This is a genomic window from Marinomonas sp. AWM4_232 (assembly GCF_056158325.1).
On the sequence record NZ_JBSWTA010000001.1, the window covers coordinates 1 to 115,343 of the forward strand.

Consider the following 115,343-nt stretch of genomic DNA (forward strand, 5'->3'; position numbering starts at 1 on the left):
GTACCGTCACCGTTCACCGCAATCGTTTCTGTACGGCTGTCCGCGTACGTCACCAACACATTGGCCGCATCGTAGTCAGCCCCTGCGTTCGCACTGCCGTCCGACAGCGTCATCACCACATCGGTTGCGGTGTTGCTTTCATTAGTCAGGGCAACGTCGAACTGCGCTGGTGAACCTTCTGATACGTCCAGGCTGCTGATGCTCAAGACACTCAATCGGTCATCGTCTGGTGTACCGCCACCTGGTGGCTCGGTGGTGCCATCGTCTGTGATCGTCGCCGTGCCCTCGGCCGCATTCGCTTCACCTTGTGACGCCGTGTAACCACTTAACGTAAAGGTCTCATCGCCTTCGAACGTTGTATCTTGTGCGGTTTGCACCGTGATCGAGAACGTCGTGTTGTTTGCTGGCACGGATACCGTAAACGTACCGTCACCGTTCACCGCAATCGTTTCTGTACGGCTGTCCGCGTACGTCACCAACACATTGGCCGCATCGTAGTCAGCCCCTGCGTTCGCACTGCCGTCCGACAGCGTCATCACCACATCGGTTGCGGTGTTGCTTTCATTAGTCAGGGCAACGTCGAACTGCGCTGGTGACCCTTCTGATACGTCCAGGCTGCTGATGCTCAAGACACTCAATCGGTCATCGTCTGGTGTACCGCCACCTGGTGGCTCGGTGGTGCCATCGTCTGTGATCGTCGCCGTGCCCTCGGCCGCATTCGCTTCACCTTGTGACGCCGTGTAACCACTTAACGTAAAGGTCTCATCGCCTTCAAACGTTGTATCTTGTGCGGTTTGCACCGTGATCGAGAACGTCGTGTTGTTTGCTGGCACGGATACCGTAAACGTACCGTCACCGTTCACCGCAATCGTTTCTGTACGGCTGTCCGCGTACGTCACCAACACATTGGCCGCATCGTAGTCAGCCCCTGCGTTCGCACTGCCGTCCGACAGCGTCATCACCACATCGGTTGCGGTGTTGCTTTCATTAGTCAGGGCAACGTCGAACTGCGCTGGTGACCCTTCTGATACGTCCAGGCTGCTGATGCTCAAGACACTCAATCGGTCATCGTCTGGTGTACCGCCACCTGGTGGCTCGGTGGTGCCATCGTCTGTGATCGTCGCCGTGCCCTCGGCCGCATTCGCTTCACCTTGTGACGCCGTGTAACCACTTAACGTAAAGGTCTCATCGCCTTCAAACGTTGTATCTTGTGCGGTTTGCACCGTGATCGAGAACGTCGTGTTGTTTGCTGGCACGGATACCGTAAACGTACCGTCACCGTTCACCGCAATCGTTTCTGTACGGCTGTCCGCGTACGTCACCAACACATTGGCCGCATCGTAGTCAGCCCCTGCGTTCGCACTGCCGTCCGACAGCGTCATCACCACATCGGTTGCGGTGTTGCTTTCATTAGTCAGGGCAACGTCGAACTGCGCTGGTGACCCTTCTGATACGTCCAGGCTGCTGATGCTCAAGACACTCAATCGGTCATCGTCTGGTGTACCGCCACCTGGTGGCTCGGTGGTGCCATCGTCTGTGATCGTCGCCGTGCCCTCGGCCGCATTCGCTTCACCTTGTGACGCCGTGTAACCACTTAACGTAAAGGTCTCATCGCCTTCAAACGTTGTATCTTGTGCGGTTTGCACCGTGATCGAGAACGTCGTGTTGTTTGCTGGCACGGATACCGTAAACGTACCGTCACCGTTCACCGCAATCGTTTCTGTACGGCTGTCCGCGTACGTCACCAACACATTGGCCGCATCGTAGTCAGCCCCTGCGTTCGCACTGCCGTCCGACAGCGTCATCACCACATCGGTTGCGGTGTTGCTTTCATTAGTCAGGGCAACGTCGAACTGCGCTGGTGAACCTTCTGATACGTCCAGGCTGCTGATGCTCAAGACACTCAATCGGTCATCGTCTGGTGTACCGCCACCTGGTGGCTCGGTGGTGCCATCGTCTGTGATCGTCGCCGTGCCCTCGGCCGCATTCGCTTCACCTTGTGACGCCGTGTAACCACTTAACGTAAAGGTCTCATCGCCTTCGAACGTTGTATCTTGTGCGGTTTGCACCGTGATCGAGAACGTCGTGTTGTTTGCTGGCACGGATACCGTAAACGTACCGTCACCGTTCACCGCAATCGTTTCTGTACGGCTGTCCGCGTACGTCACCAACACATTGGCCGCATCGTAGTCAGCCCCTGCGTTCGCACTGCCGTCCGACAGCGTCATCACCACATCGGTTGCGGTGTTGCTTTCATTAGTCAGGGCAACGTCGAACTGCGCTGGTGACCCTTCTGATACGTCCAGGCTGCTGATGCTCAAGACACTCAATCGGTCATCGTCTGGTGTACCGCCACCTGGTGGCTCGGTGGTGCCATCGTCTGTGATCGTCGCCGTGCCCTCGGCCGCATTCGCTTCACCTTGTGACGCCGTGTAACCACTTAACGTAAAGGTCTCATCGCCTTCAAACGTTGTATCTTGTGCGGTTTGCACCGTGATCGAGAACGTCGTGTTGTTTGCTGGCACGGATACCGTAAACGTACCGTCACCGTTCACCGCAATCGTTTCTGTACGGCTGTCCGCGTACGTCACCAACACATTGGCCGCATCGTAGTCAGCCCCTGCGTTCGCACTGCCGTCCGACAGCGTCATCACCACATCGGTTGCGGTGTTGCTTTCATTAGTCAGGGCAACGTCGAACTGCGCTGGTGACCCTTCTGATACGTCCAGGCTGCTGATGCTCAAGACACTCAATCGGTCATCGTCTGGTGTACCGCCACCTGGTGGCTCGGTGGTGCCATCGTCTGTGATCGTCGCCGTGCCCTCGGCCGCATTCGCTTCACCTTGTGACGCCGTGTAACCACTTAACGTAAAGGTCTCATCGCCTTCAAACGTTGTATCTTGTGCGGTTTGCACCGTGATCGAGAACGTCGTGTTGTTTGCTGGCACGGATACCGTAAACGTACCGTCACCGTTCACCGCAATCGTTTCTGTACGGCTGTCCGCGTACGTCACCAACACATTGGCCGCATCGTAGTCAGCCCCTGCGTTCGCACTGCCGTCCGACAGCGTCATCACCACATCGGTTGCGGTGTTGCTTTCATTAGTCAGGGCAACGTCGAACTGCGCTGGTGACCCTTCTGATACGTCCAGGCTGCTGATGCTCAAGACACTCAATCGGTCATCGTCTGGTGTACCGCCACCTGGTGGCTCGGTGGTGCCATCGTCTGTGATCGTCGCCGTGCCCTCGGCCGCATTCGCTTCACCTTGTGACGCCGTGTAACCACTTAACGTAAAGGTCTCATCGCCTTCAAACGTTGTATCTTGTGCGGTTTGCACCGTGATCGAGAACGTCGTGTTGTTTGCTGGCACGGATACCGTAAACGTACCGTCACCGTTCACCGCAATCGTTTCTGTACGGCTGTCCGCGTACGTCACCAACACATTGGCCGCATCGTAGTCAGCCCCTGCGTTCGCACTGCCGTCCGACAGCGTCATCACCACATCGGTTGCGGTGTTGCTTTCATTAGTCAGGGCAACGTCGAACTGCGCTGGTGAACCTTCTGATACGTCCAGGCTGCTGATGCTCAAGACACTCAATCGGTCATCGTCTGGTGTACCGCCACCTGGTGGCTCGGTGGTGCCATCGTCTGTGATCGTCGCCGTGCCCTCGGCCGCATTCGCTTCACCTTGTGACGCCGTGTAACCACTTAACGTAAAGGTCTCATCGCCTTCGAACGTTGTATCTTGTGCGGTTTGCACCGTGATCGAGAACGTCGTGTTGTTTGCTGGCACGGATACCGTAAACGTACCGTCACCGTTCACCGCAATCGTTTCTGTACGGCTGTCCGCGTACGTCACCAACACATTGGCCGCATCGTAGTCAGCCCCTGCGTTCGCACTGCCGTCCGACAGCGTCATCACCACATCGGTTGCGGTGTTGCTTTCATTAGTCAGGGCAACGTCGAACTGCGCTGGTGACCCTTCTGATACGTCCAGGCTGCTGATGCTCAAGACACTCAATCGGTCATCGTCTGGTGTACCGCCACCTGGTGGCTCGGTGGTGCCATCGTCTGTGATCGTCGCCGTGCCCTCGGCCGCATTCGCTTCACCTTGTGACGCCGTGTAACCACTTAACGTAAAGGTCTCATCGCCTTCAAACGTTGTATCTTGTGCGGTTTGCACCGTGATCGAGAACGTCGTGTTGTTTGCTGGCACGGATACCGTAAACGTACCGTCACCGTTCACCGCAATCGTTTCTGTACGGCTGTCCGCGTACGTCACCAACACATTGGCCGCATCGTAGTCAGCCCCTGCGTTCGCACTGCCGTCCGACAGCGTCATCACCACATCGGTTGCGGTGTTGCTTTCATTAGTCAGGGCAACGTCGAACTGCGCTGGTGACCCTTCTGATACGTCCAATGAATTGATTGATAACAATGCTGGTTCTGGCTCAGGTTGTGGTTCTGGCTCAGGTTGTGGTTCTGGCTCAGCTTCCGGTTCTGGCTCTGGTTGTGGCTCAGGTTGTGGTTCTGGCTCTGGTTGTGGTTCTGGCTCAGGTTGTGGTTCTGGCTCAGGTTGTGGTTCTGGCTCAGCTTCTGGTTCTGGCTCAGGTTCAGCTTCTGGTTCTGGCTCAGCCTCTGGTTCTGGCTCAGCTTCCGGTTCTGGCTCAGCTTCCGGCTCAGGTTCAGCTTCTGGTTCTGGCTCAGGTTCAGGTTCAGCTTCTGGTTCTGGTTCTGGTTCTGGCTCAGCCTCTGGTTCTGGCTCAGCTTCCGGTTCTGGCTCAGCTTCCGGCTCAGGTTCAGCTTCTGGTTCTGGCTCAGCTTCGGTATCAGCCGCCAAAGCTGTTGATTCTTGACCACCATCTAAAGTTGTTTCGTTAGATTCTGGACCTTCGGTATCATAGCCGTATGTTGGGTTTGCTTCCTGGTTTGAACGTTCAATATCAACCGTTACGCCACCATCTCCATCATCAATTGGTGCTTCACCAGCTGCAGGCGCTTCTTGAACCTGTGTAGGGTCCTGCCCAGCTAAGATAGCTTGTTGCAAATCTGTTAACTCGGCACTGCCATCCGCAATAAAGTCCGCGCCTTCACTTTCTTGAAATAATTCATCATCTAGCTGGTTCTGATTGGCAAGCGATAATACTTCTTCATTAATTTCAGCCGAGGCCTCACTTGCGACAAAAATTTCGTTTCCATTTAAAAAGCTTATAGTCGCTCCGCCATTCAATGCAGCAACCACTATATCGCCTTCAAAAATAGGATCACCAACACTTAATGTACGCTCGGTGCCGTCTACAGACTTAACCCGCACAATTCCTTCAAGTTGTGTAACAAACCCAACAGGTTCACCAAGTGCTACAAAATTTTGTTGATTATCGCTCATGAGAAATACCTAATTAAATTATTCTGATTACAAAGCTAGTCCCTTTTGCGCAAGGAATCTATTGTACCTAGGTACAATTAGAGTGAAATTGCGTTAACCTTTAGCTCTCTTTATAATAGCTCACTTCATTTAGCAGCGTATGGCATGCAATGTGTCGCATTTATTCAGCTGCGCTTTCTCTATCGAATAAAGGGTGTCCATGACTGATACATTAAAAAGAGAGTGGTTCTCGAACATACGTGGTGACGTATTGTCCGGTACCGTGGTGGCGTTAGCTTTGATACCAGAAGCGATTGCCTTTTCGATCATTGCGGGGGTTGATCCGAAAGTTGGCCTGTACGCATCATTCTGTATTGCGGTAATTATTTCGTTCTTAGGCGGCCGTCCAGGGATGATTTCTGCTGCCACAGGCGCCATGGCTCTGTTAATGGTGACTTTAGTTAAGGAACATGGTCTAGAGTACTTACTCGCGGCCAGCCTTTTATGTGGTGTTTTACAAATTATAGCGGGCTATCTCAAGCTCGGTAGTTTAATGAGATTTGTGTCGCGCTCGGTTGTCACAGGCTTCGTTAATGCTCTGGCAATACTAATCTTTATGGCACAACTGCCTGAGCTGACTAACGTGACTTGGCATGTTTATGCGATGACGGCTGCAGGACTTGGTATCATTTATTTATTCCCTTACCTACCTGTTATCGGCAAATCTTTACCAAGCCCATTGGTATGTATTGTAGTGCTAACCGCTTTCTCTCTTGCGGCTGGTTTAGACATACGCACCGTAGGCGATATGGGTGAGCTACCAGACTCGTTGCCTATCTTCCTTCTACCGGATGTCCCTCTTAATTTAGAGACATTGATGATTATTTTGCCTTACTCATTGGGCCTTGCGGTTGTCGGCTTGCTGGAATCTATGATGACCGCCACCATCGTCGATGAATTGACCGACACCACTAGTGATCGCAACCGTGAATGTAAAGGTCAAGGCGTTGCCAACATCGGCGCTAGTTTGATGGGCGGCATGGCTGGTTGTGCCATGATTGGACAATCTGTTATCAACGTTAAGTCCGGTGGTCGTTGTCGTTTATCCACCTTTTTCGCTGGTGTGTTGTTGCTAATCATGGTGGTCTTCTTAGATGATCTGATTGGCCAGATTCCAATGGCAGCATTGGTTGCAGTGATGATCATGGTTTCTATTGGTACCTTCTCTTGGGAATCGGTTATCAATCTTAAACATCACCCAATGTCAACAAACGTTGTCATGCTGGCCACCGTAGCCATTGTTGTCGCTACTCATAACCTTGCATTAGGCGTATTCGCTGGTGTTTTACTTGCCTCATTATTCTTTGCTAACAAAATTGGCCGCTTTATGGTGGTAAAAAACGAGCACTCTACTGACCACACAACTTATAAAGTCGTCGGCCAAGTATTCTTTGCTTCATCAGAGCAGTTTAATCAGTCATTTGATTTCAAAGAAGTGGTGCCGAATGTGACCATTGATCTGTCTCAAGCACATTTCTGGGATATCACGGCGGTGTCAGCCCTAGATAAAGTCGTGATTAAATTCCGTCGCGAGGGAGCTAATGTTGATGTGATCGGGATGAACGAAGCCACTGCAACGGTAGTTGACAAATTTGGCGTACACAACAAACCTGAAGAAGCAGAAAAGCTTTTAAATGGACATTAAGGAGAGGTTGTATGAAACAGATCATAGCTTGCATTGATGGATCACCTTTAACCGAGCAAGTGCTTAATGCCACTGAATGGCTTGCTAAGAAAACTGAAGCGCCCGTTACCTTGCTTCACGCGCTAGAGAAAACAAACTCTCAAACTCATGATTTATCTGGCACCATTGGCTTCAGCAGTCGTGAGCATTTGCTGTCAGAGCTAACTGAGCTTGATGAAAAACGCGCTAAGCTTGCATTGGAACATGGCCGCCTACTTCTTGACGGTGCACAAGCACATTTGCAACAAAATGGCGTAAGCGCGACACCGCTTCAAAGACACGGCGACTTTGTCGCTACTCTTAGCGATCTAGAGCATGACGCACGAGTATTTATCGTCGGCAAGCAAGGCACTGAGCATTGCCAGCAACATGTGATTGGCTCTAACCTTGAGCATGCTGCTCGCACACTATCACAACCTATTTTGGTCATTCCAAGTGAGTTCTCGACACCAAGCTCTTTCATGGTCGCATTCGATGGGCGCGAAACCTCTATCAAAGCGCTTGAGAAAATAGCCAATAGCCCTTTACTCAAGGATATTCCATGCCATCTGGTTATGGTTAAGCGCGATAAAAATGGTCAACAAGAAACCCTAGATAAAGCAAAGTCCAAGCTAGTTGATTTGGGCTTTAATGTAACGGGGCATTTGATCGAGGGTGAAAACATTCAATCTACGCTGCTGTCATTTCAACAGCAGCATAAGATTGATCTCATTGCTATGGGGGCTTACGCCCATTCCAAAGTTAGGCAGTTTTTTGTGGGAAGCAACACCACCAAAATGCTAACGGAAAGTACAGTACCCGTACTTATTCTGCGTTAGCTTTTGAAACTAAGACCGCCGCTCGCAACTGCGAGCGGCCAAACTTACTCATCTTCTCAAAGTCAGTAATCAACAAAGGCACATACTGACATTCAACTAAGGCTACATCTTCCTCAAAATCTGGATCATGCACATATATATGCTGCTCATCATAACCAGTCACCACCACCCAATGTGGAGCTTTCTTGCCATCAAAGCGATAAGTACTAATTAAGACAATTACCCATTGCCCTCCATCCACAGCCTGCTTTAAATCCAATACCGTCATAGGCTGACCATGGACTTGCACACCTTCTGCAGCACTCTCTTTTAAGAACTTATTATGGCAAGCGGCAAGCACTGTCTTCTTAAGTTCATCACGAACACCATCTAAGAACAACGGCTGATCATCATTCAACCAGACTTCAGCATCAAATCCGCGACGCTTTGCGGCCAGCGCAAGCCCCGTCGGGTGACATCCGCCATGACCACTGGTCATGTAAATCGTTGTGGCTTCACGCCAAATATCCAATTCATGCTCTAGGGAAACATCCGCACTTTCATCATTCGCCGCACACACCATTAACAAAGAAGCAGGACCACAGGTAAACGGCGTGCGCTGCCCAACATAAGGCACTTTTAGGAGCTTACTTTTGTCATCAAATGCTCGAATACGTTTATGCATCCGTACCGCATTACTGGTGTCTTCATAATAGTTTTGATAACTACCAAAGGTTCGATAACCTAGCTTCTTATAAAGCGCAATCGCAGCTTCGTTCCTTTCACTGACTTCCAATCGTAAAGAAATACAGCCGTGCCTCGCAGCGTGCTTTTCGGATTGCTTAAGCAATAGCGATCCAACTCCCTTGCCACGGGCATGCTGCGATACCGCTAAGGAATACAAGCGAGCATGAGCGCGCCCTTTAAAGAAGTGAACCAATGCATACCCTTGAAGTGTTTCATTGTCATAGGCAACCAACATGAAAGACGTCTCCGCCTTAATGGCATGCCGCAAACTACGGCGACTCATGCGATCCCCTTGGAACGCCTCTTTTTCAAGCATGTCTAGCGCTTCTAAATCGGAAAGCTGTGCAATACGAACGTTTATGTTTGATGTCATAAAAAGGCCCTCTGAGCCTTAACCAAGACAATAATAATGAAGCGGATTCTAGGGCAACGGCCTAGTGAAAATATAGTCCTAAATATGCTTAAAATTTGAATAATTGACTACTATTAGAAAAGCAAAAAAGAGCGCATTATCCGCGCATATCAACAAGCCTATAGAAGGACTTTTCTGCATGGCACAAACTTACATCGTGGTCGATCAATTAAAAGACTGGTCAGCATTTCTTCCAAGCGATCACGTCATCACCTTCCCTCAATATCTTTCCCTTACAACGAAGGCAAACGACCGCACACGTATTATTAACTTGTGTAAGAGCAGCCGTTATTTATCTGACGGATACTACTGCTCTTTGCTTGCAGAAAGCCGTGGCCACAATGTCATGCCATCGGTACGCACTTTAAATGATCTAAATAAAAAGGCTCTTTACGACATTGAGTTATCCCAATGGCTACCTGCTTTGGCTGAGAAACTTGGCACACCGAACGAACCAACCACTATTAAAGGCCACGCGGTGTTTGGTAATACTTTGCGCCCAGAGCTAAAGGAATTTGCACGTAAGCTGTTTGAGAAATTCCCGTCTCCTGTCATTGAGTTCACCTTAAGCTTTAAAAAACAGTGGCAAGTGAAATCTTTAAAAGCTACATCACACCAAGTATTAGACGATGCAGAAGAAACCTTGTTTGCCGAAGCACTAGATGGCTTTAGCAATAAAGTATGGAGCAAAGCGCGTAAAAGCCGCAGCATTAAGTTTGATTTAGCGATGCTGATAAACCCAGAAGAGGAACTACCACCAAGTGACAAGCAAGCCCTTAAAAAGTTTGTGCAAGCAGGTAAGCAACTGGGTATCCAAGTAGACATCATTGGTCCGAAGGACATCGTACGCCTGCCAGAATACGATGGTTTGTTTATTCGTGAAACCACCAATATCGACCACCACACTTACCAATTTGCCAAGAAAGCCGAAGCCTATGGCCTAGTGGTAATGGATGATCCGCAGTCAATCATGCGTTGTACTAACAAAGTGTACTTAGCGGACTTGTTCAATACACACAAAGTACCAAGCCCGAAAACTCGCATTATCCATAAAGGTGAAAGCAATATTGAAGACGCCTTAGAACAGCATATTAGCTACCCTATGGTGGTTAAGATTCCTGACGGCGCATTTTCAAAAGGTGTGTTAAAAGCCCAAGATCGTGTGGAATTGACCAAGTGTCTGGACGAACTGTTTAAGAAGTCGAGCTTATTGCTGGTACAAGAATACCTGTACACCGAATTCGACTGGCGTATTGGTATTTTGAATAACAAACCGATCTTTGCCTGCCGTTACTACATGGTGAAAAATCACTGGCAGATTTACCAACACGGCGAATCAAAAAGTGAAAGCGGCGGCTTTGATACATTGCCAACGTTCGAAGTACCCCGTCGTGTCCTACAAGCCGCGATCGCCGCAACCAAACCGATTGGTAACGGTTTATACGGTGTCGACATAAAAGAAGTAAAAGGTCGCGGCTATGTGATTGAAGTGAATGACAACCCTAGCATCGACCGTGGTGTCGAAGACAAATACTTAGGTGACGAGCTGTACATGCAAATCATGTCAGAATTCCTTCGTCGCATGCAGCAAAAGACGCAAGGCCAATCCGACTTTTAAGTAGAAATTATCAAAAAGCCGTTTGAGAACCTCATTCGGCTATTTCACTCATATCAGTCATCACTGCTAAGCTCTAGAGCAAGCTCCCAGTTCTTGATAAAACGACGCTGCTTTACTAAATCACGTCCCACTAGCAACTGTTGGTCTAAATCTACCGTTCGAATCGTTCTGGTCGGCCCGATGGGCATGGCAAAATGCGGTTCGTATTCAGATGCACGAATCGGGTAAAGCAATTCCTCACTGGTCATCAGTGACTGGCCTTCATCAGATAATAGAAAATCTATAAAAAGGCCGGCATCTAAGGCATTTGGTGCGTGCTTAGGGATAACCGCTGTACGCATAAGCATCAGTGTGTAGTCCTTTGGGATGATCACTTCGATACTCGGATCATTACTGGCACGCTGCGCAGCATAAGACCCTATCAAGTTATAACCAACAACTAATTCCCCACTCGCAACAGCGTCAATAATTTCACCGGAACAACAATAGGTTTTCACCCCATGACTTCCAAAAGCCTCTAACAAACGTCCCCACGTAGCGTCCGCTTGCCTTGCATCTTGACTGGCTAAAAGATAGCCCGCGCCACTCTTGCGGATGTCATAAGTTCCCATACGTCCGGATACATCCTCATTGTTTTGACGAATGTAACTGAGCAAAGCTTGTCGGTCTTGAGGGATATCTATATTAGTAAACGCCTTTTTGTTCACCATCATAACTACCGGCTCATAAGAAAAAGCGAATACTTCATTACGCCATTTCGCATTACTTGGCAGTCGTTCAGTCTCATCAGAGCGATAAGGCTGTGTAAAGCCGTCATTCACTAGCTTTAACTGTAGGTCCATGGCACTACTAATCACTAAGCTTGCACTTGGCCGAGCAGATTCAGAAACGGTTAGGTAATACAGTTCTAGTGAGTTGACGTCTACATAGCCAACGCGAATATTTGGATGGCGCGCAACAAAGCGCTCTAATAACGGCCTAAACGAACTCATATCCAAAGTAGAGTTAATATACAGCACCCTTTGCGCAGTCGAAGCACCAAACCAAATTGGCTCCGCATGCAGTAACGGTGCAAATAGGCAACTAAACCATACGAGAAATCGTTTCATTAGCTATCCTCTCGAAACTTAAAAGCAGGAAAGTCAACCGTTACCACGGTGCCATGAGGGTGATTATCAGACAAAGTAATATCAGCCTGATGGTGTTTAGCAATGTCTTTGACTAACGATAAGCCAACGCCTGTTCCTGCAATGTCATAGCGTCCACGATAAAAACGCTCAAACACGCGCTGCTTATCAACATCACTAATCCCTACCCCCTGATCAATGACCTCAACTCGGTAAATCTTTGGCATAGGAGTAATGCGAATCACCACTTCTTTTTGTTCGATGCCATTTTCTAACACACTGTAACGAACCGCATTTTCTATTAGATTCTGCATCATCTGTTCGATTGCAATGGTATCCCCGACAATGATGGCTTCTTCCAGCTCACTGTCAAAACATAGCATGACGCCTTTGCGCAAAGCGGTTAAAGCTTGAGCCCGACAAGACTCACGGATAGGCTGAACCAGATCAATTAAGCCCATTGGCTGAGATTGCAGTCGATGGCTAATCGTCGCTTGATTCAAAAGAAAGCTCACCGTATCGCTCAGCGCTTCACACTGCTCAATAATCTTTTCCAGAGCTTGGCGCTGCTGCTCAGGTTTACCGATATCACGTGCATTTTCCGCCAACGCTTTTAGGCTCGCTATCGGTGTACGCAATTGGTGTGCGGCGTTTCCTGTATAGTTTTCTAACTCTTCCAGGTTGCTGTGCAAACGCAACATAAAATCATTAATAACGACTTTTAAGTGGTAGGTTTCTCTTGGCGTTTTCAATGTAAGTGGCGTCAGGTCCCCTGGGGTTCGAGACTCTAAAACTTGCTCAATTCGGTGTAATGGTCGCAACACAATCTGACTGCCAATCACAATCAAAGCAATCGACACCAGCGCCACCAAAGTAATCAGTTCAACGGCTCGCTGAGTAATTGAGGCAGCCATCTCTTCCCTAGATAAACGCGTGTGCGCAAGCACCGTTCGCACGGTACCACTAGCATCTGGCTCGGTGATATAACGCTCTAACCAAGCGAAGCGCAACACTTCACCAGAGTACGTTCGATCAAAAAACTGAATAGTGCCATACTCGACGGGTAAACTAGGTGAGGAATCTAAATTAAAATAGCCCGTAATGAAGCCTTGGGAGGAGCTTTCAACCTTGTAGAAAACTCGGTCGTCACTTGCCTGAGCTAGCGTGGCAAAAGCAGACCAAGGAATATCAATGGTGATTTCCCCTTCAACCTGACCGACATTTTCATCCATTTGCAACAAAGCGCTACGCAACAAACGATCATAAGAAATATCAGCCAACCGTTCGCTGTAATCAAATACCAGTTTAATCGCTAATAATGCGATCAAGATAATCGCGAATGCGCCGAAAACAATAAATCGCCCTCTTAACGAAGGCGAATGCTGATAATCAAGCTGACGCTCATACGCGCTTAACGGACGTAGAGATCTCCGCCACATAGCCTATGCCTCGCAATGTGCTAATCACCAAATCACTTCCTGATAGCTTTTTTCGCAGCCTTGCCACATACAGCTCAATGGCATTCGGTCCGGGCGTCTCATCAAAATTAAAAAGATGCTCCGTGATTTCATCTTTACTTAGCACTCGACCTAAATGCCCTAAGAAGATTTCTAATAAACGAAATTCTCTGTTTGTAATCGCTCGAATTTCTTTATCCACCATGACCTGTCGACTATCGCGATCAACGGTGATATTGCCATGCTCGGTAATGTTGGAAGCATAACCCTGTTTGCGTCTTAGCAAAGCGCGACAGCGAGCCTCAAGCTCACCAAAATCAAAAGGTTTTGTTAAATAGTCATCTGCCCCTGCATCGAGGAGGCGAATCCGATCATCCACTTGGCCTCGTGCGGTCAAAATCAACACTGGCGTAGCGTCTTCTCGTTGTCGTAAAGCTTGCAATATCTGCAAACCAGATACATTTGGTAGGTTCAAATCAAGAATGATGAGATCCACCGACTGATAACGCAAAAATTCGTTTGCTTGTTTACCATCCTGAATCAAATCTGCGCCATGCCCCAAACTGGACAATCGATCGCATATTGCCTGCCCTAATACTTCGGTATCTTCTACCACTAAAATACGCATACGAGCTCCATAAGGCCAAAATGAAACAAGTCCGGATGATCAACTCAACCGGACTTGTGATCAAATATTGCTATCAGAGTGTAGCAAAGTATTATGCAACGGAACTATCCTTTGAACGCTTCATTTTCGAGCGAAGAACTTTACCAAATACCATTGGCAGAGTCAGTCCAGCAAGCGCCACCACCCACAGACCAATACTCAAGCCACTGCTCCAAAGTACCGTCCAATCACCGTCAGATAGAACAAGCGCGTGACGGAGGTTTTTCTCCATTTCAGGGCCAAGCAACATACCTAGGATAACTGGTACTAGTGGAATTTCCACTTTACGTAGTACGTAGCCCATGATGCCGAAGCCAACCATGAAGTATAAATCAATCGCACTACCTGTGATCGAGAAGATACCTACCGAAGCGATCAGTGTAACGATCGGCATTAGGTACTTAGGCGGAATGCTCAGTAGCTTAACGAACACACCCACCATTGGGATGTTAAGCAGTAACAATACCAAGTTACCTACGAATAATGCAGCAATAACACCCCAAACTAAATCAGGGCTTTGCTGGAACAACATAGGACCTGGGTTTACGTTTAGAGAGATCAGCATGGCAAGCAATACTGCTGTAGTACCACTACCTGGCACACCTAGAGTCAGCATTGGTACAAGCGCACCAGATGCAGCACCGTTGTTACCCGCTTCTGGTGCCGCCACACCGCGTGGGTCACCCTTACCAAATTCCCCCGTGTCAGATACTTTTTTCTCAAGTGTGTAACTAACAAAGCTACCTAAAGAAGCACCTGCACCAGGCAATACGCCTGAAACGAAACCTAAAAGCGCACCACGTAACGATGCAGGCAATACAAATAGAATGTCTTTAGCGGTTAGTTTTAGCTTGTTGAGCGCCACTTGCTTTAGACCGTCTCCTGCGTGCTGCTCTAAGAAGAAGAACAATTCAGAGATGGCAAACAAACCAACAATCGCAATAAGGAAGTCGATGCCTTCAAACAGATGCAAACTGTCATAAGTGTATCGCTGAACGCCAGACGAGATATCAATACCAACCGTCGCAATCATAAGACCTAGCGCCGCAGCAATCAGTGTCTTGAATTGGTTTTTACCAGTAATGCCGCCAAGTGTTGCGAACGCCAGCGCAAACAATGCGAAGTATTCTGCAGGACCAAATTTTAAAGCAAATTTCGCTAGAATCGGCGCTAAAATAACCAGACCGATTGTGGCAATAAAGCTACCGATAAACGATGCAATAGCAGAAGTCGCTAATGCCTCTGCGGCCTTACCTTTGACGGCCATCGGGTAACCGTCTAGACAAGTCATCATCGCCGGCTCATCACCTGGGATGTTTAATAGAATCGATGAAATACGACCGCCATACATGGCCCCTGCATACACAGAAGTCAAAAGAATCAAAGAAGAAGTAGGAGACAGCCCCAAGCTAAACGCCAGTGGAATCAAAATCGCCACACCGTTTGCAGGACCTAATCCTGGCAGCGCACCAATCAAGGTACCTAAAATAGCACCGATCAATGCGAACATAATGCTTTCTGGTGACAATGCCACCGCAAAGCCTTGCATTAATAGTTCAATCGTACCCATAACTTACAGCCCCAAAATACCTGAAGGTAACGCCAACTCGAGCACACGCGTAAACAACACGTAGATCACAACTGATGTAATAGCACCGGTTAGCAAACTTTTTCCTGGGGTTGCCCCCATACGCCAACATAGGAATGCCACAGCAGGAGTTGCCGATAAAACAAAGCCTACGTACTCAAGGCCAAAGGCGAATAACACCAACACTAAACACACTATGCCAAGCTCAATTAGCATTGAAACGGCAGGCCATTTAGCATCTTCGTCTGGCTTAACGATCATGTAGATAGAGCCAATCGCCAAAATAATAGACAGTAGAATCGGGAATGTTTCAGGCCCTACAGATTCCTGACCACCAAAAGGTATAGGAAACTTAGTCGCTTCATAACCGTAGGTAACGGCTAAAATAAGCAATAGAACCCCAAACACACGGTCGGTAATACGCATGTATCTGCTCCAACAATAACAAGGAAAAAACCGAGGGGGATTGGGTCCCCCTCAAATCGAGTCTAATTAGCGAATTAGACCGATATCTTTGGATAGGATTTGTATATCAAGAGTTTGGTTCTTAACGAATTGAGTGAACTCTTCACCTGATTTTTTGAAGGGCATTAGACCGTTTTTGGTCATCACATCCTTCCATTCTTGAGTTTGGTATAGCTCATCCACTGTGTTTACCCACCAGTCGTAAGAGTCTTGGCTCGCTTCGCCTGGTACGTAGAAACCACGCCAGTTTGGTGCAACAGAACTAATACCCTGCTCCATGGCAGTTGGGATTTGGTCGAATGGCTCAGGAAGACGTTCTTCGGATAGCACCGCTAGGACACGTAGGTCACCAGAGTCCATGAAGCCTTTTACTTCTGAAATATCACCTGTAAATGCATCAACGTGGCCGCCTACTACTTGAACAAGGGCTTCAGAACCACCACTAAACGCTAGGTAACGAATTTTTGGAAGGTTTTCTACTTGAGCTTCTTTTGCAGTGATTAGGACTTTCAAATGATCCCAGCCACCCGATGCACTACCACCGGCAAATTTCACGGAACCTTGGTCATTTTTCAAGGCTTCCATCATTTGGCTTAAAGAAGTGTATTTTGAATCTTTACCTACAGCGATAACACCGTAGTCTGCACCCAGCGTGCCCACCCATTTAACTTGGTCAGCATTCATACCTGGGAATTGGCCTTGAGCAAGGCGTGTTGTTGTAGCCGTACTTGCTGCAACAATTAGAGCTTCATCATCAGAACGCTTGCTTACCGTGTGTGCGAAAGCAACACCGCCACCAGCACCTGCCATGTTGACAGTTTGAACGTTACCTTTGATGTAGTCTAGATCGGTCAATACCTTACCAACACTACGACATGTGAAGTCCCAACCACCGCCAGGGTTTGCTGGCGCAATACATTCCGCACTGCGTGATTGTTCGAAAGCTTGCGCTTGACCTGCGATCGCTAACGCCGCAGTACCTGAAACTAGAACAGACTTCATTGACATGGTCTTAAGCATGACTTTATCTCCTGCTTTTATTGTTTTTGTACTTAGATAAAAGATGTATTAGTACATCCATGTTGAACAACATACTCCGCTAACCTGTCACAACCCTGTCACGAGCGAAGTTTTTGTACAAAATGTGTAAAAAGTACGTTCATTCATGATTTTTTATCACTCACGCAACTAGCGATTAAGGGGACATGCGATTAAGTGCGAAGTCGACCAAATAGTGCTTACTCACTGCTGATCTGATTTTCTTTTCAATTTGCTCAAATTCCCAATATTTTGCATTTCGCACTCCCTAATTAGAGGCATTTCTACAACCACCGTCGTCTTGAAGAGGGGCTTAGCAATGGAAAAGAAACACTACAAATATCGTTTTTTTGCCTTTTGACTTAAATATCGACTTATCAATCAATGCACCACAATCACTCTGATTTTATTTTTAAGAGCACCATAAAATGACAATATTGTTAGTTATTTGATTTTCATGACTTTTAAATCAAAAACATCGCACTGTTTTGGTTCAATTTTCTGGTTCCATCCTCACAAAAGAACTGGCTCTATCTGGGCTTCTAAAGCTGGTTTTAAATAGTAAAAACAAGGTGTTAAGCGTGTGTGACGCACTATGTTCTAAAGCATATTAACAATGGCCTTTCCTGTCTTACCTACAAACATGAACAACCCTTTAGGATAAACAACGATGATAAGCAAATTAACTCGTACTCCGCTCATTTTAGCAGTAAGCGCTTTATTAACGACAAACGTTATGGCAGCTAACTTTAAAATGGCAATTGGTGATGGTGAAGGTTCTGCACAAGAGGCACTTGGCCAAAAATTTGCGGAGCTTTTTACAGAAAAAACGAACAATAAACATAAAGTAAATCTATTTTTAAATGGCCAACTAGGTGGAGAACAAGAAACCGTCAATGCAACAGCAATGGGGGTATTAGATTTTTCCGTTGTTGCTAGTAATAACTTGGCACCTTTCTCGCCATCTGTCGGTATTTTATCTCTACCCTATATTTTCGAAAACTTAGATCAAGCGGCGAAAACTGTTCAAGGCCCAATTGGCGAAGAGCTAACTCAAAATACAATCCGTGATACAGGGGTTCGCATTCTTGGCTGGACTTTCAGTGGCTTCAGAGTATTAAGCAACTCCAAAAAACCTATTACACAATTGTCTGATTTAGATGGCATGATTGTGCGTGTTCCAAAAAATGAGATCATGATAGATACATATAAGGCTTGGGGAATCAATCCAACACCTATGGCTTGGAACGAGACCTTCACAGCCCTTCAACAACGCGTTGTTGACGGACAAGATACGCCTTATACAACAATCTACGCAATGAAATTCGGCGAAGTTCAAAAGTACATCACTGACCTACACTACATATTCCTACTAGAACCTCTTGTTGTTTCCGAGTCAATCTTCCAAGATCAAAGTCAACAAACACAAATGGCTATGATTGAAGCAGGTAAAGAAGCGACTGCTTATAGTCTAGAGTGGCTTAAGAGTACAGAGGTCTCTATCAAGAAAGAGCTTGTCGATAAGTATGGCATGGAGCTCTTAACACTAACAGACGAAGACAAGTGGGCGAAAGCTGCACAAGACAAAGTTTGGCCTAAGTTCTATGAGAGCGTAGGCGGCAAAGATAAAATCAACGATCTACTGACTTATTTAGGTCGCGATAATATATAACAGCCCCCTCTTAAAGGCTGCGACTAAGTACAGTGTATTTTTTGACTTCCTATCCAGCAATAAAGGTCGGCTTGCATTAAGTAACTCGCCTTTATTGCTTATTTAAATCTTTAGAGTACCTTCAATATGAGCAAAACGCTTATACACATTTTTGACAATATTGAAAGCTATGTGTGTCGCCTTTTGCTGGCTGCATTTGTGACACTTCTGTTCATTCAAATTCTTTCACGTCAGTTTTTCAGCTATTCGCTGTCATGGAGTGAAGAGCTTTCAGTCTATATGTTTGTTTGGTTTGTTTTTTTTGGCGCGAGCTACGCTGCACGAAAGTCTGCGCACAATCGAGTGACTTTTCAATACAAACTCATGCCAGCTTGGATACCACCAATTTTAGAATTCATCAGCGACATGATATGGGTCGCCTTCAACAGTTACTTTGTATACCTTTCTTACGACTTTGTCTTTAACAGGATGAATTTGTTCTGGAAGTCACAAACACTAGGCGTTCCGATGAAGTATATATATTTAATACTTCCCATTGCTTTTACACTTATGACTATTCGTATCTTGCAGGTAAATTACCTAAAACTTGTAAAAGGTGTTTCCATAGAAAATCCTGACGATACGTCAGTGAATGAAATATTAGAAAGTAAAGACATAGAAATCACATCGCAACACTACCCAACTGAAAAACCTACCTCATCGGAGGTGAAAAATGGATGAGTCGAATATTGTATTAATCCTATTTGGTTCCTTCTTCTTACTATTATTAATTGGCGCTCCTGTAACCGTTGCATTAGGTGTTTCTGCACTGGCTTCGCTCCTAGTTTTAGAAGAAAACCCTATTAAGCTAGTTCAAATTGCATTTAATTCCGTAGGCTCATTTCCATTAATGGCTTTACCTGCTTTTATATTGGCTGGTGCTCTAATGGAAGCGGCAGGAATATCAAAACGACTTGTTAATATTGCCGAAAGCTTTGCTGGTCCATTTACCGGAGGCATCGCAGCATCAGCCGTATTAGCTTGCTTATTCTTTGGTGCAATATCTGGATCAGGACCAGCAACCACTGCCGCTGTTGGTATGCTGATGATTCCGGCTATGGTGAAGCGAGGTTACAGCAAAGAATACGCTTCTGCTTTAACTGCATCTTCCGGTGGCTTAGGTATTATTATTCCACCCTCAATACCTATGGTTATTTTTGGGATTTCAGCAATTGGTCTGGCAGTTCCCTCCGAAGCCGTTGAAAAGTTTGGTGAGTTTCAATCAGTATCCATTACCAAGCTGTTTGTTGCTGGCGTTGTACCGGGACTAATCATGTCTTTATCGCTTTTAATTCTGAATTACATTCGCTGTAAAAAAGCGGGATATTTAGGCTCTACAGAAGGTTGGGATTTTGCACACATCCGCCACTCTCTTCGCTTAGGTTTTTGGTCCGCATTAGCGCCGTTAGTGATTCTTGGAGGAATTTACTCAGGTTTCTTTACACCAACAGAATCTGCCATCGTAGCGATTTTTTATACTCTTTTCATCGGCACCTTTATCCATAAAGAAATGTCTTGGCAAAAACTATTTCATTCGCTAGAAACAACGACTTGGTTATCTGGACGAGTTCTTCTTATATTGTTTACGGCAACAGTATTTGGGCGCTTATTAGTCGAAAATCAAATTCCAACCATTGTTGCAAATAGCCTTCTAAATCTAACCGACAACCTTTATTTAATATGGGTTTTAATTATAGCCTTTTTGCTGTTTGTCGGCATGTTTATGGAAACACTCGCTGCTATTATGATTCTTACGCCAGTCTTGTTACCAGTAACTTATAGCTTAGGAATCGACCCTATACATTTCGGTGTTGTGATGATTTGCTGCTTATCAATTGGCTTTTCTACACCACCACTGGGCGAAAACTTATTCGTTGCTTCTGGCATTTCAAATATTTCATTGGAAGCAGTCACAGCAAAGGCTATTCCATTTGCCTTGGCGTCCACTGTTGCAGTGATTACAATCGCGTTTATTCCTGAAATTACTTTGTTTTTACCAAGCATCCTGGGCAATTAGCTCAGGAATCGCTGAGGGGCTAATTAACAGTCTAAAGAGGAATGTAACATGTTTCCTGAAGTCGATAAAATTCTCTATTGTACCGACTTGTCTTCATCGGCAAATCGAGTACTGGAACACACGCTCTATATTGCTAAGCAAACACAAGCAGAAGTTTACCTTTTACATCTGATTGATAAGCTCTCAGATGATGCACGCTTTACCTTGGAAACTTACGTCTATACTAGAAAAAGTCGTGTGGATATTCTAAGAGAGCGCATTAAACATGCGCAAAAAAGAGTAAACGAGCAACTTGATCAGTTCTGGGAAAAACACCCTGATGAACTTAGATACAAACACTTAATTAAGTCCATTCATATTGCAGAAGCCCATCCTGTGGAAGCAATTATTCAAGTATCTCATGACAAGGAGATAGATCTGGTTGTGATGGGAACTCACGGCAAAGTGGTGATGAATACGTTTCTTGGCAGTGTGGCGAAAAACGTCTTAGGGCGCTCCACGATTCCAGTATTGATTGTGCCTTTCGTTAAATAAAGTATTTAGTTAGCAAAGCGTCTCATGCGCTTTGCTAACCTTCTTTCACGAAGTTACCCTTTATATAGCTTCAGCCTAAAACCTGCTTAGATTGTTTATTAATACATTTATCAAAGTTACTGATGGAAGTCGAAGAAAAACCTAAGGAATATGTGCATAAGACGAGCACGTCCCTAAAGCACTTTCGAAACACAGATTGAGCTTAGGCCAAAAATAAAAAAATCCCTGTTTTTTATTAAAAACAGGGATTTCGGTGACAATAATATCTAGAAAGCTGATTGCGCTAACTGTTACGCCACATCTTGATGAATCATTCTAGGCGTTTTCTGTAAGTAAGCTTCCATTTCTGCCATGCCATTAGGCTGATCTACTTTCACACCAAGGTCACGCATGGTGCTGCCAAATGCATGAAGTGTTCTAAACAAGTTGTGTTCACGACACTGCTCGCCCATCTGTCCAATACGAACAATCGGCTGCCCAAATGAGCCAGCAATTTCAACACGATAAATGGCTGAAATATGGTCGCAGATCTGTTTTGCAGACAATCCTTCGGGAATGCTGATACCAACAACTGAGTTTAATCGAGCAGGAGGCTCTATAAACAACTCAAGCCCCATACCTTGAATACCAGCCTGTAATGCCTGTGAACAACGTAAGTGACGTGCAAAACGTTGCTCAAGAGTCTCTTCACAAACCAGCTTCAACGCTTCATGTAAGGCCATAATCCCAGACACTGGCGCTGTGTAGTGATAACCATCACGATGCCAGAAGTTTTCTGCTAAACGAACATCAAAACACCAATGTGTCAGTGGCGTTGTGCGGTTTTCAATGGCACGCCAAGCATCATCAGAAAAAGCAACCAGCGACACCCCTGGAATAGACGAAAGACCCTTTTGACCACCTGTAATCACGCAGTCAACATTCCACTCATCCATTTTCAATGGCATGGTACTAAGGGTACACACCGCATCAACCACCACCAAACAGCCATACTCTTTAGCAATCTTCGCAATGTCTTTTAGTGTGTAGTTGCATACGGTATTGGATGTTTCACCCTGCACCATACTGATTACTTTTGGACGCACTTGTTCGATTGCTTTACGAACACGGTCTGGATCCGCTGCTTCATGCACTGGAATATGTAACTCATGAACATCCGCGCCAATGCGCGTTGCCATTTCAGCCATTCGGTGACTAAAGAAGCCATTGTTCAAACACAAGATTTTTTCACCAGGTTGCAATAAGTTCACCGCAGACATTTCCATGGCGGCGGAGGCAGGTCCCGCGACGCCAAGCACCCACTTGGATTCCGTTTGAAACACATAACGAGCCATGCTTTTAACTTGGTTAATCACTTTGGCCATGGTCGGGCCTAGGTGATTAATCACAACTGAATTGGCCTTGGCAACGCGCTCAGGAATAGGCACTGGTCCGGCGCCCATCATTAATAGAGGTTCCTGTGGAAGAATATCGTCTAAGGATTGAAGTTGTGGACGGGGAATACCCGTTGAAGAGTCCATTATGACCTGCCTTTTAATGTGAAAAATATGAAAAATCCTTCTCGACTACCTTAGAGAGCAAATATCGAATTTTACTTTTTTTTAGAGTAAAACTCGGAATATTTTGCTTTTCCAAAATAATCCTCTGAAATAATACTGCAAACAGTTCATCTTTAAGAGTATAGATTTTGAAAAGAGTCGAATAACCCAAAACTAGGCAACAGACCCATACAAGTCACCAGTAATGCTTTGAAAAGGCAGCATTATTTACTTCGAAGTGCTTCCACCAGTGGCGTTAATGAGTGAAAAAATGATTGTTCTACAAACTAGCATGTCACTTTTACATCATTGTGCAGACGCGCCTTAAGTGAACTAAATTGGTGCAAGTACACATGATTTCCTTTGTTATCTCTAAATAGTTTTCAGCACAAAAGTCTCACTACTTTGGCGGCAAAACATTCGTCTTTATTCCACTAAAGATTCATGCCTTATTCTTTACTAAACCCTTTGAACACTGGGCCTTTCACTGTCACAAATCTGTGTTGCTGAAGGGATAAACTGATCGTCAAATTGTTTTTAATTCATGCTCTGGCAAGTATTTTGCTTTCACTTCTGTGTCGGTCAGTTTCGCCATGACACAGTGAATGTCCCAAAACAGGTCAGAGGCACATTGACTGATATTTGCAAAGGAGGAAAGGTGATGCGCTTCATTGAAGTCAACGTCACCGAATGTATGACGACCACTTTATTAGTCTTTACAGATTTAGATGGCACGTTACTTGATCATTATAGCTATGACTTTTCTGCGGCCAGTGACGCTCTTAACAGTTTAAAAACGCTAGGAATTCCTTGCGTCTTAAACACCAGCAAGACTTACGCAGAGCTTTTAGAACTTCGTGATGCGTTGCGCCACAAAGATCCGTTTATTGTAGAGAACGGAGCAGCTGTTTATCTGCCCGTAAACAGCCGCTTCGACTCTACCCCTGAATGGACGCAACGTGGTGACTATTGGGTAAAGGCATTTGGTCCAGACCGCCAACAGCTGATCGCAACCGCAAAAACTATGAAGTCACGCTTTGATTTCGTTGGATACCATGAACTGACTGTTGAACAGTTGATGGAACACACTGGTCTCGATGCGTACACCGCCACACTCTCCATGGAGCGAGAGTTCACTGAACCCTTAATCTGGAATGACTCAAATAATGCTTTGGCTGAATTTAGAGGCCTGATGGCTGAGAAAGGCATCAAAGTTCAGAAAGGCGGACGCTTTGTCCATCTTATGGGACAAAACTGCGACAAAGCAGTTGCTATGAAATGGCTTACCGAACGTTATCAAAACAATACGTCTGATGTCGTCAAGAGCATTGCCTTAGGTGATGGGGAAAACGACGTTGAGATGATAAGCAAAGCCAACATTCCTGTGGTAGTACGCTCGCCAGTTCACGTACCGCCAGAAATACCCAACCGAAATGACGTATGGATTACCGACTCATATGGACCAAAAGGTTGGAGCGAAGCGATTAACCAAGCGCTGACAAACGAAGGATTTATTTAATTTTTCGGTAGGCAAACAGCCCTACCGAACAAGCATGAACCATGCTAAAGGAGACAAACAATGGGTGATTTTTACCAAAACGGCATACTAACAACACTGCATAATTTGTCACAACGCCCTCTCGAAGAGATGGAGAGTGAGCTGTGTGAATTCGCTAAAAAACGCCCAATGGCCCTGATCTTGCCTTGCTTGTATTCCGAGCTTGAAACAGAAGCAATGCCTAATATCATTCGCCATCTTAAGCAAGTACCTTACCCGATTGAGATCATCATCGGCCTTGATCGCGCCACTGAAGAACAATACAAACACGCTTTAGAATTCTTTTCCGAACTGCCACAGAAACATAAAGTGCTGTGGAATGATGGTCCTCGCTTGCGTGCCATTGATGAGATTCTTAAAGGTGAAAAACTATCACCGAATGATCCCGGCAAAGGACGTAATGTTTGGTTCTGTATGGGCTACGCACTCACATCATCCGATGCAGACGCCGTCGCCATGCACGACTGTGACATCGTCACTTATGACCGCAGTTTGCTAGCTCGCTTGATCTACCCTGTTGCAAACCCTAACTTCAACTACGAATTCTGTAAGGGCTTTTATGCCCGCACGGCAAACGGAAAAATGAACGGTCGTGTAAGCCGACTACTGGTAACACCATTGCTCTACTCACTCAAGAAGGTATTAGGTCATTTAGACTACCTAGATTACTTAGACAGCTACCGCTATTCACTAGCAGGTGAGTTTTCGTTCCGCCGCGATGTGATGACAGATTTACGAATTCCGAGTGATTGGGGCTTAGAGATTGGTGTGCTATCAGAAATGTATCGCAACTACTCTACCAACCGTTTATGCCAGGTAGACATTGCCGATGCGTACGATCATAAGCACCAAGATTTATCTGCGGATAACGACGATGGCGGCTTATCTAAAATGTCGATCGATATTACCAAAGCGATCTTCCGTAAGTTGGCGACCAATGGCATCGTCTTTAACCAAGAAACCTTCCGCACCATCAAAGCCACCTATTATCGAGTCGCATTAGACTTCATCGAAACCTACCGTAATGACGCGGAAATTAATGGTTTGAAACTGGATGTGCACTCTGAAGAACGAGCGGTAGAACTGTTTGCTAGCAACATCATGAAAGCCGGCAACATGTATTTAGAAAACCCTATGGAAGCACCGTTTATTCCAAGCTGGAACCGTGTAGCCAGCGCTTTCCCGGGTGTAATGCAACAACTTGAAGAAGCGGTGGCACAAGACATGCTGGAATACGGGCCGAAATAGCCCGTAATACCCAGCACCGCTTACCATTCCACTTCATGCACGACGATTTATAAGGTAGATATTCATGGATGCAGCGCCCCTTTCACATTTAGAACAGCGATTAATTGGCCATTTACAAGTTCTGTATCCACATTTAGATACAGGGGAAATGGCGAGAAATTGCTTAGCCACTTTTGGCTTAGATCCCAAAACAGAATCCCCACAGCCTCACAGAAACATCTGGGATCAGTCGGATATCATGCTGATCACCTATGCCGACACCCTACGTCGTGAGAATGAGCCACCCATCAATACGCTGCATCATTTCGTCAAAACAGAGCTGGCTCAATGCATCTCTACTGTCCACCTGTTGCCATTTTTTCCATACAGCTCGGATGATGGCTTCAGTGTGATGGATTACACCTCCGTTAACCCATCCGCTGGTAAGTGGCGTGATATCTCAGCCTTAGCGCAGGACTTCAAAGTAATGGGGGATCTGGTGATCAACCATTGTTCAAGCCGAAGTATGTGGTTTGAAAATTTCAAAGCTGGCGTTGAACCAGGAGCAAGTTATTTTTATGAGGCCGATCCTAACGCTGACTTGAGCAATGTTGTACGGCCCAGAACCTCTCCGCTTCTGCGCGAGGTTCAAACCAAGAATGGCACCAAATACGTGTGGTGTACCTTTAGCCATGACCAAGTTGATCTGAATTTCGAAAATCCTAAGGTGTTGATGGAGTTCTTGCGCATCATCCGTCTCTACTTAGAAAAAGGCATTCGCTGGTTTAGATTGGATGCGGTCGCTTTCCTTTGGAAGAGCCCTGGTACACCCAGTATCAACCTGCCCAATACCCATGAAATGATTCGCTTACTGCGTTTGATGATCGAGCATTATGCTCCAGACGCGGTCATTATTACCGAAACCAACATCCCTAACCGAGAAAACTTAACCTACTTTGGTAACGCCAACGAAGCACACTTAATTTATAACTTCTCATTGCCACCACTGTTGATTAACACCTTGGTATCTGGAAACTGCGAGCATTTAAAGAACTGGCTAATGCGTATGCCGCCAGCACAGCAAGGTACGACTTACTTAAACTTTGTCGCATCCCATGATGGCGTTGGTTTGCGTCCTACAGAAGGACTTCTAAGTGAATGGGAGCTGGACAACCTCATCAGCACCATGAAGCGCTTTGGCGGAAAGATTAGCTCAAGAACAACGCTGACGGGGGAAGCAAAACCGTACGAAATCAATATCAGTTTATGGGATGCCTTAAGTGGTTCCGTAAGTAAAGGACCTGACCAATGGCAGTTTGCTCGTTTTATGTGTGCAGCGGCCATACAGTTGGCGCTTGAAGGGTTGCCCGCGTTTTATATTCATTCATTGTTCGGTACTGAAAACGACTATGCGCGAGTCGACAATACTGGCCAATTCCGTTCTATCAACCGTCACATATGGGATATGGACGATTTAGAGCACAAGCTTAATACGCCATCACACCATCAAAAAGTGTTTCAGGCGTTGCGCAACCTCATTCAAATAAGACGCGCCCAACCGGCCTTTCATCCTAATGCGACACAGTATGTCCTACACACGGGTAACAAGCTGTTCGCATTTTGGCGCCAAAGCTTGGATCGTCGCCAAAGCCTGTTTGCGATCTATAACATTACCGATGAGCCACAAAGCTTTAATCTAGCTGAGCTTAACTTAATCGCGACAGACGATTGGACGGACTTAGTGACTGATCAGAAATACGAGGACAGACTTGCTCAAGTCACCTTGATGCCTTACCAGTTCTTATGGCTAGCCAATAAGAAAAGCAAGGCTAAACAATAAATTAGCCTTACTTTCATTGATTACTTAGCCGCGCTCAGCGCGGCTTCAACATCGTCGATGTCTTCAGCAATAAACCCACCACTTTGGTGTGACCAGAGTTTGGCGTAAATCCCGCCTTGCTGGATCAGCTCGCTATGCGAGCCTTGCTCAACAATCGCGCCTTTATCCAGCACAATCAAGCGATCCATCGCGGCAATGGTAGAAAGTCGATGGGCAATTGCGATCACCGTTTTTCCTTCCATCAAACGATACAAGCTATGTTGGATGGCTGCCTCAACTTCGGAGTCCAGTGCAGAAGTGGCTTCATCTAGCACCAGTATCGGCGCATTTTTAAGCAGCACACGCGCAATGGCGATACGCTGTCTTTGACCACCTGACAGCTTAATACCACGCTCACCCACCATGGCATCGTAACCAGTATTGCCATAAGGGTCAGTTAGCCCGAGGATAAACTCATGCGCTTCAGCACGCTTCGCTGCAGAGATCATCTCTTCTTCTGTGGCATCAGGGCGACCGTACATCAAGTTATCGCGCACGGTGCGATGAAGCAGCGACGTGTCTTGAGTCACCATACCGATACCCGCTCTCAAGGATTCTTGTTGAACATCACTGATCACTTGACCGTCTATTTTAATGGCCCCCTGTTCGACATCATGAAAACGCATAAGCAAATTAACGATAGTCGATTTACCTGCACCTGAGCGCCCTACTAAGCCCACTTTTTCACCTGGCTTAATATGAAGGTCTAACGCATCAATGACGGAAATATCTTCCTTACCATAATGAAACGCGACTTGATCGAAATGAATGTCCCCATTCGAAATCGACAAAGGCTTAGCATCGTCTTTGTCCTGAATCGTGAGCGGTTTTGAAAGCGTTCCCATACCATCTGCAACCATGCCGATGTTTTCAAACAACGCGCTAACTTCCCACATGATCCACTGTGACATGCCGTTCAACCGCAAAGCCAAACTCACCGCAATGGCGATGGCGCCAACACTGATGGCACTGCCTAACCAAAGGCCAATGGCAACTGCAGCAATCACAAATGCCAATAGATAATTTAAGCTCTGAACACAGACATTTAGCCCCGTTACCATGCGCATTTGCTTATGAACCGTCGCTAGAAAGCCGTTCATGGATTCCTTTGCATAGGACAGCTCACGTTGATTATGAGCGAATAGCTTGACGGTCGATATGTTTGTGTAGCTATCCACTATTCGTCCTGTCATGGTGGACCTAGCGTCAGCTTGCTCTTCTGATATACGGCGCAAGCGAGGTACAAAATACAACTGAATAGCGATATAACCTGCCAACCAGCCCAACATTGGCAGCACCAAGCGATAATCCGCTTGGGCAATCAAAACCAGCATTGAAATGAAATACACCAAGATGTACATCAGCACATCGAGCAACTTCATCACGGTTTCTCGAACAGCTAGCGATGTTTGCATTACCTTTGTCGCAACTCGACCAGCAAAATCGTCTTGAAAAAAAGATACGCTTTGGCGCAATACGAAACGGTGCGCTAACCAGCGAATTCGCATTGGGTAATTACCCAACAAAGTTTGATGAACAATAGCCGAATGTAAAAAGGTTACCAATGGCATGGCGATTAGCACCATCAATGACATGGCAATCAAACGTCCAGATTCTTCGCTTAAAAACGTTTCAGGGTTTTTAGTTACCAACCAATCAACCAACTGCCCCATAAAACTAAATAATGTCACTTCTAGTATGGCTGCAATGGCCGTCAACAAAGACATCAGTAATAAGGGGATTTCAGCCCCTTTGGAGTAGTAGCGACAAAACGCAAACAGTGTCTTTGGCGCTTGTTGGGGGTCAACCTCAGGGTAGGCGTTTAACCACCGTTCAAAAAATTTCAACATAGGTTCTACTATAATTAATCTTGATTAAAAAAATGACGTCAAGTGAACCATAGAAATGCGTAGAGCACTATCGTCCGCTTTGACTGGTCGCTTAATTAAGAAGTCTTTCCTTAATTACAGGTATTCGTACTAATAAGACAACCTTATAATTGACACAATCAACTAATTAATATTCACATCCCTTTAAATGGAGTGCTATGCAACTTACTCTTCCGATCATTCTCGTCCTAGGATTGCTGTCAGGCATTACCCCTTTGGCCATCGATGCTTATTTACCAAGCTTCCCTAGTGTGGCCCAAGACTTAAACCAAGATATCAGTCACATTCAACTGACTCTCAGTGTGTACTTGCTGGTATTTGCTATTTTTCAAATGGTTTATGGCCCAATATCGGACGCGATTGGACGTCGAAAAGTAGTTGTTATTGGGCTGATTATTTTTAGCCTCGGCAGCCTCGCCTGCGCGCTTGCAGGCACTTATGAATGGCTATTGGGTGGCCGTGTTATACAAGCCATCGGCGGTGCCGCCGTTGCGGTAACCATCCCTGCTCTAGTAAAAGATAACCTAAGTACCAATCAGTTCGCCAAAGCGATGTCGATGGTCATGCTGGTTATGGCGCTGGCACCATTGGTTGCTCCGATTCTTGGGGGAGCGATTCTGGTTGTTTTCAATTGGCATGCGATCTTCATTTTCTTAATGCTGCTTGCCATCTTAGCCATTGTGCTTTTCTTAAAAACCATCCCAGAGACATTGCCATCAGGACAGCGAACACCACTGTCATTTAAAACAGCCATGAGCAACTATTACAAACTGACTCGCCAACCCATCATCATGGGCTACATCATGGCAGGCTCATTGCACTTCGCAGGTTTAATGTGTTTTGTGACAGGGGCATCGTTCGTATACATCAAAGTCTATGGCGTTGACGAAGGACTCTTTGGCTTCTTATTTGGTCTCAACGTCATTACGATGATGTTAGCAACCACCATAAATGGTCGTTTTGTTGAACGTTTAGGGATCGACACATTGATACGATACGCTATGACCGTGCTGATGTTGGATGTCATTGCATTGATTTCAATGAGCTTTATGGAGCAACCACCATTGCCTGCATTAATCCTCGGGATGATGTTCTTTACTGGTCCAATTGGCATTTTGGGAAGCGGTTTCATGGGTGGTGCTATGCGACGTGCAGGATCGTTAAACGGCAGTGTTGCCGCCCTGGCTGGTACGATTCGTTTTTCATTAGGGGCATTAAGTGGTGTCGTTTTAAGTGTGCTTCACAATGGTACTTTTGTGCCAATGTTAGGTATCATGGCTTTTTGTGGACTGACGACATACATTATTTATCGCATCGTTCGTCATTTAGAACAGCTGTCCCCTATTAGCGAAAAACACTAAGTAAGAGTATTAGCATGTTAACAACGACTACGTTATTAGAAAAACTATCTTCAGCACCTGAAACAGTCTCTTTTCAAGACTCTATCGGTGTCATTGACAGTGAGTATGAATTTACACCAACTGCTTTCAAAAACGGCGATCAGGTCAATCAAGCCAACGAAAATAACGGATCTTGCAAAATCTTTTACTTCGCTCAGACACATCAAATTGATCAGGACCGTGTCCTTAACTTATTTGGTGACTTTTACCGTAAAGACGTTTTAGAGAATCCAGAAGGAACAGATCACCAAAACATTCGCCAGTTCATTATTCATGGCTGGTCAGGCATCTCATTCGAGGGCCAAGCCTTAAAAGCTAACTGATTCGAGAGGGCGAGTGATCGCCCTTTTTTAATCCATTCGGTGAACTTTAAACGTAACCAATATTCTAAGTTTGCTGAATACGACGAAGGTGTAAGCGCTTATGGATCTAGTGGTTTTTGATTTAGATGGTACATTGTTAAACAAGCAACAACGTTTGTCTGCCACCACCATCGATACACTTGAAAAGATGAAGCATGCTGGCATTGCTTACACCCTAGCGACCGGGAGAACGCATCTCGCGGCGCAGCCCTGTCTCGAAGGGCATAACTTCCCACTCTGGCAAATCTATAAAAACGGTGTCGAATGGTGGCACCCTGAGCAGCAGGTTTATCGTCACAATGGCTTGCTGGACCATCTGACAATTCGTGCCGCCCTTGATGACTTTGCAGAGCAAGGCGTCACACCTTTTGTGTTTTGCCTAGATGCACACGGTCAACAACAAGTATTTCATCCGGATACATTGGACAAGTACGGCAAAATGGTACTTGAAGAGCTGTCTGGGCATGATAACTTGACCCAACATGACCTATCAGAGCTTACGCCTGAGACCCGCATTATTAACATCAGCGCTCTGGGACACCCATCCCCATTACAACAACTTGTAGAACGCTGCTCTAATTACGATGACTTAGTTGCTTACTGTGGCGGTGGTATTTATCACCCCGAAACACATTGGATCGACATACATCACAACAGCACCTGTAAAGGTTCTGCAATCATGCAGCTGATGGAAGAACTCAATGCTACGAATCTTATTGTCTTCGGTGATGGCGACAATGATTTGACCATGTTTGAGATGGCAAACGAAGCGTACGCCACGGACAATGCACCGAATTATATCAAGCAAAAAGCAACGGCTACGGTCGGACATCATGATGCCGACGGGGTCGCTTTATTCCTAAGGGAGCGGTTTAATTTATCCTAGTGGGATACGAATTTGCGCGGCAATGTTACGAATTCGCAACAAAACACTCTTTACGAAGAGAAAATATTCGCCCATAGTAGAGTCATAACGTAAACAAGTGGAGAAAGATTATGTTTGAATTTGCCCTATTTATCGCTGCCGTTGCTGGTGCGTTCTGGATGGCACATTCCCTAATCAGCACTGTATCTACACCTTCGATGAAAGCTCAACCGATCAAGATTGAGCAAGAGAAGCAACTTAAACAACGTCCTCGCGATCGTTTTCCACGCTAAACCTTAGTCGCCATCTTAATGTTCAGATGGCGATAACCCTGCTAAACGATGCCATACTCTTTCAGTTTATTTGCAATGGAGCTGTGGCTTACGTTTAAAAACTTAGCCAATTTGCGTGTACTTGGGTATTGTGGATAGAGCTCCCTCAATACCTGAGCCTCATAGGCTTTGACTGTTTTATCAAGCGAACCGTCAATCAAAGCAATCGGCATGGTTTCCCCTACCTCTAACGGCAGATCACTGGTTTCGATTTGCATTCCGCTCGCGATATGTCTTGCTTGGTAAAGACAAGATTCAAGCTCTTTTAAGTTACCTGGCCAGTGATGCATTTTCAGCAATGCCATGGCGTCTTCAGATAGCGAAATTGGGGACTCACCCGAACGTTCACCAGCATCCGCTAATATTTCACGCGACAAGCCAACCAAATCATCCTTGCGCTCACGCAAAGGCGGCACATGCAGCTGATAGCTACTTAGCATGAAATAAAGCTCATCTCGAAGATGATCCTGCTCTCTTAAACTCTCATCACTTAGTCTCGATAATCCAATCACTCGACAAGGCGCTTGCGTTTGATACAAACGACTTGGCTGCTCCTTTAACCAATCAATTAACAAACCTTGGCAGAAGTCAGACATTCGCTCAACATCGTCAATGGCCAACCAACCACCTTGTTCCAAATACTCTGCCAGAGTTTCAGAAGTTAATGCAGCGCCACCTACGTATCGTATAGCGGATTCGAACTCCAAGTTTTGCTGCTGCCAAGCGTGAAAGATAGCGTCCAGCAACCGCTTCTTGCCCACCGCAAACTCCCCTGTCATCAACATGGGGCTGTCTATCGAAACATAAGCATGAGCAAACGTTAAGCATCGTTTCATGGCCACACTTCGACATACGCTTAGCTCCATAAATCCTTGCAAGGCATGCTCTGCATCTGGGGCTTTACGCAAACTGGAAGCCTGCCTTCCTAACCGTTGTGCAGAACGAATATAAATCACGCCACCGGCACAAACATTTATGGCGTTTTCATTTGTCACGAAGTAAGGCTGCATCTCTAACAACATAAGCTGACCATTCAAACGAATCCGTTTGGTCACACCATGCCGAAAGGTTTTCCAATCCAGTCGTTCAAAATTAATGCTGGGGATAAATTGACTCAGTGGCTGTCCAAACATCTGAGCCAAAGAGCTCGATACATCTTCCGCGGCCTGTTGCGTTGCCATGGTAATGATGCCTTTTAAATCTACAGCAACAACACCATCTGGAAGCGCTTCAAGCAAAGTATGCAATACGTGCTGTTCGCGCTCTGAAGGCGTATATTGCACAGTTTTCACATCAGCCACACCACGCAAACGACGGATATCCGCTAACAATTGAGTCAACTGTTTAAATTCAATGTCATCAAACCCCACATACAGGCAGCCAACATGACTGTTGACTTCCACTCGACGCATGTCGATATGGTAAGGCACCAACAGATCGAGTATTTCCATCGCCATCCCGACTCGATCTTCACACCTAACTTCTAAACGCATATTTGCCTCAGTTTAGTTTCACATGACGATCTCATTTTGGTTGATCGATGCATGCGACATTGGTCATAGTGCAGCCTATGACAAGTTCTATTCATTAGAAAAATACAGTATCATGCGTGACCATTACTAGTCGAAATGGTCCCCCTATGCAGCTCGATAAAATCGACCTCAACTTACTGCGTTATTTAGATTCTTTACTTCGTGAGCAAAACGTTACTCATGCTGCCAACCAACTTGGTATCACACAACCCGCCATGAGTAATGGCTTACGCCGACTTAGGGACTTATTTCACGACCCACTTTTGGTTCGTACCAGCGATGGCATGATGCCAACCGCGTTAGCAATCCAATTGCAGCCTCGAGTACGCAGCATTTTACAGTCTGTCGATGAAGTATTGCATTTGGGACACAACTTTGACGCGGAATCCAGCGCTCGTGTTTTTCGCATTATGGCCAGTGACTATGCTGAAGCGACACTTATTCCACCGCTAATGCAAAAGCTTCAACGTGAAGCACCTAACGTCATCATGGATGTCATGAACCCAAGTGACGTAAGCTTTCATGATGTAGAGAAAGGCAAAGTAGATATTGTCATTAACCGTTTCGACACACTGCCACAATCTTTCCACCAAAAATCTGTTTGGGTGGACCGATTCTCATGCCTAGTGCCAAATGATGATCGCTTTGACGAAGTCATGAGCCTAGAAGACTATTTGGAAGCTCAGCACGTTTGGGTAAGCAAAACAGGCTTTGGCGTTGGCGTTGGCATCCAACCAGAAGAAGTTCAAAAGCTCGGCTGGGTTGATTCAACATTGGCTGAATTAGGCCATAAACGAAACATACGCTTGTTTACCCGTAGCTACAATGTCGCCATGCGTTCAACGGAACAACTCGGACTGGTAGCCACGCTACCTTCGTTAGCGACGCGCCTGATGCTTGATAGCCCTAGCGTTAAGGTTGTAGAGCCTCCTTTTGAGATCCCACCGGTCGAGCTAAAAATGCTATGGAGCCCATTACTACAACATGATCCCGGCCATATCTGGCTGCGCTCAACCATTGCAGGCTGTGCTAAGACGATCGCAGAAAACGCAGATCTTTAAGCATGCTAAGGCGCTAATTAATCTAGCGCCTTTTTTGTATCTTTACGGCACTGTATTTAAACGAAGATGAGCATCATCTTCATCAGAAATAGTGACATCCAAATCGGTGATGTGGCCATTTTTAATGCTATAACACCAGCCATGAATCGTTAATTCCTGACCGCGTTTCCAAGCATTGCGCACTATACTGGTTTGGCAAACGTTCGCAACTTGCTCGATAACATTTAGCTCGCACATGCGGTCAAAGCGTGCGCCACCATCTCGGATATCATCAACTTCCGACTTATGGATACGATAAACATCTTTAATATGACGCAGCCAGTTATCTATTAAACCGTATTCCTGAACTTCCATCGCTGCTTTAATACCACCACATCCATAATGTCCAACGACCATGATATGCTTCACTTGCAATACATCTACGGCATACTGAATAACCGATAAGCAGTTTAAATCAGTGTGAACCACAACGTTAGCGATGTTTCTGTGTACAAACACCTCCCCCGGTAACAGATCCACTATCTGATTGGCCGGCACACGACTATCAGCGCAGCCTATCCATAAATAGTCAGGCTTTTGCTGCTCTGATAATTTGTCAAAGAACTCCGGATCCTCGGCATTTACTTTTGCGGCCCAAAGGCGGTTTTTATCAAACAATGCCTCTAACTTATTTGGCATGACTCTTTCCTTGCTTTTGATACCAGCGCAACTTTATGTCCGCGGTTAAATCGATTTGCTGTAATGCCTGAGCAGCTTTGCGCCCTTCATAAGGCGCTTTATGGATATGCGGTGTCATACTGAGGAGTTGCCCAATGTCTTCTTGAGTAGACAATGAGAAACTAAAGCGATGATTCTTTTCCTGCACCAAGTCGAACCCTTCTATTCCCTCTGCAAAGGTCGCACGATACGGTTTGATCTCAGGGTACAACACCTGACGAAGCTCAATTAAGTGATCTGCCCCCGATTCAATCAAAAGCAAATAACCGGCATCATTTAACACACGATGAAACTCTTCAAAGACAGGGAAACCGAATGCACAGATAAGCCAACCAAAGCGCCCTGAGGCCACAGGCACATGAGCATTACTACCAACAATCCAGTCAATGGTTTTACTGCGTTTACTGGCATCGGTGATCGCCCATTTGGAAATATCTAAACCGACAGCCGATACGTCACGAGTAGCTGAAAGCTGCTCAGTAAGTTGACGTAGATAATGACCTTCACCACACCCCGCGTCCAAAACATCTATACTGTTCGCTGATGCAAGTGAATCAGGTAAAGAAGCAAGAACCGCTTCAATAACTGGATCATAGTAGCCGTTAGACAAAAAGGCCCTACGGGAAGCGACCATCTCTTTGCTATCGCCCGGATCTTTAGAGTGCTTTTTTTGCACGGGCAGTAGGTTAACGTAACCAGTTTTAGCGATATCAAAAGAATGCCCATGCGCACAAACCAAAGTACGATCTTGACGCTGCAAGGCAGACTGATCAAGCGGGCAGCATAAATTTTCTAGATTAGACACTCAGGCTCCGAAGTGAAGACGAAAGGACAATGATTGAATGGGCTGAATGTTAACAAAAAGTGAGGCAAAAAGGAGTTTTACGATATGACTTTAACGGGATTAAATCAGACCTTTTGATCTTTTAGGCGTTCACAACTTCCGCTTTACCAAACGCGCCTAGGTAACGCTCAAAATCATCACTACACATAGGCTTAGCAAACAAGTACCCCTGCACCTCTTGGCACTCATAATTGGTCAGCAAATTCATCTGGCTGCGGCTTTCAACGCCCTCGGCGATGACTTTAAGGTTTAAGCTTTGCGCCATCGCAATAGTGGCTTTAACAATGGCATCATCACCATCGATACCCAAATCCTTGATGAAAGAGCGATCAATCTTGAGCGCTTGGATGGGGAATTTTTTCAAGTAAGCCAGAGATGAGTAGCCTGTTCCAAAATCATCGATGGAAAGGGTCACTCCCATTTCACGGAAATCATGAAGCTTTTGAATGGTACCGTGAGCGTCTGACATCAACATGCTCTCGGTTAACTCAAGTTCAAGATATTGCGGATCTATACCAGTGTCCGCCAGAATCTGCTTCACCACTTCCACTAGATTAGGTTGCAAGAACTGACGGCCTGACAAGTTCACCGACAGATTAATGGGTGGAAGCCCTTGATCCTGCCATGACTTTAGCTGTTCACATGCACGTCGAATGACCCACTCACCCAGTGGCAGAATCAGACCACTTTCTTCTGCGATTGGAATAAACTGATCTGGCGGTATCATGCCTTTCTCAGGGTGATGCCAGCGAATCAGCGCCTCCGCGCCAACGGTTGCCTCATCCATGGAGCGTACTTTTGGCTGGTAATACAGCTCAAACTGCCCCTCTTCTATCGCTTTACGCAAACCACCACCAAGTGTTAAGTAAGCGCTAAAGCCTTCGCTCATGGACTCTTGATACACCAAATAGCCATTGTGCGCACTGGCTTTTGAACGGTACATGGCCGCATCAGCATTCTTTAGCAAGGTATCAATGTCTTCGCCATGACAAGGGTAGCATGCGACTCCGATACTGGTAGTGATCAGCATCTCCATATCCGACACAGGATAAGGCTCAGCACCTGTAGCATTGATTAATGCAGCAACGTCTTCCAACTCTTGAGTATCTTTGACATGCTCCATCACAACGACAAATTCGTCACCACCTAGACGATATAGGCAAGAGCGAGAGGGAATGGTGGTCTTTATTCTATTGGCCACCTCTTGTAGTAGCTGATCACCAACCCGGTGACCGAACGTATCATTGACGACTTTAAAGCCATCTAAGTCCAGATACATGACACCAAACTTTCGGTCACGTTTCTCAGCGGTATTTTTGGCTTTCTCAAGCTGTTGGTACAACAGATTGCGGTTGGGAAGACTGGTTAGACAATCGTAGTTCTGAAGGCGGTACAGCTTCACTTCGAAATCGCGCAGCTCTTGGATATCCTGCGCAAACATATCGATATTACCGTTTTCAGGATTAACATGTGCTTCAAGTTCAAACCAGCGAATTCCGTTGGCAGCGGAAAGTAAAATCTCTTGATGGACTGCCCCCTTACTATTGACGCGTTCAACAAAGTGTTTGGCCGCACTATGAACAGCAAAAAGTTCTCGAATATGGGCAATATTTGGAAACAATGCATGTGCCCGCTGACTCAGAAAAGACTTTTCACCAGTCGCCGTAAATGACATCAAAATAAGAGAGTTTAGGCTCTCAGGAATACTTTTGTTACCGTAGGACCGAGGCATCGCTTGAGACACCCCTGAAGGACATGGCATGGCTTCAACAGAGAAACCCAATGCATCCGTTCCTAAGGCAATCGCAGTGGCCGTACAACGATATAACACCTGCCTAACATCGCGAAGCAACCAATGAAAGCTAAGTGGTTCACCTTCGTTGGATTGGGCTAGAAAATGAGTTAAATCTGACTTTAACTCACCATCTATGTAAGTCAGTCCATCACGGCTCACACCAAGAGCGCCCGCAAAACATTGTTTTGCAGTACGGTTACTCCATGACACAGTTCCTTGTGTGATATCTATTACCCAAGCCGCTTTCTTTTGGCTTGGCACTAAGAACTCAACAATGTCAGTCATTTAATACATCAAAAACGTGAGAGACTACTAGCAGACTTGAGCGAGGCTCATTTTCTACAATAATTACCAGTCATCAGGACAAACAAAAAGCCAAAAGGTATCAGAATTAGGCGGCCTAAAAGTACTAGAACAAGAATACAAAACAGGTCGATTATCATGAACAAAGCGCTCAGATAACTCAAGTAACAGTTCGTTATTTATTTGTTTTTTATTCGGTTTATCTATATTTGGAGTGATCCAATAAGGTTTAGAAGCCTCGCTCAGAGCGCTTAGATACGGCGCAGCCAATCTTAAATCGGAAAGCCTGAGCCAACCACCTCGCCACCCTGAGTGTGCAAAAAACTCGCAAGAAGCATTCTTCATGAAATAAAAATGCCGACCATAAACCAACAAATCAGGTACGACATGATCACCACCACTTACACATCTTAACCATTCTTTACCCTCAGATACAGTAAGAATTTTTAATTGATGTTCGCGAGCATGATTTGTTTTCTTTTGTAGGCTGTCATTTTTATTGGGTCCAATCCAAGTCCCATTAGGTTCATCATTGAAACCAAGATAAAACTTTAAAGCGATCTCAAACTGATACGTTACGCCCTCACTCTCGACCAGCAAATCCACCTCGCCAAAGGTCTTACCACCAACATGAATCTGCTGATGCTCAGCCAAAATATTCAGGGTAGTAAAATGCCTGACCACAAATGAGAAAAGTTGCTCAAAATAAGTCCCTAGAAAATGAGACTTTGCGGACGCCATATGCTCTAGCAAAATTTGCGGGTTTGCCTGTAAGTCAGCAAACACATCAGACCAATCAGAGCGAAGGAATTGTGCTAAAGGTGTATCTAAGACAAAACTCTCACACTCTGATAGTAGCCATTCGACATCAGCAAGCAGCTGTTCCGCAGGGTGGCAAATCATGACTTGGAGCTACGACTTAAGAAACGGTCCAGCGCATCCGTGATCAACACAAGTTGCTTGATATGGTTTTGCTCTAGAGCACGAAAAGCCTCTTCGACCATAGGGGAAATATGACAACGACTTGGCAGTGGCTCCTGATGTTCAATCATCATTTTGAATCGTTCTATCAACACATAACGCAACCATTGCTCGAAAGTCATTGTATCAATGCAGAATGGCTGCTCTGATGCAAAGGCTTCACTAGACGGTTTGTCGATTTCCCAAACATGAGCGGACTGCATCGCCATCTGCAGCTCTAAAATTAAGTCCGCTAGTTCTGAATAGTGTTGGATCGATTGAGACAACTGATTTCTCTCCTAAAAAACGGTATGATGCAGCCATTTAAGCTACTTTGGAACGGCCATACTCGCCATGCAAAACATTGAATCTCTTAGCGACCTGTTCGATGCCGTAGGTTGCAAAGCCACATTCTACGATGTTGGACGCTATATTACTAAAATCACACCGCAACAAGTTGTGCAGTTCGATAAAAAACAACAGATTTACCCCTATAGTTTTCGTAAACAAGCCTGGCTTGCTTGTGTTCTCACACAGAGTTCCGGTGACAACAGCGCAACCAACCAAGTCATTTGGTTTTTACGCTTGCCACTAGATGAATCCGGTTGCCTCAACCTCGGAACTCGTGATCACTTTATCAAAACCATCGTTGACAAGATCATGCACAAGGGCGCAGAACAAGGCGTTCAAGAGGCTCTGGAAGATAATCCGTATGCTTTCCAACCTGATCAAGATCGCCTTGCAAGCTTTCACGCGATACTGGCAAGAGATCTAAAACAACCCGCATCAGAATACCTAGATGCCGTTCTCACGTACTTACGTAACGCAAACGCCTCATTGGGCGATGACTGGCAGGATTTAGGGATTCAAGGTTTAGCGGATTTGGCTGCCCGAAATGAAAAGGCTGGATACGAGAAAGAAGTGATTAGGGCGCTCTGTTCAGCACCTGACGACGTGCGCTTTCCTCTGTGTCATGCGCTAGAGCATCATCTACCAAGCAGTGCGGTAGTAAAAGCCGTAAGCAACGAAATGATTGGCTCAGGCGCGACACCAGCCAGTGCCTCTCACCTCATTAGAGCCATTGCGCGAAGCGACTTCCCTAACGATCTCTTTATCCCGCTTTTCACTATGCTCGGTGATATTACGGATTGCAGCGACGAGCAATTGGAATTGATTGCTGCCTTGGTTTCAAAATGTCCCCATTGGCTAACAGCCCAAGGGCAGTTGCTACGTATTATTCTAGAAAAACTGGCTCACCGAGACGATGCACAGCTTGGCTTTAAACACATCATTGCTGAGCTGACACAACAACCAGAGACACGCCAGGCATGTTGGAATATTCTGCGCTCACCTCACGCCAGTGCAGCACTTCAAAAAGCCATTGCCGATTTATTTACCCCAAGCACTCAAACATTACAATAACCCAATGTCGCTGCCATATTTAATGGCGAACGTGCTTTGGCTCAACCAATGAACGCATTTCCTTACGATGCTGTTTAAACTCTTCACTCAGCTCGTAAGTACCTTCGCGGGTATGCTTTAAGGCCCCTCGGCTTACCAAAGCCTCTAAGGTTTTTGATAACACTTTCTGGCGGCGTTTTCCTTTGACAAAGAAATACTGATCGCCAACTTGTATGAGCTCGAAACCGGTTTCCAGAAACCCAACACAAAGGTTTTGGGTTGGTGTAAGTTTTAATTTCATCGCGTCACCCTCAACCAAAAGAATAGATTGACTCAGGTAACTATAGTAAAAAAATGAAATAACTGAATGTTATTGAAGGGAAAGAGTAACCAGTTTCACCCTAGTTACCCTTTTTTGCAGTTTATTGAGCAAAGACAACCGTCTTATTACCGTGAACCAAGACACGGTCCTCAATGTGGTATCGCAGGCCACGGGACAATACCAATTTCTCTATATCTTTACCAAGGCGAACCATGTCCGTTGCCGAGTGGCTATGACGAACACGGATCACATCTTGCTCAATGATCGGACCAGCATCCAGATCAGCGGTCACGTAATGACATGTTGCACCGATCAGCTTCACCCCACGCACGGCTGCCTGATGATAAGGCTTAGCACCGATAAACGATGGTAAGAAGCTGTGGTGGATATTGATCACGCGATGACGATACTTCTCACACAGGTATTCAGGGAATATTTGCATATAACGCGCCAGCACAATGGTGTCAGCACCCGAGTCATCAATGGTCTTTTCAATAGCCTGGAAAGCTGGCATTTTGTCTTCTTTTGGGACATTAATGCAATGATAAGGAATGTTGTACCACTCAACCATTGATCGCAGCTGTTCGTGATTGGCAATGACACCAACGATATCACAGTGCAACTCGCCAGTGTGCCACCGGTGCAATAGGTCATTTAGACAGTGAGACTCTTTCGTCGCCATCAACATAACTTTAGGTTTTTCTTCACTGCTGTTAATGAACCAATCCATTTCGAACTTAGCAGCAATGTCTGCGAACTCTTTACGGAAAGTCTCAATATCAACGCTCATGGATTCAGCATCAATAACATGACGCATGAAAAACCATTTCTGCTCAGCGTCAGTGTGGTGGTTGGCTTCCACAATGGAGCCATTACGCTCATTCAAGTATTGACTAACTGCAGCGACAATACCTACTCGATCAGGACAGCTGATCACCAAACGATATGTTTTACTCATAATTTCTATTTACTTCTATGGAATCAAAATCTCAACCAAATGGTCAATTTGATTGAGATTATACTGAATTTATGGGGCAGAATTCTAACTATGATTTATGTCTCAAAATCCAACATTGGTGGATTTTTTGATTTCGTTCAAAATCAGGATCCAACGACTGACGGGTGATATTCTCCACCTCGTAGCGCTCAGTTATCTCAGCATCCAGCTCAAATCGACGGTAGTTGTTTGAGAAAATCAGCTCACCTTTAGCATGCAAGCGAGCCATGGCTAAATCGATCAAATCGACATGGTCACGCTGGATGTCTAACACACCCGCCATTTTTTTAGAGTTTGAAAAAGTCGGTGGATCCATGAAAATCAGATCGAACTCACCATCAGCCTGACGCAACCATTCGAAACAGTCTGCACGAACAACTTGGTGATCTCGCTCAGAGAACTCATTTAACTCCAAGTTACGACGCGCCCACTCCGTGTAAGTGTTCGACATATCCACACTTAACGTGCTCTTAGCGCCACCTTGTCCAGCGTGAACAGAGCCCGAAGCGGTGTAACAGAACAAGTTCAGGAATCGAACGCCGTTTGCCTTTTCTTGAATCAACTTACGTACCGGTCTGTGATCCAAGAACAGTCCGGTATCTAGGTAATCCTTAAGGTTCACGATAAAATCACAACCGTGTTCTTCGACCACCATTTCGTGTTGCTGTTGATCAACTTTCTCATATTGCTGCTTGCCAGACTGACGTAAACGTTGCTTCACCACCACGTTTGTCTCTGGAATATTCAACGCCGAAGGGATCGCTGCTACCACGTCAAACAAACGCTGCTGCGCCTTGGTTTCGTCTACGCTTTTAGGGGCTTGATACTCCTGAACATGAGCCCAATCGTTGTAGATATCAATCGCCACTGCGTATTCTGGCATGTCGGCATCGTAAACACGGTAACAAGCGATGTTTTCGCGCTCTACCCACTTACGCAGTTTCTTTTGGTTCTTTTGTAAACGGTTGACCACCATTTGCGCACCTGAGGACAACCCCACTTGCTCACGACTACCCGCTTTAATATGACTATCGCTGATTGGGAAACGGTAGGCTCGACATTCTAATCCACCGTTTAAAACGCGCGAACTTTTTTCTGGGCGGATTGGGATTTGTCGAGCAAGATTTTCACTGCTGGTAAGCAGCATCATTTCACCTTCTAAAGCATGCTCGATAGCCCAATCCCCAAGCTGGCGATACAAGGACACCAACGCCATTTCATCACCTAAACGCTCACCGTAAGGTGGGTTCACCATGACCAGTGTTGGCTGTTGTTGCCACTCAAATTCATGCTGCTGGAACGCAGACAAGCTAACAGTTACCACATTCGATAGCCCTGCTCGCTTGATGTTTTCGCGCGCCGCAGCAATCGCTTTTTGCTCGCGATCCGTACCTTGGAAGCTAACCGTTAAGTCTTGCGGCTGCAGTCGCTCATTCTTAGCAAAGTCATTCAACTGTTGCCACAGACGATGATCGTGCTGCTTCCAGCCCTTAAACCCCCAGTATTGACGGCGTAAGCCCGGGGCAATGTTCAATGAGATCAAAGCGGCTTCCACCAAAAAGGTGGCCGAACCACACATTGGGTCAACCAACTGCTGGAAGCGTGTATCTTTCCCCCAACCCGCACGCATTAGCAGACCTGCCGCTAAGTTCTCTTTCAAAGGCGCCATCGCACCCTGCTGGCGGTAGCCACGACGGTGCAAGCTTTCCCCTGTCATATCCAAACTCAACACGGCCTGATCACGCTTGATCTTTAGAGCAATGCGCAAATCTGGGTTCTGTTTTTCAACGCTTGGACGACGGCCAGTTTTGTTAGAGAAATAGTCGGCAATCGCATCTTTTGTTCTCACAGCACCAAACTGCGTATTGCGGATCGCATGGTTGGTTCCATGGCAATCGATCGCAATGGTATTGTCTGCGTGCATATGATCAGACCAGTTAATGGCTGCGACAGCTTGGTAAAGTTCATCCGCTGAGCCGACTTTGAAGGTTGCCAATGGCATCATGATACGTGTTGCTACACGAGACCATAAACACGCAAGGTACATACCGCGCAAATCCGTCAATAACTTAACCTGTGCTTCACCTAGTCGAGTCTCAGTCAGACCTAAGTCATGCAGCTCTTTTTCAAGAATATTTTCCAAGCCAATTGGGCAGGTCAATTCAAGCGCTATGTTTTGTGTCAATGAGTCACTCGTGGTGGACTCTGGGTTATGTGTCATGTTTATTACTTTTTGATGAATTTTTAAATTTCATTAGAGCAAAGTGTTTTTAGACAAACAGTCTGCCCTCTACTATTAATTAAAGTTCACTTACGTAAAAAAGAGAACTGAGAGGAACGTATTTATGAAGAAACAAAAACGAGATCTTCATCAAAGAGCGTATGTACGCGGTTATCGAGCAGGCATGGCTGGCCGTTCGAAAGCCCTTTCAGAGCAATGTCACGCGTCCGCTCGCCCTGATTGGTTAGCAGGGTGGCGCGAAGGTCGCACAGACATGTGGGATGGTCTCACCCCGGTTGATGGCACGTATAAAGCGGCCGGTTTTTCTCAGTAACTTTCTTTTGAAAAAGGCCTGTCTCTGACAGGCCTTTTTCGTTTACTTACCTAAGCGGTTTTCTCGAATAAAGGCATCTGTTGCTGTGACAGCTTCCTGTACCAACTCAGGACCTCGGTAAATGAAGCCAGAATAGATTTGTACCAGTTTCGCACCAGCTTGCAGCTTCTCAACTGCATCGGCTCCAGACAGAATCCCCCCCACGCCAATGACTGGCAATGTGTCTTTCAGGTGATCACACAATACACTCACAACATGAGTCGAGGCATCTTTGACTGGCGCACCACTTAGACCACCCGCTTCGTCGGCATGCTTATGACCTGCAACCGCCTCACGAGATAATGTGGTATTCGTTGCGATGATCGCATCGACTTGCTGCTCGACTAAAGTATCAGCCACCATTTTGATTTCATCGTCTGTCATGTCTGGCGCAATTTTAACAGCCAGAGGAACTTGGCGACCATTTTCCTCTGCGTAGCGTTTTTTCGCTTCCACAAGAGGTGAAATCAACTCAGCAAGGCTTTCACCAAACTGCAGAGAACGAAGCCCCGGCGTATTTGGTGAACTGATGTTAGCCGTAATGTAGTCAGCATAAGGAATAACTTCCTCCAAGCATGCCAAGTAATCCGCTGCGGCATCCTCAACAGAAGTCGTTAGGTTCTTACCAATATTCACGCCTAACACACCTTTATAAGCGTGTTTACGGATACGCGCCACCATGTGCTCAACACCTTTGTTATTGAACCCCATACGGTTAATAATGGCTTCGTGTTCCGGCAAACGGAACAAGCGTGGTTTCGGATTACCTGATTGCCCTTTCGGCGTCACAGTACCTACTTCTACAAAGCCAAAACCCAATGCACCGAGCGCTTCAAACGCTTCAGCATTTTTGTCTAAACCCGCGGCCAAACCAACAGCATTCGGAAAATCAATTCCCATCACATTTACAGGCGTTGCCGCCTGCTGTCGAGCATACAATGATGTCAAACCTAAACGGCTGGATGCTCCTAACATATCAAGAGACAGTTCATGAGACACTTCAGGGTCTAATTTAAACAGCAATGAGCGTGCTAAGTTATACATATAGTTAAGCCTTGGTTTAGTCGGTATGGGGGATTTATAGTATTTTGTTGATATTGACGAGCTTTCTATTCTCATCAAATTCAACTTCAAAGGCACCGTACACGCCTTTGTGTGTCACAAATCGCTGGAAAGACAGCAATGGCAGTTGAATCATCCGGCCGTCTCGACTTTTTGCCACCAAGTATTTAACAGATCCTTGATACATTTCCTTATACTTGTGAGCGGGCAAACTTACGTCGATGGTTACTTTGGCCATATTCTACCTTAACTATGTCACCTCTTAATTAACTATCACTCAAGAAGTGGTTTTATCTTGCTTACGATGCTGGTTATTATATTGTCTTGACGGAGAATTTGACAGCAGTATAAGGGCATACCAAGGTATGGAAGCAGTAATTGAACGTCTGAGAACACAGTTAAATCATACCGTAGTGGGTCAATCAACATTAGTTGATGATCTACTGATCGCATTAATAGCAAAAGGTCATGTGCTACTAGAGGGGCCACCTGGCATCGCAAAAACCACTGCAGCGAAATCTTTAGCCCAAGCCATTCAGGCCAGCTTCCAACGAATCCAGTTTACACCAGACCTTTTACCAGGGGATGTCACTGGATCGGATGTCTACCAACAGCACAGCGGTAAGTTCGAATTCACGCCTGGCCCTATCATGCATGATATTGTCTTAGCCGATGAAATTAACCGTGCACCGGCGAAAGTCCAATCAGCTTTATTGGAAGCCATGGGCGAGCGTCAAGTGACGATTGGCCAAACAACTTATCCGTTATCGAACCAGTTCTTCGTCATCGCCACTCAAAACCCTATCGAGCAAGAAGGCACCTATCCTCTACCGGAGGCGCAACTAGACCGCTTTATTATGAAGCTTTTAGTAGATTATCCTGATGCGGAAACAGAACGCCAAGTTCTTCAGTTGGTTCGCGAACAAGACAAACAGTCTGCGCCTTCATCAACTTCCTCGATCAGTTTAGATGACATAAAAGATCTCCAGCAGCAGGCACTTAATGTGTATATGGCTGACGCCGTAGAGCAATACATTATTCACCTTGTGATGGCGACTCGACAGCCTACGCAATATTTTGAAGACGACGGCCAAATGGCGGCTCTGATTGACTTTGGTGTCAGTCCACGAGCGACTCTGGCTTTAGATCGTTGTGCCAGAGCTCATGCAATCCTTGGCGGTAGAGACTACGTCACTCCGGACGATGTGCGTGCCATCGTACACAATGTCTTCAGGCACCGACTGATTCCATCGTTCCAAGCCGTTGCCCAAAACCTGTCAACTGAGCAGTTGATCAATATGATCTTGGCCAAAGTACCTGTGCTGTAGCCTATGGACACTGTACTTATTCCAACTTCACCTGAACTGACAGAAAGTGATATTCAGCTGCTAAGCGGTTATGCCAAACAACTTGGAAAAGCGCGTTCTTTACCAAAAAAAGCAGTGCGAAGCGGACAAAATCTAAGCAAAAAGAAAGGTCACGGTATCGAACTACAGGAGGTTCGACCTTATGTAGCCAGCGATGAAGTTCGTCATATGGATTGGCGTGTCACCGCTCGCACAGGCACACCACATACTCGGGTTTACACAGAAGACATGGAGCATCGCACCTGTATCATCTGCAACCTATCTAAAGACGCGTACTTTGGCACGCAAACTACCTTTATTAGCTCGCGCTTAATTCAAATTGCCGCACTGATCGGCTGGCGTCATTACCAGCTACGTAACCCTTTAGGCATGATCACAAGTATCGGTCATGACACAGAAGTGATTCTAACTGTCACAAACTGGCAGGCTTGGTCTGAGCGTCTCGCTTCGTTAACTCAGATTATTCATCGCCCATACGGCAAAGCGAGCTTTTCAATGCCAAACCAGCTTAAGCTAAAGGGCACAAACGTTCTCATTCTTAGCGATCAGCTAGAGATAGATGATATCAATCGAGCCCGATTAGCTCGTCTGGCTCAGCACAATCGCGTGCACTGGGTTTCTTTGGAAGACACTAATACCTCCTTAATTCCTGACGGTGTGTATCAATTTAACTCCCAAGATACTACGCAACAGATAAGCCAAGCCAATCGTGATATCGCACAACAGCGTTATCTTGAGCAGGAAAATCACCACCAAAAATTACTCTCTAGCATCGGTATTACTAAGCTGACATTTAGTGTTAACGACTCTCCTGTTAGCCTTGTTAAAACACTTCTCAGCATGGGGGTTGTACATTAATGCAAGCCCCCATAGAACTGCCAAATAAAGCCTATCTCCTCCCCGATGCCATTCCAAACTGGCCGCCTGCCTGGTGGTTTTGGTTAGCACTCTTTGCTCTATTTATAATCTTGGCCTTGATCGTATTTTTAGGCATTCGGCATCACCAACAACGCGCCTATCGTAGAGAAGCCATTCAGCAACTCCAAGATTGGAATGAATTGAGTGATCAAGAGCTTGCTGAGCACTGTCTATTACTGATCAGACGTTGCCTTAAAACCGAAGGACACGATACTTTAATCAGTTTACCCACAGCAAAACTACTGCCTTTTTTAGACAGTCAGATTCGTAGCCGAAAATACGTATTCCAACATTTGTCTGAAGAACTAATTGAGCTCCCTTATCGCCCAGCCGGGCAATTAAGCTTGGAAAAGAGACAAAAACTGATCGCCACCACAAAGTTTTGGATAAGGAGGCATCGTGCTTGAGCTGCAATGGCCATGGGCCTTGGTTTTATTACCGTTGCCTATTCTGATGCGATTATTTAGTAAACGCCAATACACAGGCCAAACAACCTATTGGCGCTTCAGTGAGCTGTATCAAAAAGATCGTCACAACCAGACAGGCACCCGTTCATTAAGCACTTGGTTGCTCCACTTAACATGGATCACCCTGACACTGGCACTTAGCCGTCCAACATGGCTTGGGGAGCCATCTTATATCCCTCCAACTGGTCGTGATCTTATGGTTGCCTTGGATTTATCCGGTAGCATGCAAATTTCTGATATGACCCTAAATGACCAACCTGCCGACCGTTTAAGCGCCGCTAAAGAAGTATTATCGCAATTCATCCAAGCTCGCCAAGGAGATCGGCTGGGACTGATTGTGTTTGGCAGCAAGGCTTATCTTCAAGCGCCGCTAAGCTTTGACTTGATGACCATGGATCAGTTAGTTCAAGAAACACAAATAGGCCTCGCGGGTGAGCAAACCGCAATTGGCGATGCCATTGGTCTTGGGATCAAGCGCCTACAGGATAAACCAGCGGATCAGAGAGTTTTGATCTTAATGACCGATGGTGCCAACACAGCGGGAAGAGTCAGCCCCCTTCAAGCAGCCAATTTTGCCGCCAAACAGGGTGTTACCATTCACACCATTGGCATTGGTGCAGAACAAATGGTCGTACAGGGATTTTTCGGACCTAAAGTCGTCAACCCTTCTAGCGACTTGGACGAGCCCTTGCTAACCAATATCGCAGAACTGACGGGCGGACAATATTTCCGCGCACGAAGCACCCAAGAATTAAAAACCGTCTATCAAATCCTTGAGCAACTTGAACCCACGCCTTCTGAAGAGGTATTCCAGCGCCCCAAAACAACGCTGTTTCATTGGCTGGGGATGTTGTCGTTGATTTTATTAGGGCTCAGCATCCTAAGTAGCGGGCGCTTATCTTTGCGTGATCGGAGAGCATCATGACACTTTTTGATGTGCTCCATTTTAACCGACCTATCTGGTTGCTGCTGATCCCCATCGTTTGTTTTGGCTATTTGTTATTTAGTCTACAACCCCAGTCGTCATTGCTTAAACGCAAGGTGGCGGCTCACCTGCTTCCTTTTCTGACAGAAAGAATTCCTTCCGCTAAATACATTAATTGGCTTGGTCTTTTCGCCGTCATCTGCTTTGTTATTGGCATTTCGGGCATTAGCTTTTCTAAAACCAACTCAGAGCTTTATGTTGCTCAAAACAAAACGGTCTTTATTGTTGATCAGTCGCTCTCCATGTACGCCACAGATGTTCGTCCCAACCGCTTAACGCGAAGCAAACAAATTATCAGAGACATTTTACAAGCTGATATCGAAGGCGAGATTGCTTTGATTGCATTTGCCGGGGACGCCTACACGATCAGCCCTTTCACCCAAGACAAACAAACACTGATTCACTTCCTAGTCGCACTCGATCCCTTAATCATGCCTCTCTACGGTAGCCACTTGAAATCAGGGATAGAGCAAGCACTTGAATTAGTGAGCAATGATGCCACTACACCTCGACACTTTATTATTTTGACGGACGACTTAACCAACGAGGACGAAGCTGCGCTTCAAGAGGCAAATAAACTTGGCGTTCAACTGGATGTGATCGCTGTTGGGACGCCTGAAGGTGGAACCATGCAATTGCCAGAAGGCCAAATTCTCAAACACAACGGCATAACAGCACTCGCAAAAACACCAATCACAGCCATCGAGCAGGCAACAGATGCTGCCAATGGTCGCTTCTACCAACATACACTCGATGATACTGATCTGCAGAGCCTTCTTGATACCCAATCGTCAAACTCTGCCAAACGCTCAAACCTGTCAGGACAAACATGGCAAGAGCAAGGCCATTACTTTGCCATTCCCTTAGTGCTTTGGCTATTATGGCAATTCCGACAAGGCTGGCTGTGCCTTATGCTGCTATTTATTATGTCTAGCCCGCCTTCTAGCTACGCCTCCCCATTGGAATGGTTTAAAACACCCGATCAAAAAGGCCAGCAGGCATTTGATCAAGGCCGCTGGGATGAAGCCGCTAAGCTATTTGAAGAGCCACTCTGGAAGGCCGCCAGCCAATATGCAAATCAAGATTATCCGCAAACTGTTGAAACATTGCAGAACGTCGCTACCACTGCCAGCGACTATTACAACCTAGGCAACGCATTGGCTTTGAGTAATGATTTCGAGGGTGCTAAAACGGCCTATGAAACAGCTCTTTCTTTGCGCTTGGACTTTCCAGAAGCGAAAGAAAACCTTGACTATATCAAACAGCAGCTGGAAAAAACGTCTCCTCAAGAGCAGCCTGATAATTCAAATCAGCCAAGCAAAAGTGATAACCAAACACAGCAGAGCGAACAGGATGGAGCATCCAAGAACGCCGACTCAGAAACAAACAATAGCCAGCAAAAACAAGACAACTCTCAGCAAAAACAGGATAATAGTTCGGTGACGGATACCTCTAATGAAGAGCAAAATGCCCTCCTTAACGAAAGGCAAATCGAGCAACAACAAGCGCTCGACCAATGGCTCCGTCAGATTCAAGATGATCCAGGGGACCTGATAAAACGCAAACTTTGGTACTTACATCAGGAACGTCGTCACGAAAATCGCTTTAATCAAGAAGAAGGGCAACAGCCATGGTAGCCAACCTTTACATTTTGCCAAGATATATTTTCTCAATGCTATGTATGCTCTTGGCCGTGGCCTACTCTGGTCTTTCACTTGCCGATCAAGTAACTGCTGCCCTAGACAAAAACACCGTTACTGAAAACGAAGTCGTACAACTGACGATTCGCACTGACTTCGCCAACACAGGAAACGGTCCAGATTTATCTCCTCTAAAACGTGACTTTGACATTGTCAGTCAAAGCCAGAACAGTCAGTTCAGCTTCAACCTAGGCACCAATCAAGCTCTCAATTTCTGGGTAGTGACTCTAATCCCTAAAGCAGTGGGAAACTTCCAAATTCCGCCAATCAAGGTGGGAGATCAACAATCTGAGGCCCTATACATTGAAGTCAAACCAGCCAAGCAGATGACCGACAAACTTGGCAATCCGCTGGTGATGCTAAAGTTCCAAAGCAACATCACAGAACCCTATGTGCAGCAACAGGTTCTACTGACACTAGAACTCTATACCGCTGTCACATTACAAAGCGCCAATCTGTCCACTCCGAACCATCCCAATCTTTTGATGGAACGCTTGTCTGACGATCAAATGCGCTACGAGGAAATCAACGGTACATCGTATCAAGTTCTTACTCGTGAATACGTTGCCTTCCCACAGCGTAGCGGCCCACTTGAGTTAACGAATCAAAGTGTCGAAGCCATGGTTAGCACTCAACGTGGTGCGCGCAAAGTAAACATCAAAAGTACGCCGATTTCATTGAATGTTTTGCCCATTCCGGCCTCTTATGGCAATAGCAATTGGCTACCCACCGATGCGGTTGCGGTTCGATCCGTCCTTTCTAATAGTGTCAGTAATCCGCGTATTGGGGATACTTTATTTTGGGAGATCGATATCACAGCACAAGGTGTCCTAGGGGAGCAGCTCCCCACTCTGAGCTATCCCAGCAATAGAGCTTATAAGTTATATCCTTCTTCCCCGACATATGAAACGAATAAGGGCATTAATGGTGTCACGGGGCGCGCCTCCATGCGCATAGAGGTTGTGCCTACTCAATCAGGACCATTAACACTTCCGGAAGTGCAAGTAACCTATTGGGACCCCATTGCTAGACAAGCAAAAACGGCAACAGCCAATGCCGCAGTGGTGGATGTTGCACCTCTGCCCAACAGCGGGACTTCTTCGCAACCAAACTCTTCGGCACTGCCTTCTGGAACACTAGCATCGCCACAAGATATCCCCCCACAAAGCACTTCTGTGGCACCGATCTCACTTGCTAAGGCCAAACCTAAAGCACAACCAACACCCGAAGAAAATAATGACTCGCCAGCCCCCATAGAGGTAGAGGTCACCACGCCTGATGATTCACCATCATGGGCGATCATAGTAGCTGGAACACTCATGTTAGCGGGTGGCACTGGTATTGTTGCCTGGATACTACTAAAACGACGAAACTCAGGAGCGCCAAACAGTCACAATGACGTTCCGACTCTTCAGGAGTTTGCTCCTTTGTCATCTGGTAATGAAGACGCTGCGTATGAACAACTTTTATCAGGATGTCGACGCAGCGATTTGAGCACGTTACGACTAAATTTATTAGAGTGGGCTAGACACCGCTGGGGAGACAATGCAATCCGAGGCATTGATGATATCAAACGGTTAACAGACACCCCTCACCTAACACAATTATTAATGGAAGCAGAGCTGGTCATGTATTCACCTTCAGCATCGACTCAGTGGAATGGCGATGCGCTAGCAGACGCGCTGGAAGAATACGTTACGGGCCACACCAAGCCGTCTCAAGCTAGTCAGCTTAAAACTCTGTATCCTAATTTTTAGCCTAAGGAGCTTTTACACTATGACGCAGGCACACCAAACTGGCATCACTGCTGAAGCATCCAGCGATGCGTCCTTTATTGCCCTTGATGCAGTTGCGGGTCAAGAGACAAACCTCAGAAAAGCATTAGCGGCCTTCCCTGACCTAATAGAGTCGGTTCAGAAACAATTTCCGGATACCGAGCTTCATGCCGCTATCGGCTTTTCTATACACAGCTTCGAACGCATCACGAAACACGCAGCACCTCGAGAGTTAACCCAGTTTCCGTCCCTGACTGGCCCACTGCTGAGTGTGCAAGACCAAGCGTTTGACATGATGTGGCATATCCGCTCGAACCGACGGGATGCAACCCATCAACTATCACTCGCGCTTTACAAAGCTGTTAAAAACTTTGTCACCTTAAAAGACAGCGTTGACTGCTTCAAGTATTTAGATAATCGTGACTTTACGGGATTTGTTGATGGCACTGAAAACCCTCAAGGAGAGGACCGAGCTTCGGTAGCACTGGTTGCAGACGACGAATTACAGTACCGAGGCGGCTCATACTTTAACTACATGAAATTTGTTCATGACTTAGCCAAATGGGAGCAGCAAGACCTTAAAGTACAAGAGGATACCTACGGTCGTACCAAATACGATAACGAAGAATATGCAGGCGCAGACAAATCCCCTCACGCACATACTAAACGTACGTCATTGAAGGATGCCGATGGTAAATCTATGGAGCTGCTAAGACAGAGCATGCCGTTTGGCGACCTAAATGAGCAAGGTCTTATTTTCGCAAGCTACTCGAAAACCCCTATCATTTTTGACCTAATGCTTAAGAGCATGATCGAAGGGGATGAAGAGGGCCGTGTAGACCATTTAATGAAGTACACCTCCGCGACACATGGCAGTGCCTTCTTTATGCCTCCAATTAGTTTTTTCAAAGGGCTGGACGCTTAACAAACACCTAGCAAGTTAGGCCTCTTCGGAAGATACAAAAAGACCACGCAATGCGTGGTCTTTTTTCGTAACGCTAGATTCTAATTACGAACAATTTCAGCGGAATTCTTCAATAGATTCTGCTGCGCACGTAACGTCATAGACGCCAAAGTCTGAGATAAGTAGTTTTCATAAATATCTCTTTGCGCATCATCGACTGTTTGGTCACCTAGGCTAACTTCCGTTAAACGAATCGCAACCACATCGCCATTTGCCGCGGTCTCAACTCCAGCCGAGGCTTTGCCATCAGTTGGGTGAGGCAAACCGAAAGCTAAGCTAGTCACTTCGTCTTGACCACGCTCAGCACTGCTAACAGCAGTCCAATCACCAGCCCCTGTTTCCAGTGCTTGCTCAGCTAATTGATTTAATTCCTCAAGCGCTTTCTCTTGAACGACAATAGAAGTAATAGCGTCTTTCGCTTCTTCAAACGTTTGCTTTGCTTCGGCTTTGTGATCATTCTTATGAATCACCACAACCTGCTCATCGCTAAGCTCGATTAAATCACTGTTATGACCATCTTCCAAAACCGTAGGGCTGTAAGCCGCTGCAATAACCGCCGGCGCAGAGGTAATATCATCCGTACCACCATCACGACCAAAGTAATCCGATGTCAGTACAGCAAGACCGTATTCTTTAGCAATTGCAGACAAGTCGTCGCTCGCATAAGCCAGATCTGTAATCGTTTCATGGGCACCAAGCAAAGTATCTTTCGCTTTTTCTGCAACTAGATCAGACATTAACTCATCACGCATATCCGCTAAAGAAGGTGCTTCTGTCTCGCTAACACTCTTAAGCTCAACTAAGTGGTAACCGAACTCAGTTTTTACTTCTTCAACAGTACCTGGCTCCATAGCAAACAGAGTGTTTTCAAATGGCTCAACCATAATGCCGCGTGAAACAAAGCCTAAATCACCGCCAGATTCTTTTGAACCTAGGTCATCAGAGTACTCTGCCGCCAAATCCGCAAAGGAAGCGCCATCATCAAGCTTAGCTTTGATCTCTGCAATGCGCGCCTTAGCTTCATCATCAGAACGAGACGAAGTATCCACTAAGATATGTGCGGCTTCACGCTCTTCACCTTGGAAACTCGCAACACGCGCTTGATAAGCGTCATTCAACTCTGCATCAGACACCTCAACTTGACCCTGAAGATCAGCCGCTGACACAACAACATAATCAATCTTTACTTGCTCCGGCGTCACAAAGCTCGCTTGGTGCTCATCGTAGTAAGCTTGTAGCGCATCATCCTCTACCGTTACCTGTTCGGTTTGGTCTGCTAGAGAGTAGCGAATGAAGTCATAACTACGCTTCTGATTTTGTAGGGCAACGATGTTCTCTACCTGACTAGGTAGCACAAACTCAGAGCCAGCCAAAGCGTTTCGAGTTTGCTGAATCAACACATCCTGTTTAATACGCTCTTTAAATGCTAACGGTGTAAAACCAAGTGAGCGAATAAAGTTTAAATACTTATTCTGATCAAACTGACCATCGGTTTGAAATTGCTCTGCTTGCAATAGGTACGCATCAACTTGAGCATCTGACACACCTAGATTTAGCTGTTCAGCTTGGTTCATCATGACAGTACGTTGGATCAACTCATCCAATGCACGTCGCTGCAAGGCATTTTCCTCTAACATTGCAGGATCAATTTGGCCGCCCATCATTGAAATTAGCTGACGACGTTGCGTCTCAGCGGACTGCAACAATTGCGTTCGAGAAATTTCTTTACCATCTACTTCTGCAACGGTATCTGTTGAAGTAAAGCTTTGTACCAATGCTTCAACACCGAATAGAGCAAAAGTCACAATTACTACACCAATGATGACCTTAACAATAATGCCTTGTGACTTATCTCTGATATCCTGGAGCATCTCGCCTCAACCTTAAAACTATTATCTGTAAAACAAAAAAGGTGCATTCCGCTGGGAACACACCTCTTTGCTCTAATGGCGGAACGGACGGGACTCGAACCCGCGACCCCCTGCGTGACAGGCAGGTATTCTAACCAACTGAACTACCGCTCCAAATTCATTAGTTCACCGCGTCTTTAAGGCCTTTACCCGCTTTAAAGCTAGGCACCTTAGCAGCACTGATCTGGATTTCTTCGCCAGTTTGAGGATTACGACCAGTACGTGCCGCACGCTCTTTTACTGAAAAAGTACCAAAACCAACTAAAGTTACTTGGTCGCCTTTTGCTAGTGCTTCTTCGATCGCAGTCAACGTAGCATCCAACGCATTACTTGCAGCAGCTTTAGACAAGTCTGCGGACGTCGCAATAGCATCAATCAATTCTGATTTATTCACGTTCTACCCCTTCAGTATTATCGTGGTTCCTTAGATTTTTAATTCGACCAAAAGTAGCGGTCGGATCAAGATGAGCATTTATACAAGGCTATCTTAGGCCCTGTCAACACAGGGTTTGGCCTAATGATGACTCACAGATTCTTGTTCATCAACAGTTTTTTCCTTTCCTGACACAGTTTCTTCACTTTTTGGTGATGGAACGTACTCTAATGCCACATCTAGCACCTCATCAATCCATTTAACCGGCACAATTTCTAGGTCCGCTTTAATGTTGTCAGGTATTTCTTTCAGATCTCGAGTATTTTCCTGAGGAATTAATACCGTTTTAATACCACCACGGTGAGCAGCTAGAAGCTTCTCTTTGAGGCCACCTATAGGCAACACCTCACCACGCAGCGTAATCTCGCCTGTCATGGCCACAGAGGCCTTCACAGGCACCTTAGCAAGCACAGATACGATGGCAGTACACATTGCAATACCAGCGCTTGGACCATCTTTTGGCGTAGCCCCTTCAGGCACGTGTAAATGCAGGTCCACTTTTTCATGGAAATCGTCATCAATTCCTAGACCGACTGCACGGCTTCGAACAACCGTTAAAGCCGCTTGAATCGACTCTTGCATGACGTCACCTAGAGAGCCCGTTTTCACATGACGACCCTTACCTGGCACACCTGCGGCCTCAATGGTGAGTAATTCACCACCCACAGATGTCCAAGCCAAACCTGTAACTTGGCCAATCTGATTATTTTCTTCCGCCTTACCGTAACTAAATTTGCGAACTCCGCAGTACTCTTCCAAGTTCTCAGATGCTACTTTTACGGCATCTTTACTCTTCTTAAGAGCTTGCTCCTTCACCACACGACGGCATACTTTGCTGATCTCGCGCTCAAGCCCACGCACACCAGCCTCTTTTGTGTAGTAACGCACAACATCCATCAGCGCCTCATCAGAGACTTCAATTTCAGACTCTTTCAGGCCACTCTGCTTCATTTGCTTTGGCAGCAAATAACGCTTAGCAATATTAAGCTTTTCGTCTTCTGTGTAACCTGGAATACGAATAATTTCCATACGGTCCAGTAAAGGCCCAGGGATATTCATACTGTTAGACGTACAAATAAACATTACGTCCGAAAGGTCATAATCCACTTCTAAATAGTGATCGCTGAAGGTATGATTTTGCTCTGGATCCAACACCTCAAGCAAGGCTGATGCTGGGTCGCCACGTTGATCCATACCCATTTTGTCGATTTCATCTAACAAGAAAAGCGGGTTCTTAACTTTTACTTTTGCAAGCTTTTGAAGCAACTTGCCCGGCATTGAACCTATGTAAGTTCGGCGATGACCTCGAATCTCAGATTCATCACGCACACCACCTAACGCCATACGGACATATTTACGGTTTACCGCACGAGCAATCGATTGGCCAAGGGATGTTTTACCAACACCTGGAGGCCCTACCAAACACAAAACAGGACCCTTCACCTTTTTCACACGCTGCTGTACAGCAAGGAACTCTAAGATTCGATCTTTTACGTCCTGAAGGCCATAGTGATCCTCATTCAGAACCTTCTCGGCGTACACCAAGTCGTTACGAACCTTAGAACGCTTCGCCCATGGCAAAGACACTAACCAATCAATGTAACCGCGCACCACCGTGGCTTCAGCGGACATAGGAGACATCATTTTGAGCTTCTTCAGCTCACCTTCAGCTTTCTCTGTCGCCTCAGGAGACATTTTCGCTTCAGTAATTTTTTCTTGCAGCAAATCCAACTCATTGCTGCCTTCATCCATATCACCCAGCTCTTTCTGAATCGCCTTCATTTGCTCATTCAGATAGTACTCACGCTGGCTTTTCTCCATTTGTTTTTTGACACGACTACGGATGTTCTTCTCAAGGTGAGCAATATCAAGCTCCCCATCCATAAGCCCCATCAGATGCTCACCACGTTCAACTAGAGAGCTCAACTCCAATGCACGCTGCTTATCTTCAAGTTTCAGACTCATATGACCGGCAATAGAGTCGATCAATTTAGATAAATCATCTATGGACTTAAGAGACGTTACCACTTCACTTGGAATACGCTTACTACCAGCAACATACTCATCCAGCTGCTTAATCAATGCATTGCGGATTGCTGGGTATTCTGACTCATCGTCTTCGGCTTCAGGCACTTCTTCAATCGTCGCCGAAACCCACTCATCACCTTCCTCAAGATCTTGCAATGAAGCGCGGTACTGACCTTCCACTAACACCTTAACCGTGCCATCAGGAAGACGTAGCAATTGAATAACTTTGGCAACGGTACCAATAGTGTACAAATCGTCACGTTTTGGGTCATCTTTTGAAGCATCTTGTTGGGCAACAAGAAAAACCAGCTTGTCGCCATCCATTGCAGACTCTAGCGCTGCAATAGATTTTTTACGACCAACAAATAGCGGCAACACCATATGCGGATACACGACAACATCGCGCAAAGGCAGCATAGGTAAAAATTTAGAATCTGATTCGGACATAATTTCTTCCAACTGAACATCAATGAACTTAGCATTGACGTGTGACTTAACTGATATAAATAAGAGATAGGGTCAACGAGCTGAAATTGCAAGCGCAATAAAGAAGGGAATTAAAAGAAAAACAAAAGTTTAGGGGAGAATTTCGCTTGGGCTGGACAGCCCAAGCGAAGAACGGATGAAATCTAACCGTTTGAAGCGTCTTTCTGCTCGCTCTCTAATACCATTAGAGGTGCAGAGTCACCACGAATAGATGATCCATCCATTACCACTTTCGCAACATCAGTACGATTAGGCAATTCATACATGCATTCCAGCAACGAAGACTCTAAAATGCTACGCAGACCACGAGCTCCAGTTTTACGCTCTAAGGCTAAATGAGCCGCTTCGCGCAAAGACTCTTCAGTGAATTCAAGCTCAACACCTTCTAGCTCAAACAAATGCTGGTACTGCTTAGTCAAAGCGTTCTTAGGCTGACTCAAAATCGTCATCAAGGCTTCTTCGTCCAACTCTGAAAGTGTTGCCACAACAGGCAAACGACCAACAAATTCCGGAATCAAACCAAATTTCACTAAGTCTTCTGTTTCAACATCATGAATAGACTCAGAGAAAGAACGATTTTCTTCTTTGCTCTTAACCGTTGCCTTAAAGCCAATACTACTTTTCTCAGTACGATCACTAATCACACGTTCAAGGCCAGCAAAGGCACCACCACAGATAAACAGAATGTTCGAAGTGTCCACTTGAACAAACTCTTGTTGAGGGTGCTTACGTCCACCTTGCGGAGGAACAGATGCAACAGTACCTTCGATCAGTTTCAACAGCGCTTGCTGCACACCCTCACCAGATACGTCACGAGTGATGGACGGGTTATCAGATTTACGAGAAATCTTATCGATTTCATCAATATAAACGATACCTCGCTGCGCCTTATCGACGTCGTAATCACAGTTCTGCAACAGTTTCTGTATGATGTTCTCGACGTCTTCACCAACATAACCCGCTTCAGTCAATGTTGTTGCATCGGCAATTGTGAATGGCACATCCAAAACACGAGCAAGAGTCTGTGCCAACAGCGTTTTACCGCTACCAGTTGGACCAATCAAAAGAATATTACTCTTGCCAAGCTCAATATCTTTGTTTGCCAAACCTTGGTGACGCAAACGCTTGTAATGGTTATAAACCGCAACCGCCAAGACCTTTTTAGCTCGATCTTGTCCAATTACATAATCATCTAACGCTGCAGCAAGTTTTGAAGGTGTCGGCAATTCATCTTTCGCTTCCGTTTCACCTTCACCCTGCATCAATTCTTGCGTAATGATGTTGTTGCAAAGGTCAACACATTCATTACAGATATATACCGAAGGGCCAGCAATTAGCTTCTTAACCTCATCCTGACTCTTTCCACAGAAAGAGCAGTACAGCAAGCGATCAGAATGCTCACCTCGGCTGTATTTATCATCAGACATTAAAGTCCACCCTTTTTTATACTTCGCGTTTTTCTAAAATATCGTCAATCAAACCGTATTCTTTAGCCGACTGCGGACTCATAAAGTTATCACGATCTGTATCTTGCGCAACTTTCTCAATTGGCTGACCTGAGTGATGGGCAATGATTTCATTCAAACGATGCTTGATACCTAGAATTTCGCGAGTGTGAATTTCGATATCAGAAGCCTGACCTTGGTAACCACCTAAAGGCTGGTGAATCATGACACGAGAGTTAGGCAAACAGTAACGCTTACCTTCCGCTCCAGCAGTTAGCAACAACGCCCCCATGCTGGCAGCTTGGCCGATACACATAGTGCTCACATCAGGCTTAATAAACTGCATGGTATCATAAATTGACATGCCTGCTGTCACAGAACCGCCAGGAGAGTTGATGTACAAATGGATATCCTTATCAGGGTTCTCTGATTCTAAGAATAATAACTGCGCAACAACAAGGTTGGCCATGTGATCTTCTACCTGTCCCACTAAGAAGATGACACGCTCTTTCAGCAAACGAGAGTAAATATCAAAAGAACGTTCGCCACGAGCGGTCTGCTCAATAACCATTGGGACTAGGCCATTACTTGTAATCGCGACTGGACCAGTTGTAGGGGTCATTAAATTCATATTCTATTCCTTAAAACGAAAAGGCCGGTATAGCTTACGCTATACCGGCCTATTAGAATTATAAGCTATGCTTATGCTTCTTCAGTCTCTTCTGCCTCGGCAGCTTGAGCTTCTGGCTTGATAGCGTCTTCGTAACTTAGAGCTACTTCAGTAATTTGTGCGCTTTCTAGCAGTTTATCAACAACTTGCTCTTCAAGTACAGCAGATTGAACTTGAGCTAGTTGCTCTTTGTTGTTTAAGTAGAATTCAACTACTTGCTGTGGCTCTTGGTAAGCTTGCGCCATATCTTCCAAGAATGCACGCACACGATCATCTTCTACTTTAAGTTCGTTCTTCTGGATCACTTCAGAGATCAAAAGACCGATCTTCGCGCGCTTAGTCGCTTCTTCGCTGAACAGCTCAGCTGGAAGTTGAGACGGATCAAAACCTTCCATGTTGCCGAATTGACGTGCAGCTTGCTGACGTAGACCATTTACTTCTTGCTCTACCAAAGATGCAGGAACATCTACTGGGTTAAGTGCTAGAAGTTGATCGAATAGAGAGTTTTTAAGCTTCGCTTTTACTGCTTGGCTTAGTTCGCGCTCCATGTTTTTCTGAACTTCAGCACGTAGGCTTGCTAGGTCAGCAGTCTCTAGACCGAACTTAGAAGCAAACTCGTCATTTAGCTCAGGAAGTACTTGTTCAGCAACTTCATGGGCAGTAATTTTGAATGATGCTTCTTTACCAGCTAGGTGCTCAGCTTGGTAGCTTTCTGGGAACGTTACAGTGATTGTACGCTCTTCGCCAGCTTTGATACCTACGATACCTTCTTCGAAGCCAGGGATCATTGAGTTAGAACCTAGAACCAGTTTGTGGCCTTGTGCTGCGCCACCTTCAAATGCTTCCTCACCTAAGAAACCTTCGAAGTCGATAGTTACTTGATCGCCGTCTTTCGCTTCACGCTCAACTGCAGACCACTCAGCATTTTGCTTACGTAGTGTTTCAAGCATGGTATCAACGTCTGCTTCTGTTACATCAGCAACAACGCGATTTACTTCAATTTTAGAAGCGTCTGCAAGTTCAATCGTTGGGTAAACTTCAACTTTTGCAACGAACTCAAGATCAGCGCCTTCAGCGATGTTCTTAGGCTCGATAGCAGGCATACCAGCTGGGTTGATAGATTCAGCTTGGATTGCCTCAACGTAAGCGTCACGCATAACTTGCTCAAGCGCTTCCATACGGATGCTTTGACCGAAACGCTTTTTAACAACGCTAACTGGCACTTTACCTTTACGGAAACCATCGATACGTACTGTCTTAGCTGTTTTAGCTACTTCAGCGTTAACTTTATCATCAATACGTGCAGCAGGAACGCTAATAGTAAGAACGCGTTCGATTGGAGACGTTGTCTCTACAGAAACTTGCATAAAACTTCCTCTTGGGAACGTGCTTTATTTGTTGACGCCGCCGCGAAGAATCACGACTTAACTTATAGCTCAGTCAACAAGACCAAAAATTTTATTAACGTAATGTAATGGCACGCCTGGAGGGATTCGAACCCCCGACCATCCCCTTAGAAGGGGGATGCTCTATCCAACTGAGCTACAGGCGCAGATACTACATCACAAATAGTGACGCGCTATTATATGGAAGGAATATCAATCGTCAACTCAAAGACATAAAAAAGCCCAGCAAAGCTGGGCTAAAAGATAATATATGACTTTTCGTCACCAAGGAACCGAGAATATATCTTAGCTATACCCTAGTCACTCAACAGTACAAATATCACAAAAGGAACGAGTGCAATATTAGTCCCCTGTATACCGTTTTGCAACCAAAATGGATCACTTTTATTCCCCTTGCACTATAGATGTGCACTTACCATATTATTTACACATTAGATTGATACTGCTTTTCTCGCTACAATCCTCTAAAGCTGTTTGAGGTAACAAGAATGGAAACGAAAGCTGTTAAAAATGCCGCATTACAAAGCTATCAGCTATTAAGATTGGTTTGGAACAGAGCGCTGCGCTACCAGGTATCTCTTAGAGCCGCACACTTAACCTTAGCAACGTTACTTGCCGCAGTCCCGATTATTACCATTGTATTTGGCATACTACGCCTTACGCCTGCGATGGTTGCCATGCAAGATTCTCTCGTAGCGTATGTGGAAGCACATCTTGCCCCTGGTAGTAGCAGCACCGTCATCCCCTATTTATTATCGTTTTCAGAACAAACCAAAAACCTACCTGCCGCAGGCATTGCCACATTGATACTGACAGCCCTTCTACTTCTCAATAGCTTTGAAGGATCAGTACAAGCCATTTGGCAAATTAAGCAACGAAGAAAAATCCGTGAAAGACTGCTTACCTATTGGGCTATTTTAACGCTCGGCCCCATCATGCTCGCAGTAGTGATGAGCTTATATGGCACGCTACTTTCCTATCAGCTAACAGGAAATTACATACCTAATGTGCTGGAAGGACTGTTTGAGCTCAGTAGTTACGTGGTTTACTTTCTTCTGCTCTTTACGATTAACTTTTTAACGCCTAACAACGAGGTAAAAGTGAAATTAACTGCGATTTCAGCAATGCTTGGTGCGATCGCAATTGTTTTACTGAACTCTGTGTTTGCCAATTTCGCACAATTTTTTGCCAGCTATCAGATTGTTTACGGAGCCTTCGCCGCACTTCCTATTTTTCTAATTTGGCTGCAAGTTAGCTGGCTAATCATATTGCTAACCGTCAGTCTTAACGCAACTTTGCATAAACTGGATCGCTATAAAGAGCATTCTAAGTTAGAATGATCGGTCAAACTTTCCTATTACCTAAATATACCTATGCATAATATCGACGAACTGAATTCCATTATGAACGAGGCGGATTGCCTAATTTCTGAGGCTGAACTGAATGACGCCCTAGATAAAATGGCAAAACAAATCACCGACGACCTAGCAGACAAACTTCCTCTGGTTATCTGCGTCATGAATGGCGGTTTATTACCAACAGGCGCACTTATGCAGCGTTTGCAATTTCCACTTGAGCTAGATTACGTTCATGCTAGTCGCTACGGCATGGAGACAACTGGCAGCACTCTAAACTGGACTCGCTATCCGCAAGCAGACTTTAAGGGTCGCGATGTGCTCATCGTTGATGATATTTTTGATCAAGGACACACCTTAGAAGCTATCATCAAATGGTTTGAAGAAAACGGCGCGCAAAATGTTTACTCTGCAACGGTCGTTAACAAGCTACACAACCGTAAAGTTGATATGCGCCCAGACTACAATGGTCTAGACGTAGAAGACCGATTTTTATTTGGCTACGGCATGGACTACCAAGGCTACTTCCGCAACTTACAAGGCATATACGCAGTAAAGGGTAAATAAGAGACTCGAAGGCGTATCAAGAAGCATAAAAAAAGGCGCATAGCGCCTTTTTTTATGAGTTTAACTCGGCGTTAGAATACTCGGTTAAAGCCGTTCAATGCCGCAACACGATAAGCTTCAGCCATCGTTGGGTAGTTAAACGTAGTATTTAAGAAATACTTCAAGGTATTCAATTTACCTGGCTGCTTCATGATTGCTTGACCGATGTGAACGATCTCAGAAGCTTGGTCACCGAAACAGTGAATACCAAGGATCTCAAGCGTTTCTCGGTGGAACAGTAGCTTCAGCATACCCACTGCTTCACCAGTAATCTGAGCTCGAGCCGTATTCTTAAAGAATGCGCGCCCAACTTCATAAGGCACTTTTTCAGCCGTCAGTTCCGCCTCAGTTTTACCTACTGATGAGATTTCAGGGATCGTGTAGATGCCTGTTGGAACTTCTGAAATGAAGTGCCCACCTTCAAGACCCAACATGTTAGCCGCTACCGAACGACCTTGGTCATAGGCAGCACTCGCTAAGCTTGGCCAACCAATCACATCTCCGGCCGCGTAGACATTCTCAACTGCCGTTTGATACGTATCATTAACGGCCAGCTGACCACGGGAGTTCGTCTCAAGACCAATATTTTCAAGACCAAGGCTCTCTGTATTGCCTGAGCGACCATTACAGAACAACAAGGCATCAGCACGGATTTTCTTACCAGATGCCATCGTCATCACAACATCACGATCAGAACCTTCAACTTTCTCAAACGTCTCGTTATGGCGAATTAAAATACCACCATCACGTAAGTGATAACTTAATGCATCTGTGATTTCATCATCCAAGAAACTCAATAGTTTCTTACCTGGGTTAATCAACTCAACTCTTACACCTAGACCGCAGAAGATCGAAGCATACTCACAACCGATAACGCCTGCACCGTAAATGATCAAAGAACGCGGTGTATGACTAAGCGTTAAAATACTGTCAGAGCAGTAAATACGAGGATTCGTGAAGTCAATATTCGCAGGATGATATGGTCGCGAGCCAGTCGCGATCACAACTTTCTCAGCCACTAGCTCTTCAGGGCCTTTCTCGTAAGTATTTACTTCAATAGTGTGTGCGTCTTTAAAGCGACCACGACCAAAAAAAACATCGATACGGTTTCGAGCGTAGTATTCAGTACGACCCAGCACCTGCTTATCGATAACTTTGTTTGCATGCTCAAGCACTTTCGGAAAAGAGAACCAACGTGGCTCACCGATGTCTCGGAACATAGGATTGGTATTAAAAGCAATAATTTCTTTAACCGCATGGCGCAGCGCTTTCGACGGAATGGTACCCAGATGAGTACAACTACCGCCAACTCGCGGACTAGCTTCAATGACAGCAACTCGCTTACCCGCTTTAGCTGCATTCATTGCAGCCCCCTCCCCAGCGGGACCGGTACCTAGTACCACGACATCATAATGTCTAGTCGTCATAAGATTTTACTACCTCATCTATTTCGTTGCGTCATAAAACTGCTCATCAGAGACCTTGGCTAGTCGTGCTTTCTTAGTTTCCTTTTCGCACTTCCCTTTATCACCGCCACAAATATCACAAGCCACCTCCATGCCCAGAGCACTCATGCCGCCACAAGAACCTGAAATTGGCTTACGTCCCATCAGAACTCCCACTGCCATGGCCGCTACCAAAGCAATCATCAATACAAAAGCTAACACAATCGTAGTCATATTTATCTACCTCAATGCAATTTAGTTTGAAAGGTAAGACTTAAAGGCGTCGGAGTACTGCTCAGCAAAGCCAAAATCTTCTTTCACTAACATGTACGCCGCAATACTGTTGTCCTGAGCGAATTTCAATCCTGCTTCAGGGCCTAACACCGTTATCGCTGTTGCCAAGCCATCCGCGCGGGTCGCATTTGAGTCAATTACCGTTACAGATACCAATCTATGCGTAATCGGCTTACCCGTTGTTGGATCAATGGTGTGTGAATAGCGCACACCATTCTTTTCAAAATAGTTTCGATAGTCACCAGAAGTCGCAATCGCAATATCGTTTGCTTCGATAACACGTTGAGCAACATTATGACCACCAGCAGGGCTTTCCACCCCTACCAGCCAAGCACTACCGTCAAGCTTAGTACCAGAAACAGACAATTCACCACCTACCTCAACAAGGTAGTTTTGAATTCCTGCTTTTCTGAGCACTCGTGCCACTTCATCGACACCATACCCCTTGGCAATAGAAGACAGATCGACATAAACATTACGAGCCTTGGTTAATTCATTGCCTTCCAAGCGCACATAGTGATAACCAACTCGCTCTTTAGCTTCTGCGATATCAGTATCTGTTGGGACTTTGTCTTCATGTTTACCAGGACCAAAACCCCATAAGTTAACCAATGGTCCAACAGTAACATCGTATTTCCCAGCGCTTAATTCACTGATTTTCAGCGCTTCACCCACCACATACGCCATGCCATCAGACACCGTAGCGGTTGAGCCAGCGGGCTGTTTGTTAAACAATGACAACTCAGAGCCTGGATCATACGTAGACATCAGTTTGTTCACATGAACCAAAGCATCATCAACCAATGCCTTTAGATCCTCTCGAGAAGGAGCATCAGCTGTCGTGATATATTTAATGGTATACGTTGTTCCCATCGTTGGACCTGAAAAGCTTTCCAACTCTGGAGAAAAAGAAACTGCTTTAAAAAGAATGGTGGCAAGAACAACGGCCATTAAAGCCAGTAGAAATTTGTTTTTCATAGAGACCTAATGTCCTAACAGGGAAAGAAAAACAAAGACCCACCAGTTAAGGTGGGTCTGTGTTTTACTCAGTGCTAGCCACCAAAGTCATCAAGAAGAATATTTTCCTTCTCAACGCCTAAGTCTTCTAGCATCTTGATAACAGACGCGTTCATCATTGGAGGTCCACACATGTAGAACTCACAATCTTCTGGCGCTGGGTGATCTTTCAGATAGTTTTCATACAACACGTTGTGAATGAAACCAGTCTTACCTTCCCAGTTATCTTCTGGTTGTGGATCAGATAGAGCTAGGTGCCACACGAAGTTATCGTTCTCTTCTTGTAGCATGTCGTACTCTTCTGTGTAGAAAGCTTCACGCAAACTACGCGCACCGTACCAGAAAGACATCTTACGCTTAGAGTTCAGACGTTTAAGCTGGTCGAAAATGTGCGAACGCATAGGCGCCATACCCGCACCACCACCGATGAATACCATCTCAGCATCCGTATCCTTAGCGAAGAACTCACCAAACGGACCGTATACCTTAATTTTATCACCTGGCTTCAAGCTGAATACGTAAGAAGACATTTGACCTGGTGGCACATCGTCTTTACCTGGTGGCGGTGAAGCGATACGAATGTTGAACTTAACAACACCTTTCTCTTCAGGGTAGTTCGCCATTGAGTAAGCACGAATAATGGTCTCATCAACCTTAGAAACAAATTTCCATAGGTTAAAGTGGTCCCAATCACCACGGTACTCTTCTTGAATATCAAAGTCTTTGTAGTTAACCGTATGCGGTGGCGCTTCAAGCTGCACATAACCACCAGCACGGAAGTCTACGTTTTCACCTTCCGGTAGACGCAACGTCAACTCTTTAATGAAGGTCGCAACGTTCGGGTTAGACTCAACAGTACATTCCCAAGCTTTTACGCCGAATACTTCTTCAGGCACTTCAACGTCCATATCTTGCTTAACAGCAACCTGACATGAAAGACGGTAACCTTCTTTTTCTTCACGGCGTGTAAAGTGTGACTGCTCAGTAGATAGCATTGAGCCACCACCCGATGTCACTTTACATTTACACTGAGCACAAGTACCACCACCGCCACATGCAGACGATAGGAAAATACCACTATTCGCTAGGGTTTGTAGAAGCTTACCACCGGCTGGTGCTGTCACTTCCTTTTCCCCATTAATTCGGATTGTCACGTCACCACTGCTAACTAAGCGAGCACGGGCGAACAAAATGATCGCCACTAGCGCTAGTACGATAGCGGTAAACATCACAACACCTAGAATGATTTCTAAGTTCATGCTAGTTAAACCTTATTCTTGGTTGTCCCAACAGTGCAGCGATTAAAGCTGCACACCAGAAAATGACATGAAGCCCAAGCTCATCAAACCTACAGTGATGAACGTGATACCCAAACCACGAAGACCCGCAGGCACGTCAGAGTATTTTAGCTTCTCACGGATACCAGCCAGAGCTGCAATCGCCAGCGCCCAACCAATACCAGCACCAACACCGTAAACCAAACTTTCAGAGAAGTTGTAGTCACGCTCTACCATGAATAGAGAGGCACCCATGATGGCACAGTTTACAGTGATCAATGGAAGGAACACGCCCAATGCGTTGTACAACGCAGGCATGTACTTATCCAATGTCATTTCCAAAATTTGTACGATCGCTGCAATAACACCGATGTAACTTAATAGACCCAAGAAACTAAGGTCAACGTTTGGCAGACCAGCCCAATCCAATGCACCTTCAGCTAGAAGGTTTTGGTAAAGCAAGTTGTTCACAGGAACCGTTACCGCCAATACGATAACTACTGCAATACCAAGGCCGATCGCAGTCTCAACTTTCTTAGATAGTGCCAGGAATGTACACATACCCAAGAAGAAAGCCAGCGCCATGTTTTCTACGAAAACCGCCTTAATAAAAAGACTAATTAGGTGTTCCATTTATAGGGCCTCCTGAGAACGCGAGTTTTTCGCAATCTTAAACTCTGGCTCTTCAACCTGTTCTTTCTTGTATGCACGAAGCGCCCAGATAACTAGACCGATTACGAAGAAAGCACTTGGTGGAAGAAGCATCAAACCGTTTGGCTGGTACCAACCGCCGTTTTGAACTGTTTCGAAAACAGGCACACCAAACAATTTACCGGCACCCAGAAGCTCACGGAAGAAACCTACAATGATCAGCATTGCACTGTAACCCAGACCGTTACCGATACCGTCAAGGAAACTCATTGCTGGACCATTTTTCATCGCGTACGCTTCAGCACGACCCATTACGATACAGTTCGTAATGATTAGACCAACGAATACCGAAAGCTGCTTACTGATTTCGAAAGCAAATGCTTTTAGCACTTGGTCTACCACAATTACCAACGAAGCAATGATAATCATCTGTACGATGATACGAATGCTGTTAGGAATGTGTGAGCGGATCACCGCGATAAACAAGTTAGAAAATGCTGTTACAAGCGTCAGTGCGATGGACATAACCAAACTAACACTTAAGCTACTTGTAACCGCTAACGCAGAACAGATACCAAGGATCTGAAGCGCGATCGGGTTATTTGAAAGAATCGGTCCAAAGAGGACTTTTTTCACATCAGACATGCTTACACTCCCTCACTACGCAGCTTGGCAAGGAAAGGACCGAAGCCATCTTCACCCAACCAGTATTGAACTAGGTTTGTTACACCACGGCTTGTCAACGTTGCACCAGAAAGACCATCTACTTTATGAGACGCTTGTGGATCATTAGGATCAACAGCACCTTTCGCTAGGGCAATCACAGCATCGCCTTGCTCATTGTAAACTTCTTTGCCTTCCCACAATGCTTTCCATGCTGGGTTATCTACTTCACCACCTAGTCCAGGTGTCTCAGCTTGCTGGTAGAAACCAAAACCAACCACTGTAGAGAAATCACCTTCAAGCGCCATGAAGCCGTACATTGTTGACCATAGGCCGTAACCATGAACCGGCAAGATGATACGTGCATCAGCGTTTTCGTCTTTCACAACATAAACTGTTGCGAAGTTAGCACGACGCTTGATACTTGCAGGATCCTGGTCACCGCTCAAAGAAACAGACAGCGCAGGGTCTTTAGCGGCAGCTTGTTGGTTGTAAGCATCAACCGTCACACCTGCTTGCGCAAGTTCTTCTTCTGTTGCGAAACGACCTTCAGATACATTTACTAGACGCTTTTCAACGTTAGCAAACACCTCGTCGATATTTTCACCTGGCTGAAGCATTTGTGCAGCGGCCAAGATATTGCGCTTACGGTCAAGGTCACGGTTTTCTTGCTGAATTGGTTTTAGACCAACCGCCGCACCCGCAACGAAAATTGAACACACCAAACACAGTGCAACCGCAACAATGATGGTTTTTGAAATGCTATCGTTACTGCTAGCCATTGCGAGCGATCCTCCGTTTGATGTTTGCTTGAACTACGAAGTGGTCAATGAACGGAGCAAACAAGTTAGCGAACAAGATCGCCAACATCATACCCTCTGGGTATGCTGGGTTAACCACACGAATCATCACAACCATCACACCAATTAGTGCACCGTAGAACCACTTACCGCGGTTAGTCATAGACGCAGACACTGGGTCAGTCGCCATGTACATCATACCGAAAGCGAAACCACCGATAACAAGGTGCCAGTACCAAGGTGTTGCAAACATAGCGTTAGTGTCAGAACCAATTGCATTAAATAGCAAAGAGGTAGCCACCATACCAAGCATCACACCAGCTACGATACGCCAAGCAGCAATCTTCATAATTAGTAGTGCACCACCACCAATTAGGATCGCAAGAGTAGACGTTTCACCCATAGAACCTTGGATAACACCGAAGAATGCATCAGACCAAGCAACAGAAACAGCTTCTACACCGCCCGCTGCCATCTGGCTTAACGCTGTCGCACCAGAGTAACCATCCACTGCAGTCCAAACCGCATCACCAGACATAGATGCTGGGTAAGCGAAGAATAGGAACGCACGACCAGCAAGCGCTGGGTTAAGGAAGTTTTTACCTGTACCACCAAATACTTCTTTACCTAGTACCACACCGAAAGTGATACCTAGCGCAACCTGCCACAATGGGATCGTTGCTGGAAGCGTTAGAGCAAACAGGATAGAAGTAACGAAGAAGCCTTCGTTTACCTCGTGCTTACGCACAGCTGCGAACAATACTTCCCAGAAACCACCCACAACGAACGTTGTTAGATAGACTGGCAAGAAGTACATCGCGCCATAAATCATGTTGTCCCAAATACTGTCCACATTGTATGCCGTTAACGCACCAATGATACCTTGACGCCAAGTATCAGCAGGCGCTGCACCCATTGCGTCAAGTGCAGTATTCGCTTGGAAGCCAATATTGTACATGCCAAAGAACATGGCAGGGAAAGTACACATCCACACCAAGATCATGACACGTTTCATGTCAACCGCATCACGAACGTGAGAACCACCTTTAGTTACGTGGCTTGGGCGATAGAAAATCGTATCAACCGCTTCGTACAATGCGTACCATTTTTCGTATTTTCCGCCTGAGTGAAACTCTGGCTCCATTTTATCTAGAATAGTTCTAAGACCCATGGATTAACCCTCTTTCTCAATCGTTGTGAGACAGTCTCGTAGAATCGGGCCGTATTCGAACTTACCAGAACAAGCGTAAGTCATTAACGCTAGATCTTCTTCGTCAAGTTCAAGAGCACCCAATTTCTGTGCCTGCTCAGTGTCGCCTACCACCAAAGCGCGCAATAATTGAGTTGGAAGAATATCCAACGGCATCAAACGCTCAAAGTTGCCAAGAGGCAGCATAGTACGATCACTACCATTCGTCGTGGTGGTCATATTGAACGTTGACTTACCTGTAAGCTTAGAGATAAACACGTTCAATACAGAGTGTTTCTCAAAGCCGGCACGTAAGTAATGCACCATTTGACGCTCACGACCTTCTGCAAGCACTACAACTTGAGAGTGGTATCGACCAAGGAAAGCGTATGGGCCAGTCGCTTTGCGACCAGACAACACAGAACCTGATATAATACGATTGTCGCCTTCAAGTAGTTCACCAGCCAATAGCTGAGTTAGATCGGTACCCAACACAGTGCGTAGTAGTCGAGGCTTAGACACTTGTGGTCCACCAATCGATACAACACGTGTTACATCTAATACACCGTTAACAAACAGCTCACCAATCGCTACTACATCTTGGTAGTTGATTGACCAAACCGTTTTCTTATCGCTAACAGGGTCTAGGAAATGGATATGCGTACCCGCTAAACCAGCAGGGTGCTTGCCCGCGAACTCTTCGACAACAACATCAGATGTTGTTGGAATGCTGCTTTCAGGAGCCTTACAAAGGAACACCTTACCTTCAGTCAAACGAGTCAACACGGTTAAACCATCTGCAAACGCTTCAGCCTTATCAGCTAATACCACTGCAGGATCAGCAGCCAGCGGATTTGTGTCGATAGCGGTTACAAAGATTGAGTGCGGTACTGAATCAACTTCAGGAACCTTAGAGAAAGGACGAGTGCGGAGTGCAGTCCAAAGACCAGACTCAACAAGGTTTTCAACAACCTTTTCACGCTCAAGAGATTTCAACTCAGAACCAGAGTATTTGGCAAACTCAACTGCTTCATCGCCTTCAACTGTAATCACTACAGATTGAAGCATACGACGCTCACCACGATTAATCGCAGTCACAGTACCTGAGGCTGGGGCGGTATACTTTACACCTTCCGTCTTTTTATCCGTAAAGATAACCTGCCCTTTTTTGACCTTGTCACCTTCCGCAACCATCATGGTAGGTTTCATACCATGGTAGTCAGGACCGATGACCGCAACCGATTTCGCGGCTGGAGCCTCCTCAATCACCTGATTGGGAGCACCGCTGATCGGTAGATCTAGGCCTTTCGTAATTTTATACATATGTTCTGCCCAACAAAAATTGAACACCAAAGCGCACTTACGTTACTGTGCCAAATCCCCTCCGGGAAAGCATTTTGGCACTCACACCATATATGGTAGTTTTATAACGTAATATCACTTCACCGAAAAAACCGCTGTATTATAGAGATCATTACCATCGTTGACTACTCTTCGACGCTCTCTTTACCCACATTGGCGAGGCAAAAACTTAGAAATAACAACTATAAGCGCCATTTATTTTAGTATCTGCGACAGATTTTTTGTTTTTTCCTTTCTAAATTGAAAGCCTCCTCCATTTACGCTTTTTTCCCCTGCTGTTTGCACTTCCATGGTTGCGACAACGAGGCTTACGCGCCAAAATACTGGCTCGACACGAATCTCGTAATAAGGAAGCAAGTTATGTCCCAAGCTGTTGCTCAAATTCGTATTAAGAATCTACGCCTTCGAACGTACATTGGCTTTAACGAAGAAGAAAAGAAAAACCGTCAGGACATTATCGTCAACGCCTTGATCGAATACCCTGCCCAACATGCTTGCCAAACCGATGACGTGGCCAACGCTGTCAACTACAAAACCATCTGTAAAGAAATGATTGCCCACGTTGAAACAAATCGTTTCCTACTTTTAGAAAGCTTAACCGAACAACTTTTGGACATTTGTCTCAAACCAGACCAAGTGACTTTTGCTGATGTCGAAGTGGATAAACCTCACGCCCTTCGCTTCGCAGATTCTGTATCCTTCCGTTTAGCCAAACACAAATCATAATTAGCCAATCAGATGACCAAACAAAACGTAATGAATTTTTCTGCCGGGTTCAAAAACCATCTAGAGGCTCAGAATCTTAGCCACAAAGCCAAACAGATCGTTGATCTCGTTGCGCAACATAAAAAGCCGCTGCTCTACATCGCAGCCAGTGCGACGGAATTAAATGAAATAGAAGACAACATCCGTTTCTTTGCCGACCAAGCAACACCCGTATTACGTTTCTCAGATTGGGAGACTTTGCCCTACGACAGCTTCTCCCCACACCAAGACATCATTTCTGATCGCCTTAATACCTTAGCTCAAATTCGTGATTTGTCAGCTGGAATTGTTTTAACAACGACTTCTTCAGCCTTGACTCGAATCTGTCCTGAAGAACACATCGATGCTCAGCGCTTTGAGATCGTGTTAGAACAGAAGATCGATCAAAAGCAACTCGTAGATCGTTTGACCAATGGTGGCTACCTAAATGTTGAAACCGTCAACACCCATGGTGAGTTCGCTGTTCGCGGTGCCATTATGGATGTTTTTCCAATGGGGGTTGAGCACCCTATTCGAGTTGAATGGTTTGATGATGAAATCGAATCCATTCGCTGGTTTGATGTGGACAGCCAGCGCACCATTGAAAAAGTCACTGAGATCAAAATTCTTCCAGCACGAGAAATAGCGACCACACAGCATGGTATTACTGGATTCCGTAAGCGCTTTCGTGAACGTTTCGACATCGACCCACTCAGTAGCCCTATTTACCAAGACGTCAGTGAAGGCATTATCCCTGGTGGGATCGAATATTATTTACCACTTTTCTTTGATCAAACAGGTACATTATTCGACTACTTATCAAAAGATACCCTGATTGCTCGAAACGAGCAGATCAACGAATACGTCGGCGCTACATTACTTGACTACAAAACACGTCACGAATCATTAGCTTACGACATCCAAAAGCCGATTTTAAAACCGAGTGAGCTTTGCCTGATCGAAGATGAGTTTTTCGCCAAGCTGAATCAACATCCTGGTGTTATTTTTGGTCAGATAACCGACTCTGAATTATTGCTACCCAACTTAGCGACAGATCCTCAAAATCGTTCTAGCTTTGATAAGCTCAGCCACTTTATTGAACAGCAAAACAGTACGTTAATTGTGGCAGAGTCAGCAGGTCGTCGTGAGGCGCTACTGGATCTACTACACGACGCCTCAATTCGCCCTAAAGTCTGTGAGGATTGGCAGGATTTCCTCACGAAACATGACGGCGTCTTTATCACCGACGGTTTGCTCTCAAAAGGTTTCTTACTGGATGAACACAATGCACTTGTGGCCGAAAGTGATTTACTCGGCGAACGGGTCACTCAATCCCGTCGTCGCAAAGCCTCCAACATCGATGAAGATTCAATCATACGTAACCTCACAGAGTTGCGTATGGGTGCTCCTGTCGTTCACATTGATCATGGTGTGGGACGCTATCTAGGTCTAACTAACTTATCGATTGATGGACAAGAAACGGAGCTACTGACCTTAGGCTACGCGAACGACGCCAAGCTATATGTACCTGTTTCCTCGCTTCAGCTGATTTCTCGCTATACGGGTGCTGATGAAGAGCATGCACCGCTGCATAAATTAGGCACAGAAAAATGGAGTGCAGCGAAGCAAAAAGCCGCGGAAAAAGCCCGTGACACGGCTGCAGAACTGCTCGACATTTATGCCAAACGTGAGTCGAAAAAAGGTCATGCATTCGCTTCACCGGATGAGGCTTACAAACAATTTTCGGCAGGCTTCCCGTTTGAAGAAACCCCAGATCAACAACTGGCAATCGATGCAGTCATTCGCGATATGTCTTCAGCTAAAGCCATGGACCGCTTAGTGTGTGGTGACGTAGGTTTTGGTAAAACAGAAGTCGCCATGCGCGCTGCGTTCTTAGCGGTTCAAGATGGCAAGCAAGTCGCCGTATTAGTCCCTACTACTCTGCTGGCACAGCAGCATTACGATAACTTCTGTGACCGCTTCGCTGATTGGCCTGTTCAAGTGGAACTGCTGTCACGTTTTCGTTCAGGCAAACAGACCAATGCCGCCATCGAACGCATTCAAGAAGGCAAAGCGGACATTGTCGTTGGGACACACAAACTGATTCAAGGTGACATTAACTTTGCCAACTTAGGTTTGGTCATCATCGATGAAGAACACCGCTTTGGTGTGAAGCAAAAAGACCAGTTCAAAGCACTCCGTGCAGAAGTCGATATTCTAACGCTGACAGCAACACCGATCCCTCGAACACTCAACATGTCCCTGAGTGGTATTCGCGATCTATCGATCATCGCCACGCCTCCAGCAAAACGCCTATCGGTCAAAACATTTGTCAAACAAAAAGACGAACATCAAATCCGTGAAGCGGTTCTACGTGAGCTGTATCGTGGCGGCCAAGTGTATTACCTACACAATGAAGTCCAAAGCATCGAAAAAGCAGCGGAAGACCTCAAAGCATTGGTCCCAGAAGCACGTGTGATTGTGGGTCATGGGCAAATGCGTGAGCGCGAGCTGGAACAAGTTATGTCCGACTTTTACCACAAACGCGCCAATGTGCTGGTATGTTCAACCATCATCGAAACTGGTATTGATGTACCAAACGCCAACACCATTTTGATTGATCGAGCAGACAAATTTGGCTTGGCTCAATTACACCAGCTTCGTGGCCGAGTAGGACGCTCGCACCACCAAGCTTATGCCTATTTGCTTACGCCAAATGATCGTAAGATCACGCCAGATGCCGAGAAGCGACTTGAAGCAATTAGCATGGCGGACACTCTAGGAGCTGGCTTTACTCTAGCCACCCACGACCTTGAGATTCGAGGCACCGGTGAACTGCTAGGTGAGGGACAAAGTGGCCACATCGAACACGTAGGCTTCTCATTGTTTATGGAAATGCTAGATCGTGCGGTGCAGTCTCTGAAAAATGGCGAATCTCCTGATGTCGACATCAGCACTCCATCGCAAACCGATATTAACCTTCGTATCCCAGCTTTGATCCCTGAAGACTACCTTGGGGATGTACACACTCGCTTAATGTTGTATAAACGCATAGCAAGCGCCAAAGATGATGCGCAGCTAAAAGAGCTACAAGTTGAAATGATCGACCGCTTTGGACTCTTGCCTGATCCGACGAAAAATTTATTCCGTCAAACAGGACTGAAGTTCAAAGCAGAGAAATTAGGCATCAGTAAAATCGAAGCCAACCAAAGCGAAGGTAAAATCCACTTTAAAGCCAACACGCCTGTTGACCCGATGAAGCTGATCACTTTGATTCAAACCAAGCCTGATCAGTTCAAGTTATCAGGTTCGGACACCTTGCGCTTTATTGCTAAAATGCCTAATGCTGACGAGCGTTTTACTCACACATTAAAAACATTGGAATTGTTACATTGAAAGCCATCTCTCTAATTTTGTTAGGCCTGCTGTGCAATACATACGTTCAGGCCAACTCACTTGACTCATTAGACTTGAACAAAGCGCGTGCCTACCAAGCTTACCTTATGACCTTTGTGTGGCCAGAGAATATGACCTCCGAAGACATCGAATACCAAGATATCTTCTCTCATGAAGGTATTCAGCCTTTAGCCGACTGGTCAGGCGAAAACGATGGCGCAGCAACGCCTGCATCATCTCCGTTTGAAGCGTTCACTAAAACCCTCTCAGCTCGCACTGAGGTGTTAAGCAATAAAACGTGGACATTGATCTTTCCAGACACTGGCAGCTCTATCAGCGAATCTTTTCATAGCGCTCAAGCTGAACATGGCTACCCTGTGATGACCGCCAATGTCACCTTTACTCTGGGGCGCTATTTAGAGAGCAACCTGCATTATAAGCACTATCAGTTTGGTCAACCTGTCGCAACGGTAGAACATCAGACACAAGATAGAGTCATGTCGCCAATTGATGCCACCACTACGAATAACGCATCAGTATATAGCTCTAACTCTCAAGTGACAGACCTAAATACCGCCGCTTACTCAAGTACAGATTACAATGTCTGGAATGGGCCAACTCAAGTGCTACCGCTGCACTTCATCAACAAAACCGCCAGTAAAAAGCTTAACTACATCGATCACCCCGTCATTGGCACACTTATTTACTTTGAGCCGTTAGACCTTGAAGAGGCCATCGATATGGTGACGCACGCAAGCGTTGCTCAGTAACAGGATGGAAATAAAGCCCATTTAGGGAATAGATGGGATTGTATAGCAGTCGTCCTATATACGACGACTGCTATGAGTCACTAACAAGAATGGGAGTTATCAGTGTTTGGTCGGTCCACGGCGAACCAATTCCTTGCCGTTTTCAAACACCTCTTGAGTGACCCAACGACCCAGCAACAACTGATGATTATCGTCTAACACAGCAACGAATGGGCGGCCATCAGCATTATTTGTCGCCAAGGCAACGCCCGCTACATTGTTCAAACCGAAACTGCCATTTTCTACCGCTAGCAAAAACGCCTCTAGCTCTTCAAGGTTATCAATCACTCGTTCGTCGTTAATCATTACCAATACTCAATTACCACTTTAAAACAGATAGGATACCAGTTCTCAGATGTAGCCAACACCTATTCACGAACTGAACAAGCGCCTCAAACGCTTTGAATGATTGACCAATCGATAAGCCAACAAGCCGCCCAATACCAATGAAAAGATAATCGCTAGTGAGGTATCGCTTTTCACCTGCCACCACAAGTGCGCAATTATTGCTAAAGCAGCAAGATAGACAAAACGATGCAATCTTTTCCAGTTGCGCCCTAATCGCTTCATCATAGGTTTGGTACTGGTCATTGCAAGCAGCAATAAGATAACAAGCGCTAACACTCCTGCATAAATATAGGGTTTCTCCACGAGATCTGAACGAATCCACGTCCAGCTTAGACCGGCAAACAACACCAAATAAATAATCAGATGCAGCATTGTGTAGAAAAACGCTGCCAACCCTGCAAAGCGCCGATACCTTGCTAAGATTTTGAATCGTTGAAACGTCATCAATGGCGTTACCGATAATGCTCCCGCCATAAACACGCAAGCCCAAATGCCGCTTAAACGCATCAAAAGCTTACCTGGATCAGGAAAATATCGTCCCAAGAATAACGAGCAAAGCATCCATAAGAATGGCAATAAGAACACTACCAAGACATAAGGCTTTTCTTTTCGATCCCAAAATGACTTCACGTTAGTAGTTTCTCTTTAGATCCATACCAGCGTATAGGCTGGCAACTTCATCGGCGTAGCCATTAAACATTTGTGTTTCAATCACATTTGGAAACAGCACACCACTGGGCAATCTTCGCTCTTCTTTTTGAGACCAACGAGGATGATCTACCTCAGGGTTCACATTCGCGTAGAAACCATATTCATTGGGTGCCAAGGTACTCCACGTTGTGATCGGCATACTTTCCACAAAGCGAATTTTGACAATCGACTTGATGCTCTTGAAACCGTACTTCCAAGGCACAACTAGACGAACAGGGGCACCATTTTGATTCGGCAAAACACTGCCATACATGCCCACACTCAACAACGCTAAGGGGTTCATGGCTTCATCAATGCGTAGGCCTTCTCGATAAGGCCAATCTATAGAACCGCCCCGCTGCTCTGGCATTTGCTTCGGATCGTACAATGTTTCGAAGTAGACATATTTAGCCTTAGAAGTGGGCTTAAACTTTTTCAACACATCAGCTAGTGGAATGCCAATCCAAGGCACCACCAAAGACCATGCTTCAACACAGCGCAAACGATAGATGCGCTCTTCTAACAATGACTCTTTAATAATGTCATCTAAGTCGAATACCCCCGTGACATCAGCCTCTCCTTCAACAGTAATCGTCCAAGGTCGAGTTTCTAATGAGCCCGCTCTTTTTGCTGGGTCACCTTTGCCGTAACCGAACTCATAGAAATTATTGTAAGACGACGTCACATCATAGGGCGCTGGGGTTTCATCTTTGCCATGTGGTGTTTCGATGACACGATCAAATGCAGCTTGTAGGGGTTGAGCGGGAGATAAAGGATTGCCCGATTGCAATGCCGCAAACGCATTACCAAAACCCAAGCCAAGTGCAGTACCACCTGTCACCTTCATAAATTGTCGACGATTTAGATAAACGGATTGATCCGTCACCTCATTCTCCGAGCAGTCAGACCGTTTTTTATGTTTTATCAGCATATCGCGCTCCTTGGTTACTCTTAGGATGGACTATTAAAGTGTGTTCTGGTTCGAGCATTACCGGTATCGTCACATTTAAACCACAATCGTTGACAGGTGCTCAGTGAGCAGTCAGGATGGCCCACTTTCCCGTCAACACGAGCGAAGAGCCATGGCAAAACCGAATAAAAAAGGCCCCACAAAAACCATCGATATTTATTGCCAAAACTGTCAGGCTCAGCTGTTCAAATATCGAAAAGGCGGCAAAGGCGCATTAGTCAAATGCTTCAAGGAACGCATTGTTGAGGACTTCACCAACACACCTTGTCATTGCCCTCAATGCAACAAAGAATTCGCTCGTGACACACTAGTACGAGGTACACCTGCTTATAAGTTTATTGGTGGCAAAGTTTGGTTTAAATAATACACTAGCAACCCAACACAGAACGTTAACAGGGATTAGACGATATGAAGAAGAGATTTATTACAGCCCTTTTTGCCCTCACGCTTGCTGGCTGTTCCGACGACGAAGTGGGCGATGTTTCTCTTGGCCTATTTACCTTAAAAGACATTAAAATCTCGAACTTGGTGGATGATAAAATCCCAGGCGTTACCTGCCACATCGCTTCAGTAGAAGCGAACCTAAGTTTTTCTGATCCAAGTGATAGCTCTATCGCCTGTCGTCAAACGGGGGCAATCACCCCAGAGATGCTTGCAACCATTGATAAAAGTCCGTCCGGTGAAGTGGTGTTTCGAAAGTCCAAAAGCATCTTCTTCAAAACCATGAAAGTGCGCCGGATTTTTGATGCAGAAAACCAGACCTTGATGTACTTGTCATACACCACTAAAGAAACCGAAGGCAGCTTTAAGCACAGCCTTTCGACTGTGCCGCTATGGGGAACGCAGGCCTATGTTGAAACCAAACCATAACCACATAATTTCTGTTTGAAAGCTCACCAAGTTAATAAGCACAATAACTTAACTTGGAATCCTTCGGATAACATTTGTTTGATAATCATTCTCATATTAATATCTAGAGCTTATTCTAGACATTAACCATGGGGAAATGATATGTCGCCTTGTTCGGTCGCTGATATCAGAGCCTTTGAGCAGTATAAGTTGGACTCCGAGTTAAACGGAGCTATCCGTTTATGCAATCATCAGTTTTCTGAAGATACACTTGTTTGCCATACACATGAGCCAGGTCTCTATATTTCTATGCTAGGTATTTGCCAGGGGGAGACTCATAACAATGGTATGGACAGAAGCCGTAACTACAGTCATCAATATATAGTGACAGTCGTAGATCAACCTTGCTCTGGGAAAATGCTTTTTCGTCAGCAAAGCACCTGGCAAACTCTTTCGATTATGCTGCCGTTAGACAGCATGAAAGAGAGCTGGCGCCTACCGGAATTTCAGACCAATTTTTCCCATAATGTACCTCAAATTAGGCTGGCAGAATTAGGGCCGATTCCAAGAGATATCTTGCAGTGCTGTGAAGCTGCTTGGAACTGCCCATTACAAGGCTATGAACGTATTCTTTTTATTCGCGCTAAGGCTCAAGAAGCACTCGCGCTATTTATTCACCATCGGCGACAGTCTCATACCCATAGATCTCCACGAGCAACACAGTTAGACAGCGCACTGCTCTATATCCAACACCATTTAGACGAAGATTGGTCACTAGCCACTCTCGCAAGACTTGCTGGCAGCAATCTCACTTACATAAAACAGGATGTGAAAAAACTGTTAGGAATTAGCTTTCAACAGTGGCTCCGTTGTAAACGCATTGAAGCAGCTTGTGAACAATTAGCTTTTGAAAACTTGTCTATCGCTCAAATCGCCATCAATGTTGGGTTTAAGAGCCAAGCTCACTTCGCCACCATTTTTAAAACTCAACACGGTGTATCGCCCAGAGAATATCGCCAATCCCTCCAGCCTAAGCACCGTCAGTAATCCTCTTTTTACCAATTACGAAAAAGTAACGTCTTTTTTTGAAAAAGACGTTACTGTCCTCTTGATAAGATACATTTCAATAATCATTTTCATTTGCAGCAAACTAAAGATGCAAACCTAGGATCTCTATGAGCACAACAAAGCACCCTTGGGCCATGCTGGCGAGTGTGTACATCACCCAGTATATCGGCATTGCGTTTATTATCTCTTCAGCGGTTGCAATCTTGCGTCAAAAAGGCGTGCCATTAGATCAACTGGCCATGTTGAACTTGGCGTTTCTGCCACTGATGGGAAAAGTATTCTACGCCCCCATCATTGATAAATTTCGCTTTGTTTTACAGGGTACTTATCGTAGCTGGTTAGTCTTGGCCCAAGGCGCTATGACTGCCCTCTTGCTGATCGCAGGGTCGATGAATACAGAAAGCCAATTTATTAGTGTTCTGATCGTTTTGGGTATTTATGTGTTCTTTATGAGCCTTCAAGATGTTGCCATCGATGGCTTAGCCTGCAAGTTGTTTGACGAGCATTCACGCAAGTTCGCCAACAGCATTCAGTTTTCAGGCAATCTGTTAGGCAATATTGTCGGTGGTGGCATTATCCTAATGCTATATCCGTGGTTGGATTGGCATGGCTCGTTCACTATGCTAGCCGCCTTAACACTGATTTCCCTACTGCAAATCGTGTTTTTCAAAGAACCAGAAAACCATCCCAATGCAATCACTACATCACAACTCAGCGCTCGTTTATGGCCTGCTCTGCTGCAGTTCCTCAAGCAAAACAAAAGTTGGGTTGCTGTTATGTGCCTGTATCCGATTGGCTCTACCTGCGGCTTTGCTTTACTCAACACTCTACTGGTCGACAGCGGCTGGGCACTAAATGATATTGGCTTTGCGACCAAAATCTATGGCTCTTGCATCGGTCTATTATCGGCGCTGTTCGCTACACCATTGATCACTCGGTTAGGGCGTTTAAAAGCACTAACCAGCGTTATTTTCATTCAAGCCATTGCGCTGTTACTGTTGATTCCTGTAACTCATGGTCAAACGGGTAACCTTATGGTGTACAGCTACATCACGGCACACTTTATTGGCTTCCCTGCTCTGTTGGTTATCTCATCTACCATCATGATGGACAAGGCCGCCGGTACGCACCACAAAGCGACCTTCTTTACCTTGCAATTTAGCGTAGCGTCCCTTTTGGGACTGGGCTACTCCAGTATCAGTATGACCCTGGCAAATCAATACGGGTACAGCAACGTCGTCATTTATGGTGCCACTCTGACAGCCTGCATTATGGCATTTGTTTGGTTCGCGTTAAGACGCATGAACCGCTCAGAAACAGACGATCTGTCCCTAGAGCACAGCCCCAGCCAAGCCTAAATACTCATCAATTACAAGTATTCTTTGTCCAACACTTAACCACGGAAACTCTAGCTCATGACCTTCACAATTAAACCTAGTAAAACGTCAATTCCCAGTCCCTTATCCTGCATTGCTTACTCTGTTCTCCTGATTAACAGCATGCTCGCTGCTAGCGTCGCCTCCGCAGAAAACATAGCTCTAGAGACTCTTATTGTGACAGGAGAAAAACGGGATAAAAGCATCAAAGACACCTCAACAGCGGTAACGGTCGTGAAAGGTGAGGAACTCGAATCAGGCGAGGCAAATCAAGCCTACGAGGTCGCATTAAAGGCACCCAACGTACAAACCGATTCTTTTGGCAGTATTGCCATTCGCGGTATGTCTGGTGGTGGTGCAGCAACCGGGGGTGCAGCGTTGATCACAGGCTCAAGAGCACGTATCAGTACCGTGGTCGATGGCAGCACACAAGATTGGTCGGGGTATAATTTTACCCCCAAAGACATGTGGGATGTAGAGCAAGTAGAAGTACTGCGTGGGCCACAATCAACAACCCAAGGAGCCAGCGCCATTGCTGGTGCTGTTGTGATTAACACTAAAGATCCTAGCTTTGAGTCTGAAACGGCTGTTCGTGCTGGGCTTGAACACTATGAAAATGGCCACTTCAAACACAACCTTGCGATCATGAGCTCAGGCCCCTTAATCAAGGATGAGTTGGCATACCGTATCGCCCTTGAGCAAACCAAGGGCGAAGGTTGGTTAAACTATGACAGTGAAGGCTACGATACCCCAAATCTAAGTGAATCAGAGAGCAATAACGTACGTGGTAAATTACTGTGGGAGCCTAACAGCATGCCTGAGATGTCCGCCAAACTGACGCTTAACTACCACCAAAACGAAGGCGAACACGCCAGCTTCGCAACCAATACCCCAGAAGGTATGGAAACTCGTACTTTAGATCTGGCAACGACCATCGCCCGTGTACAAGATTCCTCAGAGAATGCCATCGCTTTGGATGTGGACTATGAAATCAGCCCTTCGATTAGCAATTCATTGCATATCAGTCGTATTGACTCCGATATTTACGCTGATGGCTACATGGCGAATTTTCTGTTTTTCTATGACATTCAACAAGTCAGTAACAGTATTGAAAACCGCCTGATCTTTGATTCAAACGATTCCAAGTTATCTGGAGTGCTCGGCGTGTATTTCTCCACAAAAGATTCCTCAATCTATGCGGATCAAAATTTAATCATTGATACTGACTACACCACTAACACCAGTGCAGTTTATGGTGAAACCAGCTATGCGCTGACCAATAAGCTGGCAACGACTTTTGGCCTGCGTATCGAGAATGAAGAAATTGATAAAACAGGTTCGTTCTTCACCAGCGGCAGCCTAGAACAGGATTCTAATGAGACCTATTCTCTACCCAAACTAGGTGCGACCTATGCTGTTACGGATAGCACGACTTTAGGTATTAGCTTAGGAAAAGGCTACAGCCCTGGTGGCTCTGGAATCACCTTTACGGGTGAAGTGTATGACTATGATAGTGAGGAAGTAACGTCGCTAGAATTTAGTAGTAAAACCTATTTTCAAAACGGCACTTCGCTCAACGCCAATTTGTTCTATAACGATTACACTGACTACCAAGCCTTATCGGGCCTAGCCCTATACAACGTTGAACGAGCGCACATCTATGGCTTCGAACTAGAAGCAAGGAAATGGATTACTGACGACCTAGAGCTGTGGAGCGCATTAGGCTTACTGAAAAGCAAAATTGATCGCAATAGCGACTACGAAGGCAACGAACTGTCCAGCGCTCCTGAAACTAACGCTGCTGTTGGTTTCACACAGTACATTGGTGAACAATGGTCCGTGGGTGGTGACATCAACTACGTGGGGTCATACTACGCCGACTTGAGCAATTCAACAGATGTCGAAGTTGGTGATGCCGCGATCACCAACCTGCGTGCGCAATACACTGTAGGCCAACTCACAGTCAATGGTTACATCAAAAACGTCACGGATGAAGACATCGTTTACTACCGGACTGGGCTGCTCGCGACAGTCGGACAATCTCGCACAGTTGGTATCAGCGGTACTTACCGTTTCTAAATCGTATTCCCTCAAGCCATAGGAGGCTAGAACGGCCTCCTTGTTTTTTTTGCCTAAGAATGGATCTGTATGAATACCCTCACGTCTATTTTAGATGTCGATCAAAAGATTGATATCATCGACCATGTGAACCAAGATCACACCGAAGAACTCAAAATAATCGCCCAAGCGAATCACAGGGCGCAGGTTATCAAAGTTCAAATCATCGACATGTTTCAAGAAGGCATGTCATTAAAATTGCAAGATACTGATGACAGCAGTACGAAAGAACTGTTTATTCCGTTTGTCATTGAAGGGGATTTAGAAGAAAAGATTCTTTATCTGGCCTATGCTGCCGCAGTGAAACAAGGCCAAGACCTGAGCGGTAACAATAAGTGTTTTTTTGAAGTCACCCACAGCAACTTTGTCACCGAAAATATGGTGCGCTTAACGGTTCGTAGCAGTACACCGCTACCAGAGTATTATCCTGGCTACGCCTATGCGTTTCTACTAAAACAAGCGACCAAGCGACCTAGTACAGAGGCTAAGACGAGTAAAAAAAGCTGGGGCAAGAAACTCAGTGATCGCTTTTTTATTTGGCTAATGCGCCATTTGTCGCGAGAGAAACGACAAAAGCTGTTAGAAAATGCTAACAAAGACGTACGTCTATATACGCTGCGTAAATCCTGGCAAGACAGCGCCGGTTATTACCATGGTTACATCGATATTTTTACCCATGGTAATACCAAAGGCAGCCAATGGGTGCAGTCCTTAAAGGTCGGTGACATCATCATAAGCCGTTCAGGTCATCAGGACAAGCATGCACATTTATCCGAGCAACAAACCCTGTTAATTGCCGATGAAACCTCGTTTCCCGCTCTTGCAGGGATCCTTGAGCACTGGCGAAACCCAGTACCACCATACGTTATCTTGTTGACAGCCAGTCAGCCGGAGCAGATGTATTTTAATAACGATGATTTCCCAATAAACAGTAAGGTACATCGCATTATTTGTCCACCTGATCAGCAAGCAGAGAAGGTATTGGAAATCTTGCCTTGCCTAACGCCCATCGAATCCGTTTGGGCCGCACTCGAATCAGATGCAGCGAAAAAGATCCGACATTATCTTCGCAATGAACGCCAGCTTCAGGGAAAACAAAACCATACCAAAGCATACTGGAGCTTAAAGTCTAAGCATAGTTTTGAGCAATCTGAACGGCTTGCCTCTGAGAAGTAGAAGTAAATACATTGCATGTATTTGAGAGTTTTGAGATGGTCATAAAGCTTAATAGCTAGAACATGAAGGCCATGGTAAAAATTGTATTGCTAACATTCATCTTTTTATCTAACACCATCAGCGCTAGTCCGACTTGGTACCAGCCTAGCGTAAGAACCTCTTGGCAATGGCAATTACAGGGGCAACTGGATACACGTTACAACGTCGATGTTTACGATGTGGATTTGTTCGACACTTCCGTAGAGCAAATCCAGTCATTGCAACGTCAAAATCGTAAAGTCATTTGCTATTTCTCAGTGGGCTCTTTGGAAGATTGGCGTGATGACATTCACTCCATCCCAACAGACGCCATCGGCAAACCATTAGACGATTGGGCCGGAGAACACTGGCTCGACATTCGGAACAAGCAAGTTTGGCGGACCATGCAAAACCGCATAAAACTTGCTGCTAAAAAGGGCTGTGACGGCATCGAGCCAGATAATGTAGACGGCTACCAAAATGATTCAGGCTTTCCTTTAACCGCCCAAGATCAAATTACTTTCAATCGTTTCTTGGCTCAGAGTGCTCACATCTTAAAACTCTCCATTGGCCTAAAAAACAGCCTTGGTATCGTTCCGGAGTTGGTGGATGACTTTGACTTCGCCGTCAACGAACAATGCTTAGAATTCCAAGAATGCGATTTTTTAATGCCCTTTGTGCAACAGAATAAAGCGGTATTTCATGCGGAATACCAAGCTAGCAGCGACCTTTGCCAACCAGCGAAGTCCATGGGGTTTAGCACCCTATTACTGCCTCTTGAACTGGATGGTAGCTTTCGCAAGGCCTGTCCTTAACTTATAGTGCGGTAATAAAGTTTCGGTTAAGACTACTATGAACTAAGTGAAGCGCAGCCACTTTCTTTAAGCACTCTCTTAGTAGAAGCTGGATTCGCTTTCAGTAGCTCTGCTGGTCGAATTGGGCGTTGAGCAAAGTTACCGCCACAGTTGGGGCAGCGCCCTTTCAAAACACTCTCAGCGCAACTTATGCAAAATGTACATTCAAAGGTACAAATCACCGCCTCAGTTGAGTCAGGAGGTAAGTCTTTATCGCAGCACTCACAGTTTGGCCTTAGCTCTAACATAGCACCTTCTAGCCCCCTAGTTTAAACACCGCTTGTCATATTGATGTTAGCATTGATTGGCTCAATGGTTAGACGGCAGTTAAAAACCCCAAGCAGCTTAATAACGGTCTCAAGCTTTGGGTTAGCATTGTTATTCAATGATTTGTAGAGACTCGCTCTGGTCACCCCCGCTTGTTTAGCAACATCTGTCATACCCTTTGCTCTTGCAGCAATCGCTAAACAATGTATTAGATGCTCACTTCCACCTTCATGGATGGCCTCGAGTAGAAATGCTTGTATATCTTCATCTGTTTCTAAGTAGTCGGCGATATCAAAAGAAGTGATTTCCGCTTTCATTGGTTCAGCCCTCATTATCCAGATCGTTTAGCAGCTGATGAGCTTTTTTGATGTCTCGCTTCTGGGTCGATTTATCACCACCAGCAAGCAAAATGATTAGCTCATTATTACGTTCCACAAAATAAACTCGGTAACCTGGCGATTTAAAAAACCTTAGCTCCTGTAACTCACCAAATAACAAAGTAACATCACCAAAATGACCTTCATTCTCAATCTTGGCAAGTCGATTCAGTATCTGCACTCTGCCTCGTAAGTCTTTTAAGCTTTTTAGCCATTTATCAAAATGTGCGGTCTTCCTAATACTGTACGTCATAAACGAGTCCATTCGTTCTACATTGCACAAATATGTATCCTAAAGGATACAAAAAATTATAGATAAAGTCTCTATTATGGCAAGGCCTAGAATCACAAGCAGATGACGGCTTAAAGCCAGATAAACAAGAAAAGGCTCACCTCCGAGAAGACGAGCCTTTACTTAAACCATTAATGAAGGAAGTTGTTGAGATTTAGCCCATAACCAATGAATCACGGCTGAGGTCTTGAATGCTGTTCGCTCCAGTAAGCGTCATGGCTACACGCATTTCTTTTTCGATAAGATCCAGTACGTTTTCAACACCCGCCTGACCTGCGGCGGCTAACGCATATACAAACGCACGGCCTAGTAAGGTGCAGTCGGCACCAAGTGCTAACATACGCACCACATCCAGACCTGTTCGGATGCCGGAATCCACTAGAATTTTAATATCGCCTTTTACCGCATCAGCGATTTCAGGCAAAGCGCGAACAGATGACATAACACCATCTAGCTGGCGGCCACCATGGTTGGAAACAATGATCCCATCAGCACCAAAACGGACAGCGTCTTTGGCATCTTCTGTATCTAGGATCCCTTTGATGATCATAGGGCCATCCCAGAAATCACGGATCCATTCGAGGTCTTTCCAGGAAATAGAAGGGTCGAAATTTTTGCCTAGCCAGCCAATGTAGTCTTCCAGTTTCGTTGGCTCACCACGGTAGGTGGAAATATTCCCCAGATCATGAGGTTTACCATTAATGCCCACATCCCATGCCCAAGCTGGATGCGTCATGGCTTGCATGACGCGACGAATCGCCGCATTAGGACCGCTCATACCAGAATGCATATCACGGTAACGAGCACCCGGTACCGGCATATCCACCGTAAACACTAGATTTTTAATGCCTTGAGCTTTCGCACGTTCTAGTACGTTTTTCATAAAACCGCGGTCTTTTAGAACGTACAGCTGAAACCAAATCGGTCGAGTAACGGCCGCACTGACTTCTTCGATAGGACACACCGACACAGTTGAAAGTGTAAAAGGAATGCCTTTATTTTCAGCTGCTTTAGCGGCTTGGACTTCACCACGACGAGCATACATACCGGTCAGGCCTACTGGTGCTAAAGCAATGGGTAATGACAGCTTTTCGCCAAATAGCTCAGACTCAAGGTTTAAGTCAGACATATTCTTTAAGATACGTTGGCGCAGCGCGATATCAGACAAATCATCCGTGTTACGTCGTAGGGTATGCTCTCCGTAAGAACCACCATCAATGTAGTGGAACAAAAACGGAGGTAGCTTCGCTTTTGCCGCCGCTCGATAGTCTGTCGATGCTGAAATGATCATTGTTGCACTCCCAAAAAGCGTGGAATTATTTTTGTTGCAGGAGAATCTAATGGTTTATCTTTAGTTGATATATACCCATAATCAAAAACATTATTTCCAAAAACAACATAATTCCATGCATTCTGATGATCTGATATTGTTTTCACAGGTGGTTGAGTTAGGCAGTTTTAGCAAAGCGGCTGAGTTAAATAACTTAACCAATTCTGTTGTTAGCAAGCGTATCGTGCGCTTAGAAAAAGCCCTCAATGTTCAGCTTTTATATCGTACTACTCGAAAGCTAACACTCACCGAAGGGGGCCAAGCACTGTTTATCAAAGCGCAAAAAGTAGCGCTTGCCACACAAGAGGCTACCAACTCCGTCGCTGGGTTTGGTGAAGCCATTCAAGGTCATATCAAGATGTCCGTGCCAACTATTTCAGGGGAGCTTTTGCTCGCTGATGCGGTGGCGGAGTTTTGCAAAATGCACCCTGGACTTACGGTCGATATGTCGCTGAATAATCAGTTTGTGGATTTAGTGAAAGACGGTTTCGACTTAGTCATCCGCACTGGCTATCTGGAGGATTCCAGCTTAATCGCTCGCCATATCTTAGACTCTCACTGGATCGTCTGTGCTTCCCCTGCGTACATTCGACAGCACGGCAAACCTCAGACCCCAGAACAACTAGTCGGACATAACTGTTTGCTGTATTCCTTTCAAACAAACGGTGCTAATGAATGGGAATTTAAAGGCGATGAGCAAAATTATCGCGTGACAGTTGCAGGAATTTTCTCCAGTGATAACGCCATCGCCCTGAGAAAAGCCGCACTCGGCGGCCACGGCATAGCGTACTTGCCAAGGTGTCTGGTGTATCACGATCTACGCAACGGTGAGTTGATCGACCTGTTACCTCAACAAGTCGGAAAAGTGATCGGTGTTTACGCGGTGTATCCGTTTACACGCCAGCTCCCCAAAAAGCTCAAACTATTGATTGAACACATTCGACAGCGATATCTGGCAATAGAGCATTATTTTTAACCTACCCTGCGCCGCTTAAAAGGAACTTCCTCATACAATTGCTTGCCCGCCATTAGTATGGTTACGTTAATAAACATCGACCAGCTCCTTTCGGATGCGCCAAGTTGATCGCAAATCGATCCGAATGGGATATCATCGAAAACTTAAAAACTGTACGCTTAGTGAAACTGCTTCCTGACTACAAAATACCCAATCCGGATATCGTGGCACTGGTCTAAAAAATTAACTGTGCGTTTCTACGTTGCGCTCGCGCATATATAAATACAAAGGTAGCCCTAAGGACACGCCAACACAAAGAGTCGCTAAAATAGGTAACCAAGGCATAGGAACGAAGTACTTTCTGCTATCCACCAAGATGAACAAGATGAGAACCACAGCGGAAACAATAACATCCAGACCAAAAAAAGCGCCTATGCGTGTGCTGAATAGCTCACGGAGAAATAAATCTGGCGCCAAGCCATACTCCATAAACCAAGGGATAAACTGAGAAAAAGGCAGTACGATGCCTGCGACGCATAAAACTAAGTACAAGTTTTTTAAATTCATTGAGAGACTCTCCCTGATCTCTTGTGTGATTGGACGATTAAGATTCTTGATCAATTAACGCCAGTAAATCCGTTACACCAACTTCTTCACCCGCTTGGGAAAACAACGTAGTCACTTGTCCACGATGGTGAGTTTGGTGGTTAAAAAAATGAAGAATAAGACTTCCAAAATGCTTATTCGCAGGAATGCCTTTCGTATTGTGATAGCTTAAAAGTGAGTCTAGGTCTTGATCGGATAATTGCTTAACCCAATGGATGATCTGATTATCTAGCCAAGCCCTTTGCTTCGCTAATTCGCCAATATCTTCAAAAAGGATCTGATCTAAGTAACTGGGTGTTGGCAACTCGATTACATCAGGCAAAGAAGGACTTGTAGGATGAGAAGCAAATCGCTTCAGCCAGATAATGTCTCCCACATAGATATGATTCAACGTCCCAAGGATAGAGCCAAAAAAGGCCCCCCGATCTTTTGTTAATTCTGTATTGTCGAGTCGTAGTGCCGCTTCATAAACCTTGTTATTCATCCACTGATTATAAGTGGCCAACAATTCGAAATGTGCCTTAACAGTCATCTCTATTCCTTGTTATAAATGCCTTTAACACTTCTCATTCTAGCGCTCGCCTTACTACTTTCTCAACGTTCAACTCATAAGTAGTAAATTTATCTCCCATCATATTTGCCTCGAATGTACGCTGTGCAAGCATCTCTAAAAAGCGGTAGCTGGGACGTGTATGCAATAAATGAATATAAACAGTATGATGTTGAAGCTCGTGACACCAAATCATCAGTTGTTTAAAAACAGTCTTTCCTACTCCCCAACAACTATCGTCGAGCACAATAGCGATCTCATGACCTTGCTCAGATTGCTGAATACCGCACCAACCAATAAGCGTTTCGTCCTGTAGGATGGCACGCACCAAACACCCCGCTTTAGCATCCTCCACCATTTTGGCGTTTATCCATTGGCGAACCATATTTTCATCAAACACATCATGCTTAATCAGATGCTTTCGAGTACTCGTTTTGTTTAAAATGGGTAGCAGTGTTAGCGGTGCGACCGTATTTAATGGCTGGAATTGAATGCTGTCCATAGTCTTCCTACTGTTTTGATTTTTTATTTAACAGTCCTTTGTCGGAAGGGGCTCTGTATTTCTTACAGCGAGATAAATTAAAAGCCTGCCCCCTCCTTTTCTTAGAAACTCAAAATCATAGGGGCCGTGACTTTTTAGCCCAGCTTTCTAAAAATGCATGAACTTCTCTTTGCGTGACGTCGTCATCAGCATTGCGATAGCGTACGCTTCGTTGAGCTAAGTGTTATTGTTCTAGCAGTCGACTGGCCTGACTTGTACTACGATGCATTTTCTAGACTACTGGCCTTATCGCGGAACGGAGTCCGCTCGTACAAGAACGCTTTGGCCCAATTCCGTTGAAGAATGTCTCTAAGGCCAATTTTTCGTTATGACCATGGCTTCTACTATATCCCCTGACTTAACCATTTTAAGCAGGAGTTATGATGAAGATTACCCAAATACGTAATGCGACTTTACAGGTTACTTATGGCGGTGTGCGCTTTTTGATTGATCCGATGTTGGCTGAGCAAGGGGCTTATCCTGGTTTGCCGGGCACGGTCAATTCGGAGGTCCGCAATCCAACGGCGCCACTGCCTATGGCGATCGCTGAGATACTGGATGTGGATGTGATTTTGTTGACCCATTTGCATCCAGATCATTGGGATGCAAAAGCCCAAGAAGTGGTGCCAAAGGATAAGTTGCTCTTGGTACAAAATGAACAGGATCGCCAAACGCTGTCTAAACAGGGCTTTAACAATATTCAAATTATCGAGAACGGTGCAGAATTTCGCGGGATTACGCTGACCACCACCGAGTGTCAGCACGGTTATGATATCTTGTTTGAAAACCCTGCGATGGCTGCGCGCATGGGCGAAGTGACGGGGGTGATCTTCTCGCACCCAGCAGAACAAACCTTGTATTTAGTGGGCGACTCCATTTGGACGCCAGCTATTGAAAAGACTATGAAAGCAGCGCAGCCTGATGTCGTTATTCTCAACGCTGGCTGGGCTCATGTTTTAGAATTCGGTCCGATTATCATGGGCAAAGAAGACATTTTGAAAACTCATCTGGTGCTACCCCATGCTAAGATCGTCGCCAGCCACTTAGAAGCCATGAATCACCTATTGCTCACCCGAGCAGAGCTTCATGAATACGTTCAGCTCAATCAAATTGAAGATTTTGTGGCGATACCGGCAGATGGCGAAACCATCGGATATGAATGATTAACGAGCGATTTAGCTTCTGTGTGCTCTAACATTGAAGCAATACCAACCAGACAGACTAAAGGAATCGAATATGGAAGACAATATGGCGCTATCGGAGGATTTACCGTCAGTCGCGGTGCTTGTATGTCAGCAATTTAGTCCGTTTCATATCTCGGTTCCTTGCTTAGTGTTTGGCTCGGAAATGCTTAAAAAAAGCCTGTTCCGCATCACCATAATTCCTGCTGATGAGGGGCCATTGCTTTCCCAGGAAGGTATGCAGATGCATAGCACGGGATCCCTCGATCAGCTAAGTCAATTCGATATCGTGATTGTTCCCTATTGGCGCAGCTTTGAAGAACGTCCTAATGATGCCTTGCTCGACGCCTTACGACATGCCTATGGGCAAGGCTCTACCCTCGTTGGTTTGTGTCTGGGAGCCTATGTTTTGGCTTATGCGGGGTTGCTAGATGGTAAGCGAGCCTCAACCCATTGGGGATTGGAGCAAGACTTTATGCAGCGTTTTCCTAAGGTAGAGATGGATTGTAACGCCTTATACGTGGATAACGATCGTTTAATTACTTCGGCCGGCGTGGCCGCGGGTATGGACTGCTGCTTACATATTTTTCGTAAGTTCTACGGCGCAGACATCGCCAATACCGTGGCAAGGCGTATGGTGCTACAACCCCATCGTGAGGGCGGACAAGCGCAATTTATCGAACGACCGATGGCACCGTCTAACGACTTACGAATCAATCAGCTCATGGATTTCTTACGACAAGATCTATCGAGAGCTTACACATTAGATGAGCTAGCCAATCAAGTTGCCATGACACGTAGAACTTTTACGCGTAAGTTTCAAAAAGCGACAGGGATGTCTTTAGGTAAATGGCTGATGAATGAAAGGCTCCATCATGCTCAAACGTTACTGGAGAAAACGGATTGGTCAGTTGAACGTATATCTGCTGAGACGGGCTTTCTATCTACGAGCTCTTTTCGTGAACAATTCAAACAGAAGTTTTTTGTATCCCCCAGTGCTTGGCGCAAGGCATTTCAAGCTTAAAGGCCACATTTATTGTTCAAAGGCATTAACCTTCACATATTTAAGACAACTAAGTGATGAATAAAGTAAACCTATACGAATATTAATTAAGCCCTAAATCAGTCGTACTCTATCAAAATTGGGCGTAGGTCTGCTGAAAAATCATCACCTATGACAGAAAAAGGCTAAAAATTGAAATGATTGGTGACAGCTGAGAGTCAGTGAAACTAATAAAATAATATCTCTCTAAACGACTCATTAAGGGAATAAATTATGAAACTTCGATCAATCGTGCCTTCCGTTCTTATTGCAACATCCTTCTCTGCCATGGCGGGTGACTTCACGCTCACCAGTACCGACATTTCTCAAGGCAAAACGCTGTCCTCTGATCACGTATACCAAGGGTTTGGTTGTACAGGTGGCAACCTATCACCACAACTTTCATGGAATAATGCGCCAGAGGGAACGAAAGCCTTTGCAGTATTCGCCTATGACCCTGACGCTCCAACAGGCAGCGGTTGGTGGCATTGGCAAATCGTCAATATTCCAAGTGATGTAAACACCTTGCCTAGAGGAGTTGGAACATCCGATAACCAACATGTTCTTGGCGCTACGCAGTACTCAAACGATTACGGTGAAATTGGGTTCGGTGGCGCCTGTCCGCCGAAAGGTCATGGCCCACACCGCTACCAATTTACAGTTCATGCTTTATCGAAAGTACTCGATCTGCCTGAGAATCCGACCTCAGCAATTGTTGGTTACATGGTGAACGGGCACACAATTGATACAGCATCGATTGAAGCTATTTACGAAGCAAAATAGCTTTATAAAGTTGAAGCCTAATAGACACGCATGACGCAATGAACTGCGTGTCTATTCAGTCTGGGGCAAAACGATTGCTTGTCGGGTTTTTTTCAGCTCAGCTGGTGTGATACCAAAGTGCTTTTTAAAACGCATGGAAAACTTAGAATGGGTCTGATAACCACAACGATCCGCAATGACACCTATTGGCAAGTCCGTAGTTTGTATCAAATGTAGAGCCGTTCCCATACGAAATCGATCTTTTATTTCCTTAATAGACGTGTTTTCTTCTTTTAGTTTTCGATGGAGGGTTGATTCAGATAAGCCAACCAGACGACTTATATAGGGAATATTGATACTGTTTGCATCCGATTGCTTCATGATCTCGGTGATCTTATCCGTTAGTTTATGCGCCCTTCTGATTGCAAAAACCCCTTCATAGCCAATCGAAATAAGAAGGCTAATAATCTCTTTACGTCTTAACTTGAGTAACTCTTCGGGATAAACCGCACTGATTTCAAGAAACTGGGCAATGGATTTCCTCAACAGAGCATTCATGTCGCCAATGAAAAAATCTACGGGATCACTAGTCTCCCCGTTATCTTTTAGTGGCAGCTCATCGTCCTCAAACTCAATTAACACCGCATGATATGAATAATCTTTGGGGATGTTTCTCATACCAATCGAGTTGGAGCCAGCAATAAACACAAATTGATCGTGATAACAGATTTCAGCTCTCCCCTTAGACTCAAGTTGCTTTTCACCACTGCAGATAATAATCAACACCGGTTTAAGAATCGGAACATTCAGTAGATTTTGCTGGTAGACAGGGGCATACACTGAAAACGCATCTGACTGAAGTGTTTTACGTTGAGAGAGGTCTTTTATGTTTGCTGTCTGATTAGCCATTATCGTTTCCGTTGAAAGCCTGATTCCTTTCGAAAACCGATTATACGCCCTCTTTATTTTTAAACACACAACTTGGGGTAACAAACCAAAACACCTTTGCTCAAGTTTTAACCATATCCGCCGCTAACACTCCATTAGCTCAGAAAAGTGGCTTATAAAAGGATTTAAGGTATGGCGCATATTTCCATCACTGGTTTGAACTCAACAACACTCTCGTTATCCAGTTCTCGTTCAATCGACACGACGGTTACTCAATCCTCTTCCAGTGAACTGCAGGCCGCTCTGACTGAGTTAAGTACGTCCATCGTGAAGCAGAGTGACTCAGACATTCTCGCTGATTCAACTTTTTCTTTAACTCGCCCCAAAGGCGATCCGTACAACTTGTATGAAGATCAACCCGAACTTAAAGAGCTCGCTAAAGCGCTAGCAGAACGCTTAGATGGGCCTGTTCATGAGGCCAATTCAGACCACTTTTTTTACCAAGACAGCATGCGTGATTTTCTGCGAGTCGGAGTATTAACCGACCCAGAATTCCTCGATATGGCAACTTCCATGAGTGATGAGGAGCTAGCAGATTTTGCAGTAACAATTAAAGCGATGATGTTGCCTGCCTCTTTAAACTACACGAGTCATAACGAAGCCGATCGCTCCTATAAGGATAAAGTAGCCGAGTTTGTTAACGTATTAAAAGACAGCAATACGACTGACCGCACCGCCATACTCAATCGCTCTGCGGACTATGCCAACCAAGTCGATGTGGATGCTGCAGTGAGCTTTGAGCAAAATGTCTTTGGCCAAACGCTGACCAACTTTAAGTTTGATCCTTATCGAAGCGATACCTCGGCCAACAATTTACACAACTATATTTCTGCCGTTGTCACGACCGAAGATCCTGCTGCACTCACTCAACAGCTTGATAACATGAGCGTTGAAGCCCAAAAAGGACTGCTCAATATTTATGGTTTAGATACTGAACTTGGTGAGCGCTTATCAACACTCATTGGTACAGAAGGCAGTAATGTTCCTGCCTCACTACTCAGCGCTCTAGGAGAGATGGCAGATTCGGTCAAGATTTCCTTCATCACTTCGGATGTGGACAAACAGTTTGGTTACTCTTGGCTCGGTGATGAAGCGTTATTAAAAGACAATGAAGAAAGCCAAGGGCGAGACTTTGCGCTAGATTCTGTTTCCAGCATGATCACAACACTGGAGCGATACGACTTTTCGCAAGAGCAAAAAGAAACCATGGGCAGTGAATTAAGTAATCTATCGAACCCAGAAAAGCGCGCTTATATCGAGATCACCACCACTGGCCTTGATGATATGTTGCAAAGCAAAGTAGATGAGAGCTTTAACAAAAAGAACCTAGATGAAGCGATCGAAGTGGTAAGCACTCTTCGCAGTAATCAAAATGTGCTCTCACTGGTGAATGGCGCTCGCTATCATGACGTAACGCTTATTGAACGACCTGATATCGAAGAGGGGCAAACCGTGGTAGCCCTAGAAGGTGCCGCCGTGTTTAAAGACTTAAACACGGCTGTACGGGAATCCCGAGTTTTATTAAACGCATTTCCAGAACGAGCGAACATGGTGAATGGTCACTCTGTAAAAGGCCATGAAAGCGAAAATCTTTACAGCGCCAAAAGCTTTGATGTGTACAAACAAGACGTCACTAACCTCGTTAGCACATTGGTCGCCTTTGAAAGCATGCGTGGTGACAGCACAGCCGCTGAAACAGCCTCTCTCGACCAATTTGCCGAGAGTCTGACAGATATGCATTCCGGTATTCGTGATGAAACCTTAGCACGAGTCAGCGAAGAGCTAACGGCCAATACTCTTCATGAAAAGGCCACAGAAAATACGCAGCTAGCCTTCTTCTCAAGCCTCATACAGCAAATGGCGTTTGAGACAGAGCGTGATTTTCGGAACCAGTAAATAACACATCAATACTCAAAGGGCTTTAGTGATTAAAGCCCTTTAATCTTGTGATGAATGCAAATTGCAGAATGGGCATCGTTGGCAGCGTACAGGATTTGGCTTTCAGATAGAGGATAAGCCCCCCAATTAGATTTTTGTGCACCCTTACCCAGACGCGCGTGCAACACCATCGCTACACCAGCCCTAGCGCCAATATCATTCTTTTCACTGGCCAATCTTTTCAAGGTTTTAGCGAGGTCTTCTGTATTGACGATGCTAATGCCAAGCTTGCCACGTAACTCGCGATTATCGTCCTTTAGGCCAAATCCCACTTTTTGAATCTGAGGATTCGCTAGGATTTCCGCCGCAGCCTCGAGTGCTAATGGAAAACGTGTTGGGAATAAAAAGCCTTGTGTCGCCGTCGCCAGTTGAATCAACGTTGGTCCAGGACTCACTTCACCTTTCCGGAAAATCGGTTTGCTTTCCGTGTCGTATCCAACACTGACTTGTTGTTGCAATACAGCCAATGCTTGAGCGGCGTCACCTTCGTTCTCAACGACCAAAATATCGGCCAGTGCCAATCCCTTATAAGTGGGCAATTGATTAATCTGTTCTTTTGTTGGCCGTTGCATCGCGCTGCCCTTTTCTTGTCTCTAGGAAGGCCTGTTTATTTACCCGAATTATATAAGCTTGTCGAGCGAGGATCGTATTCAATAGAGAAATATAAGAAGAAATGGAGCTACTCTATTTGTATATACAAATAAATACAATTCGCACAATTTATGTGCTAATTTGACATTTGTCGCACTCTAAAGCGCCATAAAATAAAAACAAACACCCGAGAATTGTATATACATGATGGCATGGCAATTGCTATCCCATGTTTATCCATCTCATCAAAAGGGAGCTATCTAATGGATACTAACCAGGTTCAAACAGCCTCAATGGGCTCATCTGTTTTCAAACTGATTCTTTTCAGTCTGATCGGCATTGTGTTTTTCTTTGTGCCCATCACAATCAACGAAAAGAGCACCATTCCTCTTGATCACATCATCTCTTGGCTGCGCTCTGATCATACGTCGACCATACGAATTTACGCCTTAGCGGTAGTCATTGCTGGTGGCATTTACCCTTTTGTAAATGGCTCATGGAAGCAAGGCACCGCCAATGTGGTGCTATCTATCCTGAAGGTATTAGGGATCTTTGCCGCAATACTGGCATTTTTCAGCGTTGGGCCTGGATTCTTATTCGAAAAAGACATGCTGCCATTCCTATTTGAAAAACTCGTCGTTCCAGTAGGTCTGATCGTGCCGATTGGCGCTATCTTCCTAGCTTTTCTGCTTGGCTTTGGACTACTTGAATGGGTCGGCGTCTTACTCCAACCGGTGATGAAGCCGCTGTTTAAAACGCCAGGTAAGTCGGCCATTGATGCGGTCGCCTCTTTTGTTGGTAGCTATTCAGTTGGTCTATTGATCACTAATAAGGTTTACAAAGAAGGCCAATACTCAGCCAAAGAAGCAGCTATTATCGCTACGGGCTTCTCGACAGTCTCAGCCACCTTTATGATCGTTGTTGCAAAAACCCTAGGCTTAATGGAAGTGTGGAATACCTTCTTTTGGAGCACTTTAGTTATCACGTTCGTTGTAACCGCTATTAGCGTGCGTTTGCCACCCATTCGCTCAATGGATGACACCAAAGCGCAACCTGAGGCTACGGACTTCCCACACTCTCGTTGGAAACAAGCCATGTCAGAAGGCCTAGCAGTGGCTCAACAAGCGGAGCCGTTATCTAAACTGATCCTTAAAAATGCGAAAGACGGCTTGATCATGGCCATGAGCATCTTACCGTCGATTATGTCTATTGGCCTGATCGGATTATTGCTAGCGAAATACACTCCAGTGTTCGACTGGTTGGGGCTGCTGTTTTACCCATTTGCTTGGTTACTTCAATTACCTGACCCTGCTCTCGTGGCGAAAGCCTCAGCAACGGGCTTGGCTGAAATGTTCTTACCAGCCTTGATCGCAGCAAAAAGTGTGTTTGTAGTGAAATACGTGGTGGGCGTGATCTCTATCTCGTCGATCCTATTCTTCTCTGCTTCTATCCCTTGTATTTTGTCGACTCAAATCCCGATCTCGATTAAACAAATACTGGTGGTTTGGTACATCCGAACCGTACTGACCATGATCCTAGCCACACCTGTTGCTTACTTCTTAGCTGGCTACCCCCACTAGCTTTAACCTTGAAGTAACATTTGGCGGCAGATGAATGCATTTTTTATCCGCCGCCAATGCACCCCTCTTGTATATCCATCCTAAGCATCCGATACTCTGCATTCAGCTTATGTATTACCATTCCAAGGAGTTTGCTATTCACGTTTCCACTTCCCTGTTACGAATTTCTCAAAGCAAAGGATTGTTATGAAAACGCCCAAGAGACTACAGCCTCTTATTGAAGACGGCTTAATCGATGAAGTCATCAGCCAACTGATGAGCGGTAAAGAAGCGACCGTGTTTATGGTCCGCTGTGGGTCAGAGATTCGCTGTGCCAAGGTGTATAAAGACGCAGGCAAACGCAGCTTTAAACAAGCGGTACAATACCGTGAAGGCCGTAAAGTGCGTAACAGTCGCCAAGCCCGCGCCATGGCCAAAGGTTCAAAATACGGTCGTGAAGAGCAAGAGTCTCTATGGCACAACGCCGAAGTGGATGCGCTCTACAAAATGGCCCAAGCCAATGTACGTGTGCCCAAGCCCTACGGTTGTATTGACGGCGTACTGTTAATGGAGCTGATCACTGACGCAGACGGTGATGTGGCACCGCGTTTAAATGATGTGAAACTCACGCAAGAAGAAGCCCTCGCCCATCACACACAAATCATCCGCGATGTGGTGCGCATGCTCTGCGCTGGCCTCGTCCACGGGGACTTATCCGAATTTAACGTCCTAGTCGACCAGGATGGCCCCGTGATCATAGACCTCCCACAAGCGGTCGACGCAGTGGCTAATAACCATGCCGAATGGATGCTAGAGCGTGATATCAATAATATGCGTGATTATTATGGTCAATACGCACCCGAGTTACTTACCACACAGTACGCCAAAGAGATTTGGGAGATCTATGAATCGGGCAAGCTTACTCCTGAAACAGAGTTAACCGGTCACTTTGATGAACCAGCCGAAGCGGCCGACGTAGATTCGGTGATGATCGAAATACAAGAGGCTTTAAAAGAAGAACAAGAGAGATTATTGCGGATGCAGAGTGCGGATGAAAATTGACTTTGATCATTCAAACTTAAGTAAAGCATAATGCTCTAGGGTTCCATTTAACTACCATCTATCAAAGGAGTGTTTTTATGTGTACGAGAATTTTAAATAATATCGAAGTCTCCCACGTAACTGTTGGTCGCTGTATGGATTGGAAGTTTTTACTACCAGCATACGTATACGCTCAACCAGCACAACTAAAAAGAGTTGGTATTAGCGCAGAACATGCAGCGGCATTGGGCATAGCTCAAGAAAACATTCTATCTTGGGATGCAAAATACGCTTCAGTGGCAACACAGGTGGGAGATGACTCTACATTTGGAACAGATGACGGCATCAATGAAGCAGGATTAGTGGTAAATGTTCTCTATAACTCCAACTGTGATTACGGCCCAATCCCACATGAATCCGCTTTCCTAGCTCTAAGTGTTTTACGTTGGGGGCAATTTATCCTCGATAACTTTGATACAGTAGCAAGCGCCATTGAATATTTTCAAACGAACAAAATCATTTTAATCAAGGACGCAGTACCCGGAGACGAGGAGTCTGGTGCGCATTTGCACGTAACTCTATCTGATAGCGCTGGGAATTCAGCCATCATTGAAGTAAATGACGGTAAGATGGTTTTCTATTCAAATAAAGACTATACAGTTGTCACCAATCAGCCAAGCTATGAAGCACAGTTAATCATGTCTCAATATTGGTTTTATCAATGGGGATTGTCTGAGGTAAAGAATAATGACCCTGTTTATACTGCGCCCGGTGGTGGTACCTCTGTTCAACGTTTCCAACGCGCTTGTTTCTATCGTTATATGCATCGAAGCGAGAAAGGTAAAACAGATCGTTTAATGCAAGTACGATCTATGATTAATACTTGCGCTGTTCCACTGCTATTCCAAGCAAACCGTAATGAACATAAAGAAAGCCCATATACTCTTTGGGTTAATCTTTCGGATAGCACACATCTGCGTTATCACTTTTTGTTTACTGATCGCATTGGTGGTCTTGAATTTGATGTAAGCAATATCAAAGAATGTAAGCGCATCAAAGTCGCTGGCGACGGCGCAACATCCCTAAATCACGGTATTGCAAACTCTGCAATGGAGCCCTGCCAAGCTTTATTCGAAAACTAAATAGGTATAATCGCGAGCCTTATCTTAAAAGCTCGCGTTTACTCCGCTAATGAAGATACTAGCTTATAGCAGTTTTTGCCGGACATTTTGGCAGAATACAAAGCTTCGTCCACCGAGCGTAACGCAGTACGATGCGCTTTAGAGTTATGCCGCACTCCACCCAAGCTAATCGTAACTGAGCGCCCGACGCCAAATGAATGATGTGAGATGCTTTCTAACAAACGTTCAAGTTTAGCAGTAAAACCACCCTCACTCTCACCGTACATGACGAGAATAAACTCTTCGCCTCCCCAACGACCAGCCACACCATTCGCATCAAACGCGTTGCGTATATGATTAGCGACCCCCACCAATACATCATGACCAAATTCGTCATTCACATGCTTAAAATCCTCCACATCCGCCATAGCAATGAACAAGTCTTGATCAGAGTTGAGAAATAAATCTTCCATGTAACGACGGTTATATAGAGCTGTCAGAGGGTCAGTCATTGCTTGTTTATTCAGCTTTTCATTGGACTCTTGCAGCAGTTTATAGGACGCCCGACGGCTGAATTCGTAGTAGCACGACAAGATAAACAGCAGCAAATAGATCACAACGGTATTTGAAAAAGAATCAATGTCCCATGGGGCTGGCTGCCATACACCTAGGTTACTCTCAGCAAACCAAGCAATAAAAGCTAAATACGCACCGCTGTACAACGCGCCATATAGAAACCCTAATAGAAAGACACTCAAAACAGGGGTAACAAATGCCCAAGCCAACGAATAGTCGAGATTGTGACGATCTAAAATCACCATCAAACAGACACCGGAGACCATTAATAACAATATGAAGGACGCCAGAAGAACACGTCGAAAGAACAGCAAAGCGGATAAAGAGACAAGCCCCATTAACGTACCAACAGCGTCCACGAGTAAAAGGGGTGGGTAGTAATCAATGACTAAATTATAAAAGGCAAAAAATGCCGCAGCACCCGTACAGGCAAAGATGGAGATCAGTACCAAACTGAGGTGGCGATATTGTTCATCTGATTTAGACACGCCTAAATATTTCACTAATAGAGATTCAATCACCCTTGCACCTTTCATTATCAGCGTGGCCAATCCTTTCCTCATCCCTGTACTTCCTTGCAAGAATTATTCAAACGATAATACATAAAAAATCGCTTTGATACTTTAGGCGCAGATCAAAACAGCCGGCTTGAAATTAGCAGTGCTTGATGACAGTAAGTCATGAGAATACATGACACTTAACATTCATCTGAAACACCTACCCTCTACTTAAAATCTTCTTAAATCCTCGATCTGCCGCCCTTCATGTTGACCAAATTTACTTATCTCCATTACCTTTGAGGAACACATCCCAATACAAGCTAGACACTAGAGGAACTTATGACTATAAGCTTACCGACAAATTCTAAAATGCTGACGAAAGAGTTTACCTTTGGTGTCGCAACGGCCTCCTTTCAGATCGAAGGTGCCAACAACGTTGATGGTCGCTTACCTTGTATCTGGGACACATTTTGTGCAACACCTGGCAAAGTGTTGAATGGTGACGATGGCTCTAAAGCCTGTAACCATTACAACCTTTGGCAAGAGGACGTACAACTGATCAAAAGCTTGGGCGTCGATGCGTATCGGCTTTCGATTGCATGGCCAAGGCTGATGGATGAGAAAGGACAAGCCAATGAAAAAGGCATCGAGTTTTATCGTAACCTCCTCAAATCTCTAAAAGCACAAGGTTTACAAACCTTTGTGACACTTTATCACTGGGATTTACCCCAATACCTTGAAGATCGTGGCGGCTGGGTCAACCGAGAAACGGCTTACCGTTTTGTCGAGTACGCTGAACTGGCGACCAAAGAGCTCGGTGAGTGGGTAGACTCTTGGGCGACCTTCAACGAACCTTTCTGTGCCGCCATTTTGGGTTACGAATATGGCATCCATGCTCCAGGGCTAACCTCTCCCAAATATGGCCGACAAGCAGCGCATCACATCCTATTAGCCCACGGTTTGGCATTGCCTGTGATTCGTCGTAACAGCCCCAATAGCCAAGTTGGCATCGTACTCAATATGAATCGTACCTACCCAGCTTCAGCCAAAAGCGAAGATTATTTCGCAGCCTTGGTTCGTGAAACCTTAGATAATCAATTCTTTATCGAGCCATTGCTGAAAGCACAGTATCCGAAGCTGCTGGAAAAAGTACTACCAGACCATCTACCCACAGTACTCCCTGGAGACATGGACATCATCTCTCGCCCTATCGACTTCCTGGGTATGAACTTCTACACCTGCAATCATAATGAATTCGATGAAAACACTTTATTCAAAGATGTTAAGAGCAAACAACAGGTTGAATACACCGACATCGGCTGGGAAATCGCACCCCACGCCTTCAGCGAATTGCTGATCAACCTGAATGAGCAATATTCACTACCACCTATGTTTATTACTGAAAATGGTGCCGCCTGCGCAGATGTGATGATTGATGGAGAAGTGAATGATGAGCAGCGCGTTCGCTACCTAAACGGCCATATTAACGCCGTGAACGACGCGATCGAAGCCGGTGTGGATATTCGTGGTTACTTTGCTTGGAGTTTAATGGACAACTTCGAATGGGCCGAAGGATACAGCAAGCGTTTCGGGCTTTGTTACGTCGACTACGAAACCCAAAAGCGTACCATTAAGCTCAGTGGCAAAGCTTATAAAGCCTTACTGGAAAGGCGCAGCTAAGCCCCGACTCGATTTAAGTTTCAACAACAAAGCAACCTTTTTAGCCACTTACGTTACAACTAAAACTTAAATTCCTCAGTAGATAATGGATTCATTATTCCTATAAAGAACACTGAATTGTGTATCAATAAAGTGTCTAGAAAAGGTTTGGTCAGCTCAAAACGCTATTTTATTATTCTGTTTTGAACTGACCGACTAGCGCCATTTGCTCAGTGGCAAGCTTCGTCATCGCTTGACTACTTTGCTGGCCTTTTTGAGATTCTTCGGTTGCTGTGGCACTGCTATCAGAAATTTCATGTATGCTCATATTGATATCTTGAGCGACTAAGGATTGCTCTTCTGATGCCGTGGAAATAAGCAGACTGATGTCTCGAATTTCCCCCATCATTGTGCGTAACTCCTCCAATGTTTCCCCTACGCTGCGAGCTTCATCCATGCTGATGCGCGCATTGGTTCGGCATTCCTCCATATTCACAACCGTTTCCTTAACGCCTTGTTGCAGTTGTTGTATTACGGTTTGAATCTCTTCCGTTGATTCATGTGTCCTTGTTGCCAAGGTGCGTACTTCATCAGCTACTACAGCAAAACCACGCCCTTGCTCACCTGCACGAGCCGCTTCAATCGCTGCATTTAACGCCAATAGATTAGTTTGTTCGGCAATGCCTTGAATAACTTCAAGAATCTTGCCGATATCCTGAGAGTGCTGACTTACTCGATTTACAAGCGTCGAGGCATGCTCCAATTGTGACGCCAAACGTTCTACCTCTTCAATATTGTGCGCCATTTTGTTGCGGCTTTCTTCCGCTGAGCGATCCACTCTTTGAATCTTGCTAAGGCTATTCTCTGCGCTCTTCGATACTTCATTAACGGTGGCAGCCATTTCCGTCATAGCGGATGCGACGCTCGTTGTTTTTTCATTTTGAACGTACATCAGCTGTTGTGATGTTTTAGCAATATCGTTCGTCTGGTGCGCTGCCACTTCAACTTTTTCTGACGCCTCACGAACCTGAACAATAACGTTTCTAAGATTGGAGACCAGACCGTTCACCCAATTTGACAGTTCACCGAATTCATCTTTTGTTTTTACATTGCTCTGTTGGGTGAAATCACCTTTTGCTACAACACCCAATACTCTCATCACTTCCGCCAGCGGACGTTTTATACTCCGGCTTACCCAAACAATGACGAATGCTGCAGCTAAGATAGAAACAACGATGGCAATGTAAGTTACGTTCATTGCGATATCAGAGGCCTGATATGCATTGTTTTTGGCAGAGTTTCTAATGCCACTCACGCCAATTTGAAGTGCTTCGCCTAAGCCCCTCATTTCCTGCATCATGTTCATAAGCTGCGAGGCAGCCAATTCCGATTCGCGTTCTAGTCGACTTATGTTGTAGTGAGCAGCAAAGACACCATCTACTTGATTATAATTTGCAATAATATCCTTCAAGAGCTCTTCCACATATTCGTCTTGGATAGTTGGAATAACACCATCGACTCGCTCAAATCCTTTTTCCATTATGCCCTTCAGGAAATCCAGTTCTTCAAGATCAGTTAAATTGAAGTAATCTGAAAAGGTATCACTAAGACTTACCATTTGAGTACCAGCAAACGTGATTGCAAACTCTTGCTCACCTGTTTTTGCTTCTTCTTTTAATGCTTCAAGGTCTTCAATAGCAAACTTAATATTATCCATCCACTCAAGCTTCATCTCCGCGATGTCTCGCTTCAACTTGAGCGACTCTTTGTGGTTTGAAATTGCGGATTCGGCGATGGAGAAAAGGTCAGTTGATTTGGAGCGAATATCTGATAGCGATGCATTTAAGCTAGCATAGTCGCTTAAGGCCGAGTCCAATCTGGAAAGGCTATTTTGAAAACTGGACTTGGCTGACTCATATTGCATCGTCGTGCTCTCTATGGCCGCGTCAGATTGACTAACAAGAGAACTTAAAAGAGCAATGTTGGAAAAAGAAAGTTGTTCGTTGAGTAGAGCACTTTCGGCAGTAATATCCGCAACCTTACCTGTTACCGTCCCTAAATGCGTTTGCACTTTTCCTATGCCAAATAAGCTCGTGCCAGCAATCACAACAAGTAAAACAAGCAGCGCGCCAAAACCAACTAGAAGCCTCTGGATAACCGATAAAGACATACTTTACTCCATGATAATTCTTGACGTTTCGCAACATCATATAGATACACTCACACCACTTTACTAGTAATGGCGGTTTAATTATGGGGCCAATTAAAAGAAATCTTGTGTCAACTTTTTATGCGCTATCATCAACAGCGCAATTTATAGTAACTCTGCAATATTTGCGCCAGACACAAACTGTTCATTTGAAAATAAGTTCGAAAAAGAATTAAGTCATCTGATGGTTAACTTGAAGCGCATAAAAGAGCTTGGGACCGTCTCGTTTCAAGCAAATGTAGTGTGATTAGTGCTCAACTCTAACTGGCTGGAATACAGTAAGGGCTGGTATGTCTCTGAGCTACTTTTTTCAACTGATCTTGATTGTTTAAAAACAAAAAAACCGACTTCTAATAGGAAATCGGTTTTTCAGTATCGTAACTAAGCTACTTATCGAGCTTAGTTGTACGTAGGTAAGGTAGCTTGATGTCAACTTCGCCGTATTTGGCTTTAGCCTGCTCATCATCTAAAGATAATGCCACAATCACCTCATCACCCACCTGCCAATTTGCTGGCATAGCGATAGGTTCTCCGTAGCTCGCTTGCAACGCGTCCAAAGCCCGTAGCACTTCAGCAAAGTTACGACCAACTGACATTGGGTAAGACATGGAAAGTTGAAGCTTTTTATCTGGGCTAATAATAAACACTACACGGACACTCGCTGAGTCCGCTGCGGTACGTCCATCCGGCAAATAAGCGTCAGCTGGTAACATGTCTAATGCTTTAGATACCGCCAATGATTCGTCCGCTATGATTGGGAAAGTAGGCGTAGCACCAGAGAAGGTCTCAATGTCTGCCTTCCACTGCTTGTGTTCTTCAACACCATCAACAGATAACCCCATCACTTTCGTACCGCGTTTTTCCCACTCTGCTGCTAACGTCGCTACAGCGCCGAATTCTGTTGTGCAAACCGGTGTAAAGTCTTTAGGGTGACTAAAGAGAATCGCCCAACTATCACCGATCCAGTCATGAAGCTTGAAAGTACCTAAATCAGTTTCTAGCTCTAGGTTCGGTACAGTGTCATTGATACGTAGTGCCATATTGAATACCTCTTTGGTAGATTGGTTTTGCGTTGCTTCGATATATTCAAATATAGAATAAGCTTATAACAATTTAAACTAAAATTTACATATTACCTCAATAGTATTTCACTATGAAGACTCGTGGTGGTAATGGATCAGTAAGTTAGTTTGATGAATGCAAACGAAAGATGGTTAGGATTCAAGAGGTCTGTGCAAAGGAGCAAGTAAGACTGGCGAAGGTGGGGAGTGTTGAGTACTATTTCTTCTCAACTCAAAGATTAGAGCCTAATGGTTAGACTCTAAATGGGCTTTTAAAAACTCTGGGGCTAAATCCGCACCGTTTGACCACACCACCGTTTCTAACTCAGGATCGACAGTGAAGGCCTTAAACTGATCGAGTTCTTGAAGAGGCTCAAAGATAGGCCCTTTTAGAAGGTTTGATAGATTCACGACACCGTCAGAGCCGTCGTCGAAGGACACCCAAATACGGTAGTCAGATACATATTTTGCGGCTAGTACATGCAGCATGATTGTTAGGCAGCATGCAGATCTAATGGCTGCACGTTATCCAAGTTGATCTTTTGCTTTGCCTGCCATAGTTCATAGTTGTCTTGCATACTAAGCCAACTTTCAGGGCTGCGCCCTAATACCTTTGATAGCCTTAATGCCATTTCTGGTGTGACGGCACTTTTGCCTTTAACAACACGATTTAGTGTTGAAGCGGCAACGCCCAGATGGGTAGCAAGTGTCCTGCAACTTATACCGTGAGGCTCCATGTAAATGGACTCAATAAATTCACCGGGATGTGGTGGGTTATGCATATTCATTAGTGATAATCCTCGTAATTTAAGATGTAAGCATTACCATCCGTGAACTCGAAGGTTACTCTCCAATTGCCGTTCACCGATATCGACCAAATGTTAGATCTTTCTCCCTTGAGCTGATGAAGAGAAAAGCCAGGTAAATTAATGTCATCAATATCTTGTGCGGTGTGGATAGCAGCTAACTGCATGCGAAGCTTTTGCGCGTGCTTAGTCTGTATGCCTGAAGTTTTTCCTTTTTCGAAAAACAGCTTCAGACCCTTGTGTTTAAATGACTTAATCATGGAAGAAGTGTAGCGCATTGCGCAACACGATTCAACTTAACCAAATGCTTAGGCCAATACAAACGTAAGGCTTGAAGATTAACTGAGTTACGACTAGCATTGAAACCAATACGGCCCCTGCCTCTTGTCTCCTCGGAGATTACGCGGGGGTTTTTATTGGTTTTTCGAAATTCCCTCAGATCACTAAGCCAGTTGTTATTAAACCGCCAATAAACGCATCACCACCTATGCAGATCCCGCTACACTCTTTATACAACACTAAGGGGAATTCACAATGGCAACTACGAGTATTCGACTCGATCAGGGATTGGTTAACAAGGCAGCTGTTAAAGCAAAAACCTTAAACCGCACAGCATCGAAGCAAATAGAACACTGGTCCAGAATCGGCGCAATGATGGAAAGCAACCCTGATTTACCTTACGAGTTTGTAAAACAAGCAATCATTGCCCAAGCAGAGAAAGACGCAGGAGAGCTAGAAGTATATAGCTTTGGCTAAAGGTGCCCTAACTCTTATGCATTCGATGATTTAGAGCCTAATGATTAGGCTCTAAATGCGCTTTTAAAAACTCTGGAGCTAAATCTGCACCGTTCGACCAAACCACAGTCTCCAACTCAGGATCGACAGTAAAGGCCTTAAACTGATCAAGTTCTTGAAGGGGCTCAAAGATAGGACCTTTTAGAAGGTTTGATAGATTCACCACACCGTCAGAGCCATCGTCGAAAGACACCCAGATACGGTAGTCAGATAGATATTTTGCGTTTATTACATGCAGCATGGTTTGTTCCGGTGGGTGGTTTTCATCTGAGTCTGATTGTTTGGTGATTGGCTTTAAGGCAGATGATCTTAATTTTCATCTGACCCTGAGGTATCCCCACAAATTTAAGCATAATTTTGCTTCCTTTTCGTCAGTTGCTGAGTGAGTTGTTTGATGCCGTCTCGCCAGTCATTTTTTGATATCTGGAAGCGGGTAATTACGGCTCGTTTTCCAAGATAGAAGTGAGACAAGACTCTTCGTTTGCGTATCGTATTGACCTGGAAACACTTCGCATGACCCGTCAAATCTATGACTTTTCCTACTAAAACCAGCAAGATCGCAGTAAGAGTCGTGAGTAGTATCAGGTTGATCAGACGCTCTATTTTAAACGTGTAACTTAGCTCAAAACCCATGCCAAATCGGCTACTTTTCATATCTCGAAACCCTTCTTCAATTTGCATTCTTGTTTCATAAGCCTTGACGCATCGATTTGCAAAAAGACGGTTCACTGGAAGAGAAGACACTAATAACCAAGGTTCTTTTGCCCCTCTTGCTGCGGTGAGTGAAGACAAGGAAGCTCGTCTGTTTCCTTTCTGATTTATAGAATGACGTCCTTTGGGAGAGCTTTTGTAGAGAACAAACTGGTTGGTGACCGGACTTGACTGGCGATGTTTAAGCTCAAGATGCTGAGGTTTTTGATTGGCGTTTGAGAATAAAGTGGATATACAACGCCAAGCTTGAAGCGAGTTATCATAGTACTTACGTGGCTTTCTGACTCGACCGACATAATCCCAGCCTTGCTTCACGACCTCCTCTAACCAAGGTGTCTTAAAACCAGCGTCCGTTACAATGATGGGCTTCGCTTTACTTGGAAGCAGAGCTTTTAACATTCTCAAAAATTGCCGGTGCGTTTTAGGTTTTTCTTTTGTGAGTTTGTCATGAACTTCTTCATAAAGTGTAATGGATCGACCTTCAAAAGCGGTACTGGCGCGAATCAAGAAATGCTGACCACGGGCATCTAAATCTGACCAATCCACGCTGATAATTGGACGAGATCGAACCACAAAAAGCCGACTTATGTGGGCATACAGCGAAATAGATTCACGTCGCAGGTTCGGATTGGAGAGCAGGCGGTCTGAACGTTTAATACGGTGCTTTTCATAAGCACTTGATTGGATCCCTCGACCAATACTGGTCACGGTACAAAGGCTTCCTTGCGCTAAGCTGAGTACGCAAGCAGATAGCGCTTTGCGTCGAGTTTTATGCATGTTGGGGCTGACAATCGGGAGGATTTTGTTCAATATAGTAGTCGCGTTCATGGCTCTGGTGGTGAGTTGTTTTTGGCGAAATTATTGATCGCCAAGAGCTATGAACGTTCCCTTCTTGCTCTAACATTCTGATCTATATTGAAATTTTGTGGGGATACCTCAGGGTCAGATGAAAAATTCTAGCAAGGTTGTCGAGTTTGCAGGCTGTTCCCTCGGGGACCGAGGTCCTACAACGTTGAGACTTCGATTTATCGCTTAGATTGCGAAATTTATCCCCGATAGAGTCGGGTCGTACAGTGTTGGGGCTGCGGTTTGTCGTGGAGGTTGTTGGTTTTGTCGCGGGGACAACCCGCTCACACAAAAGATAGTTTGGTTAGTGGTTTAGCGAAGTTGTCGAGTTTGCAGGTTGATCCCTCGGGGACCGAGGTCCTACAGCTTGGGGCTTCGTTAGATAGTGAGATTCATCCCCGACAGGGTCGGGTCGTACGACTTTGGTGCTTCGGTTTGTCGTGGAGGTTGTTGGTTTGGTCGCGGGTGCAACCCGCTCGTACTGGGGTGGAGAGCACAAGTTTAGGGGGGAATTTTGCAGGAATTTATTAACTAAACGATATGGTAAATAAAAAGGGTTGACGGTTGGCTTTTTCTCTATTAATTTTACCTCATCGTTTAGTTATTAATTTTGATGCCAAGGGGCATTGTTTCATCCGATAGGAGTCTTTCATGCAAAGCAATAATGGTTACTACGGTGAGTTTGGCGGGAGTTACATCCCTGAGATTCTCTACTCTAGCCAGCAGCAAATTCTTCACGCTTTTGAAGAGGCGAAGAACGATCCAGCGTTTATTGCGGAGTTGAAGGATACTTGGCAGAACTATTCTGGCCGCCCTACGCCGTTGACATTTTGTAAGAACCTAACTGACCACTTTGGCGGTGCGCAGATTTATCTAAAACGTGAAGATTTGAACCAGTCTGGCGCGCATAAGATGAACAACGTAATCGGCCAAGCGCTGTTGGTGAAGCGTATGGGTAAAAAGCGTGTGATCGCGGAAACCGGTGCAGGTCAGCACGGTGTGGCGACGGCGTTGATCGCGGCGCGTTTGGGCCTTGAATGTACTATTTACATGGGCGCAAAAGATGTGAAGCGTCAGTACCCGAATGTGTTCTGGATGAAGCAGTTGGGCGCGACGGTTGTGCCTGTAGCTGAAGGTGCGCAAACTCTGCGTGACGCCTTAGACGAAGCATTACGTGACTGGTCTTCGAGCCATGAAGACAGCCACTACCTGATCGGTACGACGTGTGGTTGTGCGCCGTTCCCAGAGATGGTGGCGTTCTTCCAGTCGGTGATCGGTGAAGAAGTGAAAGAACAAAGTATGGCGCAGTTTGGCCAATACCCTGATCGCTTGTACGCGTGTGTGGGTGGCGGTTCCAATGCCTGTGGTTTGTTCTTGCCATTCCTAGAAGAGAAAAACGTAGAAATGGTCGGCGTTGAAGCCGGCGGTGAAGGCTTGGAGCTAGGCCAACACTCGATCCGTCTATCAAACGGTTTGGGTCAAAAAGGCATCGCACAAGGCTTTGCGACTATGTTCTTACAAGATGAAAATGGTCAGCTACAAGAAACACATTCGATCGCAGCGGGCCTAGATTACGTGGGCGTGTCCCCCATCATTGCTCACTTGGCGCAAGAAGGTCGCATTCAGATGACCTACGCCATGGACGACGAAGTGGTTGCAGCGTGTGCATTGTTGCTGAAAAAAGAAGGCATTATCCCAGCACTGGAATCGTCTCACGCCCTGGCGGGTGCATTTAAAGATGCAGCCAACTTACCAAAAGAGTCACGTATCGTGATCAACTTGTCAGGCCGTGGCGATAAAGACATCTTTAACGTGGCGAAAGCGATGAACGATGCAACCTTCCCAGAGTTCTTGGAAGATTACTTAGCAGACTACAACATAGACGACGAAGGGGAAGCCTAAGCATGAGTCAGTTAGCACAATACATCGCTGAAAAGCGTCAGCAAAAGCCGATTTTGTCCATGACGCACGTGGTTTACGGCTACCCTACGGTGAAAGAAAGTTTGGATTGGATGGCGACGCTATTAGAAGCGGGCGCGGACTTTATCGAAGTACAGTTCCCGTTTTCAGATCCAGTAGCCGATGGCCCGACGATTGTGGCAGCTTGTCACGGTGCTCTACACAATCAGCAGTTATCCGTTGAGCAGTGCTTGAAAGACATCGGTCAGTTAGGTCGTGATTTCCCCCAAGCACGTATTGCTTTAATGAGCTACTTAAACCCTATGTATCGTTACGGTTTGGAAAAGCTGGTGAAGCGTTGTGCCGAGGAAAACATTCTTGGTTTGATCCTGCCGGACCTGCCTTACGAGCAAGCGGCAGATCTGCGTGCTTACTGCGATGCTAATGGCATTGATCCTGTGTGGTTGGTTACACCAGTCACACCGAAAGATCGTTTGGCGTTCTTGGCTAGTGAAGCACGCGGTTTCTTGTACTGTGTGGCACGCTCAGGTGTAACGGGTAATTCAAACCATAACGGCGGCCCGCAGCAGTCATTGGATGAGTACCTAGCGGAAATCAATGAGCACTCAAACGCACCAATTGGTGTTGGCTTTGGTATCCGTGAAAAAGCCCATGTAGACGCGTTAAAAGGTAAAGCCGATGTAGCGATTATCGGTTCTGCCCTGTTAGATGCGTACAACAAAGGCGGTAAAGAAGAAGGCTTAAAGCTGTTTAATAGCCTGTTTAATAGCTAAAAGCTTTTATTGATTGTCTATTTCGACGGCATTTATAGTAAACATATTATCTATAAGACGGCTCAATTGGCCGTCTTTTTTGTTTTGCGAAAAAATTAAATCATCACTCCAGCGTCTCTTATGAGACGTCATCAACCCGCCAACTCTTTGATTGACGCTGCTGAGAAAGATAGTGCTGATAGCGGCCGTTCGATTCTGCTAATTGTGCGTGTGTGCCCTGTTCCTTAATTTCAGCATTCTCCAGTATGACGATTTGATCCGCCATTTCTATCGTTGATATTTGATGCGTAATAACCAAGAGAGTTTTTTTGCCTCGCAAACGACTGAGAGTTTGCGTAATGATGTCTTGGTTTTCCGTATCAAGTGCGGCAGTTGCTTCGTCAATAAGGAGAATGGGGGCGTCTTTTATAAGCGCTCTAGCAATAGAAATACGCTGACGTTCACCACCCGAAAGTCGGGCACCACCTTCACCGACTTGTGTGTCTAAACCTTCAGGCAGACGCTCTAATATTTCACTTACTCCGGCCAACTGAGCAACCTCAAACACTTCATCATCACTAGCGTTTGGCTTGCCCATACGAATATTCTGAGCAATGCTCATTTGGAATAGGTAAGGTGCTTGGAATACTTGGCTAATACTATCTCTTAATTGCGTTTCAGACATGTCTCGTAGATCAACTCCACCGATGGTTATCTGACCACTGGTCACATCGAAAAAGCGTGAAATCAGTGTAAATAAAGTCGTTTTGCCTGCTCCTGATGGTCCCAAAAGTGCTGTCATAGTGCCAGGCTCAATGCGTAGATTGACATGACGCAATACATCCTCAGTAC

General features: G+C 45.5%; 105 protein-coding genes and 2 tRNA genes (1 of these 107 running past the window's edge). 48 read left to right on the forward strand and 59 right to left on the reverse strand.

The window, feature by feature from the left end; all coding sequences use genetic code 11:
• Positions 1 to 5,387: retention module-containing protein (locus ACXAC1_RS00005; protein WP_475057335.1), on the reverse strand; the 5,387-nt coding region annotated here is incomplete at its 3' end.
• A gap of 199 nt (positions 5,388 to 5,586) precedes the next feature.
• Between ACXAC1_RS00005 and ACXAC1_RS00010 the strand changes: the two genes are divergently transcribed.
• Together ACXAC1_RS00010 and ACXAC1_RS00015 are read left to right on the forward strand one after the other, a co-directional pair.
• Complete coding sequence (locus tag ACXAC1_RS00010) at positions 5,587 to 7,071, forward strand: SulP family inorganic anion transporter (RefSeq protein WP_475057338.1); 1,485 nt, start codon at positions 5,587 to 5,589, stop codon at positions 7,069 to 7,071.
• An 11-nt stretch (positions 7,072 to 7,082) separates the two neighbouring features.
• Entirely contained in the window at positions 7,083 to 7,928 is an 846-nt protein-coding gene (locus tag ACXAC1_RS00015; RefSeq protein ID WP_475057341.1) for a universal stress protein, read from the forward strand.
• Here ACXAC1_RS00015 and ACXAC1_RS00020 read toward each other — a convergent pair.
• On the reverse strand, positions 7,915 to 9,027 hold the full coding sequence (locus tag ACXAC1_RS00020; RefSeq protein WP_475057343.1) for a GNAT family N-acetyltransferase/peptidase C39 family protein: 1,113 nt from the start codon (positions 9,025 to 9,027) through the stop codon (positions 7,915 to 7,917). The genes ACXAC1_RS00015 and ACXAC1_RS00020 overlap by 14 nt on opposite strands.
• A gap of 178 nt (positions 9,028 to 9,205) precedes the next feature.
• Between ACXAC1_RS00020 and ACXAC1_RS00025 the strand changes: the two genes are divergently transcribed.
• Complete coding sequence (locus ACXAC1_RS00025) at positions 9,206 to 10,684, forward strand: RimK family protein (protein WP_475057346.1); 1,479 nt, start codon at positions 9,206 to 9,208, stop codon at positions 10,682 to 10,684.
• 53 nt (positions 10,685 to 10,737) lie between these two features.
• On the opposite strand, the gene ACXAC1_RS00030 is transcribed toward ACXAC1_RS00025, so the two are convergent.
• The 6 genes from ACXAC1_RS00030 to ACXAC1_RS00055 all read right to left on the reverse strand — a co-directional run bounded on the left by ACXAC1_RS00030 (position 10,738) and on the right by ACXAC1_RS00055 (position 17,008).
• Positions 10,738 to 11,793, reverse strand: coding sequence for an ABC transporter substrate-binding protein (locus tag ACXAC1_RS00030; protein ID WP_475057349.1), 1,056 nt, complete (start codon positions 11,791 to 11,793; stop codon positions 10,738 to 10,740).
• On the reverse strand, positions 11,793 to 13,250 hold the full coding sequence (locus ACXAC1_RS00035; RefSeq protein WP_475057351.1) for a sensor histidine kinase: 1,458 nt from the start codon (positions 13,248 to 13,250) through the stop codon (positions 11,793 to 11,795). Before ACXAC1_RS00035 ends, ACXAC1_RS00030 begins: the two co-directional genes overlap by 1 nt.
• Positions 13,213 to 13,896, reverse strand: coding sequence for a response regulator transcription factor (locus ACXAC1_RS00040; RefSeq protein WP_475057354.1), 684 nt, complete (start codon positions 13,894 to 13,896; stop codon positions 13,213 to 13,215). The genes ACXAC1_RS00035 and ACXAC1_RS00040 overlap by 38 nt, the downstream gene beginning before the upstream one ends.
• Before the next feature lie 91 nt (positions 13,897 to 13,987).
• Positions 13,988 to 15,505: a tripartite tricarboxylate transporter permease gene (locus tag ACXAC1_RS00045; RefSeq protein ID WP_475057357.1), complete on the reverse strand. Its 1,518-nt coding sequence runs from the start codon at positions 15,503 to 15,505 to the stop codon at positions 13,988 to 13,990.
• Between the two features lie 3 nt (positions 15,506 to 15,508).
• Positions 15,509 to 15,949 (reverse strand): tripartite tricarboxylate transporter TctB family protein, encoded by a 441-nt coding sequence (locus tag ACXAC1_RS00050; RefSeq protein ID WP_133560157.1) that lies wholly within the window; start codon positions 15,947 to 15,949, stop codon positions 15,509 to 15,511.
• A 66-nt stretch (positions 15,950 to 16,015) separates the two neighbouring features.
• Positions 16,016 to 17,008 carry a Bug family tripartite tricarboxylate transporter substrate binding protein gene (locus ACXAC1_RS00055; RefSeq protein WP_475057360.1) on the reverse strand — a complete coding sequence of 331 codons (993 nt, stop codon included), beginning with the start codon at positions 17,006 to 17,008 and terminating at the stop codon, positions 16,016 to 16,018.
• Between the two features lie 688 nt (positions 17,009 to 17,696).
• Here ACXAC1_RS00055 and ACXAC1_RS00060 point away from each other — a divergent pair.
• The 4 genes from ACXAC1_RS00060 to ACXAC1_RS00075 all read left to right on the forward strand — a co-directional run bounded on the left by ACXAC1_RS00060 (position 17,697) and on the right by ACXAC1_RS00075 (position 21,288).
• Positions 17,697 to 18,698 (forward strand): TRAP transporter substrate-binding protein, encoded by a 1,002-nt coding sequence (locus tag ACXAC1_RS00060; RefSeq protein WP_475057363.1) that lies wholly within the window; start codon positions 17,697 to 17,699, stop codon positions 18,696 to 18,698.
• Between the two features lie 126 nt (positions 18,699 to 18,824).
• Complete coding sequence (locus tag ACXAC1_RS00065; RefSeq protein WP_475057365.1) at positions 18,825 to 19,418, forward strand: TRAP transporter small permease; 594 nt, start codon at positions 18,825 to 18,827, stop codon at positions 19,416 to 19,418.
• Positions 19,411 to 20,754, forward strand: coding sequence for a TRAP transporter large permease (locus ACXAC1_RS00070; RefSeq protein ID WP_475057368.1), 1,344 nt, complete (start codon positions 19,411 to 19,413; stop codon positions 20,752 to 20,754). The genes ACXAC1_RS00065 and ACXAC1_RS00070 overlap by 8 nt, the downstream gene beginning before the upstream one ends.
• Positions 20,755 to 20,802: 48 nt before the next feature.
• Positions 20,803 to 21,288 (forward strand): universal stress protein, encoded by a 486-nt coding sequence (locus ACXAC1_RS00075; protein ID WP_475057371.1) that lies wholly within the window; start codon positions 20,803 to 20,805, stop codon positions 21,286 to 21,288.
• Between the two features lie 290 nt (positions 21,289 to 21,578).
• Here ACXAC1_RS00075 and ACXAC1_RS00080 read toward each other — a convergent pair whose 3' ends face one another.
• Entirely contained in the window at positions 21,579 to 22,808 is a 1,230-nt protein-coding gene (locus ACXAC1_RS00080; protein ID WP_475057374.1) for a pyridoxal-phosphate-dependent aminotransferase family protein, read from the reverse strand.
• Between the two features lie 679 nt (positions 22,809 to 23,487).
• Here ACXAC1_RS00080 and ACXAC1_RS00085 point away from each other — a divergent pair.
• The 3 genes from ACXAC1_RS00085 to ACXAC1_RS00095 all read left to right on the forward strand — a co-directional run bounded on the left by ACXAC1_RS00085 (position 23,488) and on the right by ACXAC1_RS00095 (position 27,451).
• Positions 23,488 to 24,345: an HAD-IIB family hydrolase gene (locus ACXAC1_RS00085; protein WP_475057376.1), complete on the forward strand. Its 858-nt coding sequence runs from the start codon at positions 23,488 to 23,490 to the stop codon at positions 24,343 to 24,345.
• Positions 24,346 to 24,405: 60 nt separating this feature from the next.
• A complete protein-coding gene (locus ACXAC1_RS00090; protein ID WP_199462082.1) occupies positions 24,406 to 25,632 on the forward strand; it encodes a glycosyltransferase family protein in 1,227 nt (408 codons plus the stop codon).
• A gap of 64 nt (positions 25,633 to 25,696) precedes the next feature.
• Positions 25,697 to 27,451, forward strand: coding sequence for an alpha-amylase family glycosyl hydrolase (locus ACXAC1_RS00095; protein ID WP_475057379.1), 1,755 nt, complete (start codon positions 25,697 to 25,699; stop codon positions 27,449 to 27,451).
• Positions 27,452 to 27,471: 20 nt separating this feature from the next.
• Here the strand turns inward: ACXAC1_RS00095 and ACXAC1_RS00100 are convergent, their stop codons facing one another.
• A complete protein-coding gene (locus tag ACXAC1_RS00100; protein ID WP_475057382.1) occupies positions 27,472 to 29,340 on the reverse strand; it encodes an ABC transporter ATP-binding protein in 1,869 nt (622 codons plus the stop codon).
• Positions 29,341 to 29,537: 197 nt separating this feature from the next.
• Here ACXAC1_RS00100 and ACXAC1_RS00105 point away from each other — a divergent pair, with 197 nt between their 5' ends.
• The 4 genes from ACXAC1_RS00105 to ACXAC1_RS00120 all read left to right on the forward strand — a co-directional run bounded on the left by ACXAC1_RS00105 (position 29,538) and on the right by ACXAC1_RS00120 (position 32,299).
• Entirely contained in the window at positions 29,538 to 30,740 is a 1,203-nt protein-coding gene (locus ACXAC1_RS00105) for a Bcr/CflA family multidrug efflux MFS transporter (RefSeq protein WP_475057385.1), read from the forward strand.
• 14 nt (positions 30,741 to 30,754) lie between these two features.
• Complete coding sequence (locus tag ACXAC1_RS00110) at positions 30,755 to 31,102, forward strand: HopJ type III effector protein (RefSeq protein WP_475057388.1); 348 nt, start codon at positions 30,755 to 30,757, stop codon at positions 31,100 to 31,102.
• A 100-nt stretch (positions 31,103 to 31,202) separates the two neighbouring features.
• A complete protein-coding gene (locus ACXAC1_RS00115; protein WP_475057391.1) occupies positions 31,203 to 32,027 on the forward strand; it encodes an HAD-IIB family hydrolase in 825 nt (274 codons plus the stop codon).
• A 110-nt stretch (positions 32,028 to 32,137) separates the two neighbouring features.
• Positions 32,138 to 32,299 carry a hypothetical protein gene (locus ACXAC1_RS00120; protein WP_162847539.1) on the forward strand — a complete coding sequence of 54 codons (162 nt, stop codon included), beginning with the start codon at positions 32,138 to 32,140 and terminating at the stop codon, positions 32,297 to 32,299.
• 41 nt (positions 32,300 to 32,340) lie between these two features.
• Here ACXAC1_RS00120 and ACXAC1_RS00125 read toward each other — a convergent pair whose 3' ends face one another.
• Entirely contained in the window at positions 32,341 to 33,831 is a 1,491-nt protein-coding gene (locus tag ACXAC1_RS00125) for a TyrR/PhhR family helix-turn-helix DNA-binding protein (RefSeq protein WP_475057394.1), read from the reverse strand.
• 146 nt (positions 33,832 to 33,977) lie between these two features.
• On the opposite strand from ACXAC1_RS00125, the gene ACXAC1_RS00130 reads away from it, so the two are divergent.
• Positions 33,978 to 34,931 (forward strand): LysR family transcriptional regulator, encoded by a 954-nt coding sequence (locus ACXAC1_RS00130; RefSeq protein ID WP_475057397.1) that lies wholly within the window; start codon positions 33,978 to 33,980, stop codon positions 34,929 to 34,931.
• Positions 34,932 to 34,973: 42 nt separating this feature from the next.
• Here ACXAC1_RS00130 and can read toward each other — a convergent pair whose 3' ends face one another.
• The 5 genes from can to ACXAC1_RS00155 form a co-directional block, all read right to left on the reverse strand.
• Positions 34,974 to 35,609, reverse strand: a complete 636-nt coding sequence (gene can / locus ACXAC1_RS00135; RefSeq protein WP_475057400.1) for a carbonate dehydratase — start codon at positions 35,607 to 35,609, stop codon at positions 34,974 to 34,976.
• Positions 35,599 to 36,453 (reverse strand): putative RNA methyltransferase, encoded by an 855-nt coding sequence (locus tag ACXAC1_RS00140; protein WP_475057403.1) that lies wholly within the window; start codon positions 36,451 to 36,453, stop codon positions 35,599 to 35,601. Before ACXAC1_RS00140 ends, can begins: the two co-directional genes overlap by 11 nt.
• 121 nt (positions 36,454 to 36,574) lie before the next feature.
• Positions 36,575 to 38,572, reverse strand: a complete 1,998-nt coding sequence (locus ACXAC1_RS00145; protein ID WP_475057406.1) for a putative bifunctional diguanylate cyclase/phosphodiesterase — start codon at positions 38,570 to 38,572, stop codon at positions 36,575 to 36,577.
• 63 nt (positions 38,573 to 38,635) lie between these two features.
• Positions 38,636 to 39,493, reverse strand: coding sequence for a DUF1853 family protein (locus ACXAC1_RS00150; RefSeq protein WP_475057409.1), 858 nt, complete (start codon positions 39,491 to 39,493; stop codon positions 38,636 to 38,638).
• A complete protein-coding gene (locus ACXAC1_RS00155) occupies positions 39,490 to 39,837 on the reverse strand; it encodes a YqcC family protein (protein WP_475057412.1) in 348 nt (115 codons plus the stop codon). The genes ACXAC1_RS00150 and ACXAC1_RS00155 overlap by 4 nt, the downstream gene beginning before the upstream one ends.
• A gap of 67 nt (positions 39,838 to 39,904) precedes the next feature.
• Between ACXAC1_RS00155 and ACXAC1_RS00160 the strand changes: the two genes are divergently transcribed.
• Positions 39,905 to 40,972 (forward strand): DUF3549 family protein, encoded by a 1,068-nt coding sequence (locus tag ACXAC1_RS00160; RefSeq protein ID WP_475057415.1) that lies wholly within the window; start codon positions 39,905 to 39,907, stop codon positions 40,970 to 40,972.
• Between the two features lie 19 nt (positions 40,973 to 40,991).
• Here the strand turns inward: ACXAC1_RS00160 and ACXAC1_RS00165 are convergent, their stop codons facing one another.
• The 3 genes from ACXAC1_RS00165 to rlmKL form a co-directional block, all read right to left on the reverse strand.
• Positions 40,992 to 41,252 (reverse strand): formyltetrahydrofolate deformylase, encoded by a 261-nt coding sequence (locus ACXAC1_RS00165; RefSeq protein ID WP_133560173.1) that lies wholly within the window; start codon positions 41,250 to 41,252, stop codon positions 40,992 to 40,994.
• Between the two features lie 121 nt (positions 41,253 to 41,373).
• Positions 41,374 to 42,231, reverse strand: a complete 858-nt coding sequence (gene purU, locus ACXAC1_RS00170; protein WP_475057417.1) for a formyltetrahydrofolate deformylase — start codon at positions 42,229 to 42,231, stop codon at positions 41,374 to 41,376.
• Between the two features lie 88 nt (positions 42,232 to 42,319).
• Positions 42,320 to 44,491 (reverse strand): bifunctional 23S rRNA (guanine(2069)-N(7))-methyltransferase RlmK/23S rRNA (guanine(2445)-N(2))-methyltransferase RlmL, encoded by a 2,172-nt coding sequence (gene rlmKL, locus ACXAC1_RS00175; protein ID WP_475057420.1) that lies wholly within the window; start codon positions 44,489 to 44,491, stop codon positions 42,320 to 42,322.
• A gap of 124 nt (positions 44,492 to 44,615) precedes the next feature.
• Between rlmKL and rmf the strand changes: the two genes are divergently transcribed.
• On the forward strand, positions 44,616 to 44,825 hold the full coding sequence (rmf, locus tag ACXAC1_RS00180; RefSeq protein WP_133560176.1) for a ribosome modulation factor: 210 nt from the start codon (positions 44,616 to 44,618) through the stop codon (positions 44,823 to 44,825).
• 42 nt (positions 44,826 to 44,867) lie between these two features.
• Here the strand turns inward: rmf and ACXAC1_RS00185 are convergent, their stop codons facing one another.
• Complete coding sequence (locus ACXAC1_RS00185; RefSeq protein WP_475057423.1) at positions 44,868 to 45,908, reverse strand: quinone-dependent dihydroorotate dehydrogenase; 1,041 nt, start codon at positions 45,906 to 45,908, stop codon at positions 44,868 to 44,870.
• Between the two features lie 34 nt (positions 45,909 to 45,942).
• Entirely contained in the window at positions 45,943 to 46,164 is a 222-nt protein-coding gene (locus ACXAC1_RS00190) for a DUF2835 domain-containing protein (protein ID WP_133560178.1), read from the reverse strand.
• A gap of 127 nt (positions 46,165 to 46,291) precedes the next feature.
• Between ACXAC1_RS00190 and ACXAC1_RS00195 the strand changes: the two genes are divergently transcribed.
• Genes ACXAC1_RS00195 through ACXAC1_RS00225 form a run of 7 tightly spaced genes read left to right on the forward strand, consistent with a single transcriptional unit; the run spans position 46,292 to position 54,063 of the window.
• Positions 46,292 to 47,254, forward strand: coding sequence for an AAA family ATPase (locus ACXAC1_RS00195; protein WP_475057425.1), 963 nt, complete (start codon positions 46,292 to 46,294; stop codon positions 47,252 to 47,254).
• 3 nt (positions 47,255 to 47,257) lie between these two features.
• Positions 47,258 to 48,151 carry a DUF58 domain-containing protein gene (locus ACXAC1_RS00200; protein WP_475057427.1) on the forward strand — a complete coding sequence of 298 codons (894 nt, stop codon included), beginning with the start codon at positions 47,258 to 47,260 and terminating at the stop codon, positions 48,149 to 48,151.
• Positions 48,151 to 48,618: a DUF4381 domain-containing protein gene (locus ACXAC1_RS00205; RefSeq protein ID WP_475057430.1), complete on the forward strand. Its 468-nt coding sequence runs from the start codon at positions 48,151 to 48,153 to the stop codon at positions 48,616 to 48,618. Before ACXAC1_RS00200 ends, ACXAC1_RS00205 begins: the two co-directional genes overlap by 1 nt.
• Positions 48,611 to 49,603: a vWA domain-containing protein gene (locus ACXAC1_RS00210; RefSeq protein ID WP_475057433.1), complete on the forward strand. Its 993-nt coding sequence runs from the start codon at positions 48,611 to 48,613 to the stop codon at positions 49,601 to 49,603. Before ACXAC1_RS00205 ends, ACXAC1_RS00210 begins: the two co-directional genes overlap by 8 nt.
• Positions 49,600 to 51,300, forward strand: a complete 1,701-nt coding sequence (locus ACXAC1_RS00215) for a VWA domain-containing protein (RefSeq protein ID WP_475057436.1) — start codon at positions 49,600 to 49,602, stop codon at positions 51,298 to 51,300. Before ACXAC1_RS00210 ends, ACXAC1_RS00215 begins: the two co-directional genes overlap by 4 nt.
• Positions 51,294 to 53,120 (forward strand): BatD family protein, encoded by a 1,827-nt coding sequence (locus ACXAC1_RS00220; RefSeq protein WP_475057439.1) that lies wholly within the window; start codon positions 51,294 to 51,296, stop codon positions 53,118 to 53,120. The genes ACXAC1_RS00215 and ACXAC1_RS00220 overlap by 7 nt, the downstream gene beginning before the upstream one ends.
• Positions 53,121 to 53,139: 19 nt before the next feature.
• Positions 53,140 to 54,063 (forward strand): Dyp-type peroxidase, encoded by a 924-nt coding sequence (locus ACXAC1_RS00225; RefSeq protein WP_475057441.1) that lies wholly within the window; start codon positions 53,140 to 53,142, stop codon positions 54,061 to 54,063.
• Positions 54,064 to 54,143: 80 nt separating this feature from the next.
• On the opposite strand, the gene ACXAC1_RS00230 is transcribed toward ACXAC1_RS00225, so the two are convergent.
• The 8 genes from ACXAC1_RS00230 to ACXAC1_RS00265 form a co-directional block, all read right to left on the reverse strand.
• Entirely contained in the window at positions 54,144 to 55,973 is a 1,830-nt protein-coding gene (locus ACXAC1_RS00230; RefSeq protein WP_475057444.1) for a SurA N-terminal domain-containing protein, read from the reverse strand.
• A gap of 76 nt (positions 55,974 to 56,049) precedes the next feature.
• A tRNA-Asp gene (locus ACXAC1_RS00235) sits at positions 56,050 to 56,126 on the reverse strand.
• 7 nt (positions 56,127 to 56,133) lie between these two features.
• Positions 56,134 to 56,406 carry an HU family DNA-binding protein gene (locus tag ACXAC1_RS00240; RefSeq protein ID WP_067038717.1) on the reverse strand — a complete coding sequence of 91 codons (273 nt, stop codon included), beginning with the start codon at positions 56,404 to 56,406 and terminating at the stop codon, positions 56,134 to 56,136.
• A gap of 120 nt (positions 56,407 to 56,526) precedes the next feature.
• Complete coding sequence (gene lon / locus ACXAC1_RS00245) at positions 56,527 to 58,920, reverse strand: endopeptidase La (RefSeq protein ID WP_475057447.1); 2,394 nt, start codon at positions 58,918 to 58,920, stop codon at positions 56,527 to 56,529.
• Positions 58,921 to 59,102: 182 nt separating this feature from the next.
• Positions 59,103 to 60,386 (reverse strand): ATP-dependent Clp protease ATP-binding subunit ClpX, encoded by a 1,284-nt coding sequence (gene clpX, locus ACXAC1_RS00250; protein ID WP_475057449.1) that lies wholly within the window; start codon positions 60,384 to 60,386, stop codon positions 59,103 to 59,105.
• A gap of 16 nt (positions 60,387 to 60,402) precedes the next feature.
• Positions 60,403 to 61,035 (reverse strand): ATP-dependent Clp endopeptidase proteolytic subunit ClpP, encoded by a 633-nt coding sequence (clpP, locus tag ACXAC1_RS00255; RefSeq protein ID WP_475057452.1) that lies wholly within the window; start codon positions 61,033 to 61,035, stop codon positions 60,403 to 60,405.
• A gap of 71 nt (positions 61,036 to 61,106) precedes the next feature.
• Entirely contained in the window at positions 61,107 to 62,441 is a 1,335-nt protein-coding gene (gene tig / locus ACXAC1_RS00260; RefSeq protein WP_133560190.1) for a trigger factor, read from the reverse strand.
• A 108-nt stretch (positions 62,442 to 62,549) separates the two neighbouring features.
• Positions 62,550 to 62,626 (reverse strand) — tRNA-Arg (locus ACXAC1_RS00265).
• 342 nt (positions 62,627 to 62,968) lie between these two features.
• On the opposite strand from ACXAC1_RS00265, the gene ACXAC1_RS00270 reads away from it, so the two are divergent.
• Positions 62,969 to 63,820 (forward strand): YihY family inner membrane protein, encoded by an 852-nt coding sequence (locus ACXAC1_RS00270; protein WP_475057455.1) that lies wholly within the window; start codon positions 62,969 to 62,971, stop codon positions 63,818 to 63,820.
• Positions 63,821 to 63,853: 33 nt separating this feature from the next.
• The gene (locus ACXAC1_RS00275) at positions 63,854 to 64,402 is read left to right on the forward strand and encodes a hypoxanthine-guanine phosphoribosyltransferase (RefSeq protein ID WP_228189775.1); all 549 of its coding nucleotides are present in this window, start codon (positions 63,854 to 63,856) and stop codon (positions 64,400 to 64,402) included.
• A 71-nt stretch (positions 64,403 to 64,473) separates the two neighbouring features.
• Here ACXAC1_RS00275 and sthA read toward each other — a convergent pair whose 3' ends face one another.
• The 9 genes from sthA to ACXAC1_RS00320 form a co-directional block, all read right to left on the reverse strand.
• Complete coding sequence (gene sthA / locus ACXAC1_RS00280) at positions 64,474 to 65,868, reverse strand: Si-specific NAD(P)(+) transhydrogenase (RefSeq protein WP_475057458.1); 1,395 nt, start codon at positions 65,866 to 65,868, stop codon at positions 64,474 to 64,476.
• Between the two features lie 18 nt (positions 65,869 to 65,886).
• Positions 65,887 to 66,120, reverse strand: a complete 234-nt coding sequence (nqrM, locus tag ACXAC1_RS00285) for a (Na+)-NQR maturation NqrM (RefSeq protein ID WP_475057461.1) — start codon at positions 66,118 to 66,120, stop codon at positions 65,887 to 65,889.
• A gap of 21 nt (positions 66,121 to 66,141) precedes the next feature.
• A complete protein-coding gene (locus ACXAC1_RS00290) occupies positions 66,142 to 67,158 on the reverse strand; it encodes an FAD:protein FMN transferase (RefSeq protein WP_475057464.1) in 1,017 nt (338 codons plus the stop codon).
• A 74-nt stretch (positions 67,159 to 67,232) separates the two neighbouring features.
• Positions 67,233 to 68,456 (reverse strand): NADH:ubiquinone reductase (Na(+)-transporting) subunit F, encoded by a 1,224-nt coding sequence (gene nqrF, locus ACXAC1_RS00295; protein ID WP_133560196.1) that lies wholly within the window; start codon positions 68,454 to 68,456, stop codon positions 67,233 to 67,235.
• A 42-nt stretch (positions 68,457 to 68,498) separates the two neighbouring features.
• Positions 68,499 to 69,107 (reverse strand): NADH:ubiquinone reductase (Na(+)-transporting) subunit E, encoded by a 609-nt coding sequence (gene nqrE / locus ACXAC1_RS00300; protein ID WP_133560197.1) that lies wholly within the window; start codon positions 69,105 to 69,107, stop codon positions 68,499 to 68,501.
• Positions 69,108 to 69,770: an NADH:ubiquinone reductase (Na(+)-transporting) subunit D gene (locus tag ACXAC1_RS00305; RefSeq protein ID WP_133560198.1), complete on the reverse strand. Its 663-nt coding sequence runs from the start codon at positions 69,768 to 69,770 to the stop codon at positions 69,108 to 69,110. It abuts the gene before it with no gap.
• Between the two features lie 2 nt (positions 69,771 to 69,772).
• Positions 69,773 to 70,570: a Na(+)-translocating NADH-quinone reductase subunit C gene (locus ACXAC1_RS00310; RefSeq protein WP_199462118.1), complete on the reverse strand. Its 798-nt coding sequence runs from the start codon at positions 70,568 to 70,570 to the stop codon at positions 69,773 to 69,775.
• Positions 70,563 to 71,759, reverse strand: coding sequence for an NADH:ubiquinone reductase (Na(+)-transporting) subunit B (locus tag ACXAC1_RS00315; protein ID WP_133560200.1), 1,197 nt, complete (start codon positions 71,757 to 71,759; stop codon positions 70,563 to 70,565). The genes ACXAC1_RS00310 and ACXAC1_RS00315 overlap by 8 nt, the downstream gene beginning before the upstream one ends.
• A gap of 3 nt (positions 71,760 to 71,762) precedes the next feature.
• On the reverse strand, positions 71,763 to 73,100 hold the full coding sequence (locus tag ACXAC1_RS00320) for a Na(+)-translocating NADH-quinone reductase subunit A (protein ID WP_475057467.1): 1,338 nt from the start codon (positions 73,098 to 73,100) through the stop codon (positions 71,763 to 71,765).
• Positions 73,101 to 73,499: 399 nt separating this feature from the next.
• Here ACXAC1_RS00320 and folX point away from each other — a divergent pair, with 399 nt between their 5' ends.
• From folX to ACXAC1_RS00335, 3 genes are read left to right on the forward strand one after another with little or no spacing between them, the layout of a single operon-like run.
• On the forward strand, positions 73,500 to 73,865 hold the full coding sequence (gene folX, locus ACXAC1_RS00325) for a dihydroneopterin triphosphate 2'-epimerase (protein WP_475057470.1): 366 nt from the start codon (positions 73,500 to 73,502) through the stop codon (positions 73,863 to 73,865).
• Between the two features lie 30 nt (positions 73,866 to 73,895).
• Positions 73,896 to 77,279 (forward strand): transcription-repair coupling factor, encoded by a 3,384-nt coding sequence (gene mfd / locus ACXAC1_RS00330; RefSeq protein WP_475057473.1) that lies wholly within the window; start codon positions 73,896 to 73,898, stop codon positions 77,277 to 77,279.
• Positions 77,276 to 78,049, forward strand: a complete 774-nt coding sequence (locus tag ACXAC1_RS00335) for a hypothetical protein (RefSeq protein WP_475057475.1) — start codon at positions 77,276 to 77,278, stop codon at positions 78,047 to 78,049. Before mfd ends, ACXAC1_RS00335 begins: the two co-directional genes overlap by 4 nt.
• A gap of 99 nt (positions 78,050 to 78,148) precedes the next feature.
• On the opposite strand, the gene ACXAC1_RS00340 is transcribed toward ACXAC1_RS00335, so the two are convergent.
• The 3 genes from ACXAC1_RS00340 to msrP form a co-directional block, all read right to left on the reverse strand.
• Entirely contained in the window at positions 78,149 to 78,394 is a 246-nt protein-coding gene (locus ACXAC1_RS00340; protein WP_228189770.1) for a hypothetical protein, read from the reverse strand.
• A gap of 66 nt (positions 78,395 to 78,460) precedes the next feature.
• Positions 78,461 to 79,066: a protein-methionine-sulfoxide reductase heme-binding subunit MsrQ gene (locus ACXAC1_RS00345; protein WP_475057478.1), complete on the reverse strand. Its 606-nt coding sequence runs from the start codon at positions 79,064 to 79,066 to the stop codon at positions 78,461 to 78,463.
• A gap of 1 nt (position 79,067) precedes the next feature.
• On the reverse strand, positions 79,068 to 80,057 hold the full coding sequence (gene msrP, locus ACXAC1_RS00350; RefSeq protein ID WP_475057481.1) for a protein-methionine-sulfoxide reductase catalytic subunit MsrP: 990 nt from the start codon (positions 80,055 to 80,057) through the stop codon (positions 79,068 to 79,070).
• 151 nt (positions 80,058 to 80,208) lie between these two features.
• Between msrP and ACXAC1_RS00355 the strand changes: the two genes are divergently transcribed.
• From ACXAC1_RS00355 to ACXAC1_RS00385, 7 genes are all read left to right on the forward strand, one after another.
• Complete coding sequence (locus ACXAC1_RS00355) at positions 80,209 to 80,460, forward strand: hypothetical protein (protein WP_475057484.1); 252 nt, start codon at positions 80,209 to 80,211, stop codon at positions 80,458 to 80,460.
• Positions 80,461 to 80,504: 44 nt separating this feature from the next.
• Complete coding sequence (locus tag ACXAC1_RS00360; protein WP_475057487.1) at positions 80,505 to 80,966, forward strand: CreA family protein; 462 nt, start codon at positions 80,505 to 80,507, stop codon at positions 80,964 to 80,966.
• A 141-nt stretch (positions 80,967 to 81,107) separates the two neighbouring features.
• Complete coding sequence (locus ACXAC1_RS00365; protein WP_475057490.1) at positions 81,108 to 81,992, forward strand: helix-turn-helix domain-containing protein; 885 nt, start codon at positions 81,108 to 81,110, stop codon at positions 81,990 to 81,992.
• Positions 81,993 to 82,120: 128 nt separating this feature from the next.
• Positions 82,121 to 83,371, forward strand: coding sequence for an MFS transporter (locus tag ACXAC1_RS00370; protein WP_475057493.1), 1,251 nt, complete (start codon positions 82,121 to 82,123; stop codon positions 83,369 to 83,371).
• A gap of 57 nt (positions 83,372 to 83,428) precedes the next feature.
• Positions 83,429 to 85,468, forward strand: coding sequence for a TonB-dependent receptor (locus tag ACXAC1_RS00375; RefSeq protein WP_475057496.1), 2,040 nt, complete (start codon positions 83,429 to 83,431; stop codon positions 85,466 to 85,468).
• 69 nt (positions 85,469 to 85,537) lie between these two features.
• A complete protein-coding gene (locus ACXAC1_RS00380) occupies positions 85,538 to 86,683 on the forward strand; it encodes an SIP domain-containing protein (RefSeq protein WP_475057498.1) in 1,146 nt (381 codons plus the stop codon).
• 71 nt (positions 86,684 to 86,754) lie between these two features.
• Positions 86,755 to 87,516, forward strand: a complete 762-nt coding sequence (locus ACXAC1_RS00385) for an endo alpha-1,4 polygalactosaminidase (RefSeq protein WP_475057501.1) — start codon at positions 86,755 to 86,757, stop codon at positions 87,514 to 87,516.
• A 35-nt stretch (positions 87,517 to 87,551) separates the two neighbouring features.
• Here the strand turns inward: ACXAC1_RS00385 and ACXAC1_RS00390 are convergent, their stop codons facing one another.
• The 4 genes from ACXAC1_RS00390 to lldD all read right to left on the reverse strand — a co-directional run bounded on the left by ACXAC1_RS00390 (position 87,552) and on the right by lldD (position 89,782).
• Positions 87,552 to 87,803, reverse strand: a complete 252-nt coding sequence (locus ACXAC1_RS00390) for a DUF1272 domain-containing protein (protein WP_475057504.1) — start codon at positions 87,801 to 87,803, stop codon at positions 87,552 to 87,554.
• Between the two features lie 21 nt (positions 87,804 to 87,824).
• Positions 87,825 to 88,139, reverse strand: coding sequence for an addiction module antidote protein (locus tag ACXAC1_RS00395; protein WP_228189763.1), 315 nt, complete (start codon positions 88,137 to 88,139; stop codon positions 87,825 to 87,827).
• 4 nt (positions 88,140 to 88,143) lie between these two features.
• A complete protein-coding gene (locus ACXAC1_RS00400) occupies positions 88,144 to 88,452 on the reverse strand; it encodes a type II toxin-antitoxin system RelE/ParE family toxin (protein WP_228189762.1) in 309 nt (102 codons plus the stop codon).
• A gap of 193 nt (positions 88,453 to 88,645) precedes the next feature.
• Positions 88,646 to 89,782 (reverse strand): FMN-dependent L-lactate dehydrogenase LldD, encoded by a 1,137-nt coding sequence (gene lldD / locus ACXAC1_RS00405; protein ID WP_475057507.1) that lies wholly within the window; start codon positions 89,780 to 89,782, stop codon positions 88,646 to 88,648.
• A gap of 115 nt (positions 89,783 to 89,897) precedes the next feature.
• Here lldD and ACXAC1_RS00410 point away from each other — a divergent pair, with 115 nt between their 5' ends.
• Entirely contained in the window at positions 89,898 to 90,797 is a 900-nt protein-coding gene (locus ACXAC1_RS00410) for a LysR family transcriptional regulator (RefSeq protein ID WP_475057510.1), read from the forward strand.
• Between the two features lie 222 nt (positions 90,798 to 91,019).
• Here ACXAC1_RS00410 and ACXAC1_RS00415 read toward each other — a convergent pair whose 3' ends face one another.
• The 3 genes from ACXAC1_RS00415 to ACXAC1_RS00425 are packed head-to-tail and all read right to left on the reverse strand — an operon-like array spanning position 91,020 to position 92,434.
• Entirely contained in the window at positions 91,020 to 91,343 is a 324-nt protein-coding gene (locus tag ACXAC1_RS00415) for a DUF2834 domain-containing protein (RefSeq protein ID WP_475057512.1), read from the reverse strand.
• Positions 91,344 to 91,380: 37 nt separating this feature from the next.
• Positions 91,381 to 91,914 (reverse strand): DinB family protein, encoded by a 534-nt coding sequence (locus ACXAC1_RS00420; protein WP_475057515.1) that lies wholly within the window; start codon positions 91,912 to 91,914, stop codon positions 91,381 to 91,383.
• Between the two features lie 34 nt (positions 91,915 to 91,948).
• Positions 91,949 to 92,434, reverse strand: a complete 486-nt coding sequence (locus ACXAC1_RS00425; protein WP_475057518.1) for a GNAT family N-acetyltransferase — start codon at positions 92,432 to 92,434, stop codon at positions 91,949 to 91,951.
• A 419-nt stretch (positions 92,435 to 92,853) separates the two neighbouring features.
• Between ACXAC1_RS00425 and ACXAC1_RS00430 the strand changes: the two genes are divergently transcribed.
• From ACXAC1_RS00430 to ACXAC1_RS00440, 3 genes are all read left to right on the forward strand, one after another.
• Complete coding sequence (locus tag ACXAC1_RS00430; protein WP_475057521.1) at positions 92,854 to 93,636, forward strand: MBL fold metallo-hydrolase; 783 nt, start codon at positions 92,854 to 92,856, stop codon at positions 93,634 to 93,636.
• A gap of 73 nt (positions 93,637 to 93,709) precedes the next feature.
• Positions 93,710 to 94,678 carry a GlxA family transcriptional regulator gene (locus tag ACXAC1_RS00435; RefSeq protein WP_475057523.1) on the forward strand — a complete coding sequence of 323 codons (969 nt, stop codon included), beginning with the start codon at positions 93,710 to 93,712 and terminating at the stop codon, positions 94,676 to 94,678.
• A 252-nt stretch (positions 94,679 to 94,930) separates the two neighbouring features.
• The gene (locus ACXAC1_RS00440) at positions 94,931 to 95,479 is read left to right on the forward strand and encodes a YbhB/YbcL family Raf kinase inhibitor-like protein (protein WP_475057526.1); all 549 of its coding nucleotides are present in this window, start codon (positions 94,931 to 94,933) and stop codon (positions 95,477 to 95,479) included.
• 51 nt (positions 95,480 to 95,530) lie between these two features.
• On the opposite strand, the gene ACXAC1_RS00445 is transcribed toward ACXAC1_RS00440, so the two are convergent.
• Positions 95,531 to 96,367, reverse strand: a complete 837-nt coding sequence (locus ACXAC1_RS00445; RefSeq protein WP_475057529.1) for a helix-turn-helix domain-containing protein — start codon at positions 96,365 to 96,367, stop codon at positions 95,531 to 95,533.
• Between the two features lie 171 nt (positions 96,368 to 96,538).
• Here ACXAC1_RS00445 and ACXAC1_RS00450 point away from each other — a divergent pair, with 171 nt between their 5' ends.
• Entirely contained in the window at positions 96,539 to 98,302 is a 1,764-nt protein-coding gene (locus ACXAC1_RS00450; RefSeq protein ID WP_475057531.1) for a hypothetical protein, read from the forward strand.
• Between the two features lie 32 nt (positions 98,303 to 98,334).
• Here the strand turns inward: ACXAC1_RS00450 and ACXAC1_RS00455 are convergent, their stop codons facing one another.
• A complete protein-coding gene (locus tag ACXAC1_RS00455) occupies positions 98,335 to 98,916 on the reverse strand; it encodes a 3'-5' exonuclease (RefSeq protein WP_475057534.1) in 582 nt (193 codons plus the stop codon).
• Positions 98,917 to 99,198: 282 nt separating this feature from the next.
• Here ACXAC1_RS00455 and ACXAC1_RS00460 point away from each other — a divergent pair, with 282 nt between their 5' ends.
• The 3 genes from ACXAC1_RS00460 (at position 99,199) to ACXAC1_RS00470 (ending at position 102,677) form a co-directional block, all read left to right on the forward strand.
• Positions 99,199 to 100,515, forward strand: coding sequence for a YjiH family protein (locus ACXAC1_RS00460; protein ID WP_475057537.1), 1,317 nt, complete (start codon positions 99,199 to 99,201; stop codon positions 100,513 to 100,515).
• A 186-nt stretch (positions 100,516 to 100,701) separates the two neighbouring features.
• A complete protein-coding gene (locus ACXAC1_RS00465) occupies positions 100,702 to 101,556 on the forward strand; it encodes a PA4780 family RIO1-like protein kinase (RefSeq protein WP_475057539.1) in 855 nt (284 codons plus the stop codon).
• Between the two features lie 77 nt (positions 101,557 to 101,633).
• A complete protein-coding gene (locus ACXAC1_RS00470) occupies positions 101,634 to 102,677 on the forward strand; it encodes a linear amide C-N hydrolase (protein WP_475057542.1) in 1,044 nt (347 codons plus the stop codon).
• A gap of 38 nt (positions 102,678 to 102,715) precedes the next feature.
• On the opposite strand, the gene ACXAC1_RS00475 is transcribed toward ACXAC1_RS00470, so the two are convergent.
• A complete protein-coding gene (locus tag ACXAC1_RS00475; RefSeq protein ID WP_475057545.1) occupies positions 102,716 to 103,753 on the reverse strand; it encodes a GGDEF domain-containing protein in 1,038 nt (345 codons plus the stop codon).
• 318 nt (positions 103,754 to 104,071) lie between these two features.
• On the opposite strand from ACXAC1_RS00475, the gene ACXAC1_RS00480 reads away from it, so the two are divergent.
• The gene (locus tag ACXAC1_RS00480; protein ID WP_475057547.1) at positions 104,072 to 105,412 is read left to right on the forward strand and encodes a GH1 family beta-glucosidase; all 1,341 of its coding nucleotides are present in this window, start codon (positions 104,072 to 104,074) and stop codon (positions 105,410 to 105,412) included.
• Positions 105,413 to 105,584: 172 nt separating this feature from the next.
• On the opposite strand, the gene ACXAC1_RS00485 is transcribed toward ACXAC1_RS00480, so the two are convergent.
• The 5 genes from ACXAC1_RS00485 to ACXAC1_RS00505 all read right to left on the reverse strand — a co-directional run bounded on the left by ACXAC1_RS00485 (position 105,585) and on the right by ACXAC1_RS00505 (position 109,745).
• Positions 105,585 to 107,561 (reverse strand): methyl-accepting chemotaxis protein, encoded by a 1,977-nt coding sequence (locus ACXAC1_RS00485; protein WP_475057550.1) that lies wholly within the window; start codon positions 107,559 to 107,561, stop codon positions 105,585 to 105,587.
• 425 nt (positions 107,562 to 107,986) lie between these two features.
• Positions 107,987 to 108,640 (reverse strand): peroxiredoxin, encoded by a 654-nt coding sequence (locus ACXAC1_RS00490; protein ID WP_475057552.1) that lies wholly within the window; start codon positions 108,638 to 108,640, stop codon positions 107,987 to 107,989.
• Between the two features lie 267 nt (positions 108,641 to 108,907).
• Positions 108,908 to 109,150 carry a DUF2442 domain-containing protein gene (locus tag ACXAC1_RS00495; RefSeq protein WP_475057555.1) on the reverse strand — a complete coding sequence of 81 codons (243 nt, stop codon included), beginning with the start codon at positions 109,148 to 109,150 and terminating at the stop codon, positions 108,908 to 108,910.
• Positions 109,151 to 109,155: 5 nt separating this feature from the next.
• Positions 109,156 to 109,449 (reverse strand): HigA family addiction module antitoxin, encoded by a 294-nt coding sequence (locus ACXAC1_RS00500; RefSeq protein WP_475057558.1) that lies wholly within the window; start codon positions 109,447 to 109,449, stop codon positions 109,156 to 109,158.
• Positions 109,449 to 109,745 (reverse strand): type II toxin-antitoxin system RelE/ParE family toxin, encoded by a 297-nt coding sequence (locus tag ACXAC1_RS00505; protein ID WP_475057561.1) that lies wholly within the window; start codon positions 109,743 to 109,745, stop codon positions 109,449 to 109,451. Before ACXAC1_RS00505 ends, ACXAC1_RS00500 begins: the two co-directional genes overlap by 1 nt.
• A 256-nt stretch (positions 109,746 to 110,001) precedes the next feature.
• Here ACXAC1_RS00505 and ACXAC1_RS00510 point away from each other — a divergent pair, with 256 nt between their 5' ends.
• On the forward strand, positions 110,002 to 110,223 hold the full coding sequence (locus ACXAC1_RS00510; protein WP_475057564.1) for a TA system antitoxin ParD family protein: 222 nt from the start codon (positions 110,002 to 110,004) through the stop codon (positions 110,221 to 110,223).
• 37 nt (positions 110,224 to 110,260) lie between these two features.
• Here the strand turns inward: ACXAC1_RS00510 and ACXAC1_RS00515 are convergent, their stop codons facing one another.
• Together ACXAC1_RS00515 and ACXAC1_RS00520 are read right to left on the reverse strand one after the other, a co-directional pair.
• Entirely contained in the window at positions 110,261 to 110,503 is a 243-nt protein-coding gene (locus tag ACXAC1_RS00515) for a DUF2442 domain-containing protein (RefSeq protein ID WP_475057566.1), read from the reverse strand.
• Positions 110,504 to 110,607: 104 nt separating this feature from the next.
• Positions 110,608 to 111,750 carry an IS4 family transposase gene (locus ACXAC1_RS00520; protein ID WP_475057567.1) on the reverse strand — a complete coding sequence of 381 codons (1,143 nt, stop codon included), beginning with the start codon at positions 111,748 to 111,750 and terminating at the stop codon, positions 110,608 to 110,610.
• A gap of 720 nt (positions 111,751 to 112,470) precedes the next feature.
• Between ACXAC1_RS00520 and trpB the strand changes: the two genes are divergently transcribed.
• The gene (gene trpB / locus ACXAC1_RS00525) at positions 112,471 to 113,721 is read left to right on the forward strand and encodes a tryptophan synthase subunit beta (RefSeq protein WP_475057569.1); all 1,251 of its coding nucleotides are present in this window, start codon (positions 112,471 to 112,473) and stop codon (positions 113,719 to 113,721) included.
• A 2-nt stretch (positions 113,722 to 113,723) separates the two neighbouring features.
• Positions 113,724 to 114,512 (forward strand): tryptophan synthase subunit alpha, encoded by a 789-nt coding sequence (gene trpA / locus ACXAC1_RS00530; RefSeq protein ID WP_475057571.1) that lies wholly within the window; start codon positions 113,724 to 113,726, stop codon positions 114,510 to 114,512.
• 118 nt (positions 114,513 to 114,630) lie between these two features.
• Here trpA and ACXAC1_RS00535 read toward each other — a convergent pair whose 3' ends face one another.
• A protein-coding gene (locus tag ACXAC1_RS00535; protein WP_475057573.1) for an ABC transporter ATP-binding protein crosses the window boundary here: on the reverse strand, positions 114,631 to 115,343 show its end. 1,039 nt of this gene lie beyond the right edge of the window; only the last 713 of its 1,752 coding nucleotides appear in the window; its start codon lies beyond the right edge, outside the window; the stop codon is at positions 114,631 to 114,633.

Bases quoted from the DNA above. Each gene is read 5' to 3' on its own strand.
- ACXAC1_RS00010 (WP_475057338.1), top strand. From the start codon at position 5,587: ATGACTGATACATTAAAAAGAGAGTGGTTCTCGAACATACGTGGTGAC.
- ACXAC1_RS00015 (WP_475057341.1), top strand. From the start codon at position 7,083: ATGAAACAGATCATAGCTTGCATTGATGGATCACCTTTAACCGAGCAA.
- ACXAC1_RS00020 (WP_475057343.1), bottom strand. From the start codon at position 9,027: ATGACATCAAACATAAACGTTCGTATTGCACAGCTTTCCGATTTAGAA.
- ACXAC1_RS00025 (WP_475057346.1), top strand. From the start codon at position 9,206: ATGGCACAAACTTACATCGTGGTCGATCAATTAAAAGACTGGTCAGCA.
- ACXAC1_RS00030 (WP_475057349.1), bottom strand. From the start codon at position 11,793: ATGAAACGATTTCTCGTATGGTTTAGTTGCCTATTTGCACCGTTACTG.
- ACXAC1_RS00035 (WP_475057351.1), bottom strand. From the start codon at position 13,250: ATGTGGCGGAGATCTCTACGTCCGTTAAGCGCGTATGAGCGTCAGCTT.
- ACXAC1_RS00040 (WP_475057354.1), bottom strand. From the start codon at position 13,896: ATGCGTATTTTAGTGGTAGAAGATACCGAAGTATTAGGGCAGGCAATA.
- ACXAC1_RS00045 (WP_475057357.1), bottom strand. From the start codon at position 15,505: ATGGGTACGATTGAACTATTAATGCAAGGCTTTGCGGTGGCATTGTCA.
- ACXAC1_RS00050 (WP_133560157.1), bottom strand. From the start codon at position 15,949: ATGCGTATTACCGACCGTGTGTTTGGGGTTCTATTGCTTATTTTAGCC.
- ACXAC1_RS00055 (WP_475057360.1), bottom strand. From the start codon at position 17,008: ATGCTTAAGACCATGTCAATGAAGTCTGTTCTAGTTTCAGGTACTGCG.
- ACXAC1_RS00060 (WP_475057363.1), top strand. From the start codon at position 17,697: ATGATAAGCAAATTAACTCGTACTCCGCTCATTTTAGCAGTAAGCGCT.
- ACXAC1_RS00065 (WP_475057365.1), top strand. From the start codon at position 18,825: ATGAGCAAAACGCTTATACACATTTTTGACAATATTGAAAGCTATGTG.
- ACXAC1_RS00070 (WP_475057368.1), top strand. From the start codon at position 19,411: ATGGATGAGTCGAATATTGTATTAATCCTATTTGGTTCCTTCTTCTTA.
- ACXAC1_RS00075 (WP_475057371.1), top strand. From the start codon at position 20,803: ATGTTTCCTGAAGTCGATAAAATTCTCTATTGTACCGACTTGTCTTCA.
- ACXAC1_RS00080 (WP_475057374.1), bottom strand. From the start codon at position 22,808: ATGGACTCTTCAACGGGTATTCCCCGTCCACAACTTCAATCCTTAGAC.
- ACXAC1_RS00085 (WP_475057376.1), top strand. From the start codon at position 23,488: ATGCGCTTCATTGAAGTCAACGTCACCGAATGTATGACGACCACTTTA.
- ACXAC1_RS00090 (WP_199462082.1), top strand. From the start codon at position 24,406: ATGGGTGATTTTTACCAAAACGGCATACTAACAACACTGCATAATTTG.
- ACXAC1_RS00095 (WP_475057379.1), top strand. From the start codon at position 25,697: ATGGATGCAGCGCCCCTTTCACATTTAGAACAGCGATTAATTGGCCAT.
- ACXAC1_RS00100 (WP_475057382.1), bottom strand. From the start codon at position 29,340: ATGTTGAAATTTTTTGAACGGTGGTTAAACGCCTACCCTGAGGTTGAC.
- ACXAC1_RS00105 (WP_475057385.1), top strand. From the start codon at position 29,538: ATGCAACTTACTCTTCCGATCATTCTCGTCCTAGGATTGCTGTCAGGC.
- ACXAC1_RS00110 (WP_475057388.1), top strand. From the start codon at position 30,755: ATGTTAACAACGACTACGTTATTAGAAAAACTATCTTCAGCACCTGAA.
- ACXAC1_RS00115 (WP_475057391.1), top strand. From the start codon at position 31,203: ATGGATCTAGTGGTTTTTGATTTAGATGGTACATTGTTAAACAAGCAA.
- ACXAC1_RS00120 (WP_162847539.1), top strand. From the start codon at position 32,138: ATGTTTGAATTTGCCCTATTTATCGCTGCCGTTGCTGGTGCGTTCTGG.
- ACXAC1_RS00125 (WP_475057394.1), bottom strand. From the start codon at position 33,831: ATGCGTTTAGAAGTTAGGTGTGAAGATCGAGTCGGGATGGCGATGGAA.
- ACXAC1_RS00130 (WP_475057397.1), top strand. From the start codon at position 33,978: ATGCAGCTCGATAAAATCGACCTCAACTTACTGCGTTATTTAGATTCT.
- can (WP_475057400.1), bottom strand. From the start codon at position 35,609: ATGCCAAATAAGTTAGAGGCATTGTTTGATAAAAACCGCCTTTGGGCC.
- ACXAC1_RS00145 (WP_475057406.1), bottom strand. From the start codon at position 38,572: ATGACTGACATTGTTGAGTTCTTAGTGCCAAGCCAAAAGAAAGCGGCT.
- ACXAC1_RS00150 (WP_475057409.1), bottom strand. From the start codon at position 39,493: ATGATTTGCCACCCTGCGGAACAGCTGCTTGCTGATGTCGAATGGCTA.
- ACXAC1_RS00160 (WP_475057415.1), top strand. From the start codon at position 39,905: ATGCAAAACATTGAATCTCTTAGCGACCTGTTCGATGCCGTAGGTTGC.
- ACXAC1_RS00165 (WP_133560173.1), bottom strand. From the start codon at position 41,252: ATGAAATTAAAACTTACACCAACCCAAAACCTTTGTGTTGGGTTTCTG.
- purU (WP_475057417.1), bottom strand. From the start codon at position 42,231: ATGAGTAAAACATATCGTTTGGTGATCAGCTGTCCTGATCGAGTAGGT.
- rlmKL (WP_475057420.1), bottom strand. From the start codon at position 44,491: ATGACACATAACCCAGAGTCCACCACGAGTGACTCATTGACACAAAAC.
- rmf (WP_133560176.1), top strand. From the start codon at position 44,616: ATGAAGAAACAAAAACGAGATCTTCATCAAAGAGCGTATGTACGCGGT.
- ACXAC1_RS00185 (WP_475057423.1), bottom strand. From the start codon at position 45,908: ATGTATAACTTAGCACGCTCATTGCTGTTTAAATTAGACCCTGAAGTG.
- ACXAC1_RS00190 (WP_133560178.1), bottom strand. From the start codon at position 46,164: ATGGCCAAAGTAACCATCGACGTAAGTTTGCCCGCTCACAAGTATAAG.
- ACXAC1_RS00195 (WP_475057425.1), top strand. From the start codon at position 46,292: ATGGAAGCAGTAATTGAACGTCTGAGAACACAGTTAAATCATACCGTA.
- ACXAC1_RS00200 (WP_475057427.1), top strand. From the start codon at position 47,258: ATGGACACTGTACTTATTCCAACTTCACCTGAACTGACAGAAAGTGAT.
- ACXAC1_RS00205 (WP_475057430.1), top strand. From the start codon at position 48,151: ATGCAAGCCCCCATAGAACTGCCAAATAAAGCCTATCTCCTCCCCGAT.
- ACXAC1_RS00215 (WP_475057436.1), top strand. From the start codon at position 49,600: ATGACACTTTTTGATGTGCTCCATTTTAACCGACCTATCTGGTTGCTG.
- ACXAC1_RS00220 (WP_475057439.1), top strand. From the start codon at position 51,294: ATGGTAGCCAACCTTTACATTTTGCCAAGATATATTTTCTCAATGCTA.
- ACXAC1_RS00225 (WP_475057441.1), top strand. From the start codon at position 53,140: ATGACGCAGGCACACCAAACTGGCATCACTGCTGAAGCATCCAGCGAT.
- ACXAC1_RS00230 (WP_475057444.1), bottom strand. From the start codon at position 55,973: ATGCTCCAGGATATCAGAGATAAGTCACAAGGCATTATTGTTAAGGTC.
- lon (WP_475057447.1), bottom strand. From the start codon at position 58,920: ATGTCCGAATCAGATTCTAAATTTTTACCTATGCTGCCTTTGCGCGAT.
- clpX (WP_475057449.1), bottom strand. From the start codon at position 60,386: ATGTCTGATGATAAATACAGCCGAGGTGAGCATTCTGATCGCTTGCTG.
- clpP (WP_475057452.1), bottom strand. From the start codon at position 61,035: ATGAATTTAATGACCCCTACAACTGGTCCAGTCGCGATTACAAGTAAT.
- tig (WP_133560190.1), bottom strand. From the start codon at position 62,441: ATGCAAGTTTCTGTAGAGACAACGTCTCCAATCGAACGCGTTCTTACT.
- ACXAC1_RS00270 (WP_475057455.1), top strand. From the start codon at position 62,969: ATGGAAACGAAAGCTGTTAAAAATGCCGCATTACAAAGCTATCAGCTA.
- ACXAC1_RS00275 (WP_228189775.1), top strand. From the start codon at position 63,854: ATGCATAATATCGACGAACTGAATTCCATTATGAACGAGGCGGATTGC.
- sthA (WP_475057458.1), bottom strand. From the start codon at position 65,868: ATGACGACTAGACATTATGATGTCGTGGTACTAGGTACCGGTCCCGCT.
- nqrM (WP_475057461.1), bottom strand. From the start codon at position 66,120: ATGACTACGATTGTGTTAGCTTTTGTATTGATGATTGCTTTGGTAGCG.
- ACXAC1_RS00290 (WP_475057464.1), bottom strand. From the start codon at position 67,158: ATGAAAAACAAATTTCTACTGGCTTTAATGGCCGTTGTTCTTGCCACC.
- nqrF (WP_133560196.1), bottom strand. From the start codon at position 68,456: ATGAACTTAGAAATCATTCTAGGTGTTGTGATGTTTACCGCTATCGTA.
- nqrE (WP_133560197.1), bottom strand. From the start codon at position 69,107: ATGGAACACCTAATTAGTCTTTTTATTAAGGCGGTTTTCGTAGAAAAC.
- ACXAC1_RS00305 (WP_133560198.1), bottom strand. From the start codon at position 69,770: ATGTCTGATGTGAAAAAAGTCCTCTTTGGACCGATTCTTTCAAATAAC.
- ACXAC1_RS00310 (WP_199462118.1), bottom strand. From the start codon at position 70,570: ATGGCTAGCAGTAACGATAGCATTTCAAAAACCATCATTGTTGCGGTT.
- ACXAC1_RS00315 (WP_133560200.1), bottom strand. From the start codon at position 71,759: ATGGGTCTTAGAACTATTCTAGATAAAATGGAGCCAGAGTTTCACTCA.
- ACXAC1_RS00320 (WP_475057467.1), bottom strand. From the start codon at position 73,100: ATGTATAAAATTACGAAAGGCCTAGATCTACCGATCAGCGGTGCTCCC.
- folX (WP_475057470.1), top strand. From the start codon at position 73,500: ATGTCCCAAGCTGTTGCTCAAATTCGTATTAAGAATCTACGCCTTCGA.
- mfd (WP_475057473.1), top strand. From the start codon at position 73,896: ATGAATTTTTCTGCCGGGTTCAAAAACCATCTAGAGGCTCAGAATCTT.
- ACXAC1_RS00340 (WP_228189770.1), bottom strand. From the start codon at position 78,394: ATGATTAACGACGAACGAGTGATTGATAACCTTGAAGAGCTAGAGGCG.
- msrP (WP_475057481.1), bottom strand. From the start codon at position 80,057: ATGCTGATAAAACATAAAAAACGGTCTGACTGCTCGGAGAATGAGGTG.
- ACXAC1_RS00355 (WP_475057484.1), top strand. From the start codon at position 80,209: ATGGCAAAACCGAATAAAAAAGGCCCCACAAAAACCATCGATATTTAT.
- ACXAC1_RS00360 (WP_475057487.1), top strand. From the start codon at position 80,505: ATGAAGAAGAGATTTATTACAGCCCTTTTTGCCCTCACGCTTGCTGGC.
- ACXAC1_RS00365 (WP_475057490.1), top strand. From the start codon at position 81,108: ATGTCGCCTTGTTCGGTCGCTGATATCAGAGCCTTTGAGCAGTATAAG.
- ACXAC1_RS00370 (WP_475057493.1), top strand. From the start codon at position 82,121: ATGAGCACAACAAAGCACCCTTGGGCCATGCTGGCGAGTGTGTACATC.
- ACXAC1_RS00375 (WP_475057496.1), top strand. From the start codon at position 83,429: ATGACCTTCACAATTAAACCTAGTAAAACGTCAATTCCCAGTCCCTTA.
- ACXAC1_RS00380 (WP_475057498.1), top strand. From the start codon at position 85,538: ATGAATACCCTCACGTCTATTTTAGATGTCGATCAAAAGATTGATATC.
- ACXAC1_RS00385 (WP_475057501.1), top strand. From the start codon at position 86,755: ATGGTAAAAATTGTATTGCTAACATTCATCTTTTTATCTAACACCATC.
- ACXAC1_RS00390 (WP_475057504.1), bottom strand. From the start codon at position 87,803: ATGTTAGAGCTAAGGCCAAACTGTGAGTGCTGCGATAAAGACTTACCT.
- ACXAC1_RS00395 (WP_228189763.1), bottom strand. From the start codon at position 88,139: ATGAAAGCGGAAATCACTTCTTTTGATATCGCCGACTACTTAGAAACA.
- ACXAC1_RS00400 (WP_228189762.1), bottom strand. From the start codon at position 88,452: ATGACGTACAGTATTAGGAAGACCGCACATTTTGATAAATGGCTAAAA.
- lldD (WP_475057507.1), bottom strand. From the start codon at position 89,782: ATGATCATTTCAGCATCGACAGACTATCGAGCGGCGGCAAAAGCGAAG.
- ACXAC1_RS00410 (WP_475057510.1), top strand. From the start codon at position 89,898: ATGCATTCTGATGATCTGATATTGTTTTCACAGGTGGTTGAGTTAGGC.
- ACXAC1_RS00415 (WP_475057512.1), bottom strand. From the start codon at position 91,343: ATGAATTTAAAAAACTTGTACTTAGTTTTATGCGTCGCAGGCATCGTA.
- ACXAC1_RS00420 (WP_475057515.1), bottom strand. From the start codon at position 91,914: ATGACTGTTAAGGCACATTTCGAATTGTTGGCCACTTATAATCAGTGG.
- ACXAC1_RS00425 (WP_475057518.1), bottom strand. From the start codon at position 92,434: ATGGACAGCATTCAATTCCAGCCATTAAATACGGTCGCACCGCTAACA.
- ACXAC1_RS00430 (WP_475057521.1), top strand. From the start codon at position 92,854: ATGATGAAGATTACCCAAATACGTAATGCGACTTTACAGGTTACTTAT.
- ACXAC1_RS00435 (WP_475057523.1), top strand. From the start codon at position 93,710: ATGGAAGACAATATGGCGCTATCGGAGGATTTACCGTCAGTCGCGGTG.
- ACXAC1_RS00440 (WP_475057526.1), top strand. From the start codon at position 94,931: ATGAAACTTCGATCAATCGTGCCTTCCGTTCTTATTGCAACATCCTTC.
- ACXAC1_RS00445 (WP_475057529.1), bottom strand. From the start codon at position 96,367: ATGGCTAATCAGACAGCAAACATAAAAGACCTCTCTCAACGTAAAACA.
- ACXAC1_RS00450 (WP_475057531.1), top strand. From the start codon at position 96,539: ATGGCGCATATTTCCATCACTGGTTTGAACTCAACAACACTCTCGTTA.
- ACXAC1_RS00455 (WP_475057534.1), bottom strand. From the start codon at position 98,916: ATGCAACGGCCAACAAAAGAACAGATTAATCAATTGCCCACTTATAAG.
- ACXAC1_RS00460 (WP_475057537.1), top strand. From the start codon at position 99,199: ATGGATACTAACCAGGTTCAAACAGCCTCAATGGGCTCATCTGTTTTC.
- ACXAC1_RS00465 (WP_475057539.1), top strand. From the start codon at position 100,702: ATGAAAACGCCCAAGAGACTACAGCCTCTTATTGAAGACGGCTTAATC.
- ACXAC1_RS00470 (WP_475057542.1), top strand. From the start codon at position 101,634: ATGTGTACGAGAATTTTAAATAATATCGAAGTCTCCCACGTAACTGTT.
- ACXAC1_RS00480 (WP_475057547.1), top strand. From the start codon at position 104,072: ATGACTATAAGCTTACCGACAAATTCTAAAATGCTGACGAAAGAGTTT.
- ACXAC1_RS00485 (WP_475057550.1), bottom strand. From the start codon at position 107,561: ATGTCTTTATCGGTTATCCAGAGGCTTCTAGTTGGTTTTGGCGCGCTG.
- ACXAC1_RS00490 (WP_475057552.1), bottom strand. From the start codon at position 108,640: ATGGCACTACGTATCAATGACACTGTACCGAACCTAGAGCTAGAAACT.
- ACXAC1_RS00495 (WP_475057555.1), bottom strand. From the start codon at position 109,150: ATGCTGCATGTACTAGCCGCAAAATATGTATCTGACTACCGTATTTGG.
- ACXAC1_RS00500 (WP_475057558.1), bottom strand. From the start codon at position 109,449: ATGAATATGCATAACCCACCACATCCCGGTGAATTTATTGAGTCCATT.
- ACXAC1_RS00505 (WP_475057561.1), bottom strand. From the start codon at position 109,745: ATGCGCTACACTTCTTCCATGATTAAGTCATTTAAACACAAGGGTCTG.
- ACXAC1_RS00510 (WP_475057564.1), top strand. From the start codon at position 110,002: ATGGCAACTACGAGTATTCGACTCGATCAGGGATTGGTTAACAAGGCA.
- ACXAC1_RS00515 (WP_475057566.1), bottom strand. From the start codon at position 110,503: ATGCTGCATGTAATAAACGCAAAATATCTATCTGACTACCGTATCTGG.
- ACXAC1_RS00520 (WP_475057567.1), bottom strand. From the start codon at position 111,750: ATGCATAAAACTCGACGCAAAGCGCTATCTGCTTGCGTACTCAGCTTA.
- trpB (WP_475057569.1), top strand. From the start codon at position 112,471: ATGCAAAGCAATAATGGTTACTACGGTGAGTTTGGCGGGAGTTACATC.
- trpA (WP_475057571.1), top strand. From the start codon at position 113,724: ATGAGTCAGTTAGCACAATACATCGCTGAAAAGCGTCAGCAAAAGCCG.